Consider the following 115,343-nt stretch of genomic DNA (forward strand, 5'->3'; position numbering starts at 1 on the left):
CGCCCGTATCAAAGCGTCCCCGTGGTTCGCTGACACGGTGATTGTAGTTGCCTCCGATCATCTGGCGATGAACAATACCGCGCATCCTTTTTTGATAACGCATCCCCGCCACGATTTGTTTATGGTGATTCGCGGCGATCGGCCTGATACCGACGTGATTGATATGAAACGCAGTACGCTGGATAACGGCGCCACGTTGCTGGATATCCTGGGCGGGGATAATGCGATTGGCCTGGGCCGCAGCAGTCTGTCAGCGGTGTCGTTATCCAGTCAGTTTGAGGACATGAAAACCAAAGTTTTAAGCTGGAAGCCCGATATTATTCAGCTCTGGAATTTTCCCAGCAAAATCGACAGTTTTATTATCAATCAGGCCAAAAATACTTTCAGCTTTTCCGGAACCAGCTTTAAATTGCCGATTCTGTTGCGCGTAACAGATAAACATATAGAGCCGCTGCCGGAAGGGGAATACTCCGCGCCGTTGCGTTTCCAGCTGGCCGATTTCAAAGCAGATGAGAAGTTTATCTGGGTCGATCGCTGTTTCAAAATGGGCCGCATCTGGCAACCTTCTCTGGCACTGTCCGGTGACTGGTGCGTTGCGATGGGGCAACCTGCGGGTCAGCCCACCGTCACACGCGTTGATACGCCTCAGTGGAAAGGCCAGGCCCGGTTCCCGGCAGACACTCTCAGCAATGCCCGCTACCAACTTGCTGTGGCACAGCTGCGCATCGAAGATAATGCGATTCGTTATGACGCTGAAAGCTTTCTGTTTGCGATCCCCGGCGCGCCAGCCAGTGTGAAGCAGTTTAGCGGCATTTCGCGCCAGGAAAGTTGGGGACGCTGGTCGAATGCCAGTCTTGCCCCCGACGTGACGATTGAGTTTGTCGATCCGTTGCCCGCGCACTTTGATCTGGTGATCACCGCTCGTGCCTACGGTCCGAACATCCACCGGCCAATACCGGTCAGGGTGGGCGATACTGAGCAGTTGCTGACGCTGGGGGAGATTCCCTCTACCCATACGCTACGTTTTGACAATCCTGAAGGAAGCCACCGGTTAACGCTCTCGCCGCCCGAGCCGCAACTCAGTAACCTCAACAATATCGCCGGACAAGATCCGCGCAAACTCGGTATTGGTCTGGTCGAGCTCAAGGTCGTTCCCCTTCCCTGAGTGGTCACGCCACTGACGTTGGCTGCCGGCATTGAAATGACGATGTCGGCAGCAGCAAAACGCTCATCTTTTTGCGAAGCGCCACGCAAAAAAATGATTATTACCTGTTTAACTAATTGATATTTTTGGATTTAATCCGCAAGATATTGCCTCTGTACTGTGACTGTTTCAGCTTGCCTGTCATGATGCCATCACGGTGTGATGAAACGGGAAGAGGCATGAATGGCGACCGCAATGATGAATACACATAAAGCGTTTAAACGTCTGCAACGGGCAGGCATCAATGACCGTCAGGCCGAAGTGATGGTCGATATTTTTGCGCAGATACAGCAGGACAACGCACTCTCGCGCGCTGATGTCATGCAGGCTTTTACGCGTCATAACCAGCATATTCTCAGGCTGAGTAAGCAGTCTGAGAATATGGAGACCGATCTCAGCGTGTTAAGAACCGTCTTCGGTAGCCTGAAGAGTGATGTCAGCATACTGAGAACGGACTTCGATAGCCTGAAGAGTGATGTCAGCGTACTGAGAACGGACGTCGACACCCTGAAGAGTGATGTCAGCATACTGAGAACGGACGTCGACACCCTGAAGAGTGATGTCAGCGTACTGAGAACGGACGTCGACACCCTGAAGAGTGATGTCAGCGTGCTGAGAACGGACGTTGACAGCCTGAAGAGTGATGTCAGCGTGCTGAGAACAGACGTTGACAGCCTGAAGAGTGATGTCAGCGTACTGAGAACAGACGTCGACACCCTGAAGAGTGATGTCAGCGTACTGAGAACGGACGTCGACAGCCTGAAGAGTGATGTCAGCGTACTGAGAACGGACGTTGACAGCCTGAAGAGTGATGTCAGCGTGCTGAGAACAGACGTTAATAGCCTGAAAACCGATGTGAACAGGCTGACTATGGATGTCAGTACGCTGAGAACCGATGTGGATGAAATCAGGACGGATGTCGGCGGGTTAAAAAACGATATGTGCTGGGTTAAACGTCTGCTTATGGTCATGACCACCACTCTGCTTATGGCGGCCATGAAATACATGCTTGTCTGAACGACCAGGCAGGGGCAGATCTCAGCCCCGAAGCGTTTCCAGCTTTTCTCGTTGCTGGCCTTCACGGGTGAAGTTGGTCTCTGCCAGCCAGCGTTCAAAACCCGCTTTCACCTGCGGCCATTCGCTGTCAATGATCGAAAACCAACTGGTATCGCGCGTGCGACCTTTATAGATGCGGGCCTGGCGAAAATCCCCTTCAAACTGGAACCCCAGACGTAACGCGGCCCGGCGAGAAGGCAGATTGCAGCTGTCGCATTTCCATTCATAACGTCGGTAGCCAAGCTGTTCAAAGGCGTAACGCATTAGCAGAAAATGTGCCTCTGTCGCCATTCTTGTCTGCCGAAGTAAGCGGGAGAAGGTGACGAATCCCACCTCCATCACACCATTCGCCGCGTCAATACGCATCAGCGATAGCGTCCCCACAGCCCTGTCGGTTTTTCGATCAACCACACTGAAATGCAGCGGATCCCGACTCGCCTCCATGGTTCTGGCATGAGCTAACCATGCGGCCTCATCATCAAAAGGGCCATCTGAAAGGTAAGTCCAGTCACGACCATCTTCCGCCAGTGACCAGGCCTGCCAGAGTGCAGCCCCATGCGCAGCAACGCTAAAGGGTTCAAGCCGACAGACCTGTCCCTGAAAAATCTCGCGTTGTGGTAAAGGGCGTGACTGCCAGTCGGGCATTGATTGCCCTACCGGTTGACCATACTGATTGAGGTGCTGTGCCATCGTGCCTCCTGCGTTTCGGTTAATCAAAACACGTTGCCACGTTACGCAGAGGTTGAGAAGTCTTAACCTGATAAAACCAAAAAAAACGGCCCCGTGACGAGGCCGTTATTTCACATTCTCCGGTTGCGTCGTGCCGGCGTCCGGCGACGGGCTTATCCGCGGAAGAAGATATCGCCTGATTTACCCATGACGATTTTACCGGTGTCATCGGTGATCAGGATGTAATTGGCATTGATATAAGCCCAGTGCGTACCGGGCTGAGGCGCAGGCAGGTTACGTTTCTGCCACTCCGTGATGGTATAGGTCTTGCTGCGGTATTTATCTGGCACGGTATCACCGATTTTATGCTCTTTGTAATCGATGATGATGGTGCTGAGATCGTAGTTCGGCTTACCGGGATTACCCTCCGCATGCGATGGCGTGGTTGGCGTAATACCGTCGTTAGAGTCAGAACTCGCAGGTGCCTGGGACTGAACGGGTGCCGTTTCGGGTTGAGCCGCATTACTGCCTGGCTGTACGTTCGACTCGCCAGACGGGCTGGCAGGCGCAGCAGGTTGAACCTGCGGCGGCGGCGGCACATTTTCGGTGGTTTCGCCTGCGGCCTGAACAGTAGGGATAAGGCTCAGCGAGCCGAACAGTAAACCCGCTGAAATTAAAGCAATTTGAGTCCTGCGCATAATAATTTCCACATTGAATTGATTTTAATAACAGTAGACCACTCTGAAGACAATCTGAACAGGATTACCGTTCCATCACTCATAAAGGTAAGTGTAGGGAATCGCAACGTATTCCAGCTCCTGCTTACACCTTACCTGTCTTTTTCTGCCAGGTTAAGCAGCAATGTGATACCCAGGTAGTTACTCCAGTTAAACGCGTTTTGCAGCACCACAATCGCATTGCCAGCCTCTCTGTCAAAACCGATAAATGCCGAATAACCACCAATATAGCCTACCTGATAAGTGATGTTTCGCCCTTCCAGCCGGTCCGTTACCCAGGCGATATTCTGCGTCTGGTTGCCCTGTTGGTATACGCGTTTATTCACCCCGGCGAACGCGCGGTTGATTTCAGGATACGGACCGGGCGTCAAATGTGCCCGCAGATAGACGCTGAGATCGCGGGCATTGCTGTACAGACTGCCTGCAGCCATCATATTACGTCTGAAGCGCCAGTCCGGCGTAATATCGCCGCGCGGAATAAACTTTGGCTGATCGCCAGCATGGCCCAGCGCCCGCATGGGGAAACCGCTGAGGCGCTCAGGCACAAAACTCGTTTGCGTCATTCCCAGTGGACGAAAGATTCGCTGACGGGCCAGGCTGTCAATATCACTGTGGCATCGGGTGCGTAAGATATAGCCCAACAGCGCATAACCCAGATTTGAATACTGAGGAACGCGGTGACGGGGTGCCCTAAAGTCGGCCAGATAGCTGAGCACCCGGTCATCGTCGAGATTGCCGTAAAAATTCTGCCCCGTGCGAAGATAAGTCATGAACTGCATAAACATCGCCAGGTCCATGTCCTGGCGCGGCAATCCTGACGTGTGCGTCACCAGTTGTAACAGCGTGATACGACGGGCATCCGGGCTCAATGCCACCGTTGCGGGTAGCAGGGTAGTCAGCGTATCTTCCCAGCGCAGTTGCCCCTCATCGACTTGTTGCGTGATCACCTCTGCGGTTACGCCTTTACTCAAGGAGCCCAGCGCAAACAAGGTATCAGGCGTAACAGGATAACGATGGACATCGTCCGTCACGCCGGCGCTGTAGAACAACGTGGGCGCGTTTTTGTGGATAATGGCAATGCTGATGCCGGAGACCTGTTTGCGCTGCATGTAATGGCGCACCAGGTCATCCAGATTATCGTGGAAGGCGCTGTGAGTCAGATAAAGCCTGTCGCCCGTGGGGGCGGACGTTTGCGACAGTGTGCCGCAGGCGGTTAACCCTACCGCACCGATCGTCACTATGCCGAACCGTGTCAACATACCGCAGCATCCGGTCAGCAGGCCGGATAACGTCCGGATGAGCGTCTTTTTTCTGGTCACGTCCTCGCGCCCGTCTTATTGTCGTATCAGGGCGCTGACGAAAAGCTTCATCGCGATCCTGCAAGATGATACCGCTGTGCTTATATCGGCACAGTCAGCTAAATCTTTATCCGGTTGCCAGGCGGCGTTCCGCCTGTCGTTCCCTCTGGCATCAGGCCTTGCGGGGCCGGGAGAGTAACATAGCGACAGAGAGAATGCCTCTGTCGTGTTCCTTATTGCGTTATGCATCTGATGGCGCTGCCATCAGATGCATAAGCGTGTACACTGCGCGCTTTTACACGCAGTCAATTTTCTGCTGAACCAGAAACGCCCGGAGAGAACCATGAAAGAAGGTCCATTAAGCGAGAAAGAGCTGCAGTGGCTTGATGATATGCTGGAAAAATACGGTAGCGAAGCATCTATTCTTGATGTGTCCGAACTGGATGGCCTGCTCACCGCCGTACTGTCAGGCCCGACAACGGTTGAACCCAGCCGCTGGCTGGTTGCGCTCTGGGGCGGCGAAAAGCATATCCCTAAATGGAGCAATGAGCGCGAAATGACGCGCTTTATGGAGCTCTGCTTTCAGCATATGAATGATATCGCTGACCGCCTGTCCGAGTTTCCGGAGCAATTTGAGCCGTTGTTTGGCGTGCGTGAAATGGAAAGTCTGGAATTCACCGTGGTGGAAGAGTGGTGCTATGGCTATATGCGCGGCGTAGCGCTGACGGACTGGTCTGCGCTGCCTGCCGAACTGCACGAATCACTGGACGTCATCGCGCTGCATGGCAAGGAAGAAAACCTCGAAAAAGTCGATGCGTTAACGCCGGAAGAGATGGAAAGCAGCATGGATGCCATTCGTCCTGCCGCTCTTGCGCTGCACGATTACTGGATTGCGCAGCCTGAGGCGATTCCTCAGGTTCAACAGCCTGTCACGGCAGCAAAGCAGCCTGGTCGCAACGATCCCTGCCCGTGTGGCAGCGGTAAAAAATACAAGCAGTGCTGTCTGCACTAAGCCACCCGGGGCCGGTAACCGGCCCCCTTCACTGTTACAGGTACATGACATTAACGCGGCGTGGGAACGGGCTGCGCAGGTGACAGACCTTCGCCGTTCTTAATCCTGTCGATAGCCACCACGTTGTGCTTCATCGCGTCATTCAGCACCTGCACTGCCGAAGACGCATCGCGGTTTTTAATCGCCATAAACACCTTAATATGCGCTTCCACGCTCTCAAGGGTGATACCCAGCGAGCGATTCAGCTCTTCCAGGTAATAGTAGTAAATGTCCTTAATTGACTTCATCACGTTGTAAAACACACTGTTATGGGAAGCCCGGATAATCGCCAGATGAAATTCATAATCGGCCTCCGAGTATTTCTTGTAATCCCCTTTGTTGATGAGCATGTTATTCAGGGCCTGCTCAAGCAGGGTAATGTCGTCTTCCGTCGCGTGTTCAACTGCCAGCTCGACACATTTAAACTCGACGGTCTGACGAAACACCATCATGTCATTAAACGCTTCCCGACTCAGGTGCATCAGCGGTCTGGCACTGCTGTTCAGCATCTGCGGCGTGAAATCTTCGCACACATAGCTGCCGCTGCCCTGACGGGTGATGATAATGCCAAGATCACGCAACCGCTGCACCGCACTGCGCACACTCACCCGGCTGACATTGAAAGAGTGTGTCAGCTCCGCTTCAGAAGGCAAGCGAGCGCCAGCGGGCCAGCTACCGTCCAGTAGCCGGGCCTTGATTTGCTCGAACACTTCGTTAACAACGTTCTGTTTCTGAATGGATTTTATGCTCACAACACCTTCTCATATGATGTCCTACATGATCCCATTCTATCTCATCCTTTCAGACAAAGTCCTGTATTGACACCGTAAAGCACGCCGTTCGAAAACAGGTCATTATTCGCCGCGACGCGGGCTGAGCGCGGACACCCTGTGCTGACTGATGGCAGACTGTGCCTCCACCGCATCGGCTTCTGCGGTCAGATCGCGATCGGCCACCTCAGGCATGATCAGTGACGCCAGCAGACCGATGCAGGAATAACAGATTAACATCACAGCAATCGGGTGCCAGGAGCCGGTAAGTTGACAAAATATCCCCGCCAGCAGAGGACCTAATCCGGTGGCAAACAACCCGCCAATTTCTTTTGAAATCGCCATTTGTGCGAAGCGGTTTTGCGAACCAAACATCTCTGCCATGGTGATCCCTTCAATAGCGGCCTGGCCCAGCACCGCGATGTTATGAATCACGATCAGGCACACCATAATGGTGCTGACAGCCTGGGACTTGTCGACGATCAGTGAAATCATCGGGTAGGCCAGGAGGATCGAGCCGACGGTCAGTATGCGATAGGGAATGCGCCGCCCGACCCTGTCTGAGAGCCAGCCGAGCAGGGGAATCGTCAGAAAACCAATCACGGAACTGACCATGATGGCATCGGTGGGAATCGCTTTATTAAATAACAGCGTTTGCACCATATAGCCTGCCAGGAAGGTCTGAATAATCCCCGAATTTCCGGCCTGGCCAAACCGCAGGCCGGTTGCTATCCAGAACGCTTTCCCCTGAATTAACTGAAAAATGGACTGACTTTCCTTCGACCGGAGCGTAACGGTTGCGGATGCTGCCACATTTTCAAACACCGGGCTTTCTTTCAAATTAAAGCGCAGCCAGAGCGCAAACCCCATTACAACAAAACTGGCCAGAAAAGGAATACGCCATGCCCAGGCGACGACCTCTTCGTTAGTGAAAAACAAGAACATGACGGCCCAGATAGCGGTGGCACTCAAGGTGCCGCAGTTAGTGCCCATGGCAACCAGGGAAGCGATAAGGCCTTTTTTCCCTTTGGGCGCATATTCCGCCAGCATCGTACTGGCCCCGGCGATTTCTGCCCCTGCCCCTAATCCCTGTATTACGCGCAACGCGACCAGCAATAAAGGCGCCAGAATACCGACCTGCTGATAGGTCGGTAACACACCAATTAATGTGGTGCATATGCCCATTAATGCGATGGTCATAAACAGCACTTTTTTTCGGCCCACGCGGTCGCCCATTTTGCCAAAAAAGACGGCGCCCACAATACGCGCGATATAACCTGCGCCGTAGGTGCCCATAGCCAGAATTAACGCCATTGCGCCTGATTGCCCGGGAAAAAAGACTTCATGAAAAACCAGAGCCGCACCGAGGGAATATAACTGGAAATCCATAAACTCCAGCGTGGTACCCAACCATCCTGAAACAGAGGCCCTGACAAGATCAGACGTATTACGTTCTTTTGTACGCGTATGTGAATGACTCATGTTTTACCCCGAGGCCAACCCGGCGTTGACAGGTGAATAAAAGACAGGCGAGCGCAGTCCACGCGAGACGTGAGAGCATTTCACTCGCCCTGATCATTAAAGTTATTTGCACGCTGAATAACAGCGCTGTTGTGAATGAACTTAAAAGACGACTAACACTTTTGAATGCTGCGTTTTATCACTGGCGGCCTGCAAAGCCACTTCAATATCCTGATGCGCATACTGACCGGACAGGATCGGTCGCGGATCGATAATGCCTTTTTCCAGCCATTTCACTGCAACCGCAAATTCATCAATAAAACGAAAGGAACCTTTCCAGCTAATTTCTTTTACCAGCATCTGCGCGACGGGAAAATGAAGCGGGCTTTTTCCCATGCCAATTTGAACCACCGTGCCACCTGGCCGCGTCGCCAGGATACTGGTGCTGATGGCTGCCTCTGCCCCGCTGGCCTCCAGTGTGACGTCAAAGTAGCCCCGGTGTTCACAATAGCGGGCCATGGCCGCCGTATCGGCCGGGTCCACGGCGACATCGGCACCCATTTCACACGCAATACGACGACACCGCTCGCTGAGATCACAGGCCACTATTTCCGCTGCGCCCGATGCTTTTGCTGCGGCAATGGCTAACGCGCCTATGGGGCCAGCGCCCATTACCAGCACCTTTTTGCCCACGATACTGCCTGCCACATTAAGCGCATGAATGACGACCGCGGTGGGCTCGGCAACCGCCATCACGCTGGCCGGAACCTGCTCGTCGTAGGGCACACACTGCTGCGCGGACACCACGACATACTGTGCAAACCCGCCTTCCACATGCGGCGTGAACTGCGCACTGCCCATGAAGCGCATGGTTGGGCAGGCATTTTGTTTCCCGGCCTGACAATATTCACATCGCCCGCAGGGCTGCGACGGGTTAACCGCCACTTTCTGTCCGGGTTTAAGGGCAGAAGATTCCGGCGCATGATAAATCCGCCCCACAAATTCGTGTCCGATAATAAAAGGATGCTGAATGACGGATAACCCGGCCCGCCCTTCGTGATAATAATGAATATCGGATCCGCAAATGCCGCCGCACTCCACTTTTATCACGACGTCATCCTCTGCGTAATGCAGCTCGCGCTCTTCTACCACAATGTCTTTTTTACCCTTTGCCACGCAGGCCTGGGTCATTAAGCTATGCACGATGGGTTCCCCTTTGCAGGTCAATAAGGCTCACAACACGGCCAGCCAGCCGCCATCAACGTAAATCATCTGCCCGTTGATATAATCTGACGCGCGCGAAGCGAGGAAAACGGCGGTGCCGGCTACTTCGTCTGGCCGGCCCCAACGTTGAGAGGGATTGCTGCTTTTCACCCAGCTATCAAACCGGGCGTCGTCCACCAGCGCACGGTTCATGTCGGTTAAGATATAACCCGGCCCAATCGCGTTGGTCTGGATATTAAACTGCGCCCATTCGGCCGCCATTGAGCAGGTCAACATCTTGATTCCGCCCTTGGCCGCCGTATAAGGCGCAACCGTCGGACGCGCGGCCTGACTGGTTAACGAACCGACATTGATGATTTTTCCGCCCTGGTGACGGGCGATCATGCGCTTTGCCGCCGCGCGTGAAACCAGGAAGGCGCTGGTCAGGTTGGTATCAATGACTTTTTGCCACTGTTCAAGCGCCAGTTCCAGCATCGGTTTACGGTACTGAATGCCGGCATTATTGATAAGGATATCCACCGCAATCGCCTGCTCATCCAGCGCGGCAAATGCCTGTTCAATTTCGCCTTCATCTGTCACATCGAATACCCGCCCCGTGGCGTGATAGCCTTTTGCCACGAGTTGTTCAACCGCCTCATCCAGCCCCGCTTTACGCGTGCCGTTCAAAATCACCTGTGCCCCGGCCGCCGCCAGGGCTTCAGCATAGGCATAACCCAGCCCACGAGATGAACCGGTGATTAATGCCGTTTTCCCGGTCAGATCGAACAGTGCAGTCATATTCCACCCTTAAATATGTATGACAACTATCTTATTAAGGTGAATTTATGCGCAGATTAAATCAATACATAATGATGCGTTATGAGGCGTCTATCACAAAGCCCTCACCCTGAAATTGATTAGGATGCTGTATTTTAAGAAAATAAATCTTAACTACGTGCATAAAGTTCAGTCATTAGATCCCCATCACAGAATCGAAAGCTAATAAGGGCAACGACCCGGCTTTGTGATAAAACAGTCATGTTGTATGACAACATACCTGTTAGCCATGAGCAGCAACGAGCACGACGGTGGCGGTAAATGGCCTGATAAAAGAGGAGCGATTGTGAGTAATCTGTCCATCACGAATGTTAAAACCATTCTGACTGCGCCCGGCGGCATCGATCTGGTCGTGGTTAAAATCGAAACCAACGAGCCGGGTCTGTACGGCCTGGGCTGCGCCACCTTTACCCAACGTATCTATGCGGTACAAAGCGCCATTGATGATTACCTGGCGCCTTTTCTGACGGGCAAGGATCCGGCAAGAATCGAAGATATCTGGCAGTCTGCCGCCGTCAGTGGCTACTGGCGCAATGGTCCGGTCATGAATAACGCCCTGTCCGGTGTCGATATGGCGCTGTGGGACATTAAAGGCAAACTGGCCGGATTGCCGGTTTATGAACTGCTGGGCGGCAAGTGTCGCGATGGCATTGCGCTCTATGTGCACACCGATGGCGCAGACGAAGTCGAAGTGGAAGACAGTGCCCGGGCCAAAATGGAGGAAGGTTATCAGTATATCCGCTGCCAGATGGGCATGTATGGCGGTGCCGGTACCGACGATCTCAGGCTCATCGCGAACCGCATGGTCAAAGCGAAAAATATCCAGCCTAAGCGTTCACCGCGCAGCAAAACAGCGGGCATGTACTTTGATCCGGAAGCCTATGCGAAAAGCATTCCACGCCTGTTTGATCATCTGCGCAACAAGCTGGGTTTTGGCGTTGAGCTTCTGCACGATGCGCATGAGCGCATTACGCCGATTAACGCCATTCATATGGCTAAAGCCCTGGAGCCGTACCAGCTGTTTTTCCTGGAAGATCCGGTTGCGCCAGAGAACACGGAGTGGCTGAAGATGCTGCGCCAGCAGTCCTCTACGCCGATCTCAATGGGCGAGCTGTTCGTGAATGTGAACGAATGGAAGCCGCTGATCGACAATAAGCTGATTGACTATATTCGCTGCCATATCAGTTCCATTGGCGGAATTACGCCGGCGAAGAAAATTGCTGTTTACAGTGAATTAAACGGTGTCCGCACGGCCTGGCACAGCCCCGGCGATATTTCACCGGTCGGCGTGTGTGCGAATATGCATCTGGACCTGAGCTCACCAAATTTTGGCGTTCAGGAATACACGCCGATGAACGATGCTCTGCGTGAAGTGTTTCCCGGCTGCCCGGACGTCGAGCAAGGCTATGCGTACGTTAATGACAGGCCGGGATTGGGTATCGACATTAATGAAACGCTGGCGGCGAAATACCCCTGCGAAGGCGGTAACCCCACCTGGACGATGGCCCGTACGCCCGATGGCACGGTCTGGCGTCCCTGAATCCGTTAACGGGAAGCAAAGGCGCAACAGGGTGCCTTTGCTTTATTCTCTCCGGTCCTGTAAACGAAACGTACTCGCGTTCTGACCAGGGACCGGGTCAGTACCCCCGAGTCGCTACCGGTTCATCCACCCCAATCAGAATTCGACGTCTTCCAGGCTAAAGTACTCGGTCTGGTCGTTATAAGAGAAGATCTCCGCATAACGGCCCCAGTTAATCACACTATCCAGCGTCTCTTTAGCCGCACTGTCGGAAAGCGAATCTTCCAGTTCCTGTTCAAAACGCACGCGCGGTGCACGATGTCCCGGACGCTCATCCAGTACCGTTTTAATCAGGGCGGCCAGCGGCACGTAACGCAGCAGATGATCGGCAAACATCACCTTACGCTGCTGCGTGTCTGACTCGGCAAACACCCGGGCGGGCGGCGTCAGGAAGATGTCCCCTTCCCGCACGTCCGCAAAGCCCAGCGACTGAAGCACTTCGGCTATCGGGAACAGTTCATCGACTTCCAGATGCAGCGAACGGGCCACCTCTGGCATGTCGGCGCGGCCGTGGTACGGTGCTGCTGCCAGGGTTTCGATCAACCCGGCCATCAGGTTGGTTGACACATGCGGCAGCCGCGTTCCCAGTCTGAGGCTCTTTTTCACATTATCGCTGGTAGGCCGTGCGGTCATTTGGGTATAAACATCATCGACCAGCCGACGAAAAGCCGGATCCAACCGGTTACGCGGATGGCCAAAGGGCACTTTGATTTCTGCCACTACGCGCCCGGGGTTAGAGGACAGCACCAGAATGCGGTCACACATAAAGACGGCTTCTTCGATATTGTGGGTGACGATAAGCACCGATTTCATCGGCATCTGTCCCTCATTCCACAGATCGAGTAAATCGGTACGCAGCGTTTCGGCGGTTAACACATCCAGCGCGGAAAACGGCTCATCCATTAACAACAAGGTGGGATCGACGACCAGAGCGCGTGCAAAGCCCACACGCTGACGCATGCCGCCCGATAATTCACGCGGATAAGCGTTTTCGAAACCGTCCAGGCCGATAAGGTCAATGGCCGCCAGCGCACGCTTTCTGCGTTCCGCTTTTTCCACGCCCAGCGCTTCAAGCCCGGCTTCTACGTTCTGTAGCACCGTTAACCAGGGAAACAGCGCAAAGGTCTGGAACACCATCGCCACGCCTTTGGCGGGGCCGTTCAGCGGTGCGCCCAGGTAGTCAACGGAACCCGAACCGGGCGTAATCAGACCAGAAATAATGCGCAGCAGTGTCGATTTTCCCGAACCAGAGCGGCCCAGCAGCCCCACTATCTCGCCTTCCTGCAGAGTCAGATTGACGTCATCCAGAATCAGCACTTCACCGTGCGCTTTATCGTAACCGTGCTTAATGTCTTTTACCGTCAGGACCGCCTGACGACCGTCCGTTTTTTTGGTCGACACGTCTGCATGGTGTGTGGGTTGGTTGTTTAACATCTCGGGTCCCTTAATTAGCACGGAATTTTGATTCAGCGTAGACGTACAGCGGCCGCCACAGCAGACGGTTGAACAAGGTGACAAACAACGACATCACGGCGATACCAAGAATAATCCTCGGGAAGTCCCCAGCGGCCGTGGTTTGCGCGATATACGCCCCCAGGCCGTGGGCGGTGACCTGCGTATTTCCCCATTGTACAAATTCGGACACGATGCTGGCGTTCCAGGCTCCGCCGGAAGCGGTAATGGCACCGGTAATGTAGTAGGGGAAAATGCCGGGCAGCATCACCTGACGCCACCACTGCCAGCCGCGAATATGAAAGTTTGCGGCAGCCTCTTTGTAATCATTGGGAAAGGCGGTGGTGCCCGCCACGACGTTAAACAGGATGTACCACTGCGTACCAAGCACAATAAGCGGAGACAGCCAGATATCCGGATTCAGCCTGAAGTGCACAATCATAATGACGAACACCGGAAACATCAGGTTGGCCGGGAACGCCGCCAGGAACTGGGCAACCGGCTGAATTTTTCCGGCCAGTGCAGGACGCAGGCCAATCATCACGCCCAGCGGCACCCAAATCAGCGATGAAATCAGAATCAACACGGTGACGCGCAGAAGCGTAATCAGCCCCAGGCCGAAGACATGTTTCACGTCCGCCAGCGTGACACCGATTTGCACATAGGTAATAACCCGCCAGACCACATACAGGGTCAGTAAAATGACGAAGGCGCCCCAGATAAAGTCACCCAGACGCGAGCGGGATTCCGTGCTGCTTTCGGCCCGGACCGACCTGGAGGCAGGCCAGCGCCACGAGATACGCGCCAGCGCAGACAGCAGCAGGCGCAGCGGCGTAAAGATCTGGTGAATCAGGCGCGTACGGCGCATCAGATCACGCACCCATGAGGTCGGCGCACTCCCCGAACGTGTGTTTTCCATGCGGAACTTATCCGCCCAGGCCACCAGCGGCCTGAACAACAGCTGATCATAAGCCAGAATCACGATCACCATCGTAAGCAGTACCCAGCCCACCGCATGGATATCTTTATGCAGAATCGCCTGTGCCAGATAGCCGCCCACGCCCGGTAAGGTAAAGGTATTGTTACCCACCGTGATCGCCTCTGAGGCGACAATAAAGAACCAGCCCCCCGACATCGACATCATCATATTCCACACCAGTCCCGGCACGGCGAAAGGCGCATCCAGCTTCCAGAAACGTTGCCAGCCGGTCAGATGAAAGCCACGTGAGACTTCCACCAAATCGGCCGGTACGGTACGTAGCGACTGGTAAAAGCTAAAGGTCATGTTCCAGGCCTGACTGGTAAACAGGGCAAATATCGCCGCCAGTTCTACGCCCAGCACCTGCCCGGGAAACAGGGCAATAAAAAAGGTCACGGTAAAAGAGATATAACCCAGCACCGGCACGGACTGCAGGATATCCAGAATGGGCACTAACACCTTTTCTGCCCGGCGACTTTTGGCCGCCAGCGTGCCGTAGATCAGGCTGAACACCAGTGAAGCCAGCATCGCCACCAACATCCGCAGCGTGGTGCGCATGGCATATTCCGGCAGATTAGTCGGATCAAGGGAGATGGCCTGGGTTTTCAGGCTGTCAATCGGCATCAGCGTTTGATGAAAGCCCACCGCCACCATTGCAATCAGGCAAATAATCAGGGGAAATGCCACGGCATCCCAGACGTTTGGCAGCAACCGTCTGTTAGCCGCCAGCATGGTGAATCGGAAGTTCATGAGCCCTCTCTTCTTTTCATCACGGAGCGACTGAAGTATTTCAGGTGAGGGATTATCAGTCAGGATTATTAAACGTATGCTCACCTGATAGCGGGGTTTTTATTAATTTTTTATGAAAGCCCAGTCCCGGTTTTTGCTGGCACGCGCAATGCTGTCCTTTTCTTAATACAAACAGACTGAATGATGTGGCAAAGGCCCCAACAATTTACGCCCATGCCTTACGCGACAAAGGCATCCTCGGCGCGTAAAACCCACGACATAATCACAGTTTGCTCTGTTTTTTGATGCCAGTGGTTGCTGAGACTGAGGGTTTAAAATATAAACCTTTTTAATATTTTTTGTACAGGCGCATGCGACAGGTTCTGGCAGCAAGCCATCTCTGTCTTGATAATCCATTTACTTAACGAATCGATTATTAAGACTGTTCTTAATCTCTCACCTTTCGCTGCGCTTTACTCTTTAACGGCACTAACCTGCCTTTCATTATCAGGGAGTGATCGAATGGCCTTACCACAACCGTATTCAAATTCTCTTCCGGATTACGGCGTGGGCCGACGGATGGGGCTGGTGTCAGCTGATGACATTGATTTTAACGCACTGGCGAATCGTCTGGATTGCCTGCGGGACTTTAGCCAGGTCGGTATCATCTATTCTGACGGCCCACAGCAATGGCTGGTCCGGCCTTCGCGTTATGACGCTCAAGCCAGCAAAAGTCGTGTTAGCCATGTAGTAATAACGAAGGTCAATGCTATAAATCCTCAGGTTGCCATTAAGGCGCTGACGGAAACACTTAGTAAGCCTTCGCTGGCTGGCGAGATGATATCGACAATATTTTCATGTGGTGCTTAATTATTACGGGATTTCTTGCGATAGGTTATGCCGTTGCCGTACCTTTGACAGCAGGAGCATCGGGTATTGTAGCAGGCATGATTATCGCAGGGGGTTTAGCGACAGGTATGCAGTGCGCCATCGGTAGCGCACGATTATATGCTATCTACGAAGGTCAGGAAGACTATGTCGCGTGGATTGATTCACAGTCATGGTATGTTGCAACAACGACCGCGCTGGATGTTATATCGCTTGCCGGAGCGGGTGCCGGTCTAAAAAGCGCGATCGAAACGTATAAGGTGATAAAAGCGTCCTCTTCTGCAAAGGCCATCAACTGGCTTAAAACGTTAAGTCGCGCTGAGCGAAAAAGAATTACAGAGGAAATCATCCGCGCGCAAAACCCCGGTATTTCAAATGGCGGTATCAGGGCAGCCATGAAAGCAGGTGTGTACCCTAAACGTTATCCGGCCGAGGCTATACAAAAATCTCTTCAGCGTGAATTAACGTCTGCACTGGTGAATTCATCGGCGTTTGCTGGTAGCGCATTGACAGGCACGTTAAAAAATCCACAAAACATTGTCCAGTCCGGGAAGTATATCATCGGCGTCATTCAGTCACTTCCCTCTACATAAGTTGTCAAAATGAAATACATTAATAAAACAATCAAGCTCAGCGAAAAAACGAACAAAGAAATAAATATTAGTGGCGTTGATGAGCTGGAGCATATTAAAGATGACATGAAAGAAAAAATGGGTATGCCAATCGGATTACATACTTTTGGCGCCCCCTTAGTCATCAGTATGGTGCTGACGTTGATCAGCTTCTCCCTGCCTCAGTTTTCATTATGGTTATTCATCTATGACCTGATGGGGTGGCAAAAACACGCTGTCTTTATCGGTATAATTGCCGCAGCATTTATCTATGCCCTGGTCTTGTTTACAACAATGATGCTGGTTTCACGCGGAATATATTTGGCACTAAGAGCTTATATTTCCATCCTGTTTTTGGTATTAATGACTGCTTTAGTGTTTCTCTTTCTCACCATGGTTTCATCAATGAGTGGCAATAATAATTATTCGCTATCTTTTGCAGGTGCATTATTAAGCACTGCGTTAAGTCTGACCGCTCTCAAGTACCTTAACAGTCAAATGTTTTATAAGTCCTGCGCTTTTATGCTTCATAATCGGGCCTGGCGAAAGCAACTGGAACTAAAAAGGAAAACAACCTCTTTTAAATAGACTAAAAAAGTGGCCTGGTTCGGCTCATAAGGTCGGTGCACCACTACAATCGCCGCACTTGATATCATCTGGTTCAGGAGCGGGTTTAAAAAGCGTTGATAAAACGCATAAGGTTCTGAAGGCAACGACGTCTTCTGAAAACCTGATTAACTGGCTTAAAACACTAAGTAGAGCTGAACGCAGACGTATTACTGAGGAAACAATACGGCAACAAAATCCTGGCATCTCAAACAGCGGTATTAAAGCGGCTATAAAAGCAGGGATTTATCCTAAACGATATCCTTCTGATGCCTTGCAAAAATCACTTCAGCGGGAGTTGGCCACAGCGTTTGTTAACAGCTCTGCGTTTATGGGGAGTGCGCTTACAGGTACAATAAGGAACCCTCACACTATCCCGCAGTCCGGGAAGTATTTGACTGGCGTCGTTCAGTCTTTTTCAGTAAATTAATTAGTTAATTAAATCATGCTAATGCAACTTAAAAGAACGCTTGAACTTAGTAAAATGGTTAATGAAAAAATGTCTACGGATGACGCCGATGAACTCGAACAGCTCAAAGATAACATGAAGGATTTGATGGTCTCGCCTATAGGATGGCATACTATGGGCATCCCATTGCTGATCAGTTTTGTTCTCTCTCTTCTGGCTTTTACTGTCCCTCAAACCTCTATATGGGAAACTGTTTTTTCTCTTATGGCATGGCCTGATAAAGCGTTGTCAGGAGGCGTCATTGTTACTGGTTTTATCTATTGCTTAGTCATGTTCCCCTCATTAACATTAATCGCTCGTGGAAACCATACCGCCCTAAAAACATACATTAACCTCATATATTTCACATTAGCGGTAGTGGCAATCTATTTCTTAAAAACGCTAATTTCCGCGCTATTCGGCGGTTCTGTTACAACCTTTACTTTAATTTCATCCTGTATCGGCATGGTATTTGTTCTTGTTGCGTTATCGTGCCTTAACAGTCATCTTTTTTTCAAAAGTAATGCGTTTTATTTGCACAACCGCGTCTGGCGAAAGCAACTCAAGCTCAGAAATAAAACGCATTCAAAATAGTCTTTTAAAACCTCAATAAAAACCCGTGGTAACCATGGGTTTTATCATCTTACAGAATTTCCCACAGCGATTATCCAGAAGGTTCTGACAAAACTGTCACATCCACATCGTTTGAATGACGTTTCCTTGTAGAAGATAAAGAAAGTTATTTATTTTATTTAATTGAGCCACTAAATCCTTTCGCACACGCTTTTAACGATAATGCCCATTTTACATCAGACAGAAATTCTCAAGCCTGTTTTATACAACTCATCGCAACAGGCCCGTTTTTTTGTAACAGAACTCGTAATTAATGTTGCTCATACAAGCCCGGACACGCATAAAAATCAGACATACCTCACCCTTTAAAATAAAAAATCAAAACAACGTTTCATTTTTAATTGAAAGTCATTGGTGTGCCGAATAGGATGCGTGCAACTGGAATCAATAAGCCATTTATTACGTATTGCATTTACTATTCTATTTAACGGGAGATAAACGTGGATATCAGACAAAGCATTCACAGCGCGCACGCCAACACGCTGGATACACAAGGCCTTCGCGATGAGTTCTTAATCGAGACAATCTTTGTCCCGGACGATTACACCCTGACTTACAGTCATATCGATCGCATTATTGTCGGCGGGATTATGCCTGTCACACGGGCTGTCTCGATTAACAATGAGGTGGCGAAGCAACTGGGCGTCAGTGACTTCCTGGAACGCCGTGAACTGGGCATGATTAATATTGGCGGTCCCGGTAAAGTTACCGTGGATGGCGACGACTATGAGATTGGTCATCGCGAGGCGCTGTATATCGGCAAAGGCAGCAAAACGGTCGTGTACGCCAGTCTGGATCCACACCAGCCTGCAAAGTTTTATTTTAACTGCGCGCCAGCCCATAAAACCTTACCCATTCGTAAAGTCACGGCAGCGGATGCGGCCTCGGTCACGCTGGGCGATCCGCTGTCCAGCAATCGCCGAACTATCCACAAGTACCTTGTCCCCGAGGTAGTGGAAACCTGCCAGCTCAGCATGGGGCTGACCCAGCTCGAACCCGGCAATCTCTGGAACACTATGCCCTGTCATACCCACGCGCGCCGCATGGAAGTCTACCTCTACTTTGCTATAGCCGATGACGCCTGCGTGTTCCATATGATGGGAGAACCCCAGGAAACGCGTCATATCGTGATCCATAACGAACAGGCGGTGATCTCACCCAGCTGGTCTGTTCACTCAGGTGTGGGGACGCGTGCTTACAGCTTTATCTGGGGCACCGTCGGTGAAAACCAGGTGTTTGATGATATGGACCATGTCGCAGTCAACGATCTGCGCTAACCCATGGCGGCATGATGCAGTAAGCACAAGGCAATATGCCTGGAAGGAATCATTATGATACTGAACGCATTTTCTCTACACGGTAACGTCGCGGTGGTCACGGGTTGCAACACCGGCCTGGGCCAGGGAATGGCGATAGGTCTGGCGGAGGCAGGCTGCGACATCGTAGGCATTAACCAGGTTGAGCCCGATGAAACCCAGGCGCGTGTTACCGCACTGGGGCGACGTTTCCTGAGCCTGAAAGCCGACCTGCGCAAGATTGACGCGATCCCTGCCTTGCTGGACAGCGCGGTTGCCCACTTTGGTCGTATCGATATCCTGGTCAACAACGCCGGACTGATTCGCCGTGAGGATGCCATCAACTTCAGTGAACAAGACTGGGATGATGTGATGGACCTGAATATTAAGAGTCTGTTCTTTATGTCTCAGGCCGTGGCCCGACACTTTATCGCACAGGGCAGCGGCGGCAAAATCATCAATATTGCCTCAATGCTGTCGTTTCAGGGTGGGATCCGTGTTCCGTCCTATACAGCATCAAAGAGCGGCGTCATGGGCATCACGCGGTTACTGGCAAACGAGTGGGCCAAATACCGGATTAACGTGAATGCTATCGCACCGGGCTATATGGCTACCGATAACACGCAGCAACTCCGGGCCGATGCGCAGCGTAATGCTGACATTCTGAATCGCATTCCGGCCGGGCGCTGGGGACAGCCGGACGATGTCATGGGGCCAGTGGTGTTTCTCGCCTCGCCAGCATCCGACTATATCAATGGTTATACCCTGGCCGTGGATGGCGGCTGGCTGGCACGTTAACCAGCATACGCTCATCGCCGTCTGTGTGGCGGTGTTATTGCGCATCACTGATACTCAGCGCGGAAATTATATTCTGGCCCTTGTTACGTGTTATTTAAATATCACGGATTAAACAACACAGTTTATATCGGTGTTAAATCGTCGCGCGTAAAAACGGGTAAGGTTCGCACCACGTAATAATGGCATCAATAAAAGAGGACGCTGTTTTTTACCTGAAACGTTTACGCCTTTTGGGCGGACAGCATTAAACACGGCCATTTGAAGCTGACGATTATCGCGTAAATCGCGAGGGCCAGGCATGAAAAATAATCACCATGGAATAATGATAAAACACAGGAATAACAATGACTACGCAATCTATTGAGCATCAACTCAATCTGTTACTGACGGGTTTTACACAGCTAAAAGACGAAGGACGATTTAACGAACCCAATATTGATGGCACAGCGGGAGATTATATTTCCTTCGCCAACTGGGAATGGCCGCAGGGCGTGGGATTATTTGGCCTCGTCCGGTTATGGGAACTCACGCAACGCAAAGATATTTACCAGCTTATTGAGACCTGGTTCCAGAATAATATTCAGAAAGGCCTGCCGCCCTTAAATATTAATACCACGGCACCGATGCTGCCGCTGTCGCTGCTGTGGGCTCACAATCGTGATCCTCAGTATCAAGCGGTGCTGGATCACTGGGCCAACAGGGTAATGACCGCGCTGCCGCGTACGCCGGAGGACGGGTTTCAGCACGTCGTGTCCGACGGCATTAATCCCATGGAAATCTGGGATGATACGCTGTTTATGGTGGTGCTGTTTCTTGGCCACTACGGCATGGTCGCCGGGCGGCAGGAACTGGTGGAGGAAGCCGTGCGTCAGTTTTTACTGCATGCCCGCTATCTTAACGATCCGCAAACCGGTTTATGGTTTCACGGCTGGAGCTTCGCCGAGAAGAATAATTTTGCTCACGCCCGCTGGGCGCGCGGCAATGCCTGGATCACCGTTGGCATTATTGAGTTTCTGGAACTGACCGCGCTTCGCGGTGGCGTACGTGACTATCTGCTGGCGTGCCTGAAAACGCAGGTGAATACCCTCATCGATCTGCAATCCCCGCAGGGCGCGTGGCACACCCTACTCGATCATCCCGACAGCTACGAAGAAATCTCGGCCACGGCCGGGTTTGGCTATGGGCTGTTAAAAGGCGCGCGTCTGGGCTATGGCGATGACCGTTGGTTACAGGCAGGGTTGCGCGCGCTGGAAGCCGTGCAGCGAAATATTGATGACGAGGGCACCGTGCACAATGTGTCTTATGGCACCCGCATGGGAAGAACCCTGCAATTTTATAAAGACATTCCGCTTCAGCCGACCGGCTACGGTCAGGCGCTGGCCATCTTATGCCTGACCGAAGGGTTAAGGCACACCCAAAAATAATAATAACGCTGACACCAGGAGAATCGAATTATGACGCAGACAACCTATTGTCACTTTCCGCTGCAACAACGAGATGCTGTGCGCTACTGGCAGCTCTCGGCAGTGGCTCCACAACCCTATGACGTGGACGATGTTCCCATGTCGGGCGAGATGGATCCTTTTTTCTTTCTGAGCAAACATAAAAACTTTATTCCGCATACCTATCCCTGCCGTACTGAATTTCAAAAACAGTTCGCCGGCAAAAAACCCTGTCCGTTTGGCGACCGCACGCTGACAAACTGGTGGTTTCCTTTTGGGTCCGATCGGGTCGATTTGTCGGGGTTTTGGTTTCGCGCCACCCGCATTGGCGCACAGGCGGAAACCTGTCTGGTCGCAGCCGCGCCCGGCAGCCGTCGTTTTCGCCTGACCACCTGTGGCGCAGCACTGGTCACCCTGAACGGCGAGGAGGTTGCCTGGCTGGCCGATTATCAGCGCAACCTGGAAAGCCAGGTTGAATTTACGCTTAACCTTCAGGCCGGGTTAAATACGCTTCGCATCTGGTTTGACGATCTGGCCGAACGCGATGTCCGCTTCTTTTTCCAGCTGGATTACGTCGAGGGGGATCCGCTTCAGGTTGCGCTGGCGGTGCCGGCGGAGGCAGAACAGGTACGGCATATGGAGTCGATGCTGGAAGGGATGGCATTTGAACAACCGACTTATACGCAGGGGCCGGTTCGCCTGTGTTTCCCGTCCCCTGCGACAGACACTTTCGACCTGAACGTTTTGGTTTCCGGCGATTTTATTTCGCTGGATGAGCCGGTGCGGCTTCGTACCGTTCTGGAGAAAGGCGAAGGGGCCGTCACGCTCGCCGAGAGCGACACATTGCCCGCCGATTTTCGCCGTTTTGCTGTCAGCCTGAAAAAAGGCGCTTTCCACATCACCCGCACGCTGGGCGTCGAAATCTGCCACGCTGAACGCCAGGCGCAGGTGCCTGACACTTTGGCAGCCAGGGCAGAAGAAGCCCTGAGGCACGTTGCGCTGCACGGCGAGTACAGCAGTGTAAAAGCGCTGGCACGCTTAGCCTGCGGGATGGATGACGCGGAAACCCAGTCGATGCTGGAAGGCGTTCTGCCTTCCGTTGAAGCCTGTCACGACTGCGCCGACTTTACCCTGGTGCCGCTGCTCTGGTGCCGGATCCAGTGGGCCGATCGCCTGGCCAGCGCCACACGGGAAAAAATCGATCGGGCCATTTTAGGCTTCCGCTACTGGATGGATGAACCGGGTAATGACGTGCAGTGGTACTTCTCAGAAAATCATGCCCTGCTGTTTCATACCGCCGCATACCTGGCAGGCAGCGCCTTTCCTGACGCGACGTTTATCCGATCTGGGCGAACGGGCCGTGAGCAGGCCGCAGCCGGTCTGGCGCGCGTGCGGGCCTGGCTCGATCATTTCGAGCAGTGCGAGATGGCCGAGTGGAATTCAGCACCGTACTTCCCGATAGACCTGAAAGGTCTGAGCGCCCTTGCCGCCCTGGCAGAAGATGCGGACATCGTGACGCGCAGCCAGCGGGCCATATTGCGCCTGCTGGAGCAGCTCGCCCGCTCATCACATCAGGGCATGCTGACCGCCTCGCAGGGACGTTCCTATGAGCACACGCTGTGCGCAGGCCGCTCGCTGGAGCTGTCGGCGATCTCTCGCCTGCTGTGGGGAAAAGGTTACTACGGCTGCCGCTTCCATGCCCTGCCGCAGCTGGCCCTGCTGTTGCAGCAGAAAAAATTACCCCTTCCGCCCGGCCAGGCAAAGGTCGCCTGCTGGCAGGGTGACACCGCGCAGGAATGGTATTTTGCTCAGGGGAAAAACCGCATTGCCCGCCTTTATCACTATAAAACCCGCCACGCGGCTATGGGTTCGCTTGCCGGTTACCGCTGGGGCGAGTGGGGTTATCAGGAAACCCCGATTCATTTAAGGATTGGCGACGTGCCTGAGGCGCAAATCTGGATCAATCATCCGGGCGAAAAGCTGCACGGCGGTTTTGGTCGCCCTTCGTACTGGGGAGGATGTGGCACATTGCCGCGCGTTCAGCAATATCGTGGCCTGGCCATCGTGATGTTCAACGTTCATGACGATCAGCCCGATTTTACCCATGCCTGGCTGCCGCAGCGCTATTTCGATGAGATGCGCGTCTGTGAGCAACGCATTTTGCTCCGCAGCGGTAACGGCATGGTGCAGATTTCGGGCAACCAGCCTTTCCGGCTGACAACCCGCGGTCCCGCGCAGCACTGTGAAGCCCGCTTAGCGGGAAAAGAGACCTGCTGGCTGATTCGTCTGAATGACGATCCGCAACTCAGCACGTTGGAAGAATTTGACTCGCGCTTCGCCCAGATTAGTGTCGAACAGCGTGAGGACGGCACGATTTGCGTGAACGATCCCCTTTACGGCGACGTGTTCTTCCAGCCGAATGGTTGTGTCTTTGGCCAGGGCCGGTTGCTGGATCCTGACAGCTGGACCCTTGCGGGGGAAAGCCATGAACTGGAGTTGCCTTCGGGCGCCCACACTTAAGCTGAGAATGCGCAGGCCCGGCGGCGGCCAGGCCTGCGCGGCCATGTAAAGGACAGGAAGCTCAGCGCCAGAGGATTTTTCTCTGGCGCTGCAAACGGATGAGCCTGTATGCCGCAGACAGGTTGCGTTCCGTCTGCGTGGTCCCTGTTTTTTTGGGATGGCGTTCAGCTCTGTAATTTCCTCAGGCAGCGATCCATGGCACTGACCACCCAGTCGATATCGTGCGTCTGGAAACAGAGCGGTGGGCGGATTTTCAGCACGTTACCGTATGGTCCGGCAACGGAGGTCAGCACAAAGGCCTCACGTAACGCCTCCACCAGATCGAGTGCCAGACGTTTGTCAGGCGCTTTGCTTTCTCTGTCCTTCACCAGCTCAAAGCCGATAAACAGCCCTGCCCCACGGACTTCACCGATGCACGGATACGTTGCCTGCAGGGATTGCAGCGCCGCCAGCAGTGCAGCGCCGGTTTTCAGGCTGTGCGCCTGAAGTTCTTCCTGTTCAATGACATCCATCACCGCGTGCGCCGCCGCCATGGAGACCGGGTTACCACCAAAGGTATTAAAGTAAGGTAGCGCATCGCTAAACGCCGCCATGACCGGCGCTTTCGCCATCAGCCCCGAGACCGGAATGCCGTTCCCCATCGGTTTGCCGGTAGTTACGACATCCGGAACCACGCCGTGTCGGGCAAAGCCCCAGAACGCCTCGCCGGTGCGGGCAAAGCCAGGCTGCACTTCATCGGCAATAAAAATGCCGCCATTCTGATGCACCACATCAATCGCCGGTTTTAAAAAGCCGGGCTGACCGGGTAAAACGCCGTCTGACGAGAAAATCGAGTCGGCCAGGAACCCCGCAAATTTAATGCCGTGCGCAGCCATATCATCGATTTGCTTCTGAATTTCCTGCGCAAACCAGGCACCCTGATCCGCCGTCTGAATGCGATAAAAGTCCGGCGGGGCCACCAGCCGTGTATGCGGTGATAACGGCTGACCGCTGCCCAGCGCGGGCGAAACGCCGGAGGTAAGCGCACTGGTGCCGTGATAGGCTTCTTTGGACACGATGATGCCCGTACCACCGCTCCAGCACTGGGCAATGCGGATCGCCAGATCGTTTGCCTCAGATCCGGTACACATATACATGGCCCGATCGATCTCGGCCGGCATCGTGGCCAGAATGCGATCGCTGTACGCAAGGATCGATTCATGCAGATAGCGCGTATGGGTGTTTAACTGCATCATCTGTTTATGTACGGCATCCACGACCGCCGGATGACAGTGACCAATACTGGCAACGTTGTTATACATATCCAGATACTGATTGCCCGCCTTATCCCACAGATACTGGCCCTTTCCGCGCACCAGATGCACCGGATTGCGGTAAAACAGCCGATAGGACTCGCCCAGTACCTGACTGCGCTTATCGGTCAGTTGTCGAATGTCCGGTGCCAGCGTTTCCGCGTTTTCAGCACGAAAGCTGTTGGTATCCATTATGGTTGAACGTACCGTCATCGTGACTCCTTGGTCTTTGTGCTGCCCGGCGGCGCGTTACGCACCGCCAGGCGGGTATAAACGTTAATCGGTTTCTGCGGCAACAGAGCGCTGCGCGACAGCACCGCGGCGGGAGTGCGTGGTCAGGAAGTAGAGATAGCCCGCCACCATAAAGCCCACAAACAGCGCGCCGATCTGCGGGTTAAACCACAGCATCGCGATCAGGCAGATCACCGAGCCACACAGGGCGATGGCGGGGATCACCGGATACCCCGGTGCACGGTAGCTACGTGCCAGTGTCGGATCCGTGCGACGCAGTTTAAACAGGCTCAGCATACTCATGATGTACATGACGATCGCCCCAAACACCGACATGGTGATCATCGCAGCGGTCAGGCTCATTCCCTGAAAGCTGATGCCGTCAGAGAAAATGGCAACAATGCCGACCACTCCGCCCGCCAGGATCGCCCGGTGCGGTGTATTAAAGCGCGACAGTTTTGCCAGTGAAGGTGGCAGATAACCTTCCCGCGCCAGCGCAAAGAACTGACGCGAATAGCCCATGATAATGCCGTGGAAACTGGCAATCAGGCCGAACAGGCCAATCCACACCAGCATGTGCATCCAGCGTGAATCGTTACCGACCAGCATTTTCATGGCCTGCGGCAGCGGATCGTTAATGCCTGACAGCGTGCGCCAGTCACCTGCCCCTCCGGCAAACACCATGACGCCCATCGCCAGCACCACCAGCGTTAAAATACCGCTGATGTAGGCGCGGGGAATGGTCCGGCGTGGGTCTTTTGCCTCTTCGGCCGCCATGGCAACGCCTTCAATGGCAAGGAAAAACCAGATGGCAAAAGGAATGGCGGCAAACATCCCGGATACCGAGGCCAGAGAGAACGTATCCTGCCCAGCCCAGCCATGAGCGACAAAATTCGTCAGGCTGAAGCCCGGCGCGACCACGCCCATAAACACCAGCAGTTCAATCACCGCCAGCAGCGTCACCAGCAGCTCAAAGGTTGCCGCAATGCTGACGCCGATGATGTTCAGTCCCATAAAGATCAGGTAGGCACAGACCGCAATGAGCTTAGGATTCACTTCCGGAAACTGCACATTGAGGTAGGCGCCTATCGCCATAGCAATGGCCGGGGGCGCAAACACAAACTCGATTAAGGTGGCAATGCCCGCAATCAGCCCGCCGGTATCACCGAAAGCACGGCGACTGTAGGCAAACGGTCCTCCGGCCTGCGGAATGGCGGTCGTCAGTTCGGTAAAGCTGAAGATAAAACAGGTGTACATGGCGGCGACAAAAAACGTCGTGACCAGAAAACCCAGCGTACCCGCGGCTCCCCAGCCATAGCTCCAGCCGAAATATTCTCCCGATATAACCAGTCCCACAGCGATGCCCCAGAGTTGCAGGGTACCAAGGGTGGGTTTCAGTTTCTCTTTCATCACTGCGTTCCCCGTCTGTGTAAAGTGAAAAGGCGATGCCTAAAAAGCTGACGGGTAGATGATGGACACAGCCGCAACAGAAAAACTTGACCGCAGAAAACAGAAACACGTCGGCTGGGGTCAAGTTGACCCGGGTCGGGTTGTGACGCCTCTGCCGAAGTCAATTTTTGCCTGCTCTCAGGTCAAGCGCGCCAGGCCGGTTCAGCGCCATGCTGCCTCCACACGCAGAGAAAGGGAGACAGACATGAGCATTAAGCAATATGACACCTTAACGAACGACAGCATTCTTCAGCTTGCCCACCAGGCGTTGCAGGCGTATCCGGCCTGTTTGCATGCAGAGGTCAAACTTCTGTGCCGTTCCGAGAACGCCACCCTGTCTGTCAGCACGCCGCAGGGCCGGTACGCGTTACGTATTCACCGCGGCGATTACCACGCTAAGCAGGATATTGAAAGCGAGCTGCACTGGCTGGATGCGCTTCAGGCCGCAGACATCTGCGTGCCGGTGGCGGTGCGCGACGGGCACGATAACCGCATTCAGACGCTGCCGCTGCCGGACGGCAGTGAACGCTATGCTGTGCTGTTTCACTGGATCGAGGGCGAGATGCTCACCGATGCGGTCGATCCGGCCGCCTTTCGCCAGTTAGGCCGCATCACCGCGCAGCTCCACCACCACAGTCGTCGCTGGCAAAAGCCACAAACCTTTCGCCGTATCGTCTGGGATCATCACACGATGGTTTCCCCTACGGGTCACTGGGGTGACTGGCGCGATGTGGCCGGTTTAGCGCCATCACAACATGGCGTGATTGAAGAAACGCTGTCGCATGTAGGCCGTGAGATGGCAGCGTTTGGCCAGTCGCCCGACCGCTATGGTCTGATTCACGCCGACCTGCGCCTGACCAATCTGCTGGTACACAAAGGCGAAACGCGGGTCATTGATTTTGATGACTGCGGAATGGGCTGGTATCTGCACGATCTTGCCGCTGCGATCAGCTTTGTCGAACACCATCCCAGCGCCCCACAGTGGGTGGAAAACTGGCTAAACGGCTACGAACAGGTGGCGCACGTTAGCGATGAAGAGCTGGCGATGATCCCGTGCATGCTGATTCAGCGCCGCATTCAGCTGACCGCCTGGGTCGCTTCCCATCGCGAAACAGAAATGGCGCGCAGCCTGGGCGACGGTTGGGCGAACGACACGGTACGCCTGTGCCACCGCTATCTCGAAGGGGCCCGATTGCCGATTGGCGTCTAGCGCACTCTGGCGGTGCCTGAATGACAGATCGCGGTGCAATCTTCACGGGGGCGATGCTAAGTGCCTGTTAACTGGTGCCTGACGGCTGGTATGTTTCTTGCAGAAGCTAACGATGTTCAGTTGCAGGCGGAAAACATCATGACCAGCAGATTTCCAGAGGCCGCCATAACGGCCATGTCCAGCGCGGGTAGCAGTCACCGTGGCGTCCTGTCGGCCGCCGCGACGGGACTGGGTGATTTCATTAACGCCCAGGGCGGCGATGTGGATCGTATTTTCGGCATCAGCGGGATCGATCCGGATACGCTCGCCTGCCCGACGCTGAGCCTGGACCTGGTCAATTACTGTCGGGTGCTGGAAGAAGCGGCCAGCCAGGCGGGCGTGGACAACTTCGGTTTACAGTATGGTCATCAGTTCCGGCCACAGTCTCTGGGTCTGATTGGCTATATTGGTCTGTGCTCGGCCACGCTGGAACAGGCGCTGCAAAACGTGGTCAATGCTTTTCCCTACCATCAACACAACACCTGTATTCGTCTGACGGAGCGCAGCGACTGCTGGCAGCTGGATTATCAGGTGCGTCACGGCGCGATTCTTCAGCGCCGTCAGGATGCGGAACTGACGTTAGGCATGTTTCTTAACCTGATTCGCCACGCGGCAGGACGCCACTGGGCACCGCGTGAAGTGCATTTCGAGCATCCGCGCCCTGAGCACTGGCACGAGCACTGTAAAGTCTTTGATGCGCCGGTCTATTTCGATCAGCCCTTTAACTCGATGATCATCGCCAAAACGGATCTGGGCCGCAAAATGCCGGATCACGATCCCATGCTGCTGCTGGTGATGCAGGATGCGATCCGTCGGCTCAGCCCGCCCGTCATCATTCAGGATACCGTTAATCAAACCCGCACCGACATTCACCTTCAGCTACTCAATGGCGAACCCTCACTGGACATTATCGCCGAAAAACAGGGACTGTCTGCCTGGTCGTTACAGCGGCGACTGCGCGATGAGCAAACCAGTTTTTCCGCCCTGGTCGACAGCGTCCGTAAAGAGATGGCGACGCATTACCTGAAACAACACCATCTGTCGGTCTCTGAAATGGCCTTGCTGTTGGGCTATTCTGAAGTCAGCGCCTTCTCACGCGCCTTTCGCCGCTGGTTCGGTTGTAGCCCACGCGACTGCCGTAAATCGCAGGGCACGGTTTTTCTTTGACAGCATCAGGCTGTCTGGCCAACGCATTATGCGGGCCTTTCTTACTGAAGAAAGAAAACCCGGTATGAATTATCGCTGAGCGCTTACGCGAGCGTATCGAATAAAAACGCCTCAAACAAATAGCCCTGAAATGCCGCAGCGTGCGGTCTGGCGAATTCGAAGTGTTGCGCCGTTTCGACGCCTTCTACAATAATAAATTCACAATAGTGTTTAATTTCCGCCAGCGTGGCTTGCCAGACGGGGCTGTTTTGATGCCGCCAGAAAAAATGCTTATCCATTTTCACGGCTTCATACATTCCACGCTGTAAACAGGGAAAGTGGGAAGCCGCACTGCCAAAATCATCCAGCCATAACGTGTATTTATTATGTAGTTCCCGGAGTAAGGGATTATTTAATCCCTGCGCAAGATCGGGAAAGTGTTCCGCGACTTCAATGCGAAGAAAAGAGTGCGCTGTGGCGAGCTCAACAATATCCCGTTCTTCCAGCAGCGCAAAAGCCATTTCCAGATCGACATTTACAGAACACAGCAACTGGTTTTCTTCAAAAAAATGATGCTTCTTATCGATTAGAGAAAGTTGTTCTCGTAACAGCTTTATTTTCTGTTGTTTATTTAATTTCGCAATATGAAAACAGGGGGTTCCCGGTGCGGCGAATCGCGTCAGAACTTCTACAGCAATTAATGTCGACGCGTTGTTAACGACAGGTTCAGCAATGAACCACCAGGCACGGTTGTTATTATCGAGATTGTGGATTTCCATTCCCATGCTCTGATTCAACGCGATGAAGTAGCGTGATTATTGATCGCTACAGACTATCAATCAAATGTTATTTATCGGGTTAAGCTATGATTTAACCTATCAAAATTAAAAGATTGATCGTTAATCCCTTGTTATTTAATAAGGTTTCAGGAATTAAAATCTTTATTTTATGCTGGCCCGGATTGCGAAGCCTTTTACAACGCCTGCTGCATAAGGTATTGACCCCATTTCCTGCGCGCAGCTCAACGCGCCTGTATCCTTCGCGTGCTAAGAATTAAGCATTGCAGACCAGTGAAAAATGGAGACAGTGAGAAAAAATAAAAAGGATAATATTGCCGCATCCGGTTAACGGGTAACTTAAATACATCAATACCGGTCATTTTGAAAAATGGCTGACGCAGGTTTTTCCCACACGGCGTTTGCAGCATTTACTGTCGACATAGGCAGTGATTTTTTACTTACCTGACCCGGCAGGCTGAAGAAATAAATAAAAACGCTTTTTAGAGGACGTGCAGGGTATTTCAGCGACGTTGTTTAGCGTCGCCGGGGAAGAATGCTGTGAATAACGGTGATTCCGTAAATGCTGCCCTGAATCACCATCACAGGAAGGGATTGGGCCTGACTATGGCTGCTGCGGTTTAAATACCTGCTGCACAAATTCGATATACGCAGGTCGCCAGACATCCATCTCATGCCCCAACCCCGGATATTGAGTGTAATGGAATTTTACGCCCTGCTTTTCCAGCTCGGCTTTGAGTCCGGCAATGTCTTTGCCGGTCACGATATCTTTATCGCCCACCGCCAGCGTAACGTTTTTCAGCTGCTTATTCACCGCCTGCGCCTGACTCAGCTGGCGTGTCACAGCCTCATTCGGCACCGTACTGGTGGTCACGCCGCTAAAGCTGGCCAGCCAGCCAAAGTCGTTCAGGTGCGTCATGCCTGACACCAGCGCCTGATAGCCGCCCTGAGACAGTCCGGCAATCGCCCGGTCTGCCGGTTTGCGACTGACGGTAAAGCGCTTTTCCACCAGCGGGATAATGTCCTGCATCAGTTCCTTATCGGCGGCGGCGGCATTGAGGGGATAAAAGTCTTTGCGACGGTCTGCTGGGGGAAAGTTTTCAGGAATGGCCTGCACGATGTCCGTTTCGGTATCAGGCACCACAACCAGCATCGGCGTGATTTTGCCTTCGGCCAGCAGGTTGTCCATGATCTGCGGCAGGCGGAGCTGCGAGATGGCGGACAGCCCGGTATCGCCAAAACCGTGATAGAAGTAGAGCACCGGTAACGGTTTACCGTCTGCCTTATAGCCCGGCGGTGCCCAGACAAAGACCTGACGTTCGGATTTCAGTGCGGTGGAATGATACGTCAACGTCAGCACATCGCCGTGCGCCACGTTACGCTCATCCAGAATGCTGCCCGGCACCAGAATCATACTGGTGTTCACCTGGCGCTGCGGTTTGGTAAAGCGGCTGCCGGTATCCGGCGTGCGGAAACCATCCACATCAAAATAGTACTCATATAAATCGGGCTTCAGCGGCTCGCTGGTCCACGACCAGATGCCGGCACTGTCCTTTTTCATATCATGGGATTGCTGACTCAGCGGCGTGGCCCCCGTGACCACAGCAACCTGCTTCGCGGCGGGCGCAAACAGGCGAAAGGTAATGGAGTGATCGGGATTCAGCGCGGTGATATAGCGGCTCACGGGGATGTGAGTATCCGGGGTTTGCGGTAACGGTGCGGCAAGCAGTGCGGGTCCATATCCCATCAGCAGGCTTCCGGCCACCAGGGATAAACAGGTTAATTTTTTCTTCATTTTGCGTCCCGATAATTGAATTGATCACGCGGTATTTATTACATTTTTTCTCCGGGAAGCGAGGTGATAGCGTCGCAAAAAGCGCAGGCTGTGATGAACGTCAAAGAATGGCGTTAACCTGCCGTCAGCCTCACCGGTACGCGATCGCCCCGGCGCGTTGAGATGCTGTTCAGGCGCAAACCGGTAAGGTCATGACATCAACGGTTCGATGATGATTTGCGAGGCACTATGCATATTACCTACGAAAAACTGGCCGATCGGCATCTGAAAGAGATGTATGAAATCCGCTTCTCGGTGACGGAAAACCGGCTGCATGCTCACCAGATCCGCTATCTGCAGCGTGAGCAGGCGCTTGACGATATCCGCCAGGGTGGTGGCTGGATCGCCAACGTCGATGACGAGTACGTCGGTTACGGGCTGGGTATTTATGCACCCGATCCGTTAATCGGTGGCCTGTTTATCAAGCCCGCGTTTCAGCGGCTCGGGATAGGTAGCCAACTGCTTGAAAACATCACCGACTGGTTCAGACAACAACAGGCCCGGTCGATGATGTTGACCACCGACACAGGTTCCCCTGCTGAACGTTTTTATGAAAAACACGGCTGGCGCGCGGCGGGCACTGACGAATATGGCCAACGGATTATGCGCAAGCCCTGAACCCGGTGTTGCCTGCGCAAACCTCAGTTATCGCAGGCACCCGTTGTACCAGAGCTTTGCCACCGGACCTGACCACTTTTTTTGCAACCGTCGTACAACAGCCCTGCACTTTTTTGCCCACTCATCCTTCATTACGGTTATTGTCGCAGCGTAAACACAGCACTCCCGATAAGGATTAAGAAACGATGCGTAAACTTCCCCTTTTTGTGGTCACGCTTGGCCTGTTAATGTCGGTTGCCTCTCAGGCACAGGCAGAAGGCTGCCTGAAAGGCGCGCTGGTCGGCGGCGTAGCCGGGCACCTTAAACACCATGCGGTTGCCGGTGCCGTGGCGGGCTGCGCGGCAGGGCATTACCTGGCGAAGAAGCATAAAGACGAAGAGAGTAAGCAGAGCCATTAGCGGTTCAATGGGGTTGCCCCTGTGCAACCCCGCTAAGTTTTTAGCTACCTCACTGGTTTACACCATTGGCACCGCCTCGCCCGGACCGGGCAATCTGCCCATCGCTACTGCGGCCGTCAGGCCGGGCTGGTGCTGGCAACCGGCGTCATCTCAGGTTCCCAGTGCCGGGGTTTGCTTACTGCCTTTGGCATCTCTGCGATTTTGGTTTCTTTCCACGGTTTTATTTTCTGGCTAAAACTGCCCGGCGCGGCCTGTTTACTCTGGCTGGCGTCAAAAGCCCTGCGCAACGCCTTTCGCCCTGGCGACCTGGCGGCACGTCCCGCACGTTCTCACACGCGTTTACGCGGCTACTATCTGCAAGGGCTGGGATTGCACCATACGAATCCCAAAGCCGCCCTGACCCGGTTCACCGTCACTAGCGTAGGCCTGACCCGCGGGCCCCACAGTGGCAGGGCTATGTTCTGGTTGCTATCTGCGCGCTAACCGGCGTGATGATATTTGGGTTGTATGCGTGGATTTTGCTTCGCAAACGGCGGAGGCGTATCTCAATCGGGCGCGGCGCAGTTTTGATGTGATTTTTACGGGGTTTTATCCGTTGGTGGCGGTGGGGTTTTTGGTGTCATAGATACAAAAGATGTAGGTCTAACATAACCTCAATAAATACCATAAGGACAAATAAACTCCCAATACAATCATTTTTTACAATTAACTAAATATGAAGGAAAAAAACATACATCTGTAGATGCAATGCATAACTTAATAAATTCATAAAAAGATCAATGAAAATTCATGATAACCATAAATGCAGTTTAGCTTGGTCACTATTAAGCCATTTTTATAATGAAATTTTTAAGATGTTACTTCTAAATGACGCAATAATTCATTGCGTCATAAAACAAACTATCTGATGAAGTAGCTCTCCTTCTTACATAATCCAAAGATAAAAACATTTAAAATCATTAAGTTATACTGATTTGACAACATTTTACAGACCTCCTGCGACGCAGCAATTTCAACCAACTTTCTCACAGAACACAGGCTTTCATATTACTTTTTTAAAAAAACAAGGAATGTTAGTGCGAATGTAAATTAACCTTTTTTTATCATTTACATCACATTTAGCAGTCTGATATGTTAAGAACAAGCAGGGATAAGTGAGAGAAATTTATTGATTCACTACCAACTAAGCATCAATTCTTTCAGGCACGGAGTCTGTAAATGCCATTTCAAGGTCGTATTTTTTCAAAATCAAGCATTCCGGTACTAGCTTTCGTTGCGTTATGCTTAATAGGCGGAACAACGTGGGCACTTCAGAAAACGGGTCTAAACAATAGCTTACCGTTGTGGTCTGCAGGTATGAGATTCCTGATTGCGGGAACAATAATTTTTTTATTTCAGTTTTTACGTCGTCAATTTCAATTAAATAAAAACTTAATAAAACTCGCTCTCGCAAATGGGTTATTTTATTTTGCGGTACCTTTTGGAACAGTTTACTGGGCCTCATCACATGTCCCAAGTGGTTTGGTTGCGGTGCTAGCTTCAAGTATTAGTGTTTATGCCTTATTATTGAATCATTTCTTACGTGGTAAGCCAGCCTCATTCCGCCAAATACTTGGTGTAGCTTGTGCTGTAATAGGCATAATAATAGTTTTCAGCAACAGATTACATATTGAAAGTAATAGCATTGGCATTCTTGCGATGGTATCAATACTATTTGCGATGGGAAGCTCAGCAGCAATAACATTAAAAGTCCAACGTCACATTAGCGAGTTACCATTTCTAAACTTTGTATCATTATCGATGCTTTGTGGTGGCGTATTACTATTGTCGGCCAGCCTAATTTTAGAAAGTGGCGTTAGAACCTTTTCAAGTACAAGTTTATATGCCCTCCTCTATCTTGCTTTAATTGGTTCTGTATTAGGGTTCTCCCTTAATATATTACTTTTGAAACACTGGCATATATCTAAAGCAACCTCTCATTTGTTTATATCTCCAGTCATAGCGCTTTACATCGGATATGTCTTTATGGACGAGATTATCACTACCAATGTCGGAATTGGAACGTCCATAGTGATTTTAGGTGTAATGTTAATTAATTTTCCTCCTTTTAGAAAAGGTTTGAAAGATGTCAAATGTTAGAAAGAACTTAGCTATCATATGTCAAAACAGGAAACTGCCTTTTGTTTTCGAAGAGGCGGAAAAATTAGGGATCGACATCACTTTTTTTTACAACTCAGAAGAATGTGCTCCACCTTCCCTTCCTGCTGTAAAATATGCTGTACCTTTACCTCTGTTTAGCAATGAATCAGAAGCTTTAAAAATCATGGAGGAACAATATAAGAATCATCCCTTTGACGGCATATTGACACTCTTTGAGCCCGCTCTTAACTTCGCATCAAAAGTTGCAAAAAAATTAAAACTACCTTATTTACCTGAAAGTGTAATTGAAAACTGCAGAAATAAAAATTTAACTCGTCGCATAATGCTTGAGCATAGGCTAAATACGCCTACTTTCATTGAACTGAGCGAAGAAGAAATACCAAATGAAGCTGCCCTTGAATTTCCATTAGTTGTTAAACCTACTAACGGATTTTCAAGTCAAGGTATTATCCGTGTTGAAGATTATGAAAGTCTTGTTAAAGCTGTAAAAAAAGTATGGGAAATCAACCATACGGAATTAGGTAAGTTTGTATATGGTAAAGGTGGCGTAATTCTTGAATCTTTCATCGATGGTCCTGAATTTGCTATTGAAACCTTATCGAGTCAAGGTGTTGTAACTGTGCTTTCAGTTGGAGACAAAGGTGACTGTAAAGGCCCTTATTTCGAGGAAGGAATCTACATATCGCCAGCAAATATCGATAATAAATTACATCTGGATATATGTGATGAAGTTAAACGGGTTGTTCTAGCTTTGGGTATTACGGAAGGACCAGCGCATGTCGAATTACGTATTGACAGCAACAGGAAGCCTTATGTTATTGAGGTGGCCCCACGTATAGGCGGTTCTGGCATTTCACATTTTATAGTTAAAGCCAGTACGGGTATAAATTTCTTGCAACTTGTTATATGCCAGGCTTTAAATATAGCCAAACCAGACTTGCCCGATAATATAACAAGCAAACACACCGCCGGAAATTATATAATCCCACTTCAGGGAGATGGTATCTTCAAGGAAATTAAAGGAATTAATGAAGCAAACAACATGGAAGAAACTCAGAGGATATTTCAATTCATTGAACCGGGAACGAAAATCCTTCCATATCCTCACTTCTCAGGTTACCCTGGCTTTATCCTTACACAACATCAGAGTCATCAAGACTGTGTTGAATTTCATGAATATTTAGATAAAAACCTTACTGTCGTATACCAATAACTAATTAAATGGAAAATTAAAATGTTAAGTAGAACGATTCATACTTTAGGTCCTGCTGGAACAAATTGTGAAAAAGCAGGTTATTTATGGCTTAAAAATAATAACTTCAATGGAGAGGTTATACTTTACTCTACTCTTGAGGAAGCCCTGGTTGAGGTAAAAAAAAACAAGCAAGATCTTCTTTTGGGTTGTGCAGTTTACCCTGATTTACATCATATCGTTTTTAAAAACTTAATAGAAATGGAAATCAAAGACAGTTTTATTATGCCAACATGGAATATGGTTCTTGCAGTAAAGGATAAAAATACATCTTTAACAAAAGAATCAACTATTTCCTCACATCCAGCGCCAGCACACCTTGCTTCACTATATAGTGAGCATGTAAAGCTGGTAAATAGTAATGTACAGGCTGCACTTGAATGCGCTAATGACAATACGGTCGGCTGCATTACTACATTGAAAGCAGTTCAAGAAAATGGATTGCATATTATTGAGGACTTTGGCGAGGTTCCTATGTGTTTCACCATTCATGGGCATCGTCATTAATGGAAAATATTATGACAGATATTAAAAATAAAGTTTCCTCTAAACTCGTCCCAATGATTAATGAGTTTCAACGCTATCAGTGCAATACTGGCGCAGTCATTAATGAACTTACCCGAGCTGAGAAATTATTAGACGAGATTATATCTATTTCGGGCAATATACTTAAAGATCTCTCTCAAGAGAATTATGCAACACATCTTATTGCTGACCTCAATGACTGGAAAAAACGAGGCCTTAATAAAGAGCCTTTTTTTGATAACTCTCTTGCTAACTTTGTAGTTCCCAAAGATGGTGAGACGACTTTCTGCCTGGCAGCAATTACCACACCCAACAGCGGCCATCAAAAGGGATACTGGTTAGAATGTTTTTTGGTACAGCGTAAAGAACCTGCGGTTGTTAAGGAAATTGAAGCCGAAATCCCGCACCCAAAAAATGTAAGCCAAACTGTATGCCTACTTTCATCTAGTTATGGTTTTTCAACTGGACGCTGCTTAGTTTTTTTTCCTGAAAATGTTAAGACAAAGGAAAAAATAACTGACCAATCTTTTGCTTTATTTTTTTTCGACAAGTTTCACAAAATCTACACTCAAGATACAATATGTAGAGCTGAAAATATTTTCAATTTGAAAGAAATCTATTCTAAAGAGATTGATGAAGAAAGCTGCTATGCCGCTCGCACAGTATGGGGATATCTTCATGATTATTATCATCATTGCGGCACCCGGCCTTTTGACAGAAACATACACGTTAAAATGAACTTCTGGGCTGGTATTCTCGAAGAAATAAAAGTTGACTGCAAGACAATTATGACTTTACAAGAGAGAAAGTATCCATGGTGGCAAGAAATCACTGAGTTTATCCTTTTCGAAAGACTGGCAAGGTACCCGGCCCAGCATGATGCAACGCGAAACTTTGATTCAGCAACAGGTGTCTTTTTATTTACCTGGTTAAAAAGAAATAACTTTTCTTTCTCATATGACGCTGCTCCTGATAAGCCCGCTCTCAATCTAAATGAATGCCTTAAAGGTATACATATTCTTGTTAACGAGATTGAAGAGCTTGAAATTATTGAGGATGACGCAGATTTTAAAAAGGCGGTAGAATATTATGTCAAAAATATACTCACCCCTGGAGTTGACGGGGAGAAATATAACATCCCAGAGGATTATACCGTTCACAGTAGAAATATGGGAATAAAAATACCCGAGTTGCACTTCCAATAAGCTACTGATGGGTTTACGTACTTTGCTTACGGTTGTTGATACGATATAACAATTTAATAGAAAAACAATATTTCCAGCTGAGAACCATAAAGTTATTACCTTTGATTAAAACCATAACCCAGAGTTTTCTTTAGTTTTTTATAATCAGCCCTGTTATATCGCGTATATTTTATTGATTAATTTAATAACATGACGACTCGGTACTCTTTCCCTGCGAGGTTTACCGATTCGTCAGCTTTTCTTTGGGTTCTATCCAAAAAGGCAATTACTATAAAGCGATCACACGTCTATTTTCCTTATAGATAAATACCTGTTTAAGAAGAATTTAAACATTTACTTTATGAGATAGACTGCAAATTTATCCTTATACTGCTTACGCAGCAAAACACTGCTCAAGCGCCGTAATCACCGCCCTGATGCGCGCGACCTTTTGCAAATCCGGATGGAGCACCAGCCAGATATCAACCGGGTCGCGTTTGTCGGGAAAGAGCGGGATTAATTGCGGATCGCGCTCAGCCAAAAACGTCGAGAGTAAGCCAATGCCAATCCCGCGTTTAATGGCGGCTTCCATAAGCAGTTGCGTATTGCATTCCAGCACCACCTGTTGGCTGTTTACGGCAAATCCACACAGGTTTTGTCGATGACGCGGCACAAGCTCTGCCGGAAACATCACCAATTGATGGTCGGTTAATCCACTATCTTCATTCGGTTCACCGAGTCTGTCGAAATAACGCTGGCTGACGTAAAGCCCCATCTGAATGGTCGCCAGACGTTTGACGATCAACTCCTCAGAATCTGGCCGTGCCCCACGAATGGCGATATCTGCGCTGCGGTAGGAGATATCGGCGAATTCCAGTCCGGTCAGCAAGGTTACGGTGATATCCGGATAGTCTTCACGCAGACGTTCAATGGCAGGCATGACAAACGCCGAGGCGAGCGTGTCGGTGGTGGCAATGCGAACGTTACCTGCAGGGAGGTTATCGCCGCAGGCCGCTTTGCGACGCATTACCTGCATGGCGCTTTCCATGGCACTGGCTTCTGCCATCACCTGTTCGCCAAACTCACTTAGCGTAAAGGCACGGGGCGTGCGGATAAACAACCGGGAACCGAGCGCGCTTTCAAAAGCAGCGATACGTCGTCCTACCGTTGCCTGATCAACATTTAACGATTTCGAAGCCCCGCGCAACGTTTTATGCCTTGCCAGTGCAAGGAAAAAACGGACATCATCCCAGTTCATCCACTACTCCATGTTATTTTAGCTAAACGTGTGTCTTCAAACTGGCTAAAAAACTATCGAACGCCATCAGCCATATCATAAAAACCACTATGCAATCATAAGTATTTTTGCATTATTGTGAAGCATTAATGCAACTTTTAAAATTTCAAATTGTGACTATGATGGGCCGTTTTTTGGATATAGCCTCGCTGTGTTTTATCCTGTAGTGGCCTCCATCTAACGCACATTTTATTGCCCGATCAGTTCTGATTATCTTTACTTTTATTCTAATGGATTTAGATAATGAAATTGTTTGAAGATGATAGTTTCGTAACCATCTACCCGGCGTTTAACTCCGATAAAGTTGTTGAAAATAATATTAGCGAAGCAGAAATTGCTTTGAATTTTGCTGAAGATCTTATTAATCAATTATACAATAAACAAATAAGTCACATTTTCTTAGTACCTGGTAAATTGATTTATCCCATCATCAAAGCACTGGAAAAATCATCAATCATCGGAATTATGGGGGCACATGAAACCGCCTGCGGATTCATGGCTGACGGTTATGCAAGAGGTAATCGGAATTTTGGCGTTTGTTTGGGAATTTCCGGGCCTGGCACAATGAATTTTATACCAGCGATGGCAGCTGCCCGAGCTGACCGAATACCCGTGCTCTACATCACAGGCGGCGTAGCTACTTACCATGAAGCTCAGGGAGCCTTTCAAGATGGCAGTAATGGTGGACTTGATGAAATATCCGTCGTCAAACCTTTACTTAATAGTGCTATTGAAATAAAAACACCTTCTGTGTTTAACCACGAATTACGGCGTACCTTCGATCTACTTAACCCTCATAGAAAAGGGCGTGCCTATTTAAACTTGCCAGTAAACATTCAAAAGAAATCTCAACAAGACAACTCGATAAAGACAAATAGTATACAACATGGTTTAGCGATTGATACATCAGCAATGGATATGCTTATTCATGATTATCTTTGTAATGATTTCAATGTTGCTATTTTAGCAGGTAACGGTGTTAATAATTATCATGATGCTAAACTGTTGAAAGGCGTAGCCGAGAAATTTTCTATTCCGGTAGCGACTACCCTTTCAGGTAAAGGTGCCTTCCCTGAAAAACACTCTTTAGCCCTTGGCTTATACGGTTTCGCCGGCCATACTCGCGCAATAACAACTATTAATGATACCAGTGTTGATGTTTTGATTGTTCTCGGTAGTGATTTAACACAGCGAGACAGCCTCAATTGGTGCCCAGAACTTCACAGTAATAAGACACTAATATTCATTGACGATGATTTCGAAAAGAACTGCTTACACTACCAACCTGATATTCAAATATTCTCAAATCTTAGTAAAACCTTAGATTACCTCTTCAATATCAAGATACCGAGAAGAACACCTTTGCTCGCGGCTAAACAGAAACGTTTACGCTGGATATCTGATATTCATAGATTACCGTTAACCATCTCTAAAACATCGATTTTTACAGCAAAGGATGAAAAAGATAACCGCTTGTTTGCTGGTGATGTTGTTCGCTACTTACGTAATATCTTGCCCGAGAATACTAACGTTGTTGTTGATTCTGGTGCGCATAGAATCTTTATGGCCCATTACTGGTCCGCTGCTGGCATCGGTGATTATCATACTTCCAGTGAGCTTGCCCCCATGGGCTGGGCTATCTGTGCGGGTATCGGCATTAAACTGGCCCAACCAGAACGGCCGTGTATGGTGGTAACTGGTGATGGATGCATGCTGATGCACGGCATAGAAATTCAAACCGCAGCCCGTTACGGTGTTAAAACGCTTTTCGTAGTCCTGAACAACCAAGCCCACGGCGCTATGCACATTGATACATTACATCAACGTGGCGTTTCTGCAGACTTTACCCATCTTCCAGCCCATGATTGGGTAGGCTTTGCGACAAGCCTTGGTGTTGAAGCCACCCGCGTTACACGACTGGAAGAATTAAACACAGCCGTCGACGCAGCAAATCAACATTCCGGGCCTTTCCTGATCGAAATCGTTGTCGGTAATCACACAACACCGAATCACTACTACTCACAAAGCGTAACGGCTTATGAGGCACGAATTGCTGCGCAGAGTTTTTCTTTAATACCTCACAAATAAGATACTCAGGGAATGATTATGCTTAAATGGAATAAATTAATAATCGCGTTAACCACTATATTTTTCATGAATACTGTAATTGCAAAGACGAGAGTTGAAAAAAAAATCTTACTACAGACCGAGCGCTCATGGGATGGAAATATTTATCATGCCTATCCTAATGGCACACCAGAAATTACAGTTTTAAAAGTTGAAATTCCGCCTGTACATGTTCTTCCATGGCATTACCATAAATGCATAAGTACGGTCTATATGACGCATGGAAGCGTAACCCTCACAATGAAGAACGCAGAGAAAAAAATCACCTTCTCTGAAGGAGATACTTTTAGCGACACAGTGAACTCGGTTCATCAGGGGATTTCTGGTAGCCAGGGAGCGGGCATGTTAGTCTTCTTTGCCTGTTCAAAAAACACACCACTTACGACTGAAACCACAAACAATAAAAATCCTAATTAATAGGAGATAGAATACGATCATGGCTGTCTTATGGATGCTACTCGCTTGTATTTATTTTTCACTAATGAACGCAACAATAAAATCATTATCAATAGAGATGAGTTTTTTTGAGATAATCTTCTTTCGCTGTTTTATTAATATGCTTACCGTATCTGTAATGATGTTTTACAAAGGCATCACTTTTAGACCTAATGAGCCATTATTACATTTGAAACGTGCTTCATTAGGTAATAGCGCGATGTATTGTGGATTTTATTCTCTTATGCATCTACCTGTAGCTATGGCTACAACGCTGAGTTATACCAACCCCATTTTTCAAGGAATAATCATGGTGTCTACCAAAAAAGGAAGATCATCCAGTCGCATACTGGCATCGATTTTACTAGGCTTTTTGGGTGTGGTCATTTTGTTAAATCCTAATTATCCCGTTAGCAGCCATATTTTCATTGTAGCTGGAATTTTATCGGGTCTGCTTACTGCGCTCGCTTATTATAACATAGGTAAATTGACTCTGAGCGGTGAACCAATCCTCAGAGTCGTGTTCTGGTTTTCATTGCCAGGTGCAGTTATTGGCCTCGGTGTGTGTCTGATGTCTGAGATCAGCCTGCCAACGTTAAAACAATTTATTGCTCTTATCGCTGTTGGTGGATTTGGTACCCTTGGTCAATTGGCTATGACGCGCGCATACAGTTTAGGTGAAGCAACCACTGTAAGTGTTATTTCCTATAGCACTATTATTTTCACAGCGTTTATTGGCTATTATTTATTTGGAGAGAAAATATCCATAATCGCTGCAGGTGGTATGTTATGTATAGTTGCATCCGGCATCCTGGCATCAATAAAAAAACGTTCGCCTTCGAAAATAAATTTAACATCAATGGAAGAAAAAAATGCATAAAACATTCAAGAAAATTATTTTTCTAACTTTTTTAAGTGGCGTAACCTCCACAATTAGCATGGATTTAATAAACAAAATCACATCAACAATCCATCTTATACCAGCACTAAATATCTATTTCATTGGCAACATGCTGTCACAATGGATGGAAGGTGATTTTATTTTTTCTCACCCCAGTGAAATCGCAACAAACAAAAACGGATTACTAATAGGTTACTTTTTCCATTACTTTGCAGGCATTGCATTAGCCTTTCCTTATTGCTGGCTATTTTTTAAGACAAATTTTATTTCTAACCTGTCAGTTTTCAAAACGGCTGTTTATGGGTTGATATGCTCATTGATAACCTTAGTTTTTATCTATCCTTCTGTAGGGTTGGGTTTGTGGGGAATGAAAAGTGGCAATTATGAATTGTTAATAGCGGCTCTCATCAATCATTTTGTTTATGGCTTGGCATTATTAGCAAGTTGTATCTTCATTACCCGCATCCTGCTTAACAAAACACATTCTGTATAAATCATCAAGCTGCATAAATGAAGACTTGTGATGCATTATTGTCTCTATTACAAGCAATAAGCAGACACTATTATCCATCTGTTTACTGCTCTGTGACATTAGCGCTTGCTAAGCAGAGCTGAATTATCTACAGCTCAGGAAATAAACATGTCAGAAGTGTTAACCATCAATAGCCGTTCGACAGACAAAAAAAAGTCTGTTTCCACAAAGAGCATTTTATTCTTTCTTGCACTGGCTTTGATCGCCGCCTTATTAAACAGCAGTGCGCCAACGCCGCTTTACCCTCTCTATCAACAGCAGTTGGGCTTAACCGCCGTCAGCCTGACAGTTATCTACGGCGCCTATGCGGCGGGCGTTTTGATTGCGTTATTTAGCGTGGGAAATCTTGCCGGGAAGGTCGCCGATCTGCGCAGCCTGATGATGCCCGCACTGCTGGCTGTCTTTGCCGGTGCCCTGCTGTTTTCTCTCGCCGATTCGTTTGCCTGTCTGTTTATGGCACGCCTGCTCGCGGGTGTGGGAACGGGGGCATTAACCGGCGCAGCGAATATCGCCCTGGTGCGGTTTGGTCCCAAAGATGGCGGTAAAGTGGCGGCCCTGCTCGCTACGCTCTCTTTCACCACAGGTCTGGCGCTGGGGCCGGTTTTTAGCGGCGTGGCGATTCAGACAGGTTTCCACAGTCAGACGTTACCGTTTCTGCTGATCATGCTGACGGCCGCAATCGCCCTTATCGGGTTACGTTTCAGTTGGCCAGATGGGCGTCACGACCAACCCTCGGTCGCCACCTCTTCACCTGCCACCTCAGTGGAGGCGACACTGAAAGCCGGACTGAAAGCGACAGGCGTGCGGTTTTTCCTCTGTGCCGGCGCGCTGTTTATGAGCTGGGCGTTTGCCGCCAGTATCTTGTCGATTGGTCCGACCGTGTCCGAGCATCTGCTTGGCATTCATAGCCAGGGCGTTTATGGCTATGTGATTGCGGTTTATTTAGTGGTGGCTGGTATCAGTCAGATTCTGAGCCGCCGGATTCGCGCCCGCACGTCTCTTGCTGCTGGCTGCCTTACGCAGGCCATATCCATCGTGCTTTTTACCTGGGCGATTGGCCACCACTCTCTGGTCTGGGCATGTACAGGATTGATCGTCGCCGGCTATTCCTATGGCGCGATCTTTGTAGGAAGTGCAACTCTGGTGAATATGCTCTCCCCTACCGCCAGTCACGCAAAACTGATTTCATTGTTTTACGTGATTGCCTATATCGCTAACTGGGTGCCCGTGCTGTTAGGCGCGGTGGTGGATCATGCCAGCCTGGACCTGGCCGTTAATTTGCTGTTCGGCGTTGGTGCGGTTATCTGTTTGCTACTGAGTATCGCGGTGTTTGGGATAAAGATGGAAAAAGCACGACTAAATAACGTGACGTGATGAGGTTTACTGACTGGTTCTGACCGCGCTTAGGAAACACTTATCCGTGCCCAGAGTGACACATTGCTTCAGATGTCACGACGGACATCTCGCGAATTTTTGCTGCGTAGCTTCACCAGAACCTGGTGAAGCTGACCAACAGAGAGATCTTTAACGACAGAATGCGGTTTTCCCCGCAGCCATTCAAAAAAGTAGCCAATGCCCAATAAATCGAGTCCTTCACTGCTGAACAGGTATTCGTTTTCTTTCAAATCAAACAGTGTACGAAAATCGTCATCTTCGATATCGAAGCTGACGGCAAAAAACGTTTCGGCTGCCTCTAAAAAATCGACGCCATCCATACCGGCAAGATGAAGGTCTCGTTCCAACAATGTATTTTCATTGACGACTTTAGACTTCCATCCCGCATAGTCACGAACAAATGCGATGACTTCCTCCAGTTCAGGACTCATTTCAGCACCGGCCTCCAAAGGTTTATATGCCCCAGATTATCATTTTTTACTTTAGCCTCGGGATTGGCTGCCCGAACGGCTGAAAGAAAACCGGCAAAGTCCTGATTAAATAGCGAGTAGTTATTCAGGATACTGACTGTTTTTTCTGTCTGCGAGGCACCTGTGTGATAACGAAGCTGCCAGACACGACGATTGCTAATCTGCGTTCCGGTCGGTCTCACCTGAATAAGTTGGCCCAGCGAGATTTTTTATTAAAGATGTCTTCCTTACGCTTTTGGTAGAGGAAATTTGCCTCGTAATAGTAATCCTCCGTGTTCATCCCAAGACGTTTAAGCAGCGGTGTATCAATAGAAATCTTCTTCAACTCACCTTTAGCAGCAAAGAAATCGTCTCGTTTGAACAGTGGCAGAAAGAAATACTTAATCAGCAAAATGATAAGCGCCAGCGTTAGACTCAATGACAGAAAAGAATGCATATTATTATTTATTATTTTTCAGGAACTTCAATTTTATAACACAACGACAATATTATCTTCTTTAAAACGCAGAACGCTGGCGATGCATAAAAGCCTCGACGTTAATCGTAAGCTTAATTTTAGCCTGTTTTCCTCAAAACCAGCCTGATCTGGGCCTGCGTCGACGTACCTTTCATTGGGACCACGATGACTCATTGCCAGCGAACCGCTGGTATTTGCCCATCTCAGAGCCTTCTGCGGCGATGTATCCGTCAGAAACAGGCTAACAAAGGTCGCGCCGAAACAGTCAGTGGCGTTGCATAAATTTCGATGGCTACCGACAGACTACTTCCGGAAAACAGACACGATGGACAGGTCACAGCTGACAATGAAGATCGTGAACTACGGAGTGAAGGCCAGGGGCATTTTCGAACTGCTTCACGACAGCAAAAACAGCGATCAACCGCGCTGAGCGCGTCTGAAACGCCAGGCTTTGTAAGTGATAACAGGCGGCTGAGAGAATGCTGCAACGGCAGCGCCACAGGCCAGACCGAGAGCACCCGGGATAACCGATTGGGCTGATCCAAAAACAAGCAGGATAAAGAACACGACCAGGCAAAATGTCACGGCGACAGCAGCAATAATAAAGCGTCGGGCCAGGTCGTTAATCGCTTCGCCCAGTGTATCACCAGAGCGTTGTGACATGTTTTTTATTCTGCCCAGCTCACGTGACGTGAAACCGGCCTGCATAAGGGTTTCTTCGCTGACTTTCAATTTTTATCCTGACGTTAAGGGCGTTACGGGTCTGTATACCAGATTATCAAGAGCACGGCGACACAGGGGGATAAAGTAATAACGGAGCCTTACTGCATCTTCGTAGCAATCAACAGACTTCACATTTGCAAAGCATTCTGCGTAATTACAGGATTATTCGAAAGGATTTCAATATCAGGCGACGAGCCTATCTCTCTTGCTGTCCATCTGACTTCAGCTATTTGGCTGCGGGCCGGATAATAGAGGTTTAATAGCCATTTCGATGATTTCATCTATTTAAAAAGGCAGATGCGTTTTTCACTGCAAATATCACGCTGGACAACATATTCCGGCATGCAGGCAATCCCAGCCCCTGAAAGCACCGATTTTCGTAACGACGTGCTGTCACAGATCTCAAGCGATTTGGGAATGTTGAAAAAGGGACGTTCCTTATTGTTCTCATAAGCCCAGTCGTTGCTGCCGGTCAGCAAGCTGGCATCAGTAAGTATTGCGGTGAGGCAACGGTCACGAACGGCTCGGCGATCATCAGATTACTCATCACCAGCGGAAGCGCCTGATCCTGTGGCTAGCTAAGGCGTTAACAATGCCGATGTGGAGATTGTTATGGAGATCCCAGGAGAGTGCGAGTGGCTGATAAAGGATTTCGGGGTCAGGGTTTGGTGACGCGGTGAAAGTCCCGGAGGCGGTTTAGGCCAGGGCAACAGGACAACGGATTGACGCTGAGGACGCGTGAAATGGTCGGGTATTTCCCCTTTCTTTTCGCCATTATCAGAATTTAGATCTGCCACTAAAAATGATGGATTACGTTGCGATTTGCGTGAAATTTCTGCGTACGCTTTCGCAGTTTGCTATTTTCTCTCTCGCTGCGTTTTCTCCTGCCTGATTAAATATTCCGGTCATTTAGCGCGATACGAATGTGGGGCAACACATCCGCATCGCTAATCACAATCACTATTTACGAGGAATAGTAATCATGACTGCCTTTGATTGTATTTCAGGCCACACTGAACCTAAAGCACCAAACTATACGCAGCGCTATGCGACCGTGGGTTATGTGACCCGCACTCCAAATTATCGCCGCGTTCCAGCGATTACGCTGAAGGGCTGCTGGCTAAAAGAAGCGGGTTTTCCGATTGGTGTGCAACTGGATGTGAAGGTCACCTGGTGCCAGATTATTATCAGCTTTAAACCCAGGGATGTGATAAACGGGACGCGGGTGGGATCGATTAAGGATCTGGCTTCGCTGTCCGTGCAGCAGAGAAAGCGGGTGATGAAGGCGATTGGGCTGACTGAGTGGTAAGGGGTTGAGGGGGCTTGCTCCTGCGGAGGTGGGAGCAGGCTGTATTTCTTACGTTAAGAGTAAATGCAGAGTTACTATGACCAACGCCGATTTAGCCAAAATGGGCATTGCACGCGTAAAACACCTTGCGAATAAAGATGGTAAGCCCTGCGCCATTGAAAAAGCGCCGGTAAGTGAGGTGGAATATGCTTTCTACTGCGATGCCGCTCCCCTTCTGGCCCGGCATGGCATTCTGACGCCCGTTGTGAAATCAGCCTGCTACGAACAACGAAAGCTCATACTCGAATATATTCCTGAACCCATCCAACAAGACGCAGTTACAGGCGATGCATTCCTTTCCGTTCTTGCACGATTACATTCTGTACCGCCTGATCCCTCATGGACATTCAGCACACATCGGTGGGACGAGGCAGCACTGGAAAGCTGCCTCGATCTGCTTCGCCTGCCTGCTGAGGCGGAACGGCAGCTTCGGGCAATGCAGAAGCACAGCAATGTGCTTTTTGAACCGTATTGCATGATCTCCGGTGATACCAATGCAGGTAACTGGGGAAAGAGAGAGAATGGCGAACTGGTGCTGTTCGACTGGGAACGCTTTGGCCTGGGTAGCCCGGCGATAGATTTAGCGCCTTTGGTCAAAGGGATGGGAAGAGAAGAAGACTATCGGGCGATAGCGCGACGCTATTGTCAGTTGCATAGCAGGTTTGATGCGGATGTGCTGGCGAAAGAGATCGCCCTTGCTAAAGCGTGGATTGTGAATGAGGTGGTGGTGATATTGAGTGAGCGGAGAAGGCCGGAACTGGTGAAGTATTTGGGATGGTACGGGGAGGTGTTGCCTGAGTGGTTGGGGAGCATAAGGTTAAAGATGAACACAGGATTACCTTAATGACCTTCCCTAGAGGTCAAAAAATGGCGTCTTTTAAAGAAACAGAGCTGTACATGTAATTACATGAAAAACGCTCAAAAGCACCATCAACAGGTATAGATGAGTCCTTTTCCTTCACTTTAACGAGAAGGCGTTGCCATACATTATGGTGCTCATCTAACCTCTCACGAGGTTTTCACGAAACAGTGAGAACCGTATGGGCACCGAATAAGCACCACCTGGTCTTAGGCATTCGCGTCAAGAAAGTGAATCAATTACCTTTTGTCTTAATAAGCTAAGGAAATTAGCTGGCGTGGTATCCCATAACTGTGCCGAAAATTCATTACCATAGCGGCTTTCAAAATCATCTTCGAGGTTATCAGATTCCTGAATAAATTGATCAATATCCCCTATCAAGCCATGTCGTGTAGCGGATGGTGTGTCTGCAATCCATGCGTCTATTTGCTTATCCACGCTCTCTCCACTACCAAACAAATCATAATCTTGCCCAAAATAGATGGCAATCAGGCTGTCCAAAACATGTACGTTAATTTTTTTCATAATTAAACCATTGGATAAGCGGTAAGGATGAAATAAGGTTTGCCATACCAATATTCAAATCTAAGCACTATACGGACCTTATAACAGGGTTTTGCTTCAGTTGAACCTCTGGATACTGAAATTCCAGTCTGTCTGGCAAAACTTCCATCCAGCACTCTTGTTCCTTTTGAGCCAGGTGGTATGTTTTTCACCCAAATTGAAATCATATTTTTGTTATCTCTTAATACTTTAGAGATAAGAACCTCAGCATCAAGCGTATTTTTAAAACTGCTTGATGAGGTTAAACGTGGTGATTTCTCAAGCCTTTCAAACAGCTCTTCTACTGTTTTGCCGACATGCCTTTCAATCGCGTGACCAGCGGCATTACTTCCCGGAGGTGACTCATGCTCAGCAAGCTTGATGCGACCGCTACGTATTGCGATTACACGCTGAGCGCCTAAGGCGAATGAAAAGGCCAGGGGGATAGCCAAATCAACCGTAAAACCCACCTTCATTGCTGTGTTTTTATCAGCACCAAAACTTTGGGCCAGGGATACTGCTGTGTTATAGGTATCAGTGTTTGTGCTTCTACCGGTCCAGATCTGACGGGTTGAGGCTTGCACAGTATCAAGTCCGTGAGTACCCACAACAACGCATCCGGCTTTAGTTAACATAGTGGGTTCAGGAACAACGCACATTGCACCTGCACCAAATAATTCAACAATCCCCCCCGCAAGGCCTAAGCCGCCGTATAGCCGATTACTCAGCGTTTCCCCTTCACTGACGCTTTTATCAGACAACAATGCTGCCATCTGTACAGGAGAGAGCACTAATCTTACGCCGTCTTGATTATCCAAAGCTCAAGCCTCTTTATGCATTTCAACAAGTCTTCGCTCATTATATTGTATAGCCAGGGTTTTAACAGAGACTTCAGAATCATTTTGATGGCATAAAAAAGTACTTGTGAGAGGAAACGTTACGCTGGGGAATTTAAAGTTAAAGAAGTCAAACTGTGAATTTATCGATTAAGATTAGTACACCGCCAAAACAAATCAGGAACAAGACGCATCCAAAACTCAATACAAAAACATAAAAAAAAGGAATCATCCACCGCATAAATTCGACATTATTCGAATCGACAAACTGATATGCCTCGCTATTTTTATCCAGAAAAAATATACTTTTATTCCTTTTAAGCCTGATAAAGAAATATGCCATCGTGGCAGCACCAAAGAAGCCAATCATACTGCTGTAAAGATACGGCGCAGGAAGTACATGCTTTTTCTGGAAAAGCTTAATAAGCTCATAATATTTCCTTCTGTTTATTGCGTACAGAAGGACAGACAAAACGAAGCCCATATTAGCAAGCAGTATAATAACAAAAATGAATGTTTTCATTTCAATATAAAAATAAAATATTTAAACAAAGCGGCCATCCCCTACCCAACCAATATTTAAGAACTAGTTATACCGTAAATATAAAATCAGTTTATTGCCTGAAAATCAAGTTACGGCAAGAATCATTGCCCCTTTTAATGCTAAACGATTGATTAACCGGATGAGTAAACGCGATCACTCTGAAGAACTCGTTCTCTACCCTTACTTTAGCACCGCTATCAGTCGCGACAAGGAACGGAACCAGTTTCGCAAGATTAGCACTAATGTTACTCTGTATTTTACCATTCAAGTAATATCGATAGCTGTTAGAGAAGATTTCCCTATCGCACTTATAACTCGAGATAAAAAATCATGTATGCGCTTCAGGCTGTCGCGAACAGATAAGCGGATTGTTTGAATGATCATTCTCACTCGAATTGAAGAAAAAACCAGCAACAATGATAAGTAGCCCCACTTTCAATGCCCGATGCAGCAATTTAATAGCCGTTTTTTATGGCATACTTAACACCTTCTCTGAACACTCAAGGTATCTGAATCAAAAAAAATAACCTAGAAGTGAAAAATTACCGAATAAGAAATACTCCATGGCACACATAGATAAAATAATAACAACAACCCCAACAAATATTATTCTAAATATATTAGCTAACCTTAAAAAAAAGAGCTTTGGTAGTTCTGGCTTATCTACTACACTCACTTTATAATCAGTGATATAAACCTCAATATTTCTATTTTTAGAAGAGGTTATACAACCCAAAAAAACAATTACCATAGTCACACCCCAAAACAGCACAACCAGTGCTCTCATTAACTTTTCCGAGTCACTCTTAAAAATAGTTAATAATGAAAAAGACAAGACTAAAATCCAAAAAAAATATATAAAATAAAATAACGCCGTAATTACTTTAACAATCGATGCTCTGTGAGATGAGTTGACCAGGTGAGTGGAGTACAACCTTCCACTAAAAAAAGGCTCAAGCATAACCACATGCATCTCCCAGTTTCTTTTCCAGTATTCCCCCCCTATTACCACCAGATTAGATAAGTATGTAAAAAAACCACCAAATAAAGATATTGTTACTATAGTCCACAATGTAGTCAAATCACCACTTTCAGAAGTGGTTTCTGAAATAAGAAGTTGATACCACGCCTGCCAATGTTATAAAACCTGCAATTAGAGTAAGGCAAAAGACAGCCCTCTTCCAAAAAAGATCGAGTTCGATCTCTCTAATCCGGTGAGCTTTATCATATGCTTCCTTTAGAACTTGAAGATACTCCTTATTTAACTTAAAATTTTCCCCTATTCTGTCGCCTAGTAGCTCAGAAAAATATTTTTGATTGGATGAAATGTAATCATTTAAAAAAATTTTTCTAACAACCTCACCGTCTACTTTGTTTTTATTGCGTAGTTCAAAAATTCTTTCCTTAAAGCCCATGAATACCTCACGACATTTAGTTCGATTAAAAACAACCTCATGAAAAATGCTCACCAAGAATCATACATAAATCAGGAGCTATACAATACTTGGCGTTGCTGCAAATTTTTATTAATGGAATCAATTTCATTTTTTAGGTTATTTCCATGATATACCATGGATGTATCATAACGTTGATATTTCTCATCACGAGATGCACTGAACCAATTAAATGAACCGACACACAAGAGGCCTTCGTCACCAATGACTACTTTACTGTGTATGCGGTCAACAAGTCTGGTTGATACACCGAGTTCTTCTAGCTTTCCAAGAGCTTCATCAAGGCGCTGCCGTTTTTCTATCCGCTGATCATAACTGGAAGCCTGGGTATTGAAACTCTTGTCTGTCACGACTGTGATATCAATTCCGCGGGAAAGAGCACGTTTCATTGATGCCAGAAATCCGGTTTCTTCCAGCTTATGCCAGATTAACCAGGGAGAGACAATCATGATGCTCTTCCCGATTGAGTCAAACGTCTGGTTGAGAAAGGCATCATGCTCTTCTGCCCCGTGTAGGGTAGAAATCTGTGTTTGAGCAGTACTTAAATCCGGGCGTTTTTTGAACTCAAACTGCAGCGCATTATTTGCGGAAGCAAACAGGTATTTCGCCAGTAATCCTCTGGGCGAAGAGCCCGGCTGGATCTCGAAGAGGTCCATATCCCCAAAGACCAGAAAACTGTCCTTAGCCCGTGAAACGGCAACGTTCAGCATGCTGCTGTCACTATCAATAAATCCACCATCTTCGTGCTTCGAATATACGGGTGAGAAAAGCACGATGGATCGTTCTGCCCCTTGCAAAGCGTGCACAGTTCCTACCGTCAGGGAATTTTCATCACCACTACAATTAATATCCTGGTTGCGTAATGATGACTTTATGGCATTAACCTGTGCAGAAAATGGCGTCACCACACCCACCACTTTATGTATCGGTTTTCCGTAATGCGCCTCGATTTCGACTTTATGAATCGCAAGCCAGGCCGCTATCGTTTCAGCCTCAAAGGCATTATAGCGACTTCCACCGTTTGCCTTTACACCTTTGCCATCAATGTGGAGATAACCCATCGCAGGAAAAATCGTTTCCTTTTCCTCGCCTCGTTTTGGCTGCAACTTACCGTGATAACAAAGAGCGTTACAGTAGCCAATAATATTGTCGAAGCAACGTCGATGCTCATACAGGTACATTCCGCGGGCAAAGTCAGGATCGTACTTATAGCGTGAGTTAAACTGAGCCACTTTCATAACACTGCCTGATGCAGCACTTTTTCCTGACTCACTCATTAAGATATAGGCTTCAGTAAGCTCCTCTTGCGTACTGCCGTGAAGGATATTCTCCTCCATCATGTTACCTATATCGATGCCTGGCAGGCTGTTCCAGATAGGGGAAATTTGTTCTGTATCACCAATTACCAAGGCTTTTTTAGCCAGTGCGAAAGACGCTGCAGCAACCTCAGGGAGGACCTGCCCCGCTTCATCGACAATCAGCAAGTCGGCAAAATTGTATAAATAGTTGTCGTCAAATTTCTTGTTGCCGCCAACAAACTCACTGGTCTTCATATGGCACGGCAACATGTAGCAAGTCATCACTACACAAGGCGTGAGTTTCATTCTACGCTGCCAGCGTGCCTTAACACTTTTTGCCCCAGAACGTTTTTTTTCTTTTTGAAGATTATCAATCCCGTCCATATCCATTAGCCAGCGGCCTTCCCAGTAATGGGTTGCCAGTAAGAACGCAGGGAAACGGATCCCTGTATCTGCCAGCTCATCCGCTTTGGACAAGGTCACTTCATCTGCATCTGAGTGCCCTAATGAATATGTCAGCTCGCGCCAGCGCTGAGATGCTTCGCTTTCGCGTCTGGAGATGTCCTGGGCTAGTTCGATCTCCTTTTGGTAACCCACCTGTTCTTTAGACGCTTGGGAAATTAAACCTTCTATAAATGCGTCAATATCTTCAGGCAGTGATCCCTTAAACTCCACCTTTTTTGCGCCAAACGTCTCTTCTAAAAAGAAGTTCATTTGATAGTGACGTTTAGTGCGAACGACAGGCAGCCAGGAGAAAAGCGCATATAACACGGACTCATTCGCACGATATTGCCGCCACTGCTTTTTACCTTGATTCAAAAGCGTGATGTCATTCGTACTGTTAAGCAGTAACGCATTTTTATCTTCAATGTACTGGTCGAGATCTTCGCTGATGGCATCCCGCTCACGGCGAACCGCATTCAGCCTGTTCCATGCCGGCTCGATTTGCTTAAGCTGAAAAGACATCTCAGTTAAACGATTATGTAAAAGCGCTATAACCAGCTCTGGAGAGCTACAGTCTTCGTTCGGAAACGCCGCCTTTGCCTTCTCCAGATAAAAAACTCTGGCGTCTTCAACATATTCGAGGGATTCGATACGATTAAAAAAATCTTCCGTCTGGTATTTTTTTACAGCGTCGGCTTTTTGAGTGGAAGACGGATAAAACGCGCCAAAACTGGTCACGTCGGGTAACCAACGCCCCGCCATTATCCCGGTACCAGAACCAAAATCTTTACCGAACGCTTCAATGATGTTGGTTACAGCCTGGTTATTGGTCGACGTAGCAATAACTACAGGCGGTTCACACTTATTAAGTGCAGCCCTGGCCCATTCGGTCGCAATAATGGAAAGCACCAGCGTAGTCTTACCGGTTCCCGGAGGACCGTTCACAGCGAGCATATCGCCCGGTTGCTGAGTCAGGTAATGACTCAAAGCATCACGCTGCGCCAAAGCCAGCGGAAATGTATCGCCAGAATGCCCAAGACGCTCGCTAAACATGGCGTCGTCAGGCAGAAGTGATTCTAATGGGGGCATTGCATTAGAGGCAAAGCGCGATAACAACGGCACTTCTTTTTTGCTCAGCAGCAGATGGTCATACATAGGCAGTATATGTATGCTTGCCCCGCCAACCCGGTTAGCTTTGATTATATATCCATATTCAGCCAGTTCATATTGCTCGTGGGATTCAATCCATTCTTTAGCAACGTTTTGAAGAAGCTCTTCTGACTCTTTACGATATTTTTCCCATAAGTTTTTGTATCGTTCATATCGCTTTTCACGCTGCTCATCCGTTTCCGCGTGGTGCTCATGCTCATCATCCACACCAAAGGTGGTTGAGTCATGTGTTGTTCTGTATTTGTCATAATTCGCCATCTCACCGACTGAAAATGTACCTTTGGGAAGTGGCTCAAGCAGGTCACGCGGAATGGTGGTCGGTGCGTTGGGAAACAAAAAACCTTCGCGGTTCAGGAGAGCAGAAGTGACCAGTGGCGTGACGAACTCTGGTGCGCCTGCAGTCCGCTCTTTGCCATGCTTCAACAGCCGGATAAATACCCGAGGCCGTAAAAGCACCTCAACGGTTTTAACGTCTTCATCTTCATCCTCAAAAAACGCACAGACTGTTTCATCCTTCAGCCTTGCTGAGTTAATGTTCGTCCATCTGGTGAATGGCTCTACATCCTTACTCGCAAAAGCACCTTTGCCCGACTCTGCATCAGCCAGAGAGTTACGCCAGTATGAAGTGAATCCTTTAGTGTTACTGTCCATCCCGCATCCCGCAACTTAAGTCAAATTATTGATTTGATAGATATAAACGCACCTTATGATTAAGCATTGTCCACGATGTGAGCACGAGTGCAATGATTTGTTTGTGGTATGGACATATAAAACTTATTTGTCCAAAACGCCCCTTAAATTTGGCTGATCTAACCAGAGCATGACGCGTACTATGATCTGGACAAAATTCGTTTTATCTTTCTGCTCTTTTCTTTATAAATTTTGATATACGGTAAGCACAGAATATCGAACGTGAGGATTATAAATTTCCTCGAAAAAAATCTGTATTTATTAATCAAGGCAGAGGATAAAAATTAATAAAATGAGTTTTTCTTTTATATTTCCCCCTTAAGATTTACAGCCTAAAATTTTTTGGCATTGCTCTTCATTTTTTTAATTTCCACTAATGTAAAATAAGAAAATCCAGTTACTCAGCTCACGATCCTAACGGGCCCCTCTGAACTACACAGAGTATAAAAATCATGGTACATACTGAATTAAAAAAATAGAAAGTCTTCAAATATGAATGGTGCGAAGGCCGGACTCGCACATGATAATTAATCCTTTGATTTGAAAACAATTAAAAATAATATTTAGTTAATGTACCAACATCGATACCAACACATTAAATCATTGATTTTGGGACTCGAATCGGGGCAAGAGTTACCTGGAAAATGCTCACCATCGAGCGTATCTCTGGCTCTATGCATCAATCACATCCAATGCCGTTATGCGAAAACAGGCATAGGCCTCTTCCCAGGAAACGTGGCTTTCACCGAACACCATTGGTGTAACAAACTGCAGATAGCGTTCCTTATAAACAGGGTTGCTCGCCAGTTCTTCCAACCCCATTTTTAGTTCTTCAACAGGCGACTCGCAGAATTCAGGATACTGAGCACCGTAACGTTGGATATCCTGCTCAATACATTCCTGCACAAAGCGCTTCAAAACAGGAACGTCAGCACCTTTTTCTCTGACAATACAAAAGTTGTCGTAGATATGACGCACCAGTGACTCATCCACTGCACGCTCCACATTACGCACGCTTGCAGCCGTTCTGCGCATCATCGAGATCAGTTTTTCAGCCTGCGTGCTACCGATAGTTGCGCAGGGAAAAGCCCTCACTACTTCGCCCTTCTTTGTTAGATCCATTACCAGTGAGCTAATAGCACGATTTTCCGCAGCCTCAAGCAAATCCGTTTCCATCAGTTCCAGTTTGATAAATGGCCTTAAACAGGGAATTTGTGCATATTCCTGCGGGTAGCGTACCGAAATTTCATTATAGCGATATTCATCACGAGTAACCTTTGGATACGCTTCATCCATGCGGAACGTATCTGAGGCTGCAATCGTTTCGATAATGGTCTGAATAATACCCTTACGAATGCTTTTACGCTGACCTCTGGAATATTGCTGGGAAATACCGGCGACAGGAACAAGCTTAATGTCCACGTCCTCCGACATCCTGTTCAAAGATATCCCCGCTTTTGACAATGCCGTTCCACCGGCAAAAACCAGTTGATGCGTGTCAAACGCCAGAGGCTGGAGCAATCGCAATAACTCAACGATGTAATAATCTTTCTCTACAATTGCAACTGATTCAATGCCCAGGGCATCGGCAACATCAGGGAATAACTTTATTAAATCAGCCATTTAATTTGCTGTTCCCTACTGACAATGTTCTCTTAAAACGTGGTGAGGTTTTGATTTCCACTAACGCAGGGATCTGGGTGGATTTACCGCTATTATAGGCGCTTGTTGCGCCTGCCAGACGGTAATCCACTTTCAGACGTTCCAACGCCTCAATCATTACCGCAGCAGAGCCTCCGGGAGCAGCAGGCATCAGCTTACCGGTAATCGCATTTTGCCGCGCTTTGGTGTAGACGCCATAGCCTACTTTCAGTAGCTGCCCTTCCTTCATCAGCTCACGCAGTGCTCTGCCTATTTGATCGTAGCCAGCAAGATCTTTGAAATCGTCACGAGTGAAAACATAACGCTTTGAGCGCTTCAGCCGTGACTGAATTCGAGCTTTTATGGTCATGTCATCCTCCTTTGTTCGTTTCTTCATCATAGCAAACATACGACACTTTTAACAGCAAACATACGACAACTCACTTACCTCGCAGCCAGCATTCCCGGATAGTGTTTAGCTATGATATCGTTCATACGTTTAATCAACTCCAGACGCTTGAAGGTCAAGTGCGCCGTACCTTTTTGATAGTAACGAATGCTGAATAACTCATCTTCATAAAAATTCTTAGCCGGATTATCACGAATATGCTCCATCAATCGGGTAGAGATATCACCCCGGTTGTCAGGGATGGGTTTGCCATCCAGTAGAAACAGCATTCTCTCCAGATCCGCCAGTTGATCCCGTCGCCAACCCCAGTTAAGGCTAAAGCCCCAGCGGTTATGCGTCACCAGATTGTTAATGATGATCTTCTTACCGAAGCAGCAGGGACTATTGGTTTTGTAATCCCATGACAGACCTTTGAACACGTTGATGATCCCGCGCTCAAAGACATCCATTTTGTTCAAATGTAACTGCTCAAAAGTACTGAGGATATTCGCCTCACTGATCGCAGGAAGATCGCCCTCCTCCAGATTCTTATGCCACTGGTCGCGAGCCTGAGCATCCATCAAGGCCATCATGCCAGACTTCAGCATCAAATCGCGCCAGATACTGCGATCTATATTGCGGGTGACGGCAGGCATTGCTTTATCAGCCTTTTCAGTCAGCCAGCTATCGTAGCGGTGCCCGGACTTCATCGCCCAGTCTTGCGCTGTACCACCGCCAATTTCTGAGGTCAGCCGTGAAATGGCATCAAGCTGCTGAATGAGTTGTTCGATCCGTTTTAGTGCGGTATCGCGGCCCGTGACAACACGCTCGATACTGGTCGAAAGAATGAGTTCATTGTGTTCCGTCAACACGTCGGGTTCTGTTTGCATCGTTAATCGTCCATAAAAGCAAACACGCCTGCCGGGAATGGCAGGCGCATTATGCGATGAATAAAAAAGGTGGGAAGTTCAGAAGCCAAAATCAGGAATGAGGCTCGAAGAATTTAAGTATTTATTAATCCGGTAGCTCGCCTGGCTCGGAGAATATCAGTCGCGGTCAGGAACGGAGTCTGTTCCTGCCAGCTAAACCCTTGGCGGTAGATGCGTACCAGTTCATAACGTTCTACCAGAAAATTAACAGCATCGGCGAGCGTGATTCCTGCATCGATATGCTCCTCGATGGCCGCGTCGTCATGGAATGGTGTATCGTTAAGCGTCAGGCCGTAATGGTGATCCAGCAGATACGTTAAAAGTTGCTGCCAGACCTGCACGGGCGACGGACGTGACGAAACCGGCACCTTGGCCGGTACAGTTGAAATGTGCATGGGTAGAATCCTGAGAAAAGAAGAAGAGAGAAGGTGTTACGGTGTGGGATAAATAGAGATGTAAACGTAACCGCAGCTACCACGGGGATCAGCTATACAGGTTAAACTCGCAAGTTGAATTTTCACCTGACGTTGCTGATGAGGATTTAGTTCGCCAGCACGCAGCATATCTTCCAGTTGTTCTACAAACAGCGGGAAAGCCAGATCTAATTTCTGCAGGTGCATGGGGCTAAAACTCCCCGTCAATCCAGCCCTGTCAGCCAGGTAATACAGCCGGTTGCCTTCCTGAACTAATCTCGCGCCAAATCGTGGGGTGATATCGCTTTGTAGACCCCATTCATGAGGTGGTGTGATTGACATGAAAACCTCCGTTTAAAGCAAACCCTGCTCAGCAAAAGAAACGACTTCGTTCCCAACAACCAAATGATCCAGCACTCGCACTTCTACCAGTGCTAACGCTTTCACTATCCGCTGAGTGATGTGTTTGTCCTGCTGACTGACTTCTGTCGTACCTGACGGATGGTTATGCGCCAGAATTACCGCAGCGGCATTGTGTTTCAGAGCCAATTTAACCACTTCGCGGGGATGCACTTCGGTATGGCTAAGTGTGCCGGTAAACAGTGTTTCGCATCCCAGCAGGCTGTGCTGATTGTCGAGATACATCACGATAAAAACTTCACGCTCCTGATGAGCCATCTGTAATTGCAGCCAGGTCTTAGTGAAGCTGGTGGAGGTAAATGACTCACTCGGTTGACGCTGATATTTCTCCAGCAGGCGTAATGCCCGACGAATGACGCGTTGCTCGTTTGCAGGAAATACAGGGGACAAATTGAATACAGGCATAATTGCTCCTTAAAACAAAAAACCTCGCCGGTTTATTGGCAAGGCCTGAAGGAAGGGATAATAAAAAGGCTCATGAGGCAAGCTGCAGCATATTCTCGGCCATAACCCAAAGGGCGCGGTTAAGCTTCACATCGCCGTCGATGCCTTTTACAGCACGAGTATGGGCACGTTTGCCTTTGGTGGTTCGTCCAGACAGACCGCCTTTAATCAGGTTTTCCTGAATGCGCTGATAAGTGGTCCACAGGTCGTTACTTTCATCCTGCCAGCGGCGCGGGGATAGGATTTGCGAATCCGTCACCGGCTGATGCTCTTCACCAAAGCGATAGGTTAATGCCGCTTTCGCCATCGCCTGCTGTGCTGGCGGAGTTAACATTAGCGACTGCATGGCATCGCGTTTCTCTTCTACACGGTCAAATATTCCCAGCACTTCGTAAGCCCCTTCAATGACTTTCTCCACCACGTTGCCTTTATGAGGTACACGAACCTCACCAAAACTCTCACCGCAAATTAGTCCATTCTGGCAGACTGAACGAAATAATCCCGGCAACATCTGATAACTGCTCGAACCATCGTGGCTGTTGAGCAGAATAATTTCCGGAACTTGCTTGCCAGTGATTTGGCCCTCACGACGAAGACGCAGCATGTGTTTGGTGTGTTCGCGCTTGCTCTGGTCGCGCACTCGGGTCTGGCAGGCAAAGAAAGGCTGGAAACCTTCACGTTGCAGATTATCGAGCAGGGTTATTGTCGGGATATAAGTGTATCGGTCGCTGCGGGACTCATGCTTTTCTTCACCAAAGACGCTGGGCACGTAATGTGCCAGTTCGTCGTGAGTTAATGGGCGGTCGCGGCGTACAACATTAACCGCACCAAAGCGGCTGGCTAATCGGATCATGATTAATTCCTTTTTGGGAGATGAAAAACGAAAAGGCCATGCTTCCCGAAGGAGGCATGGCCTGATGTTGTTGTGAGTCTGAGGTCTGGCAGATTTAAGTCTAAGCCAGTTATGATGCCTTATTCATAGCAACCGATACTGACAGTGGCTGATAATACTGTGGATCGAAAACGGACAGTGGCAGCCTAGCCTGATGGCCGTTGCGCTCTTCGGTCGCCTTCATGATTTCAACAGCGCTGACGTTTTCGACACATTCATGTTCAAGAAAAGCTTCCTGAGAACGAGTAGCATCACTGTCGCCAAAGGGGGCAACGTCCATTGTTCCCGTCGCCAGCGTGTTGCCCGCCTTGTCTTTCAGCCCCAGCGAAACAGACAGCTGGCCAAACCCCACACCGCTTCCACCATTATCCAGACGGAACTGATACACACAGATATTACCGGGAGTCCACACGGTATCGGTGTTGCGGATACTGATATAGCGTTGTTCATCTGCGTAAGCGGATGACGGATGGCACAGCATTAAAACGACAATGGCAGGTAAGGTTTTAGCAAATCGGCTGACGAGTGGCATGATTTTGCTGTAAGTAGGTTTTGCCCATACCCTTACTATCGGGAAAGAAGGTATATCTATATCTTTCTGACAATCCTTTTCCATCGTTCTTTTCCTTTAGTGGCATTTGGGACGTGGCTTTTGGGAAGTGTTCAGCAGTTGCCTGTGCGACGACACAATTCCGCTAAGCTTTGCTGTGCGACCCATTGCTGTAGTTTCCGATCCTCGTCCGAGCGCTTAGCCGCCAATGTGGCTTGCTGTTGTTTATTAACACAATTATCTGGCATCACCATAATGACTTTTGGGGCTATCTGTTGTCTGACTTTTGCAATCTTAGCCTTAAGAACAGCATCCGTATCTTGGGGTGCAGACCAATCGGGGTATATAAGAGCATCGATAGCCTTATCACGTACCGAAGCTTGGTTATCAATAACGGCAAAGTAGCAGCCTTCTCCTTTATCATCTCCCTGATAAACCGTTTCAATATCGTTGTAGGTTTCACCGACAGGATTCAGTTTTAGTTGACGAATAGTGTGGGTTTTCTTATCGGCCAGGAAAATTGCACCACCACCACGGGTACGTAGCAAAAACTGCTTCGTCCACGGGTAGTTATCAATAACATTGGCCTGGTAGAGCATATTGTGCAGCGTATTGTCATCCATGCCATCAGCTGATTTCCAGCCGTCAGCCTGCATGTACTCCCAGGCTTTGACAGAACTGACGATATTGCCAGCGTCAGCCGGAAAAACTGCACTTAGACAAATGCTGGTAGCCAGCAATGTAGTGGTAAGTAATTTCATCGTGGTTATTCCTTCTGAGGTATAAGCCCGCCGTCAGTTGCGACAAGCAATGAATGGAAAAAGCGAAAGTGGGGTAAAGCCTGAAGAAGATCCGGGTGAGAGAGGATATCGCGCATCGCTATATCAGGAGCGAAGCTGCCGTTGTGGAGCGTGACTGCACGAATATCCGTCAAGGGAAATACTGCTATCCGGGTCTGATGCTCGCCTGTCAGATACCACTCGCCGTCACGCAGAACCAGCCGATAGGGAGCGAGGCCTGCACAACGGTAACCGTTACCGAGCAGCGTCACCTTTCGATGTTCTGATACCGCGCTCACCAACCGAGTGAATACGCCTGATTCTGGGGATGAAACCTGGGCTGTTCCCGGCCAGATAAGGCAAGGAGACTCTCCTGATCCGCTCAACAGTGAACTGACCAGATGGTTATCCATATCAGGAAACAGAGCTTCAACGCCTGACTGACGGGCAAATTTCATCACCGCTAACTCTCTCTGGCGGCTACCAGATAGCAAGCGGCATCGGCCTTTGCGATACTCCAGATCCAGGTACATCAGACGTTCCCGAAAGTCCCGGCGTAGAGTTCGAACCGACACACTAAATTCAGTTGCCAGCGCTCGTAAATCTAGCGTTTCACCCGCCACCAGGCGGCTGATAATTAATGACAGTCGGACGGCAAGCCGGTCATGGCGACGTTCAGCCTGAGTCATGAAATTGATACTCCAGCAGGATAATTAGCTGAAAATAAACGATTATTGTAACGAGGCGGGGGGACAGGGAATGGACACAAGAAGACGTATTTTTTACAGTTGCCAAAATCAACCGTGACGGGGCGTAAAGGGAAAACTGTCGAAATTCAGCAGATTATAAAACATCAGAACGGACAGGGTATGTCCCGAAGATAATGGCAGGTAAGCCAAGTCAGAAGAAAATCCAGTCCCAAACGGCGCGAGCAGCGGATACTACGGCATCACGGACAGTGCGAATAACTGCTTTCAGTGGCGCGGGAATAAATGATGCCGCTTCCGCAGAATCAAATACCTCCCCGACCGCATTACCAAAGCCCTCACGAGCCTGCTTTTTTACCGGCTCACTGCATAACCTCCCATGCAGTTGTGTCGCCAATGGGCTGGTGGCTCGGTCTGGCAGGCAGCACATCATCGTTTCTATCATTGATGGGAGATTCCATTCTGTTCTCGCTGAGACAGCGCACACCGGATGGTGTGGTGAGAATAACTGGCGAATAGACGCCAGTCTGGCCTCGATATTCACCAACTGATGCGGGGATGGTGCATTGCTGGTGACAAACCATTCATGGCATGGCTCGATTTTGTCAGCCTGGTTAACGACAAACAGAAACAGTTGCTGGTAGCCAGTCATCACTCGCCGGTAGAAGCGTTCATCCACAGAGAAGGCTCGATCATCGGCTTTGATAACCCACAGGATGAGATCCAACTCAGGGAGAATATTGCGATATAGAGATTCATATTCTTTATCCCGTTGCTCGCTCTCGCCTACTCCGGGTAGGTCTATTAGTATCAGGCTATGGTCACCACTGCTCAGACGCAATCGCAGTACGTCACGGGTGCAGGCGTGGACATCACTGATGGGCGTAACCTCACCCTGGAAAAGCACATTACAGAGAGATGATTTTCCCGCGCCTGTTTTGCCCATGATCCCGATGACTGGTTCGTAGTGAGTGAGTTTTTGAACATGGTCAAGAATATGTCTGCCAATGGCATGGGGGAGTGACGCTAGTGGCTTTTCAATGGCCATTAGCACTTCTGATTTTTTCATTAAACTACCTCAGACAGAAAAAACAAAACCCCCGAGCCAGGAAGGCGTCAGAGGTGATTCACTGCGATAATATCTGTCTGAAATTATTTGGAATGATGTGCAAACAAGTGTCCTACATCACATCTGATTTTACACTATACAGGTTTCAACATGCTCAAGCGTGATAACTCATTGTCGATAAGAAATTTGAGTGTCTCATCTAGCGTCATGCTTTTACTTTCAGCAATCTGGCCCAGCCTTTTTTGGTATAATTTGTTCAATTTCAAAGAGGGATGCGTATCTTTTATCTTTTTCCTACGGGATTTTTGTTCCCAAGCTTTACTCAGTTCTTCGAGCAATATTTCTTTGTGGCTTAAAGTACTTGTACCACCCAATCCATAAGAAATGAATTTCCCATCCTTTCTTCTTTTATTTTCTTTCAGATAACCTAGTTGCTCGTCACTCCACCCTTTCCAGTTATCAAAGATAGCAATAATAAAATGGTAGCGTTGCTCACAGGAAATAGGTTTGGTATCAATAGAAATATATTTCTTCCTCATTTGCTCCCAAACCCATAAACATTGCTCTTCATTATTCTTATCCAGCCATGAAAATGCTCTAGGGAACTGATTGCTGGCATTAGCCCAAGCCCTCATGACTTCCGTGATAGCCTGGTCTGCTTCCCTCGTCGATTGGTGCATATTCAAAATGACATCGATTATTTTTTCCATTACATCTGGGATAACATCCGTATTCGTTACCCTAGAGAAGTCTAATCCATTAGCTTGTTCACATTTTGGTGGGGGAAAATTCAGATCCAAGTCCTGCAGATTTATGTCTAAATCCTGGAAGTTTATCTCGCCTTTATTATTTATTTTTCCCGTATTTTGAGGGGACATGACCACATCGGGTGCATGGACATGAAACTGTGGCATATCGAGCTTTGTTCGGATGTTCATACTGGCGAGTGCTACGGTTTTGTTCGCCAGTAAACGAAAGAGAAAGAAATGCATAGCCCTTGGGTTTTTCCTCAACCACTTTAGGCGACTTGCCTGTCGCAGTCTCTTTTTTCGCATTTCCCGTTCATCGAATTCATACCCCTCCACGATACCTCTCCTACCCTAGAATGGTTGTTTTCCATCATTTCACTCAAGAGTAAAAGAAGACAATTCAGATGTAAACCATACTTTTTCTGAAGGGAAGAATGATATAAAAACCGTGCAATAACGTAGTAAAAGTGTAGTGCTAAATTTAGGTTGAGATAAAAATATCAATAAGTTAGGAATAATACCTAGCCTTTTCCGCATCAAGAATACAGTATTCTACTTACAACCCACGAAGAAACCTACCCCATGGTGTTCTGCACAAAAATCGTAGCCAAATTCATCAGGCACGTCCTTCTACCATTAACTCGATTGACTGCTCAGAAACTGCCAAGGAAAGAAGTGGATGCTTTATTCACTCCCGCAGTAAACGACCTTTGACATGCAATAAAAAAATTTCCCTTAGTGCAGTGCTCAATGGCAGCCAAGAAATTGGTATGGAGTAGCATTCAGAGAACTCAGTAGCTGATAACTGGCGGTTCGTTATGATGCAGCACTTAGGGACTCAGTTTTCCTCTAGGCCGGTAGTGGCATAGAGGTCAATGACCTTCAACTTTTTTTACAGATTACCGGGTTGGTATGCCGAAGCACGTGGTCGTTATCAAACATCACGAGTCCGGCTTAACTTTCTTAACCGGAGAATCGAATAATGAACACCCATACTTCTCTTTTAGAAGACCAGTTTGTCAATATGGCATTTATCACCAGTCTGACTGGGTTAACAGATAAGTGGTTCTATAAGCTAATTAAAGATGAAGTTTTCCCAAAACCAATAAAAATGGGTCGTAGCTCTCGCTGGTTAAAAAGCGAAGTTGAAGCCTGGCTTCAGGAACGTATTAACCAGTCCCGCAAATAGGCCTCTCCCCTAACTAAACCCGCAGCATGAAAATAATTATCCAGCTACCCGGAGGCTTTCTGCTGCCTGTAATTTAAGCAAGAAGGAACAAGAACTATGAAAGACTATAAGGCGCGTTACAAAGAGCTCCACAGATATTATCAGACCTGGCTACTGGATTTTACAAAGCTGACCGTTCGCCAAGGTATGTGTCATCAAAATATATATCACTATCATAGCCTGACGGTTGGCTGTCTTAAATTTTCTGGAAAAGAAGCTGTTATTGCTATTGTACCTCACTGGCTACACCGAGTCATTTACGGAAAGGCAGCGGCAGCATCATTATCGATAGATGATGACCTGAACGTAAGCTTACTAACGCAGGAACACCTATTGGCCCACCATCCCATGCTTGAAGGCGTTCTGCTTTCCGAATGTGTCCGTTTAAAACAGCGTTCACTGGCAAATAAGCTCACCAGTCTGTTTCAGCAGTTTAGAGGGACTGAGCTCCGTCTAAAGCTTGTATGGCTATGCTGGTACGATTTGATGTTGGGCAACTGTCTTGCTGATTGGGTTGAAAGTTTAAAATTCAAAACAAGCGAGGAGGTAAATAGCTGGGTCAATGACCGTCAGGCTGAGAACCACATGCTTACCAGCAAGATGGATGAGTACGTCTGCTTTGCATACCGCACTGTACTCGATCCGCTGATTTGAACCTCAAGCCTTGTTCTGTAAGGGCTAAGAAATGTTCAGGGAGTTAAAATTAATATCGGTTAATTAATATAATTAATAGGTACTCCCTTTTTATATTCTTCTTAAACCTGTCTACAGATCTGCCCATTAATAATCCATCCCTCAGCTTCTTGCCGGGGGATTACCCTCCTCTACATGGCTGAACCAAGCAGCGGTCAGGAAATAACCATATGAATATTGAACGATCCTGGACACCAGACTGGTTTCTGGAGTCTGTCTTAAACTGGCATACGGATAGTATGATCAACCGGTATGCTTCCCTGCGGGCTATTCGAATAGACCTGTTCTACAAAAATGGAACGACTAGATATGCACAACCTGGACACCACCAACTGGAACTGGATATCCAATTATTAATGAAAAATATGATGAGTCTGCGAGCCGTAGTAGGTTATTTCTGGGTCATAGAGTGGACTGAGGATCACCGCTACCACGCCCACGCAGTCTTCTGGTTAGATGGTAATAGGACCCAGATAACCTATCCATGGGCTACGAAAGCGGGCGAGCTATGGAGCAACATTACAGACAGGGAAGGCTGGCATCACCGTTGCGAGTACAAGGAAAACTATCGAGCAAATATCAATATCCCTGTTCACTACAACGATCCTGGAAGTATTACCAACATACGGCAGGTACTCGCCTATATGACAAAAATCCAACAGAAGGAGGGGTTGCTACTCCATGGTTGCAATGAAGTACCTGAGCGTCCGCTGACAGGTCGTCCACGAATCCCGCCCAATGTCAGCTTCAAACACCTTGATAACAAATGATTGAGTTCTGACAATCGAATAGTCATGCGGTTGTCAGCATCAACTTTTCTGTAAGTCTGGCTGAAAGCGCTGGGCAGATTTGTGATGCACACTGTCGTAGTCTGACTCGCTTTCCATAGCATCGTTTGCATACTTACAAGATTAATGTCCTCAGCAGTACCAAGTAGCCACACGTGCTGAAAATCGCTTAACAACTTAACGTTAATTAATTGAAATTTATAAATAAATCACAATTATCAATGGAATTTTCCATCGAAGCCTTGTAAACATGAGCAATTGTACCGCCCACTGGAGAAAGTCTCCAGTTCATGTACAATCTGCCCCATATTTAGTTGTTACTGCATTAGGATAAGTCATGGCTCATTTTTCAGGTCACGAGACATTCCCGTTAAGACAAATGTGGCTTAAAAAAGCTTACAGTTGCGCCACAGCGGATGGATACATTGATAAATCTGTTTTCTCTGATGACGAGGCTATCGCCAAATTTGGTGTTGGCAAAAATATGGTCGCATCAATCAAGCATTGGGCACTCGCTTGTGAGGTCATGCAAGAAGAGGATGGCAGATTTAAACTTACTGAATTTTCTAAAAAAATATTTGATGACAATGGCTTAGATCCTTATTCGGAGCATTCTTCGACATCCTGGTTGAGTCATTGGCAATTATCCGGAAGAGGATATCGCTCCACTACTTGGTACTGGTTTTTTAACCATGTAGTCTCCCCCATCTTCACACAAGAAGACCTCAGAAGCCTTTTAGCTGAATATGCCGCTAAATGTAGTCCTGGCCGAAAGCTTTCCGCAATGACGCTCTCACGAGATATTGAGACATGCTTACGAAGTTATGCCCCTAGGTCTGGTGGAAGCACGCCTGAAGATTTCGCAGAGCCTATGCTCGGAGAACTAGGCCTTGTATCGGAAGAAAAAAAGGGACATTTTGCGTTCCGTCGGGGACCAAAGATCACGCTGTTGGATGGAGTATTTGCATACGCTCTAATCGATTATTGGGAACGGAAAGCGAAAAAAATGAGTACATTATCATTTGAGTCTATTGCATATGGTGAAGGCTCACCCGGCAGAGTTTTTAAGCTTGATGAAGATTCAATCGCAGAACGTTTATTTGCACTGGAGGAACTAACTGAAGGTTCCTTTGCATGGACAGATACAGCTGGTCTACGTCAAGTTCATCGAAAAACATCAGAAACAGAAAAAGTAATGTTGAACATGCTCGGGAAGGCTTATGACTGAACATAATGAAAACCTGCTTTCAGAACAGGTTTATATAGCAAGACAGTACCAACGTTCTATCCGCATTGATACCGACCTTGGGCGTGAAGATGCTCTTGATGGCTATGTATGCAATGGCACGGCAAAAACGCTGCTCGAAAACATGTCTAGACAGTTGTTGAATAGTCAACAACGAGCTTTTACATGGACCGGGCCATATGGAAGTGGCAAATCCTCTCTAGCAATTGCTCTTGCAAGCGCTCTATCACCCAACGAGGTTCTACGCAGCAAAGCTCGAGCTATGTTAAACGTATTACCACATAGCGACTTTGACAAAGTATTTCAGGTTCGAAAAGGTTGGCTTGTTTTACCCGTAGTAGGCCGTAGAGGTAGTGTAATTCAACAAATTTCTCATACATTGAATAAGATGTGTGGTCAGGAAAAGGATTATGCTAAATCGGCATCACTATTGATTAAACATATTTGTTCCGCAGCAGAACAAGAAAATTTAGATGGCACTCTGCTCATTCTTGACGAATTGGGTAAATTTCTTGAAGCATCAGCTTTAGGTAATGGTGATGATATTTACTTCTACCAAGAGTTAGCTGAAGCAGCAGCTCGTAGTAATGGTCAAGTCGTTATTATCGGTATACTCCACCAATCTTTTGGTCAATATGCTGCACGCCTCGGGCTTGATACTCGTGATGAGTGGGCCAAAATTCAGGGTCGATACACAGATATACCTTTAGTTGCTGGCAGTGATGAGATTGTTGAACTGATAGGTAAAGCTCTCAATGTTGATACAAGACCTAAGCATGCCAAAATTGCAGCGCAGATAGTTGCTAATGCGATACGTGAGCGACGCCCTATGGTTGGTGCTCAGTACGAGCATGCATTAGAACTTTGCTGGCCGTTACACCCAGTAATGGCGGCGTTGCTAGGCCCTATATCAAAACGTCAGTTCGGGCAGAACGAACGATCAACATTCGGTTTCCTCTCTTCATCGGAGCCTTACGGGTTTCAAACCTTCCTTAATGTAACATCATTTCAGGAAGCAACTTGGTATTTACCATCAAACTACTTTGACTATCTCCAGGCGAACCTTGAACAGCTTATTCTTGCTTCAACTGATGGGCATCGTTGGGCACAAGCTGCCGATGCAGTGGAACGAGCGGAAGCAAAATCCGATAGCACATTACATATCGCTTTAATTAAAAGCATTGCAATATTAGACCTTTTTAAAGATGGTTCAGGATTAATAGCTGAAACAACTATCCTCGAGTCGCTGTTTATTAATATAGATAAAGAAAAAATCATAACAGCACTCGATGATCTATCTAAATGGCATGTAATAATCTTCAAAAAGCACACAGGTGCATGGTCTGTTTTTGAAGGAAGCGATTTCAATATTGACCAAGCTGTGTCACAAGTTCGTGCTACAATGCCAGGAACTGACTTCAACTTACTGAATAAAATAGCAAATCTTTACCCAATAATAGCTAAGCGGCATTATCATCAAACAGGTTCATTTCGTTGGATGAACATTGCTCTGTGTGAATTAAATGATGTGCAGAAATTTGCCAATGAATTTAAACCGAAAAATGGTGAATTTGGGCTACTACTACTTACACTCCCTGACCAAAATATCAATGAAAACCAAGCTAAGCTATTATGTGCTGAAGCGGCCCGGTCTAAACCATGGCCCATTGTTGTAGGATTGCCACATAACTATTTGCGCATCGCAGATTTAGGCACTGAACTTCTGGCACTACAAGTTGTACAGACTAAGCGTGGACACGAACTACAAGGTGATACTGTCGCCCGAAGAGAAGTTCATGCAAGAATGGCTGCAACACAAGCAACACTAGAAGAACAACTAGCCGAATCATTAGCGACTGCAGATTGGTATGCTAATGATATTGAGCTGAAGCCAAAAATAACGTTATCTTCATTAGTTTCATCTCTTGCCGATAACCTTTTTTATAAAGCTCCACGTTTGTGGAGCGAATTAGTTAATCGGGACAACCTATCCAGTAATAGTGTTAAAGCTAGACGGGAACTATTATACCGAATGCTGGAAAATGAGGGAGAGCCTAATCTTGGTATAGAAGGCTACCCTGCTGCACGAGGGCTTTATGAAACCGTTTTATACCGTACTGGTTTGTATAGAAAAAATGATGTTGGACATTATCATTTCATCCCACCTAAGGGCGGAAAAAATTCATCATTCTCTGCTCTTTGGGAAAAGACACATAAAGTACTACAAAACAAAAGTACAATAACCTCAGCATCTGATATACACGCTCTTTGGGCTGCTCCTCCTTTTGGCCTTAAAAAAGGAGCCATGCCAATAATATTCATGGCTTTCTTACTGGCCTATAAGGGAAATATTGCAGTCTATAAAGATGGAGTATTTGTTCCAAATATTACAGATGCAGATATTGATGAATACTTACAAGATGAAAGACGATTTGCCTTGCGCTGGATTGTAATAGATAACGAAAAACAAAAAATCTTAAAGGGAATAGGTCAAATCCTTGCTTCTATTGGCGCAACATCCAATTCAGCAGATCCTTTAGAAGCAGCCAGAAGCTTGGTTGCAATGGTGATAGGTTTACCAAATTGGACACAGAGAACAGCAAAGCTTTCATCTGAGGCAAGAAAGATAAGAGATACGTTGCTTAAAGCCAGCGATCCTCACAAAGTGTTGTTTATCGACTTAGCCGCAGCTTTAGATGTTGAAAGTGGTCACGATTATATCAATTCTTTAAAAGCACCAATAGAAGAAATCTGGAATGCATACGACAGAATGTTACATCAAATAGCATCAAGCATGTTAAAAGCGCTAAATGCTGATGGAAACAATTTGTCTGTGCTGAGAGAACGTGCAGAAACACTATCAGGTATAACAGGTGAACTCCGCCAAGATGCCTTTGCTACTCGACTAGCTACGTTTGACAATAGCAAGTCTGCGATTGAGGGCATACTCAGCCTTGCCGCTAACAAGCCACCAAGAGACTGGAATGATCGGGATATTGATTCAGCCCTCATGGAAATAGCTAATTTTTCATTGCGCTTTCGTCAGTCTGAAGCCCTTGTGGCCATACAAGGAAGGAAACCAACGAACGAAGCTTTTGCAGTAGTAATCGGTGCTGGTGCTGAAATGCGAACATTTAAACACGAATTTAGTGTGCCAGAACAAAGTGTTCATCAGATCGAAAGACTAACCAATGAACTGATTAATACCTTGTCTGCGAAGGAACTGAGTTCGGAAATCATCATGGCCGCATTAGGTAAAGCCTATATTCAATTAGCTCAAAATGGGGAAGAGGTGCGCGATGACTGAAAAACATGTTCTAGGTATTTCTGGAGGTAAGGACAGTGCAGCGCTTGCTGTTTTTATGCGTCAAACCCGTCCTGAGCTAGATATTGATTATTTTTTTACTGACACAGGTAAAGAACTACCTGAAGTCTACGAATTCCTTGGTAAATTAGAAGGTTTTTTGGGTAAGCCAATTGCACGGCTAAATCCTCGGCGTGATTTCGATTTCTGGTTACGCGAATATAATCATTACCTACCTTCACCACAAACCCGCTGGTGCACAAGACAATTGAAATTGGCTCCATTTGAACAATGGATCCGCCCAATGCTCGCAGCAGGTGATAAAGTCACCAGTTATGTGGCAATCAGAGCTGACGAGGAATATCGCGAAGGATATAGCTCGAAGAATGCCAATTTAACAATTAGTTTACCTTTCAGAGACTATGGCATTGACCGCAAAGGTGTTATGGACATTCTTGATTCATCTGGGGTTGGTTTACCTAGATATTACGATTGGCGTTCACGTAGTGGTTGCACATTTTGCTTTTTCCAGCAAAAAATTGAATGGGTGAGATTAAAAGAGCGACACCCTGAAGCATTTGAGGAAGCTAAACACTACGAAAAAAATGCTATAGAGCATGGCTCACCTTTCACTTGGACAAAAGGAGAACCATTAGATGCACTTGAAAATCCAGAAAGGATTTCTCAAATAATTGCAGATTTTGAAAAGCGCAAAGCACGGGATAAAGCCCGAAAACCTATTAACCCTTTGCGTCCTGGAGAATCTCTAATAGATATTGACGAGATATATGGGGATGATGAAGGTGGAGGTTCTTGCGCAATTTGTCATAAATAAAAATTAAGAATGGGGGTGTTATTTTACCCCTATATCCTTTCAATTTTTCATCTCCAAATAAAACAAAAAATAAACCATAAAAATAATGTGACAATCAATATTATGATTGTCACATACTTAAAATCCCTTGCGTAAGGAACAGTAATAAAGCTATCTATGCCATAGTGCTATTACTACTTTATTTTGATTCGCCGCCTGGCCTAAAAAAACGTCTTCGTTAAGAGCAATACGAAGTGATTCTATATTTTCTGGTTTTTCATTACAATATATCAGAATCCCTTCTTCCTTATTTTTGCCACCAGGCTTCAGTTGCAGTCCCATATATAACTTTAAAGATATTTTGCTAACACAATTAGGGAAATTTTTTTGCAGAAGTATCATGCTATCTCTATCGATATGTACTTCGTCAGGTTTGCCGCGATTCATAGCATGACCAGAAAGAGGTGTGCCTGTGATTTTAGTATCTGCAGCACCGCTATTTAAATCTTTTATGAATAAGGCACAACCATCGAGACACCAACTACTTAGCCGCCTTTGAAGACCTACCCTTAAAGTACGAGAACTATATAAAGCTGCTATACTCTGGGCTTGGTCCAGACGAAGTTCACCAGTAATAGACCAACCATTATAAAATTCTTGAGCAAAGCCAAATATTGATGGTGTTTGAACATTACGTACATTCCAACACAAAACCTCACTTCCGACGTCAGATAATGATGTGTTCAAAAAAACTAGTGATTGGCCATTTTCACGACCAACTGGACGAACATACGATCCACTAATAAGTAAAAGAGATACCGCGTCCAAATGCTCTTCTTTTGTTTGAGCAAGGTCACACGCTTGAGTTAGATTAAGCCACTCTTTCCCATCTGGGGATTGTAAGACCATACCAAATCGCAGGTTTTTCTGAACCCACTTTGCTCTGTCTTTAGGATCATCGTATTTTGCAAGCTCTGCTGTATTCGGGCTATTACCACCACGCCATTCCATGCTCTTCATCAACATCCTTATTGCAGCCCTTGAATCGCCAATTTCTGCAACAGGAGCAATTACATTCGTGGTTCGATGGTCTTTTAATAAATTACCTAACACATCTAAAGACTGTCGTATTCCAGAATATTGCTCTAAAGCAGTTAACAGTTGTCGGCTTAGACACTCCTCAACATAACGACAGAAATCGTCATTATCAAATGTTGCGGTTTCATGAAGAATGTCCATTGCTTGCAGATCAAGCTCCCATAATTTTTTGGCTTGTTCTTTAGCCGCAAGCTGAAAGCCTTTAGATGTTTCAGTAACAAAACTTTCTACTGCATTTACAAATTGCCGATCAGAAGACAATTGAAATAGTGCAGACTCCCAATGTATTAGTTCGTCATCAGTCATAGGCTTACTCATAATCCTCATTCGAGAACTCGAAGTTTCAAGAATAGGACGAATATCTCTGAATTCTGCTTTTAATTGCGCTTCATGTGTTGACATTAAAATTATTTGAAGTGGTTCTGGAGCATCTACATGAGCTGAGATCATTTCTTTAATAAATGGTAGGGTGTATTTATTCGAGTTATTTACTAAATAGTAATCAACAACTAGAAGATCGTAAATTTTCCCCTTAGGTATTACAGGACTACAATAATAATCGATATTAACTTCTAATACACCAGCATTTAGTAATAATTGCTTAACACGTCTGACAGGTTCAGCATTTCCGTCTCGGAAATCAAGAACCCTACCCGCTGCACTTTTCAGCCGTTCAGGAGCTTGTTCCCTTAATTCTTCATTTGAAAGAGGTTGAGAAAGATCACTTAATTTATCGATATCATAGCCAAAAGAAGTTAAAAGTTCACAATAATCTTGATAATCGGGATCATTAGGATCTCCGAGTATTCCAGTAATATCGCCATCAATTATTTCCAAATCAGCCATCGTAATATCATTGGACAAATCATCGTCCACAATAGCCACTTTAATTATTTTTGAGTCAATTAGTGACTTTTTAAGGTCCATACTTACTCCTTAGGAAGCTCCAGCACAAAACCTCTATATCGGCCATCCTCATCAGCAGAATCCAATAAAAGTTTTGCGTCATGATAAGTAGCTACTTCAGCCGCGATAAATAAGCCCAGGCCTTGTCCCCTGGGACGCATTGAAAATCCTGCGGTGAATATTCTGTCTTTATCTGCAGGAGAAATACCTGGGCCATTATCACGCAATGTTAGAGTTCTTGATTCAGGGTCTAGTTCTAAGGTGATACGACGGTCAATCCTACCAGCTACACCTCCCTGCTGTACCCAGTAAACTGAATTAGTAATTAGATTTTCAATGGCAAGACTTACAAAACCACGCACCATATTCACCTCTACCGGTCGCATATTATCATCTCCCGAAATTAAAAGCTCAGGGATGATATTATGGCGTTCAAAACGTGCTCCATATCCTTCTATTATGGTATTTAGCAGTGCTGACAAATCAAATACCTCTTTCCTGTGTCTTCCGGAAGGAGTTAAAGGGTCTAATTGTCGCAAGCGAGTATTTATTGCTTTGATTTCTGCATCTAATTTCATTAATAAGGCTTTAGTAGCAGGGGACTCGTCTTTTGATAACTTTTGCAATAATTGGCGAGTATGACCAGTAGTTCTTGTTAGCTCATGCAGAACTCCTGACATAACAGTGCCTACTCCAGCAAGTTCAAGAATATCCTCACGCCTTTCTGTTGCTAATTTACTTGCCTCTTCAAAACGAGTTACCTCATTTTTGATAAAGTGTAAATTATTTGCGATTGATTGAACTGACTCCTGAACATCAGCAGGAACTTTTGATCTAATAGATGTAAGTCCCTGTTCAGCTTGCAAAATGCGGGCTCGTATTGTTGCGGGGGCACTTTCTACAATATCATCCAAGCGAGCTTTCTTCTCTTCTTGCCCTTCATGACCGATATAGCGACGAAGTTCATCAATAGCAAATTTCGTGAGCATATCTCTGACGAGATTAGCTTCCGGAGATTCAATCAATCCTTCTCTATTTGACCGATCTACCAGACCTGGGTTATCTGCTCGAGAGATCTCTAATGCACCAACAGTCTGAATACGGTTTACTGCAAAGCCACCTCTTTTAAGCGCTGAACTATCAAGACCTAGCCAGTCTTCACCTGTTGATTGTCCAGAGAACCCAATGCGGAAACCATCTCGATATATTGCAATACCCCCACACCATAAATCCAATTCGGTTTTCGCAGCTTTCCAGTTACCATGTAAAGTAGCTTGCTGACGCAGTCTATCTCGGTTAAACCATCGAATAGTAGCTCGAATAGGTCCAATTTTTTGAAGTGCTTCGAAGTTGACACTTAAAGCATGCGTTACTTCTTTTATTGTCCTAGAAGTAATTTCAGGCTCGTTTCCACGCTGATAATCAGTTAGATTAGTTCTAAGTATAACCTCAGGAATGCTACCAATTCCCATTGGATCGAACCAGAGTTCCATATCAGCCTGAACCAAATCTGTTAAGACTTTTTTCATCCCTTCAATTGGGATACGCGCACCATCATTAATGTGAACATCAATAGGAAAACCTGTTACTTTAGCGTTTCTAATCTTTGGGTTTTTCTCTGAAGTATCTTCATCCAATGACATAATGAATGGATTTTGCAGCCGTCTGAAAAAATCACCGACTAGCTTGCTACGAACCTTTTCTTCAGTCCAGGAGCTTTTAAGTGCAGATATTGTTATTACAGTTCCAGATGGTGTTTGCCTTGGACAAGAAGTAGGTTGTATATCAAATTGAATATCAGTAATTACTTTTGTTGGGTCATCAAACATTCGCCAGTCGAATATTACTTCATGAGCCTCCCCATCTTTAGTCCAAGATGTAACATTAGCAACATCACCAAGCCTCATCATTGCTAAACGCCCGATACCTTTATTACCGAGAATTTTTCGATTTAAGTCCTTTGTTCTGCCAGTATTAACTTTTGAAGGTGTTCCTATGGCTAGGAAAACAGACTCTAACGTCTTCAAATCCATTCCACAGCCAGAATCTTCAATAGAAATATAGTTTAATGACTCAATTACCCGAAGAACCTCATCCTTATTAGAACTTGGAGTCAAACTAGACAATTTTTGTTTAATTTGTATTAAGACGGCAGGTTCAGAGATGCTATCGATCAGAGTTTTGGTTATTTCAATTATACTGTCTTGAAGAGTATTATCGTTATCACTACTAAGTATTTTCGTAATGCAATTATCTATTAACGAATGTGAGAAAGGTATAAATACATTAATTTTCACCCTTTTTGACTCAGCATCAAAAGCATTCTTTACAAGCTCGTTTATTGCTACTTCGTCTGAAGTGATCAACTCTGCGCCGAGATGGATTAATGTTCTGGCAGCTACCGAAAAATTTGCCACAGTCTCGAGTCCTTGAATAAGAAGTTTGTGGGAGCTGCCGAGTGTGAAAAACTCAAGATTTCTATAATCTAGCAGCATTCATGAAACAAAGCAGTCCACCCAACGTAGACTGCCGTTACCTTGGTAGACCTCAAGTCAAGACCAGTTCCAAAACCTTTGGATTGAATTCTGGGTTAATGTGAATCACAAGAACTCATATTTGCTACCCTAGACCTACAGGTATCTAAAAAGCAATCATATTGCAACATTCTCTCTTATCTGAACCCTCTTTTCCATTGATCATTTCTTCTTAGCAAAATCAAACGGACTCACCGCCTTCTCCCTGTTAGCATCAAGAAAATCAGCCCACCACTGCAGCATAAGTCTGCGCTCATCCAGATGCTCGGCCTTATGAATATAAGCCGCACGCACAGAGTTACGCTCCATATGGCTCATCTGCCGTTCAACCGCATCCCTCGACCACAATCCCGATTCTATCAATGAACTACATGCCATCGTCCTGAAACCATGCCCACAAACCTCTACCTTGGTGTCATAACCCATAACGCGCAGCGCCTTGTTTACCGTATTTTCACTCATCGGTTTGCGAGGGTTATGATCGCCAATAAAGATCAGTCCATGATCGCCACTGAACCTCTTTATCTGTTCAAGAATCGCCAGAGCCTGTCGGGAAAGTGGCACCAGATGAGGTGTACGCATTTTTGAGCCACGCTGTGAGTGCTTTACTCCCTCAATAGCTTCTCGCTCGGCTGGAATCGTCCACATAGATGTTTCAAAATCGATCTCTGACCAACGAGCAAAACGCAGTTCACTGGAGCGGATAAAGACCAATAGAGTTAGCTCAACTGCAAGGCGAGTCAGCGGCCTACCGGTATAGCTGCCAATGCGCTGAAGCAGTTCGGGAGTACGCTTCAACTCTAACGCCGGTCGATGCTGTCGGTTACTTGAAGCAATAGCACCCACCATCTCCTGCGCGGGATTATAGTCAAGCAAACCGCTCTGAACGGCATAACGCATCATTGCCGTGGTGCGCTGTTGTAGACGAGAAGCCACTTCAAGACGCCCAGACAACTCAACAGCTTTGATAGGCGCTAAAAGATCGCGCGTTTTTAGTTCGGCAATATTACGCTTACCTATGGCTGGAAAGAGATTATCCTCCAGGCTTTTTAATACTCGTCGGCTATGTTCTTCTGACCATTTTTTATTTGTGGCATGCCATTCAACAGCTAGCTGTTCGAAAGTACGTGCTTCTTCCTGCTCAACCTTATCATTTTTCTTTTTGTCTCCCGGATCAATGCTGTTTGCTAACAGCTTACGAGCGTCATCACGGCGAGCCCTTGCATCAGCAAGTGACACATCAGGATAGACCCCCAGTGCCAGCATCTTTTGCTTTCCGCCAAAACGATATTGCAAACGCCAATATTTTGAACCATTTGGGTGGACGAGAAGATGCATACCGTTGCCATCGGTCAGTTTGTATTGCTTATCCGTTGGCTTGGCTGTTCTGACTTTGATATCTGTTAGGGCCATGCTTATCCCCTCCCTGTTGGTACAAGCATTATCGAACCGGAAATACCATCATCTATACCAACATCTGTTGGTAGATGTACGTTGAGGTCGGTTGACCTTGAGAGAGATACTATAGCGGGAAAGATAGGTAAATACTGGATTTCAGGCACAAAAAAAGACGTCTGTTGACGTCTATTGATGTTCCGATGGTGCCGAAGGCCGGACTCGAACCGGCACATCTTTCGATGGTTGATTTTGAATCAACTGCGTCTACCGATTTCGCCACTTCGGCACTGAAGAGGATGCGGAAAACGTTGGGGATTATACCGTTACGTGCCCGGCGCGCAACTCTATTCCGCAGTGTTGTGCGCTAAGCGGCGAAAAAACACACGGAACCGGATAAACCCGCACTTTACCACCGCCAGAATCTTCCCAAACCGCCTTCCCCTCACCTTTCCGTCGGAACTTTCTCATCCGCACCGCCTCTTAGCAACACGAAGCACTAAACCAAACCGAGGTCGAAATGAAAAAGCGCCATATCGCCTGCGCCCTGGCAGCCCTGCTGCTGGCGGGCAATGCGTCAGCCGCAAGCTGGCAGGATCAACTGAGCAGTGCCGCCAACCAGCTCAGCCAGCAAAACAACGGTACAGCAGGTCAGCAGAACGGCGGGCTGTCGATGTCCTCCATTACCAGCCTACTGAACAGCAACGACAAAGCCATGAGCGCCAACAGCATGACCAATGCCGCCGGCGTGATGCAGTACTGCGTGGAGCACAACGTGGTGAAAAACAACGTGCAGTCGGTAAAAGACCAGGTGCTGAGCAAGCTGGGCCTGAACACCACCGCTGCGCAGGAGCAAAAACCGGATTACACCCAGGGCGTGGCCGGGCTGCTGAACACCGGCAATGGCCAGCAGCTGAACCTGCAAAGCCTCAGCAACTCGCCGATGGGCGAGAAGCTCAAAACCAAAGCCTGTGACGTGGTGCTGAAGCAGGGTAAAAACTTTATCTCCTGACCGTCGCCTGCCAGCCCCGCGCTGGCAGGTTTTTCGCCCTTCTCTTCCGCCTGTTTACCGCCTGTCAGCATCCCGCCCGCTGTCTGTATCATCTTGTATCGCAACACGTTAAGTCATAAGTTTTCCTTCCTAATGCGTTGAGCGTTATAGTGATGTTTTGGATTTGAACAGGACGGCACGCATGAAAGGTATCAACATCGCAATTTACTTTGATCCAGACCTGATCACAGCCTGCGTAAATGCGTCAGAAGGGAGCTATGTAAACAAAAAGTTCGAGTACGACGACGGGGTGATCGAAGAGATCTACCAGTGGCTCGAAGAGTACGATCCCAACCGCACGCATATCTGCCTGATTGAAAACGAAAGCGCTGAGCTGCTGGCCGACGAACTGGTGGATAACGGTTATCACGTCCATCAGGTCACCATCCACCAGCTGCTGACCTGGTTCGCCGCCGAACCACCTAAATCCCCGGATGGCACACCGATGCGCCTGATGCTGCGCTACATGGCCGAAGAACACCCGCGCGAATATGAATCCCGCACGCCGCAAACCGAAGCGTTGATGGAGATGTTCGACGAGCTGGATGCGCTGGAGATGGTGGAAGACAACGAAGACGAAGACAACCTGCCCGCCGACCTGCTGCGCAGCATGAAGAAGCATAAAATCAGCGCCAGCGATGCGGCACAGCGCCTGATCCCGGACGTGAACGAACGTATCCGCGAGCACCTGATGCAGTACCCGGAGCTGATGACGCCGGAAATCCTGCAAGACTTCTTCCCGGAGCTGCTGGAAGCGCTGGAACGGCCTAAACACTAAGCGGAATAAGGCATGCTGGAGCTAATCAAAGCAATCGGGTTGGGGCTGGTGGTGATCCTGCCGCTCGCCAACCCGCTCACCACCGTGGCGCTGTTTTTGGGCCTGGCCGGTGAGATGAATTTTCGGGAGCGCAACCGTCAGGCCCTGCAGGCGAGCATCTATGTGTTCGCCATCATGATGGTGGCCTGGTACGCGGGCAGCGCGGTGCTGCATACGTTCGGCATCTCCATTCCGGGGCTGCGCATCGCGGGCGGGCTGATTGTAGCGTTTATAGGTTTTCGGATGCTGTTTCCGGCGAAGCCGGTGGGCCATTCGGTCGAAGCCAAACACAAGCACGATGAGCTGGAAACCGCGCAGGAGCCGGTGAACATTGCCTTTGTGCCGCTGGCGATGCCCAGCACCGCCGGGCCGGGGACGATCGCGATGATCATCTCCTCGGCGTCTACCGTGCGCAGCGGGGTGGATTTTCCGGCCTGGGTCATTAACGTCGCGCCGGTGCTGACGTTCCTGGTGGTGAGCGTGATTTTATGGATTTCCCTGCGCAGTTCAGGGGCGATTATGCGCCTGGTGGGCAAAGGCGGCATCGAGGCGATCTCGCGTCTGATGGGCTTTCTGCTGGTGTGCATGGGCGTGCAGTTCATTATTAACGGCGTGCTGGAAGTGATTCATAACTTCCACTGACGATCTGAGCCGCCCTTAACGGGCGGCTTATCAGCTAAGGCGAAACTGGCATAGCTCAGAACAAACCGGCATTTTGACCTGCTTTGGCGCAGGTTACAGTAGGGTTATCAATCATTAAGGATAACCGCCATGCGCAAACCGCTGCTCCTGCTTACTGCCCTTGCTCTCTCCTCTGCCGCCCACGCGGCAACGCCGAAAGATACGTTCGTGGTCGCCGTGCCGCTGGACGGCATTATTAGTTTTGACCCGGCGGAAAGCTTTGAAACCGTCAGCAACAGCAGCCTGCGCAACATCTACCAGACGTTACTGGAGCCGGACCATCAGGATCCGCAGAAGCTGTCCCCGCTGGCGGCGCTGCGCTGGCAGCCGGGTAAAACCCCAAACAGTCTGGTGTTTGACCTGAATCCGCAGGCGCGTTTTGCCAGCGGTAACCCGTTGACGGCGAAGGACGTGGTGTTCTCCTTTACCCGCGCGGTGAAGCTGAACAAAGCGCCCTCATTTATCCTGAGTGAATTTGGCTGGACGCCGGAGAACATCGACCAGCAGTTCACCGTCATCAACGATCATCAGCTGGAACTGCGCTGGCCGGCACAAATCGGTCAGGATCTGGCCCTGCGCCTGTTGACCGCGCCGGTCTCCTCCATTGTCGACAGCAAGCTGGCGCAGTCGCATGCCGCCAGTAATGACTACGGCAACAGCTGGCTGAAAACCCACTCGGCGGGCAGCGCGGCCTATGCGATCAAACAGTTCGTGCCCCTGCAGGCGCTGGTGCTGGAGGCCAATCCCAACAGCACCCAGAAAGCGCACCTGAAACGGGTGCTGCTGAAAGGCGTAGCCGATCCGGGCACACGTCGGCTGTTGATCCAGCAGGGCGATGTGGATGCGGCGTATCAGTTGGGGCCGGATCAGCTGGCCTCGCTGAAAAGCGATCCCAATGTGCACATCGCGGCCTTTCCTTCCAGCCTGATCTACTATCTGGGCTTTAACACCAAAAGCACGCAGCAACCTGCGCTGGGCAATCCGGCCTTATGGCAGGCGGCGCGCTGGCTGGTGGACTACGACAGCCTGGCGAATCAGCTGCTGAAGGGGCAATATCGCGTGCACCAGAGCTTCCTGCCGCAGGGCTTTGACGGCGCGCTGGAGACCAAACCGTTCCACTACGATGTTGAGAAAGCCAAAGCGATTTTAGCCAAAGGCGGCATTAAGCCTGGCGCGCATATCGCACTGTCGGTGGTGAATCAGCCGCCGTATATCGATATTGCCCAGGCGTTGCAGTCGAGCTTTGCCAAGGCGGAGGTGAATCTGGATATCCAGCCAGTAGCGGAATCGGAGCTGTGGAGCAAGATGCGCAGCCGTCAGTTCGAATCCATCTTTACCTACTGGGGCGCGGACTATATCGACCCGAACACTAACGCCAGCACCTTCGCCTATAACGTGCCAAACGGCAGCAAAACGCTGGCCTGGCGCGTGGGCTGGGATATTCCGGAGCTGAGCGCCCTGACCCGTAAAGCCGCCGGAGAAAGCGATGCCGCGAAGCGCCGGGCCGATTACGTCTCGCTGCAACAGCAGCTTCAGCAGAACTCGCCTTACGTGGTGATGCTGCAGGGCGAGGTGCAGGTCGCGCTGCGCAAGAACGTGACGCACGCCCAGCAGGGCATTGGCGTGACGCTGCTGAATTTTGAAGAGGTGCAGAAGTAAATTTCCGGGCGGCAACACGCAATCTTTACTGACGGCTGCCGCCCCGCTGGCTATGCTTGACGCATGACTGACTTTTCATCAGGTTCTTTCAACATTAAGCCGCACAGATCTTGTTGAGAGACGACAGGTTGTTTTCCTTATCAGATTCTTATCTCTCCCCACTTTGAAACCATCATGTAAATTTATACAACGCTCTTTAACGATGGACGCAGGTCATGATTACCTTGAAAAATGATTACGAAACAACCTCCAAAAGAGCTTAATTTAATAAAAAAATAACATTAATATATTTTGTCATTCATGAAACTTGATGTAATTTATCGTTTCTTACAAATGATGATAACAATCAAGGGAAGCTAATGAAAAAAAGCATGAAAACACTCGTTATGGCAGGGTTGGTTCTGGGAATGGCTTCACAGGCAGCCTATGCTGTGGATGGTGCCTACAGTACGCAGGCAAACCGCCCTATGACTGTCAGTGCACCTAACACCTGGTACACGCTCAATTTTCCAATCCCATCGGGGGCTATTCCGGTTAGCAATGCCACACTGACAGAAATATATTATGATTACTCACTTGGTCAGTCAGACGTGGGGAGTCGTGGTACCTTAACTGTCCAGTTGTGCCAGGGCTCTACCATAAACTGCACTGATGTTTCCTCAGCTAAATCAGGGTCGACTACTTTTTTCAAGGGTAAACCTGCTGGAAATCCACTGTTTCTGTACTACATGGTCAGTAGTAACCGAGCAACCGGAACCATTACTGGAAATGGTGTATCGCAGTTAAGCGTCAACTATACATCAAGCAAATAAATTTATTTGTGCCTGGTAAACGCAATCAGTGATAGCAGCCATCACTGATTGCGTTATTACTATTTCTGATGGGTAAAAATGGATTTAAGGCCAATGCTCCTGGTTATTCAGTCCTGTGATTGTTTTAATTTGCAAAGTTATAAAGTATGAACATCGCAGAAAAGTTGCCCGAATCAGTTTTTGCATCCGCTGAAGCAATTCGCCTAAAAGAAATAACCTATGCTTATGGGATACAGTCGGATGCTACAACCATTTTAAATAACATTTCTCTTTCAATTCATCGTGGTGAAACCTGTGCTATAACGGGACCATCAGGTGCAGGAAAAAGTACACTACTTAACCTTATTGGTTTGCTCGAAAAGCCTGTTAAAGGGAAGGTTATTATTTCCGGCTACGACACATCTACAGCCCTTCCTGACGAACGGGCAGTATTAAGAAATCGCCTGCTTGGATTTATTTTCCAAAATTTTAATCTACTTCCTCGTCTTAACGCCCTTGAGAACGCTGCTTTACCGCTTCTCTATCGGGGTATTAGTAAAGAGAAAGCTTTTATTCGCGCGAAAGATAAACTTGAACTGGTTGGCCTTTCAAATCGGTTAAATCATCGTCCACACGAATTATCTGGAGGACAAAGTCAGCGAGTAGCCATTGCAAGAGCACTTGTTGGAGAGCCGATACTCTTGCTCGCGGATGAACCCACTGGAAACCTTGATCGTAAAACAGGAGATATGATTGCTAATCTTCTTCTGTCGCTGAATGCATTACAAAATACAACGCTGATTATGGTGACACATGATGATGCTCTTGCGAGTAAAATGAAAAGACGCCTGAATGTACTCAACGGAAAAGTATTTGAATAAAAATGCAATTTTTTAGATGGCCCCACTTTTTTGAAAAATTCACGGATGGTGGAATGTATGGCCCTACGCCAAGACAACACTTCTTTTCTGCAATCGAAAACATTCGTTACCTTGGACGCAGAGCTGTACTCGCTTTTGCTGGAATAGCTATTGGTTGTTGTGCTGTAACCGCCTTGATAAATATGGGAAGCATGGCGCAGGCAGAATCGATTAAAGTTTTTAAAGGATTGGGCAGTAATCTCATTATAGCCAACCTTCAACCTTCCCCGGGAAAGTTTAATGCAGGTCTTACACCTCGAGAATTTAATCCATCTTCGCTTTTACGCGCTTTAAAAGATATAAAAAGTGCGAGTGGAGTGATTTTCACTTCATCTGAAGTAAAATATGGCAGCCGGATCATAGGTTCATTAGTTATTGGTGAAAGTGGCGAGCTCGCAAAAATAATGCAGTTAAAACTAACCTCGGGTCGTTTTTTGGGGGATGAAGATTCAGTCAATACTTACGTCCTTGTTGGTTATAATGTCGCTCATCGCGCGGGTTATGCTTCTTTAAATACGGGTGAAAATATAGTTATTGGAAACTATATGTACAAAATAGTTGGCATTTTGAAAAGACAGGGTGAAAATTATCTCTTCCCTTTCAACATCGATGATGCCGTGGTTATGCCTGTTGAAGGTATGAAAAGAGTAATTCATCGGCCAATATTTTCTGCAATTATGATGGTATATCAAGAAAAATCTTCTGCAGAAGATACAGGAAAAAATATCAGTAATTATTTAAAAAAACTGAAAAATGGACTGTCAGTTAACATTCAGATCCCCGAATCACTCATTGATGGTATGAAACAGCAAACCGGGCTTTTTAGTTGGTTACTGATATGCATAGGCGGCGTCTCAATGTTAGCCGGTGGTATAGGCGTCATGAATGTTATGCTTATGAATATAGCCGAAAGAAAAAAAGAAATAGGTATACGACTTGCAATAGGTGCTCGTCCATTCGATATAACCATACAATTCCTTCTCGAGGCTCTCATCCTTAGCGCGGCAGGGGCTTTAGTTGGAAGCGTATGTGGAATCATTAGTTCACTTATATTTTTTTACTTTTCTGTATGGTCTCATTTTATTATTACGCCCTACTCTCTCATACTTGGCGTAACCAGCTCACTCGGGACTGGATTATTTTTTGGACTTTATCCAGCAATGAATGCATCTAAAATAGAACCTGTAAGAGCGCTTAATGATGCGTAAATATACTCTTATTCTTGCCATGATATATGCATTTACAGTTAACTCATCCTACTCAAATATCTCAGCGCAATCTTCACATGGTGCAAATGAAAGTTCGCTCTCAACACCTGAAAATAAAATTAAACTAAATTTAATTGATACCATTGCAATCGGTTTAAGAAATAACAGAGATATTCAAAGTGCCTACCTTGAAAGGATTTCTCAAAAATTCGATCTTCGGGTTGCCGAGGATAGTTTTACACCGAAGATGACTATTACTGGAGAATATCTTAACGGTGAAAATGATGAGAATGGTTATCGCCAAAACAGGATTGGACCGACTGCGACATTGCTCACTCCTTATGGAACGAGATTCAGCCTTGGATGGGCTTATCAAGACCGAAAATCTGATACGCAGAACTCATTCAGCAATGACGGTGCAAGCTTTACTGTAATCCAACCCTTACTTAAAAATGCAGGGAAAGACGTTACCACCGCATCTCGAGAGCTTGCAAGGATGACCGAGGCGCAAAACCGTTTATCTCTTAAATCGACTCTGTCTCACAGAATTACACAAATCGTTGTGGCCTACAGAAATTTTTTGAGATCGAAGGAAGAAATTAATATTGCTCAAGAGTCATTGGACAGAGCAAAAAATCTCACACAGGTCAACGAGGCTTTAATAAAAGCAGGAAGAATGGCTCGATTCGAGGTTGTTCAGACAGAAGCGGATGTTGCAAATCAAGAGTTATCTCTGGAGGAGGCCAGAAATAACTATGAAAGTTCTCGTCTCGGTTTACTTAGCCTCTTGGCACTTGATTTAAATACGCCTATCGATGTATCTGAAAATGCTGATCCTGCTTATGCAAGTATAAATATTAATGAAGCAATTAGTGTTGCTAAAAAAAACCAGCCCGCTTACTTAAGTCAGTTGATTGAAAACAGAAAATCAGATATCAATGTTTTGCTTGCCAGAAATGGACAGCTATGGGATATATCACTTGTTGCTGGCGCAAGTCAAATTCGCTCTCATGCGGGAGATTCAAGTCCTGAAAAAACGTGGGATAAATATGTTGGGGTACAAGTTGAAATACCCGTAGGGGATCTTTCAACAAGAAAAACGCTTATTGATACAAGCGTGACAATGCAAATAAATAAACTCCGCACAGAAGATATGCAACAAAAAATAAGAGAAGATGTTCTCAATGCAGTCAACACAATAAACACTAAATGGAAACAGTACGAGATAGCTCAACGCGCTTACAGGCTGACTGCTGAAAAAGTAAAAATTGAAAGAGAAAAATTACTGGTAGGGCGTTCCACAAACTTCCAAATAATTTCGTATGAGAATGATCTTCGTAACGCAAACAACTTCAAACTGAATGCATCTATCAGTTACCAAAACGCCCTTACAGAATTGGATGAAATTGTTGGTACCACTCTTCAAAGCTGGCATATATCACTAAAAGATGAAGAAAGAAATGAGCCATAATCTTAATAAAAACTGGAAACTTTGGTCTCTGGTTATTTGCACCTGCGTGATTGGGGCTTGTTTATACTTTTCTAAAACGCCTGATGAATCACATCAAACCGCAGAACAATGGTATCCGATTGCACCGGGATCTCTGACGAATACTCTAGGCCTTATAGGGCATGTTGAAGCTGTTGAACAAAAGACGCTTAGTGCACCTTTTGACGGTGTCCTTGAAAAAATAAACGTTCAGGCTGGAGATAGCGTTAAAGCTGGCGATATGCTCTTTACTATGGGAACGTTAGAGCTTGATATTCAGATCAGGAACGCACTTTCAGAACTGCTTAAAACTAAACGGGAAGTCGTACGACTTAAGAACTGGGATCAAGATCCAGAAGTTCATCGCCTGAGACGACAGGTAAGCATAGCAACAGCAGTACTAAACAATAGCCGTAAAAATTTGAAAGAAACGACAGAACTCTACGACAGAGGTATTGTTGCACGCAATGAGGTTGACAATCTACGTCTTCAAATCCAGACGCAAGATCAAGACTTAAAAAATGCCAGGGAAGATCTGGCCACTCTTGAATCAAGAGCCGATAAAGATTCACTACAAATTGCTGAAATCGCTTTCCTTAACGCTCAAGCCCTCTATGAATCGCTTAGAAATATGGCTTTAAATTACCAGGTTCGGGCTCCTTTCGATGGCGTAATTGTTCCCGCCAAATTTTTTGGAGGTGACAAAAGCGTAATTGTAGAATCAGGGCAGCATATATCACAAGGCAATCCTGTTTTTTCAATCACTGGCCTAAAAAATTTTAAAGTACTGGCTCATGTTCAAGAAAGTGATATATCTTTGCTTAAAGAGGGCATGCCAGTGACAGTATCGGGAGAAGGGTTTGGAAACGTTTCCCGTCAAGGTAAAATAACCCGAATTGCTTTCCAAAACAGTAGTGATCAAAACTCAGGAGGGTTAGTTGAATACGAAATAACCGTTTCCTTATCTCCAGAACAGATAAAAAAAATAAATTCAATTAAATTAGGCATGAGCGCAACGCTGGAAGTGCTTGTTTATTCAAATCCACACGGTATAGCTGTACCTCCTCAGGCAATTATGCGAGACAGTGATGGTAATGCTTACGTTTTGTACCGTAATGCCCCCCATTCATCACCTGTTAAAAGACCAATTACAACTGGAAAAAGTGTTTCAGCCGGGATTGAAGTTTTTGGACTGGAATCTGGCGAGGTCTTACTTAAAAATTAAATTATAGCGTTAAGCTCCGTTAACGCTGAAGTACAGCGGGATGGTGTGGTGCAAACCATGGCAAAAAGCGCGGGACGACAGATTACTAACCAGATTATTCGCGGCGTGCTGGGCAGCCTGTTTGGCGGTCGCCGTCGCTAAAGGTCGGTGGCAGCCTGGCTGCCACCTTAACGCTACTTGTGTTTCCAGCTGGTAGACACCGGGTTGGTGACGGTGTTCTTTTCCTGCGTGTAGGTGCCGTTCTGCTGGGCAATCGCCTCGCCAGTATCGACAATCGCGTTCTGGATAAACACGTTCTGCTTATCGCCGCGCACAAAGGTCAGCTGATGGAAGGCGGTCTTGTTGCCCCAGTCGGTGGACGGCAGCGAGATAAAGCGCACCGTGAAGGTCTCATCATCGAACTTGCCCTGCATCACGTATACGCCGTAATGGTTTTCCCCCTGCGAGATGATTTTATAGGTGCCGTTGTCGTAGTAATAAATTTCGGCATCGGGGAAGGGTTTTTTGTCGTACATTTTACGGTAATGCAGAACCTGCTTAATGGTGGGCTTTCCGAAGCTGACGGTCAGATTTTTTCCATCGGCAGAGGTGGTCAGCCCTTCTGCGTGCGCGCCGATGCCACTCATTAACATCAACAGGCTTGCGGTTGCCGTTGCGATTGCTTTCACGTGAATTCTCCTGGTCTGGTTCCATGGATAGGGTGCGTCAACGTACGGAGACTGCTCCCGAAATGTACACTGATGTAACTGTTTATAAGAGTGGTAATTTTTAATGTTATTAGTTTTTAGGAACAGTCTGATTAGCACATCGCCCGACATGTTAAGACAGAGCGGTTTAGTACCAGACTTAACTGCGCTTTTCGGCCTGGATCGGGCAACGTTGACTTACTCAGCAGGCAAGCTGCTAAGATCAGGATATGGATAAACAACGCGAACTAAAACGGACCAAACGCCTGGCGCTTTCGCTGCTGCTGCTGGCCGCCATCACTTTTGTTGTCACGCTGTTTCTGCCGCCCAACTTCTACGTCAGCGGTATCAAAGCCATTGCCGAAGCTGCGATGGTCGGGGCGCTGGCCGACTGGTTTGCGGTGGTGGCGCTGTTTCGCCGCGTGCCGGTGCCGTTTATTGCCCGTCATACGGCCATCATTCCGCGTAATAAAGATCGCATCGGTGAGAATCTGGGCCGCTTTGTGCAGGAAAAATTTCTGGATACCGATTCGCTGCTGAATCTGATCCGCCGCCACGATCCGTCGCACATGCTGGCGACATGGCTGAGCGCGCCCGGTAATGCCGATCGGGTCGGTCGTCATCTGTTGCAGGTGATGCGCGGCTTTCTCGATCTGACGGATGACGCACGCATCCAGCACTTTATGCGCCGGGCGGTACACAAGGCGATCGACAAGGTGGATCTCAGCCAGACCGGCGCGCTGATGCTGGAAAGCCTGACCAAAAATAACCGCCATCAGGAGCTGCTGGATGCCGCGGTCGATCAGTTGCTGCGGCTGCTGGATAAACCCAGTACCCGGGAATTTATTGCTAACCAGCTGGTGCGCTGGCTGAAGCGCGAGCATCCCATCAAGGCCAAAATGTTACCGACCGAGTGGCTGGGCGAGCACAGCGCAGAACTGGTGGCGAATGCGGTGGATTCGCTGCTGGATGATGTGGCGCTGGATCAGGGCCATGAACTGCGGCTGGGCTTTAACCGCGCGGTAGATCGCCTGATTGAGAAGCTGAAAAACGATCCGGAAATGGCGGAACGCGCCGAGGTGATTAAAGGCTGGCTGAAAGACGATCCCACGCTGAACCGCTATATCGGCGAGCTGTGGGGCGATCTGCGCGACTGGCTGAAAGCGGATCTCAACAGCGAGGCGTCAAAAGTGCAGGATAAGGTCCGCCAGGCGGCCCTGTGGCTGGGCGAAACCCTGGCCGCTGATGAAGGGCTGCGCAGCTCGATGAATCAGCATCTGGAAGACGCTGCCCGCAGCGTTGCGCCGGAGTTCGCGGCGTTCCTGACGCGCCATATCAGCGACACGGTGAAAAGCTGGGATGCGCGGGAGATGTCGCAGCAGATCGAGCTGAACATCGGTAAGGACCTGCAGTTTATCCGCATCAACGGCACGCTGGTAGGCGGCACCATCGGGCTGGTGCTGTATCTGCTGTCGCAGATTCCGGCGCTGCTGCCGGTGGTGAAAGGCTGGCTGGCCTGATTTAACACTGCCCTGTTCTGCTTAATTCAACTACATGATTAAAGGGAGGTAAACATCACCTCCCTTAGATGCGGCCTGAACGTGATTTACCTGAAGGACTTCACGATAATTTCAAGCAGTTGCAGTAGTGCAACCATGAGCTTCAGAAATACGCGAGCGATTTCTATCCATCTCATACGCTGGCTCCTGTGGTCAGGAGCACTTACAACCTGCGTACCTTTCCGCTGCCTGTAACAGGCTGATTAGGTTGATAATGCATGATGTGCCCCTGGAGGTTAAGGCACTGACGGCACCACCCGTTGCAGCCAGGACTTGTCAGTCATGAAACGCATCTTTCACAGCACGGTGCGGCCTCAGAGCACATCAACATCAACCTGGAAACGCATAATAAAAACACTGTATAAATAAACAGAAAAATACAATGATTGCGAGCGAAGCCTCAAACCAATCCAGTCAGAGCGTACAATAAAGCATCACCTGCTTGCACCATGCCGGATTAATTCGTATAGTTCAAAACGTTGATAATGCATGATGTGCACCGCACGCAATCGTGCTGACGTAAACAAAAAACCTCGCCTCACCCGCGGGTTTTTTTGTTGTCTGCGCCAGAGAATAAACGGCGGTTATGCCTGATCCAGCGCCGACTGCGCCACGGCCATAAACTGTTTTACCCTGTCCCGATCCACATCATTCCACCAGACGCCGTCCACCTTGAGCGCACTGGCCACAATCACGCCCTGGGTGCGCCCCAGAATCTGGCAGACATTGGCGGGCGTGACGCCCGAACCCACCAGCAGCGGTAAGGCGGTGGCGGCGCGGATCTCGTCGATTTCGTCCAGCGTGGCGCTGTCGCCGGTACGCTGTCCGGTGGCGATAACCGCATCGGCTTCAAAGAAATCAACGTCGCGGGTCAGTTCCTGAATGGAGCGGTCGGCGACTATCGCATGGCTGCCGTGTTTAACGTGGCTGTCGGCAAACACCCGAATATGTTCGGCACGTAGCTGGCTGCGGTAGCGCAGCGCTTTGGCGGCGGCCCCTTCAATAAAGCCTTCGTTGGCAATATAGGCATTCGCCCACTGGTTGACGCGGATAAAATCCGCCCCGCCCGCCAGCGCGGTGGCAAAGGCAGGCAGCGCGGCGTTCGCCAGCACGTTAATACCCAGCGGTACGCCAAAACGTTCGCGCACTTTTTCCGTAATTACCGCCATTAATGCCGGCGTTTCCGGGCCAATATCCTCGGGTTTTGAAAAGGGAATATCGCCATGATTTTCCACGATCAGGCCGTGAACACCGCCGAGAATATAGTTTTCGGCATCACGTAAGGCACGCTCAATGATCGCGCTGACGGATTTGCCGCGATATTTTGGCGAGCCCGGAAACGGGTCACAGTGAATCACGCCAATAACGGCTTTGGGGCGGGAAAATATCGCTTGTATTGCGTCATTTTTTTCTGCTGATATAGCAACCATCGCGTCTTTATCCTGTTCAGGAAAACACTATGCGTGTTTATGTGGCTGGTAATATTACTGTCGATGAAACCTGGTCTGTGACGGATATTCCGGCTAAGGGCGCCTCTGTGCATGGTTATCACCGTTCGCAGGATATCGGCGGTAAAGGCGCGAATCAGGCGATCGTATTATCCCGCTGCGGCATCGAGACGGTTTTACTTGCCGCGACCGGTCATGACAGTAAAGGAAACTGGATCCGTCAGCAGCTTATAAACGAGCCGGTGACGTTACTGCCTGCACAGCCTGTTGCGGCCCTGAGCGATACCTCACTTATTTTAAACAGCGCCGACGGCGATAACGCCATTATTACCAGTACAGCGGCGGCTGAGGCGCTGGATATCGCGACGCTCAGTCACCATCTTGCCGGCGCGCGTCCGGGCGATCTGCTGGTCCAGCAGGGTAATTTCTCGCCCGGGAAAACCCACGCGCTGTTCAGCCTGGCGAAATCCCTTGGTCTGATCACCGTCTTTAACCCTTCGCCGGTGCACGCCGGTTTTCGCGCCTGCTGGCCGCAGGTAGATATTGCGGTAGTGAATCAGCATGAAGCCCAACAGTTAGCGCCCGGTGCCGTTAAAACGTTAGTGGTTACTCACGGCAGCGCCGGGGCCTGGCTGATTCAGGGCGAGCAGCGGACGTTTTGCCCGGCGCAGGCCGCTCATGCCGTGGATACCACCGGTGCAGGCGATACCTTTCTTGCCGTGATGCTGGCATCCGCACTCCTGCGTGGGGGCGAGATTGATAAGTTAGCACTTACTCACGCCAGTAAGGCTGCCGCGCTGACCGTCAGTCGGCATGGCACACGTCAGGCCTTTCCCACCGCAGAGGAGCTCGCCGCGCTGCTCCAGGCAGGCGGCGAGTCAGCGGTTATTTAAACATCGCGCGATAGCTGTCCACGTTGGCTTTGGTCACCACCGTGGCCGGCACCAGAATGGTTTTCGACACGGTTTTGCCTGCGGTAATCGCGTTCAGAGCCTTCACCGCCTCTTCACCCATCTTTTTCGGGTCCTGTTGCAGGACAGCCGTGACATACCCGCCATCGATGCCGCTGATAGCTTTAGAGGTCAGATCCCAGCCAAAGACTTTGATGTCTTTCTGGCGGCCCTGGTTTTCCACCGCCGCAATCGCGCCCAGCAGGGCCGGTTCGCCGGTCGCGTAGATGGCGGTTAAATCCGGGTTGCCGGTGATCAGGTTTTCTGCCGCCGTCATCGCCGTATCCTGCACGTTCTGGCCATCAACCACATCCGCGACGGTGATGCCTGGATGACTTTTAATGGTTTCTTCAAACCCTTTTTGACGCTGGTTCTGCACGGCTGAATTCAGCGCGCCCACAATGCCCAGTCGCGCTTTGCCGCCCATATTTTTCGCCACGTAGTCGACAAAATATTTACCAATGATTTTGCCGCCTTCCAGGTTATCCACGCCCACCTGTGCCGCCTGTGGGCCCGCCGGTAATACCGCATCAATCGCAATGACCGGTATTTTGGCGGCGGCCGCTTCTTTAATTGCAGGCATAATGCCGTTGACGTCAATCGCGTCCACCATAATGCCCTTCACGCCCTGCTGAATATAATTTTCGATCGCGTCGTTTTGCGATACGGGATTATCGTTGGCGTTAAAGATCACTAAATTTTTACCGCTGGCTTTCGCGGCTTCCTGTGCGCCCTGATTCATCTGATTAAAAAACAGGGCCTGCTGATTAATCTGAACCAGCGCATACGTCGTGGCGGCGTGCGCCAGTGAAAATAACGAACCCGCAGACAGTAAGCCGGTAGCCAGCGCAACCGCGCGCAGTTTTCTGGTGTTAAATGCCATCATCATAAAATTCCTCGTCGGGAATGTGCGATAACCAGTCGATCTCCGCATCGTAATGCAGAGGGATTATTGTTGGCGGGCAAATATCGTCTGAATGGCTGATTCAGCCAGGACCTGAATAACCGACTTTCTGTTCGCCGTCCATTATGGTGAACTTGTGAAAGGGATTAATCGGGTTTGGGAGTGACTCCCGGGTCATGCGGTAAACTGTCTCTACCATTCGCTTCCGGCAAAATTTTGTCAAGCGATTATTTTATCGTCAGCGGTCAGGGAAAATACTGTATTCGCTGCGCGTAACTGTGTTACTGATAGCCGATTGCGGGCAAGATGGCAGATGATATGAGTAAAAAACGGGTGTTGTTATCCGACGTCGCAGCGCTGGCCGGGCTGTCAAAAGCGACCGTATCCCGTTATATGAATCAAAGCATTATGCTGCCGCAGGAAACCATCGACCGGATTGAAGCGGCGATTCGTCAACTGGATTATCGCGGCAACAGCCTGGCACGCCGTCTGAGCAAGGGCGGCAGCGAAACCTTAGGGCTGGTCTTGCCCGATATTACCAACCCCTTCTTTGCCGAACTGGCCGATGCCGCCGAAGAAGCCGCCTCGGCCCACGGCTACAGCCTGGTGCTGTGCCTCACCCGCAACCATCCTGACAAAGAGAGCCAGTTTATTCGCTGGCTGGATACCTGCCAGGTGGATGGCCTGCTGTTTACCACTAACCATCCTGATAACGGCCTGTTACGCAAAGAAATTAACCGCCACCAGCGCATCGTACTGCTGGATGAAGACATTCCCGGCAGCATGGTGCCCAAGGTCTTTGCCGATAACGTACAGGGCGGCCGGATTGCCACCGAAAACCTGATCGCCGCCGGTCACCGCCATATCGCCTTTGTCGGCGGGCCGGATGAGCTGATGAGTGTGCGCGAACGCTATCAGGGCTTTTGCACCGCGATGACGCAGGCGGGCCTGCACGTGCCGCCCGAATGGGTGATGTACGGCGAATACCAGCGTGAATTCGGTGAGCAGGCGCTGGAAAGGCTGTTCAGCCGCGATGAGCGCCCTACCGCTGTCTTTGCCGCCAGTGATTATCTGGTGCTGGGACTGCTGGATGGCCTGCGCGCACGCGGACTCACAGCCCCTGAGGCGCTGTCGCTGGTGGGCTTTGATGACGCGACCTATGCCGACTTTACCCAACCGCGCATTTCTACCATCCGCCAGCCCGCGCGGGAACTGGGCCGCACGGCGGTTCACATCATGTTGCGCATTCTGAATGACGACCTCGCCGTGCCCGCCGAAACCCGCCTGCCGGTGGAATGGGTGGCGCGCGATTCAATACAAATGTGTTAACAACGTCCCAAAATGGCGCAAAAGCGCACAATTTTAGCGCAAATAACGCGCTTTTTAATTTCACAGCGTTATAGTGAGTAAACCGGTTTACCTGAAATTAACATTTAAATGTTTTGCATTACAAAAGGTTAGACCGTGAATGTCGCGCCTGTTCCCAGGCTGGCACGGAAGCTGCAATGTCGTACCCGGCAAACAAATATCGTTGTAGCGCGTTGTTCTGTATGTAATGACAAAGGGTTTATCTTGCAGGTAAACCGGTTTACAAGGGCGTAAACCGTGCCGGATAACCTCTTTTTACCCACAGAACAACTTTCCCGTTAGCGGTGATGGGAGTGATCACATGCAGCAAATACAACCTGCCCCGGCACGGGTAGAAATGGTGAATATTACCAAGACTTACGGCGCGATACGGTCCCTGCGCGGCGTCAATCTGCAACTGGCCCCGGGCGAAGTGCTGGGCCTGGTGGGCGATAACGGCGCGGGTAAATCCACGCTGACCAAAGTGCTGTCTGGCGCAGTCGTGCCCACCAGCGGCACGATTCGTATCGATGGTGAAGACCAGCATTTCAGTAACCCGGCGGATTCCCGCCGCTGCCATATCGAGATGGTGTATCAGGACCTGTCGCTGTGCGACACCGTCGATGTGGCGGGCAACCTGTTTATGGGACGTGAGCCGATGAAGTCGATTCTCGGCATTCCGTTTCTGGACGAAGAAAAAATGCACGCAGATGCGCGGGAAATGCTGAAAGGCCTGGGCATTTCAATCCCCGATACGCGCTTACTGGTGCGCAATCTCTCCGGCGGTCAGCGCCAGGCGATTGCCATTGCGCGCGCCGCCGCCTTCGATCCCAAAGTGCTGATTATGGATGAACCCACCGCCGCGCTGGCCGTCGCCGAAGTCGAGGCGGTGCTGGAGTTGATCCGTCGGGTCTCGGCGCGTGGCGTGAGCGTCATCCTGATCACCCATCGCTTACAGGATCTGTTCCTGGTGTGCGATCGCATCATGGTGATGTACGAGGGCACCAACGTAGCGGAGCGCCGCGTGGCCGACACGGATCTGACCGAGATCGTTAATTTGATCGTGGGTGAGAAGTTTGTCGCCCGCTCGGCCGCCGCGCACTGAGCGAGGTAACAGGATGACTATTATGAATCTGAGCAGTTCCCGTATGGCGCAACACTCGTTGCCGCGCCGCCTGCTGCACAACCACTCTGGCGTGGTGAGCATCGCGCTGTTTTTTGTGTTCTGCTGCGTGGTGTTCTCCCTGATCACCGGCAACTTTCTCAGCAGTGCTAACTGGCTGAATATCATTCGCCAGAGCGCGCCGCTGCTGATCGTCGCCACGGCGATGACGCTGGTGATCACCACGGGCGGCATCGATCTTTCCGTAGGATCGACGCTGGCGCTGGTCGGCGCGTTGTCGGCTATCGCGCTGAATAACTGGGGCCTGCCCTGGCCGGTGGTATTGCTGGGTGGCCTGCTGCTGGGCGCACTGGTAGGAGCCATCAACGGCTTCTTTATCGCCTATGAAGGCATTCCGGCCTTTATCGTCACGCTGGCGACGCTGGCGGTGGTGCGCGGCGTGGCGCTGCTGATTACGCAGGGCTATTCCATTCCCATCCCTGCCGACAGCCCGTTCGCTTTTATGGGCCGCGCCTGGGTACTGGGCGTGCCGATGCCCGCGCTGATCGGCATCGTGGTGCTGATCGTCGGCCATATCGTGCTGAATCATATGCGCTTTGGTCGCTATGTCACGGCGATTGGCGCGAATGCGGAAGGCGCGCGCCGGAGCGGCATTAACACCAAAGCCGTGACCATGAAGGTTTACATTATCAGCGGCATGGCGGCGGCGCTGGCGGGCATGATCATCACCGCGCGTCTGGGCAGCGGCTCCTCCAACCAGGGCGAAGGCTTCGAGTTACAGGTTATCGCTGCGGTGGTGCTGGGCAGTACCAGCCTGTTCGGTGGTTTCGGTACCGTTATCGGCACGCTGCTCGGCGCGCTGTCGATTGCCATCATCCAGAACGGCCTGATTTTGTCGCATATCTCCCCGTTTTATACGCAGATCGCCACCGGTACGATTATTTTGCTGGCCATCTGGCTGAACACCCGCATTCTCAACCCGACGCGATCGGCGGCGAAAGGATAGCTGATGAAACATTCTATTTTTCGCCATCCCAATCCGCTGCCGCTGGGCATCAACAGCGGCTATGTGATGACCGTACTCGGTCCGCTGCCGGTGAGTGAAATGGGTGTGACGCTGATGCACGAACATATTCTGCTGGATGCCTCCGGCAAGTGGGTTCCGCCCTGCTGCTGTGGCGATCGTCACCTGGCGGAAATGCCGGTCAGCATCGAAAACCTGGGCGAGCTGTCGCTTAACCCGCTGATCAGTCGCGATAACTGCCAGCTGTTTGATGTGGATTTGGCGATTGAAGAGCTGATGAAGTTTCGTGCACTGGGCGGCGAGACGGTGGTGGATCCCACCAATATCGGCATTGGCCGTGACCCGAAAGCGCTGCAGCGCATCGCGCGCCTGACCGGGCTGAACATCATTATGAGCACCGGACTGTATCTGGAGCCATCTCATCCGGACTGGGTCAAAACGATCAGCATCGAAGCGCTTGCTGACAAGCTGATTTACGACCTGGGCGGCCGGGAAGAGAAACCTGAGGTGCTGGCCGGTTTGATCGGCGAAATCGGCGTTTCCAGCCGCTTTACTCCCAACGAGGAGAAATCCCTGCGGGCGGCGGGCCGCGCCAGTGCCGCGACACGGGTGCCGGTTGAGGTACATCTGCCCGGCTGGGAGCGATTAGGCCATCGGGTACTGGATATTCTGGAAGAAGAAGGCGCTGACCTGCGTCACGTGGTGCTGTGCCACATGAACCCCAGCTTTGCCGATAAGCGCTACCAGCGCGACCTGGCGCAGCGCGGCGCCTTTCTGGAATACGACATGATCGGCATGAGCTATTACTACGCCGATGAGTCCGCGCAGTCACCATCCGATGAAGAGAATGCCCGCGCCATTCGCGAGCTGATCGATGACGGCTTTATCGAACAGATTTTGTTATCGCAGGACGTGTTCCTGAAAACCATGCTGACCCGCTACGGCGGTCACGGCTATGGCTACATCCTTAAACATTTTGTCCCGCGCCTGAAACGCCACGGCGTCAGCGGCGAACAACTTGAAACCTTACTGATTGCTAACCCACAGCGCGTTTTTGGTGGGTAAGGGAGAAGCGTAATGCAGAAGAAAATTTTACTGGTCGGGGAATCCTGGACCAGCACATCCGTTCACGTCAAAGGCTTCGATCAGTTTGCCACCGCCACCTGGCACAATGGCGCGACCGACTTTATGGCGGCGCTGGCCGACAGTGATTATGCCATTACCTACATGCCCGCCCATGCCGCCGCGACCGAGTTTCCGCTGACGCCTGCCGGGCTTCAGCAGTGGGATGCGATTATTCTGTCCGACATCGGCGCCAATACGTTGCTGCTGCACCCGGATACCTGGCTGAAGAGCCAGCGCACGGCAAACCGCCTGACGCTGATCCACGATTACGTGGCGGCGGGCGGCGCGCTGATGATGATTGGCGGCTATTTTAGTTTTCAGGGCATCAACGGCGGCGCGCGCTATCGCAACACGGCGGTCGAGAAGGTGCTGCCGGTGCGCTGCCTGGCCTGGGATGACCGCATCGAAACGCCCGAAGGGGCCTATCCCAGCGTGACCGAATCTCACGCGCTGTTTACCGATATGCCGGGCGACTGGCCATGGTTACTGGGCTATAACGAAGTGGAAATGCACCCGGAAGGTAAACTGCTGGCGACCATTGCCGGAACGTCACATCCGCTGCTGGCGGTGCGCGAATATCAACAGGGCCGTTCGCTGGTCTGGACCAGCGATATGTCTGCCCACTGGCTGCCGCAGGAATTTGCTCAGTGGCCGGGTTATCGCCAGCTGTGGATCAACTGCCTGGACTGGTTAACGGTGCGCGGCTGATGAGCGAGAGCCAGACACTGGCGCAGCAGCTGTTGCGCTTTGACACCATTAATCCGCCGGGCAACGAAGCAGCCTGCATGCACTTTCTGGCGGACTGGCTGGCGGAACGGGGCTTTGACGTCATGCTGTCCACCTTCGGCGAAAACCGCCTGAACCTGATTGCCAGCCTGCCTGGCAGCCAGCCCGGACCGCAACTGGGGTTTACCGGTCATCTGGATACGGTTCCGCTCGGCAATGCCGACTGGCAGCACGATCCGTTCGGTGAAATCGTCGGGGATAAACTGTATGGGCGCGGTTCGAGTGATATGAAGGCCGCCGTTGCGGCCTTTGCCGTCGCCTGCGTTACGCACCAGCAGGCGATTCGACAGGGTTCCGGCGTGGTGATGTTGATTACCGGCGGCGAAGAAACAGGCTGCGATGGTGCGCGGGCGCTAATCGACAGCGCTGACCTGCCCGAAGTGGGCGCGTTGATCGTCGGCGAGCCCACCGCCAACTATCCGGTTATCGGCCATAAAGGCGCACTCTGGCTGCGCTGTGAAACCCGGGGCAAAACGGCCCACGGCGCGATGCCGGAGCTGGGTATCAATGCCATTTATCTGGCGGCGGACGCGCTGGGCAAAATTCAGCATTTCTCACCCGGCGCGCCGCATCCGCTGATGAAGCAGCCGACCCTCAACGTCGGCCGCATCGTGGGCGGTCTGAACATTAACTCCGTGCCCGATCGCACGCAGTTTGACGTGGATATCCGCAGCGCCCCCAATCTGCAGCACGCCACCATTCGTCAGCAGCTCACGACGTTACTGGGCGACAGCGTAACGGTGACCACGCTGGTGGATCTGCCCGCGGTGCTGAGCGAAGACAATCAGGCCTGGATTCAGTCGGTTTATCAGCACTGCCAGACGTTACATGATGCCCCGCTGACACCGCGCATTGTGCCCTACTTCACCGATGCGTCCTTGCTGCTGCCCGCGCTGGGCAATCCGCCCTGTATTATCCTCGGCCCCGGCGAGCCGTCGATGGCGCACCAGACCGATGAATACTGTCTGCTGAGCCGGTTAGCGGAAGCGGAGGTGCTGTATGGTGCGTTGATTCACGACTGGATGACGTGATGAAGAGATGATGCATGCGCGGAGCGGTGTCAGCCCCGTTTTCCTGAGGCTTAATCTTTTCCTGCACGGCGGGCTTTTTCACTTCAAACCTTTCCGCCTTTACGCTGCGCCGACACGGCCTGATATCGACGTAAAAGCCATCAGGGATTTCCCCTCTATAATGATTGCGGTGTTTCAGGCCAGAGAGAACATGATGAGACGGCGAGCATGCGTGATAAAGCGTTATGTGTCTGCGTATCCCGATCCCCTTTTCGTGGAGGCAGGCGACGTTGCGGTGGTCAGCCACTGTGATCTGGCATGGCGAGGCTGGCTGTGGATAATTTTGCCCGGTGGAAAAGCAGGCTGGGCACCTCAGCAATACTTTTCGCTACGTAGTCCAAATCAGGTTATCTGTCGGCAAGCCTACAGTGCGCAGGAACTGACGGTCAGTCCTGGTGAGCCGGTGAGCGTAACGACATCGCTGAACGACTGGTACTGGGCTGAACGCGCATCGGGCGAGTGCGGCTGGGTGCCTGGGGAATGCATCAGGCTGTTGGATGACTGACCGATGCGTAGTAGCTGCAAACAAAAAGGCCGCCCGAAAGGCGGCCTTTTTCACGGCAGACGCTTAACGCCGTTTCACCAGCATAAACAGACTGATGGCAAAGAAGACGAAGCTTGGCAGTATCGCGCCGAAAATCGGCGGCAGGCCGTAGACCAGGCTGAGCGGGCCGAAAATCTGGTCCAGCACATAGAACAGAAAGCCGAAGCTGATGCCGGTCACCACGCGAACGCCCATTGAAACGCTGCGCAGGGGGCCGAAGATAAACGACAGCGCCATCAGCATCATCACCGCAACCGACAGCGGCTGGAAGATCTTGCTCCACATGTTCAGGCGGTAACGACCGGATTCCTGGCCGCTCTGCTTCAGGTATTTACTGTAATCGTAAAGGCCGCTAATCGAGAGCGCATCCGGATCCAGCGCCACCACGCCCAGCTTGTCAGGCGTCAGATTTGTTTTCCACTCGCCGCCCAGGCTTTGTGAGCCGGTAATTTGTTTGGGATCGGTGAGGTTCGATTCATCCACCTGCGACAGCACCCACAGCTTTTTGTCTTTATCCCATTTGGCCGAGGCCGCGTAGCGAACATTCTCTAAGCGGCGCGCGTCGTTGAAGTTATAAATACTGACGCCATCGATCTCATCGTCGCCTTTAATGCGCTCAATGTAGATGAAGCTGTTGCCGTCTTTTGCCCACAGGCCGTTTTGTGTTGAAACCAGCGCGCCGCCGTAGAGCTGCTGCGCGCGGAAATTACGCGCCATCTGCTCGCCCTGCGGGGCAACGAACTCGCCGATAGCCATGGTCAACAGGACCAGCGGAATCGCCGTTTTCATCACCGACAGCGCCACCTGCATGCGGGTAAAACCCGCCGCCTGCATCACGACCAGCTCACTGCGCTGCGCCAGCGTTCCCAGTCCCAGCAATGCGCCTAACAGGGCGGCCATCGGGAAGAAGATTTCGATATCTTTTGGCACGCTCAGCAAGGTGTAGTAGCCCGCATCCAGCGCGCTGTATGCACCCTGACCGGTCTTACGCAACTGATCGACGAACTTGATGATGCCGGACAGCGAGACCAGCATAAACAGCGTGAGCAGAATGGTATTAAAGATGGTTTTACCAATGTAGCGATCAAGAACGCGAAACATCAGATCGATCCTCCGCGTGAAAAGCGCGCGCGAATCCGGCGCGCAGGCACCGTATCCCACAGGTTAAGCACAATCGCTAACGCCAGGTAGCTGAGGTTAACCACCCACATCCAGATGGCCGGATCCAGGCGGCCTTTGGCTCCACTTGAACGCAACGAACTCTGCAGCAGGAAGAAGATCAGGTACAGCAGCATGGCGGGCAGCATGGACAGTACGCGCCCCTGACGTGGATTGACTACGCTGAGTGGTACCACCATCAGGGCCATCACCAGCACAGAGAACACCAGCGTCAGACGCCAGTGAAACTCGGCCTTAAATTCCGGCGTGTTGTTAGCGTAGAGCGTACTCAGGGGAGCCTGATCCACATCGTTAGGATCCAGCGTCGCCTGTTTATAGCCTATATAGGCCTGGTAGTTGGTGAAATCCGTAATGCGGAAATCACGTAACAACGCTGTGCCCTCAAAGCGAGTACCTTTGTCCAGGGTGACGATCTGCGAACCGTCTTTTTCCTGTTGCATATGGCCGCTGTCGGCCAGTACGACGGACGGGCGGGCATTGCCTTTTGGCCGTAGCTGCGCCAGGAATACATGGCCGAAATGGTTGCCTTTTACGTCTTCCACGAACAGCACATTATTGCCGTCGCTGGAGGTCTGGAACTGCCCGGCCGCCATGGCCGCTGCGCCGGGGTTGGCCTTGGCGTTTTGCGTAACCTGATCCTGATAACGTGACGACCAGGGGCCGAGCCAGATGACGTTAATCGCGGCCACAATCGACGTGAACAGCATCAGAATCATCGCCGCTTTGACCAGCACCGCTTTGCTCAGCCCGCAGGCGTGCATCACGGTGATTTCACTTTCCGTATACAGCCTTCCCAGCGTCATTAAAATCGCCAGAAACAGGCTAAGGGGCAGAATAAGTTGCGCCATTTCAGGCACACCGAGTCCTAACAGCGTCAGAACAAGGTTTGTCGGCACTTCGCCATCCACCGCAGCCCCTAAAATCCTGACCAACTTCTGGCAGAAGAAGATCAACAACAGGATAAACAGGATAGCCAGCTGGCTTTTGAGCGTTTCCCGAACCAGATATCTAATAATGATCACGCTTAATACGCCTGTGAAAACTTGTCTTTTTGCAGGAAAATCGCTAATTTCAACGCTTATTAGCCATTTTTCTTCATAAATGGCCGAAGCCAGCGCTAAAAATGTATACGAATTGCATGTGGGTGGTGAAAAAACAACACGTTGTCACCCTGATTCATTACGACCGTCGACAGCATGCTAGCATGTTGCACCGATTAATAAATGAGTCATGAATGCGCTACATTCTAGCGGCAGCTACGGCTGTTGTCTTTAAGATTCAGGAGAGTGCATGGAGTTCAGTGTAAAAAGCGGTAGTCCGGAAAAACAGCGCAGTGCATGCATTGTAGTTGGTGTTTTCGAACCGCGCCGTCTGTCACCGATTGCCGAGCAGCTGGATAAAATCAGCGATGGCTATATCAGCGCCCTGCTGCGCCGCGGTGAGCTGGAAGGTAAAGTGGGTCAGACGCTGCTGCTGCATCATGTGCCGAATATCCTGTCAGAACGTATTTTGCTGATTGGCTGCGGCAAAGAACGCGAGCTGGATGAGCGTCAGTACAAGCAGGTGATTCAGAAAACCATTAACACGCTGAATGACACCGGCTCGATGGAAGCCGTGTGCTTCCTGACCGAACTGCACGTCAAAGGGCGCAACACCTACTGGAAAGTGCGTCAGGCTGTCGAAACCTCTAAAGAGGCGCTGTATAACTTCGACCAGTTGAAGAGCAACAAAGCCGAACCGCGCCGTCCTTTGCGCAAGCTGGTGTTTAACGTGCCGACCCGCCGTGAGTTAACCAGCGGAGAACGGGCGATTCAGCACGGCCTGGCCGTTGCGGCGGGCGTGAAAGCGGCCAAAGATCTGGGCAACATGCCGCCGAATATCTGTAATCCGGCTTACCTGGCTTCTCAGGCGCGTCAGCTGGCGGATGCCTACAGTAAACACATCTCAACCCGCGTGATTGGCGAGCAGCAAATGAAAGAGCTGGGCATGAACGCCTATCTTGCCGTCGGGGCCGGTTCGCACAATGAATCCCTGATGTCGGTGATTGAGTACAAAGGCAACCCGGATACCGATGCACGCCCCATCGTGCTGGTCGGTAAAGGGCTGACCTTCGACTCCGGCGGTATTTCTATTAAGCCTGCGGACAGCATGGATGAAATGAAGTACGACATGTGCGGTGCGGCATCCGTTTATGGCGTGATGCGCATGGTCGCCGAGCTGAACCTGCCGCTGAACGTCGTGGGCGTACTGGTCGGCTGTGAAAACATGCCGGACGGCAAATCCATGCGCCCGGGCGATGTGCTGACCACCATGTCTGGCCAGACCGTTGAAGTGCTGAATACCGATGCCGAAGGTCGCCTGGTGCTGTGCGATGCCCTGACCTACGTCGAGCGTTTTGATCCGGAAGTGGTCATCGACGTGGCGACGCTGACCGGCGCCTGCGTGATCGCGCTGGGCCATCACGTCAGCGGCCTGCTGTCGAACCACAACCCGCTGGCCCATGAGCTAATCAGCGCGTCAGAACAGTCGGGCGACCGCGCCTGGCGCCTGCCGATGGCCGATGAGTACCAGGAACAGCTGGAATCCAATTTTGCCGATATGGCCAACATCGGTGGCCGTCCGGGCGGCGCGATTACCGCCGCTTGCTTCCTGGCGCGTTTTGCGCGCAAATATAACTGGGCGCACCTGGACATCGCCGGCACCGCGTGGCGCTCCGGCAAGGCCAAAGGGGCCACCGGCCGTCCGGTGCCGATGCTGTCACAGTTCCTGCTGAACCGTGCAGGTCTGAACGGCGACGACTAAACGTCCGGGCAACCGAACCAACCGGGGTGGACGCCATGTCGCCCCGCTTTTCTTTTAGCAGGCAATTCGATGAAAAACGCAACCTTCTACGTGCTGGAAACCGATGCATCCCGCGACGGCTTAACCGCTGTGGAAGCGCTGGTGTGCGATCTGGCGGAAACACGCTGGCGGGCCGGTAAGCGAGTGCTCATCGCCTGTGAAGATGAGCAGCAAGCCATTCGGCTGGATGAGGCGCTCTGGCAGCGCCCTGCCAATGCCTTTGTGCCACATAATCTGGCTGGCGAAGGCCCGCGCTACGGCGCACCGGTCGAGTTGGCCTGGCCGCAGCGTCGGGGCAATTCACCGCGCGACCTGCTGATCAGCCTGCTGCCGCAGTTTGCAGATTTTGCTACTGCTTTCCATGAAGTGATAGACTTCGTTCCTTATGAAGAATCGCTCAAACAGTTAGCGCGCGATCGCTATAAAGCCTATCGCAGCGTTGGCTTCCAATTGAATACGGCAACGCCACCACAGCCGCAAACGACATAGCAGAAATGGATAAGACATATAACCCGCAAGATATCGAGCAGCCGCTTTACGAGCACTGGGAAAAGCAGGGCTACTTCAAACCGAATGGCGACACCAGCCAGGAAAGCTTTTGCATCATGATCCCGCCGCCGAACGTCACCGGTAGCTTGCACATGGGTCACGCCTTCCAGCAAACCATCATGGATACCATGATTCGCTACCAGCGCATGCAGGGCAAAAATACCCTGTGGCAGGCCGGTACCGACCATGCGGGCATCGCCACGCAGATGGTGGTTGAGCGTAAGATCGCCGCAGAAGAAGGCAAAACCCGTCAGGATTACGGTCGTGATGCCTTTATCGACAAAATCTGGCAGTGGAAAGCCGAATCCGGCGGCACCATTACCCGCCAGATGCGCCGCCTGGGCAACTCTGTGGACTGGGAGCGTGAACGCTTCACCATGGATGAAGGCCTGTCCAATGCCGTAAAAGAAGTGTTTGTGCGCCTGTACAAAGAGAACCTGATTTACCGCGGCAAGCGCCTGGTGAACTGGGATCCGAAACTGCGCACCGCGATCTCTGACCTGGAAGTGGAAAACCGTGAGAGCAAAGGCTCCATGTGGCACATCCGCTATCCGCTGGCCAACGGCGCCAAAACCGCCGACGGGAAAGATTATCTGGTTGTCGCCACCACGCGTCCGGAAACGCTGCTGGGCGATACTGGCGTGGCCGTGAACCCGGACGATCCGCGTTATAAAGATCTGATCGGCAAGTTTGTCATGCTGCCGCTGGTTGATCGCCTGATCCCGATCGTGGGTGACGAGCACGCGGATATGGAAAAAGGCACCGGCTGCGTGAAAATCACCCCGGCGCACGACTTCAACGACTATGAAGTGGGCCGTCGTCATAAGCTGCCGATGATCAACATCCTGACCTTTGACGGGGATATCCGTGAAAGCGCGCAGGTTTACGATACCAACGGCGAAGCCAGCACCGTCTACAGTGACGCGATCCCGGCTGCGTTCCAGAAGATGGAACGTTTTGCGGCGCGTAAAGCCATCGTGGCCGCAGTGGACGAACTGGGCCTGCTGGAAGAGATCAAACCACACGATCTGACCGTTCCTTACGGCGACCGCGGCGGTGTGGTCATTGAGCCGATGCTGACCGACCAGTGGTACGTCCGCACGGCACCGCTTGCAAAAGTGGCCGTTGAAGCCGTTGAGAACGGCGATATTCAGTTTGTACCTAAACAGTACGAGAACATGTACTTCTCCTGGATGCGTGACATTCAGGACTGGTGTATTTCCCGTCAGCTGTGGTGGGGTCACCGCATTCCGGCCTGGTACGATAACGACGGCAACGTTTACGTTGGTCGCACCGAAGACGAAGTGCGTAGCGAAAACAACCTGGCCGCCGATGTGGCGCTGCGCCAGGACGACGACGTACTGGATACCTGGTTCTCCTCAGGTCTGTGGACGTTCTCAACGCTGGGCTGGCCGGAAAACACCGAGGCCCTGCGGACCTTCCACCCGACCAGCGTGCTGGTCAGTGGCTTTGACATTATCTTCTTCTGGATTGCCCGCATGATCATGCTGACCATGCACTTCATCAAAGATGAAAACGGTAAACCGCAGGTGCCGTTTAAAACCGTCTATATGACCGGTTTGATCCGCGATGAAGAAGGCCAGAAGATGTCCAAATCCAAGGGCAACGTGATTGACCCGCTGGATATGGTTGACGGCATTTCGCTGGTAGATCTGCTGGAAAAACGCACCGGTAACATGATGCAGCCGCAGCTGGCCGAGAAAATCCGTAAGCGCACCGAGAAACAGTTCCCGAACGGTATTGAGCCATCCGGTACCGATGCGCTGCGCTTTACGCTGGCCGCGCTGGCATCAACCGGTCGTGATATCAACTGGGACATGAAGCGCCTGGAAGGTTATCGCAACTTCTGTAATAAGCTGTGGAACGCCAGCCGCTTTGTGCTGATGAATACCGAAGATCAGGATTGTGGTCAGAACGGTGGCGAGATGACGCTGTCGCTGGCCGATCGCTGGATTCTGACCGAGTTCAACCATACGGTGAAAGCCTACCGTGAAGCCCTGGACAGCTATCGCTTCGATATCGCCGCCAACATTCTGTATGACTTCACCTGGAACCAGTTCTGTGACTGGTACCTGGAGCTGACCAAGCCGGTGATGAACAGCGGCAGCGAAGCAGAACTGCGCGGTACGCGCCATACGCTGGTTCATGTACTGGAAGCGCTGCTGCGCCTGGCGCACCCGATCATTCCGTTCATCACGGAAACCATCTGGCAGCGCGTGAAAGGCCTGAAAAATATCAGCGATGACACCATCATGCTGCAGCCGTTCCCGCAGTTTGATGCGGCGAAAGAAGATGCCGAAGCCAAAGCCGACATTGAGTGGATGAAGCAGGCGATCATCGCGGTGCGTAACATCCGTGCGGAGATGAACATCGCGCCGAGCAAGCTGCTGGATGTGCTGCTGCGTGACTGCTCGCCGGCGGCCCAGCGCCGCGTTGAGGCCAACCGTAACTTCCTGTCACGCCTGGCGCGTCTGGAAAGCCTGACCATTCTGCCTGCGGGCGAGAAAGGGCCGGTTTCGGTGACCAAAATTGTCGAAGGCGCCGAGCTCCTGATCCCGATGGCGGATCTGGTGGATAAAGCCGCCGAGCTGGAACGTCTGGCGAAAGAGCTGGTGAAACTCGATGTTGAAATCGAGAAGATTCAGACCAAGCTGGCCAACGAAGGCTTTGTGTCCCGTGCCCCGGAAGCGGTCGTCGCCAAAGAGCGTGAACGCGTTGCCGACATGGAACAGTCCAAAGCAAAACTGATTGAACAGCAGGCGGTGATTGCGGCATTGTAATCGCATCGGCTGGCGTTCTTTAAAGCCCACGCTCAGGCGTGGGTTTTTTTATGGCTTCATTTGCGGCACATTGGGAAGTAGCGTTTTCAATACCGCCGCCGTATTGACTTGGTCGCCCTTAATCAGAAGACAGTTCTGGCTCATGGCAACCAGTTCTGCTTTGACTTTCTCATCTGCCTGCCAAAAGAAGGCATTCCTTTTTAAAGCCCTTTGCCTGAGCGTTTTTAAACGTACTGGGCAGATAAGGTGGGTTTCGCCATTGGTAAATGCATCAATACCTGCAAACAAACGTGCATCACCCGTCTCTTTACTGGCCCCCCAGACAGAAGCGGGAAAGTAATAGGCCGGAAAGTCTTTCGACGGCACGGAAAACACCTTTTCGTGCCAGGAAGCCATGCCAACAATTTCAATCGCGCGCTGATTAATCTGCACCAGTTGAACAGAAAACAGCGTAAACACGCCAAGTACCAGACCCGGTGAAAACGCCAGAATGGGTTTGAAGCCATAATGAGCTTTCATTTTATTAGTCAACAGGGAAAATAGAGCTGGCATAAATAGCAGAATATATAAACCGGTAATAATAAAATACTGCGGTAAGGTATTTTTCGCTGAAAAGTAGATATCACCCGGCAATAAAAATAACAGAGGAAAAAAAGAGAGAACAGATATACTAATAGAAAAAATAGTGTAAAAGATATTGATGACAATGACATTCAGGCTTATTTCCGCCAGAAAAAAACTTCTTTTAAGTTTCGCATTTAGTCCGTTCTCGACCGACTTAATGTGCTTTAGTCTGGCAAGCAGCTGGCGGTGATGCTGCTGCCGGTGACGATTAACCCGGTGATTCACCAGGCTGTGTATGCATAAAGCCACAACAAATGCTACTAGTAATATCAGCCATGCATTGGTAGTGTCGCCAAAATAAAACCATGTAAAGATGGTCAGGAAGGCGCTAAGGGCGGCGATTGCGCAGCATCCTTCATTATAGCGCCGTGCTAGCCGAGCTTTTTTCCCCTTTTGCACACCCGTAAATGAACACAGTGCCGATGGAGCAATCAACGTTAAAGAAAATACGCTAAAAAAGAGTACGGAGGTGATAAATATGGCAACAACACCTGTCACACTGTTTATTATCCGCGGAAAGACATCCGGCCGACCAATCCACTGAAAATACGCCCATGCATTGAAAAAACCCATAATAATAAAGAAAGGAAAAAGGTCTTTAATGGTTTTAAGAGTGAAACGGGAAAACATTTTATATGGCTCCATGCATGGTGAAGAATATTGCTTTTACCTGACGATAATGCTATTTCTGATGAATGTCTAACCTGATTCCCTCATACTGCTCCGCTATGATCCCTGATACCCAACCACATTCCTTGCTGCGTCCAATCGTCGCCGCCGACAATCCCCATATCGCCCGGGTCATCCGCGACGTCTCTGCGGAATTTGGCCTGACGGCGGATAAAGGCTACACCGTTGCCGATCCTAATCTGGACCAGCTGTTTGAGCTGTACAGCGCTGAACACAGCGCTTACTGGGTGGTGGAACATCAGGGGAAGGTGATGGGCGGCGGCGGCATTGCCCCGCTCGCCTGCAGCGCGCCGGATATCTGTGAACTGCAAAAGATGTATTTCCTGCCCGCTATCCGCGGCTTCGGCGTGGCGCGCGAACTGGCGCTGTTAGCCATGGATCATGCGCGCCAGCGGGGCTTTCGTCGTTGCTATCTGGAAACCACCGGCAGCCTGACGCGCGCCATTAAGCTTTATGAATCGCTGGGCTTTGCGCGTATCGACCATGCGCTGGGCTGCACCGGCCATGGCGACTGCGAGTTCAGGATGCTGAAAACGCTGTAACGCCGTCAAAAAGCCGGGACGCCGCTGTGAAAGCGCAGCTCCGTGTCCGGCTCACTAATCAGCCTGGCCTCCGCTTCACCAATCGCCCGTACGCGCGCCGTAATGTCTTTGGGTGATATCTGTGCCGCCAGCGCCAGGTAATCCTGGTAATGGCGGGCTTCAGAACGCAGCAGCGAGATATAAAACTTCTCGAGTTCACTGTCCAGGAAAGGCGCCAGGCTGGCAAACCGTTCGCAGGAGCGCGCTTCGATATAGGCACCGCAAATCAGCTTATCCACCAGCGTATCGGGTTCGTGCGTGGTCACTTCGCGCAACAGCCCTTTGGCGTAACGACTTGAGGTGATTTTCTCGTACACCAGACCGCGCGACTGCATAATTTCCCACACCTGGTAAAAGTGATGCAGCTCTTCTTTAATCAGCAGCACCATTTTCTCTACCAGATCATCCGCCCACGGCAGCGCATTGCGTACGATGATCGTTTTAGTCAGATTTTTATGGGCGTTGATAAAATCGCTGTCGCCGTCTTCGCGAAAGATAAAATTCTCGTAAGGCCGCAGCCACGTCAGAATCCGGTCTCCACTTGGCTTGTCGGCGACATATTTGCGAATCAGCCAGACGGCGGTCTGTGCGGCTTTTAATTCACACACCAGATGGTCGGTCAGGAGCAGCGTGAGGTTTTCAGGTTTGCGTGCTTCATCAATCCAGGCCTGCGGCGTGCGGCAGTGTAAAAATTGCTGTATCGGTTCAAGTAAGGGTGCGTAATTCATGAATGTCAGACAGGGCCGGAAAACAGAAAAGGCGGAGCAGACTCCGCCCTCGTCAGATTAATGGCGAATGCCGTTATCGTCTTCGTCGATGACATCGCCATCGTCTTCATCGTCATCCTGGGCATTCGGATCTTCAAAGTAGGTGCCCCAGCCATCGTAGTCGACGTTATATTTTGCCACCAGATTCACCAGCTGCTCTACCTGCGCGTCGATCAGCTCCGCTTTCAACGCGCCTTCGCTGAGAATGTCCACGCACATGACGGTGGTGCCGTCTTCCAGCTCCAGCTCTTCCGGCTCGGTGACTTCATAGCCCAGCTTAAACGCGTCCACCGCCGCTTTTTCCAGCGAGTCAAAGTTGTTACAGGAGAGATGGTGCTCAATGGTATAGAGCGCATCGGGATCGCTGCCATCCTCTAACAGTTCTTCGATGATCAGCCGCGTCTCTTCACGCTGCTCTTCCAACAATGCTTCAAATGCCATGGCGATATCCTCTCTGAGTTCGGCAATAAGTCATTATTTTCCCATACTGCCTGTCGCGCCACTACACAAAACAGAAAAGATTATTCTCGCCAGGGTTGAAAATGCATATTCATACGGTTAAATTGAATTTTAATTCATTACGAAACCCGTACCGGAGTGCTGTATGAGTCAGTTGTATCATCGTCATTTTCTCAGGCTGCTGGATTTTACCCCGGCCGAGATCGATTACCTGCTTGCCCTGTCTGCCGAATTAAAACACGCCAAAAAAACCGCCAGCGAAACCCAATACCTGAAAGGCAAAAACATCGCGCTCATCTTCGAAAAAGACTCGACCCGTACCCGATGCTCTTTCGAAGTTGCCGCCTACGATCAGGGAGCTAACGTCACGTATCTTGGCCCGAGCGGCAGCCAGATCGGCCATAAAGAGTCGATGAAAGACACCGCGCGCGTGCTGGGCCGCATGTACGACGGCATTCAGTATCGGGGTTACGGTCAGGCACTGGTGGAAACGCTGGCCGAGCACGCGGGCGTGCCGGTCTGGAACGGCCTGACCACCGAGTTTCACCCTACCCAGTTGCTGGCTGACCTGCTGACCATGCAGGAGCATCTGCCCGCTACACCGCTGAATAAGATGACGCTGGTATACGTTGGCGATGCCCGCAATAACATGGGCAACAGCATGCTGGAAGCCGCCGCGCTGGTCGGGCTGGATCTACGCATGGTTGCGCCACAAAGCTGCTGGCCGGAAGCCGGGCTGGTCGCAGAATGCCGTCAGGTCGCCGAAAAGACCGGCGGTAAAATCACCCTGACGGCGGATATTGCCGAGGGCGTAAAAGGTGCCGACTTTATCTATACCGACGTCTGGGTTTCCATGGGCGAAGCCAAAGCGGTGTGGGAAGAACGGATTGCCCTGCTGCGCGACTATCAGGTGAACCGTGCGATGCTGGCGCTGACCGGCAACCCGGCGGTGAAATTCCTGCACTGCTTACCGGCTTTCCATGACGATCAGACCACGCTGGGCCGCCAGATGGCAGAACAGTATGGCCTTAAAGACGGCATGGAAGTCAGCAATGAGGTCTTTGAGTCGGCACACAGCATCGTGTTTGACCAGGCTGAAAACCGGATGCACACCATCAAAGCGGTAATGGTCGCCACGCTGGGACAGCGCTAATCAGACAGACGCAAACCGTTACCTGTTACGCGATTTTTCCTTGATGCCAACCCGCGATGGCGTATAATGCGCCACAATTTGCCGGAGGAAACATGCAACAGCATCGTGGACAATGTGACGCGCTATCTCGCCTGACCGCAGGCGGCACCGCTGTTTCTTTCCGTCATCGAACCGATCTCAAAAAAGCCCCTTTCTAAGGGGCTTTTTTTTGTCCGCAATCCGGCCGCGCAGAGGAGAGAGCTATGGCTAACCCGCTATATCGCAAGCACATCATTTCAATTAACGATCTCAGCCGCGACGAGCTGGAGCTGGTGCTGCATACCGCCGCCCGGCTCAAAGCCAACCCTCAGCCGGAACTGCTGAAACACAACGTGATCGCCAGTTGCTTCTTTGAAGCCTCCACCCGCACCCGGCTGTCGTTTGAAACCGCCATTCATCGCCTGGGTGCCTCCGCCGTCGGCTTTGCCGATGGCAGTAACACCTCGCTGGGCAAGAAGGGGGAAACCCTGGCGGATACCATTTCCGTCATCAGTACCTATGTGGACGCGATTGTGATGCGTCATCCGCAGGAAGGGGCAGCCCGACTGGCCACGGAGTTCTCCAACGGCATTCCCATTCTGAACGCGGGCGACGGCGCGAATCAGCACCCAACACAAACGCTGCTGGACCTGTTTACTCTCCACGAAACCCAGGGTCGTCTCAGCAATCTGAACGTGGCCATGGTGGGCGATCTGAAATATGGCCGTACCGTTCACTCGCTGACCCAGGCGCTGGCCAAGTTCGACGGCAACCGCTTCTTCTTTATCGCGCCGGATGCGCTGGCAATGCCTGCCTATATCACCGATATGCTGGACGAGCAGAATATTGCCTGGTCGCGCCATGACAGCTTTGAAGAGGTGATGCCTGAGCTGGATATTCTCTATATGACCCGCGTGCAAAAAGAGCGGCTCGATCCCTCAGAATATGCCAACGTCAAAGCCCAGTTTATTTTACGGGCAGCCGATCTGGCCGGAGCCCGCGATAACATGAAAGTGCTGCATCCGCTGCCCCGTATTGATGAAATTACCCCTGACGTGGACACCACGCCGTACGCCTGGTATTTCCAGCAGGCAGGTAACGGTATTTATGCGCGCCAGGCCCTGCTGGCGCTGGTACTGAACAGCGACATCGCCCTGTAAGGAGTGCACAATGAGCCACGATAACAAACTGCAGGTCGAAGCCATCAAAAACGGCACGGTTATCGATCATATCCCGGCGCAGGTGGGCTTTAAGCTCCTGTCGCTGTTTCGCCTGACCGAAACTGACCAGCGCATCACTATTGGTCTGAACCTGCCGTCAGGTGAAATGGGCCGTAAGGACCTGATCAAGATCGAAAACACCTACCTGACCGACGATCAGATCAATCAACTGGCGTTCTATGCGCCGCATGCGACGGTCAATCGCATCGACGACTATGAAGTGGTGGCCAAGATCGCCCCGGCGCTGCCGGATCACATCGATCGGGTGCTTACCTGCCCGAACAGCAACTGCATCAGCCGCAGCGAGCCGGTGTTCTCCAGCTTCGCCGTCAAGCACCGCGCCGATGAGGTGCACCTGAAGTGCAAATACTGTGAGAAAGAGTTCGCCCGCCATGTCGTGCTGGGCCACTTTTAATCGTCCCGGGCGCGCCTATAATGGAACGCGTTCTGTTGCGGGCGGCATCGTTGCTGCCCCGGCCTTACTTTAAGGAGAAATGATGTCTCGTGAAATCAGTACGGAAAAAGCCCCTGCGGCCATTGGCCCTTACGTACAGGGCGTTGATCTCGGCAACATGATCATCACCTCGGGCCAGATTCCCGTGAACCCGGCCACCGGTGAGGTCGCCGATGATGTGTCTGCGCAGGCACGTCAGTCGCTGGAAAACGTGAAGGCAATTGTGGAAGCGGCGGGACTGACGGTAGGCGATATCGTTAAAACCACCGTGTTCGTGAAAGATCTGAATGACTTTGCGACCGTAAACGCCACCTACGAAGCGTTCTTTACTGAGCACAAGGCAAACTTCCCGGCGCGCTCGTGCGTGGAAGTCGCCCGTCTGCCCAAAGATGTGAAGATTGAAATCGAAGCAATTGCACTGCGTCGCTGATAAAACGCGTGCGCACCGGGTGCGCACGCGGCTTTCGGTCTGCCATCAAGCCAGGAATTTGCCCTGCTTACCGCCGACCGTTCACGGTGTGATCAACCTTAAAAGCTTTGCCAGTTATCCTGTCCGCCTGTCGCCAGAGCCATTACGGGTTTGGGCGCAACAACGGCTGTGGGTTGACGCTGAGGCGTCACATCAGCCGCCTGCTGGCCCGCGAGCGTAAACCTGCGCACCAGCGCAGCCAGGCCGTCGGCCTGCTCCT

104 protein-coding genes, 1 tRNA gene and 4 pseudogenes (2 of these 109 only partly in view) are annotated in these 115,343 nt (G+C 49.5%); 61 read left to right on the forward strand and 48 right to left on the reverse strand.

The window, feature by feature from the left end:
- Both opgB and C7433_RS07505 read left to right on the forward strand, forming a co-directional pair.
- A protein-coding gene (gene opgB / locus C7433_RS07500) for a phosphatidylglycerol--membrane-oligosaccharide glycerophosphotransferase (RefSeq protein ID WP_110267885.1) crosses the window boundary here: on the forward strand, positions 1-1,165 show its 3' portion. Its footprint begins 1,127 nt before the window's first position; only the last 1,165 of its 2,292 coding nucleotides appear in the window; its start codon lies off the left edge, out of view; the stop codon is at positions 1,163-1,165.
- A 234-nt stretch (positions 1,166-1,399) separates the two neighbouring features.
- Entirely contained in the window at positions 1,400-2,221 is an 822-nt protein-coding gene (locus C7433_RS07505) for a DUF1640 domain-containing protein (RefSeq protein WP_158281341.1), read from the forward strand.
- Between the two features lie 21 nt (positions 2,222-2,242).
- Here C7433_RS07505 and C7433_RS07510 read toward each other — a convergent pair whose 3' ends face one another.
- From C7433_RS07510 to C7433_RS07520, 3 genes are all read right to left on the reverse strand, one after another.
- Positions 2,243-2,950: a GNAT family N-acetyltransferase gene (locus tag C7433_RS07510; protein ID WP_039338805.1), complete on the reverse strand. Its 708-nt coding sequence runs from the start codon at positions 2,948-2,950 to the stop codon at positions 2,243-2,245.
- A 152-nt stretch (positions 2,951-3,102) separates the two neighbouring features.
- Positions 3,103-3,627 carry an RcnB family protein gene (locus tag C7433_RS07515; RefSeq protein ID WP_110267887.1) on the reverse strand — a complete coding sequence of 175 codons (525 nt, stop codon included), beginning with the start codon at positions 3,625-3,627 and terminating at the stop codon, positions 3,103-3,105.
- Positions 3,628-3,758: 131 nt separating this feature from the next.
- A complete protein-coding gene (locus C7433_RS07520) occupies positions 3,759-4,925 on the reverse strand; it encodes a serine hydrolase (protein WP_110267888.1) in 1,167 nt (388 codons plus the stop codon).
- Between the two features lie 382 nt (positions 4,926-5,307).
- Between C7433_RS07520 and C7433_RS07530 the strand changes: the two genes are divergently transcribed.
- Positions 5,308-5,976, forward strand: coding sequence for a YecA family protein (locus tag C7433_RS07530; protein ID WP_110267889.1), 669 nt, complete (start codon positions 5,308-5,310; stop codon positions 5,974-5,976).
- A gap of 50 nt (positions 5,977-6,026) precedes the next feature.
- Here C7433_RS07530 and C7433_RS07535 read toward each other — a convergent pair whose 3' ends face one another.
- The 4 genes from C7433_RS07535 to C7433_RS07550 form a co-directional block, all read right to left on the reverse strand.
- Positions 6,027-6,767: a FadR/GntR family transcriptional regulator gene (locus C7433_RS07535; protein WP_110267890.1), complete on the reverse strand. Its 741-nt coding sequence runs from the start codon at positions 6,765-6,767 to the stop codon at positions 6,027-6,029.
- Positions 6,768-6,869: 102 nt separating this feature from the next.
- The gene (locus tag C7433_RS07540; protein ID WP_033740166.1) at positions 6,870-8,267 is read right to left on the reverse strand and encodes an MFS transporter; all 1,398 of its coding nucleotides are present in this window, start codon (positions 8,265-8,267) and stop codon (positions 6,870-6,872) included.
- A gap of 141 nt (positions 8,268-8,408) precedes the next feature.
- The gene (gene idnD, locus C7433_RS07545) at positions 8,409-9,437 is read right to left on the reverse strand and encodes an L-idonate 5-dehydrogenase (RefSeq protein WP_039338809.1); all 1,029 of its coding nucleotides are present in this window, start codon (positions 9,435-9,437) and stop codon (positions 8,409-8,411) included.
- Between the two features lie 42 nt (positions 9,438-9,479).
- Entirely contained in the window at positions 9,480-10,247 is a 768-nt protein-coding gene (locus C7433_RS07550) for an SDR family oxidoreductase (protein WP_039338810.1), read from the reverse strand.
- A 325-nt stretch (positions 10,248-10,572) separates the two neighbouring features.
- Between C7433_RS07550 and C7433_RS07555 the strand changes: the two genes are divergently transcribed.
- Entirely contained in the window at positions 10,573-11,826 is a 1,254-nt protein-coding gene (locus C7433_RS07555; protein ID WP_110267891.1) for an enolase C-terminal domain-like protein, read from the forward strand.
- A gap of 135 nt (positions 11,827-11,961) precedes the next feature.
- On the opposite strand, the gene C7433_RS07560 is transcribed toward C7433_RS07555, so the two are convergent.
- Together C7433_RS07560 and C7433_RS07565 are read right to left on the reverse strand one after the other, a co-directional pair.
- The gene (locus tag C7433_RS07560; RefSeq protein ID WP_033740160.1) at positions 11,962-13,299 is read right to left on the reverse strand and encodes an AAA-associated domain-containing protein; all 1,338 of its coding nucleotides are present in this window, start codon (positions 13,297-13,299) and stop codon (positions 11,962-11,964) included.
- A gap of 10 nt (positions 13,300-13,309) precedes the next feature.
- Entirely contained in the window at positions 13,310-15,046 is a 1,737-nt protein-coding gene (locus tag C7433_RS07565) for an ABC transporter permease subunit (RefSeq protein ID WP_054688189.1), read from the reverse strand.
- Positions 15,047-15,547: 501 nt separating this feature from the next.
- Between C7433_RS07565 and C7433_RS07570 the strand changes: the two are divergent.
- The 8 genes and pseudogenes from C7433_RS07570 to C7433_RS07610 all read left to right on the forward strand — a co-directional run bounded on the left by C7433_RS07570 (position 15,548) and on the right by C7433_RS07610 (position 24,266).
- Positions 15,548-16,506 (forward strand): annotated as a pseudogene (locus C7433_RS07570) (hypothetical protein).
- 9 nt (positions 16,507-16,515) lie between these two features.
- Complete coding sequence (locus C7433_RS07575; RefSeq protein ID WP_110267892.1) at positions 16,516-17,112, forward strand: hypothetical protein; 597 nt, start codon at positions 16,516-16,518, stop codon at positions 17,110-17,112.
- A gap of 67 nt (positions 17,113-17,179) precedes the next feature.
- Positions 17,180-17,560 (forward strand): annotated as a pseudogene (locus C7433_RS24105) (hypothetical protein); the annotation flags it as partial.
- A gap of 69 nt (positions 17,561-17,629) precedes the next feature.
- Positions 17,630-18,172 carry a hypothetical protein gene (locus tag C7433_RS07585; protein WP_058708695.1) on the forward strand — a complete coding sequence of 181 codons (543 nt, stop codon included), beginning with the start codon at positions 17,630-17,632 and terminating at the stop codon, positions 18,170-18,172.
- A 479-nt stretch (positions 18,173-18,651) separates the two neighbouring features.
- The gene (gene kduI / locus C7433_RS07590; protein ID WP_110267893.1) at positions 18,652-19,488 is read left to right on the forward strand and encodes a 5-dehydro-4-deoxy-D-glucuronate isomerase; all 837 of its coding nucleotides are present in this window, start codon (positions 18,652-18,654) and stop codon (positions 19,486-19,488) included.
- Positions 19,489-19,542: 54 nt separating this feature from the next.
- On the forward strand, positions 19,543-20,304 hold the full coding sequence (kduD, locus tag C7433_RS07595; RefSeq protein WP_110267894.1) for a 2-dehydro-3-deoxy-D-gluconate 5-dehydrogenase KduD: 762 nt from the start codon (positions 19,543-19,545) through the stop codon (positions 20,302-20,304).
- 344 nt (positions 20,305-20,648) lie between these two features.
- On the forward strand, positions 20,649-21,728 hold the full coding sequence (locus C7433_RS07605) for a glycoside hydrolase family 105 protein (protein ID WP_054634559.1): 1,080 nt from the start codon (positions 20,649-20,651) through the stop codon (positions 21,726-21,728).
- A gap of 30 nt (positions 21,729-21,758) precedes the next feature.
- On the forward strand, positions 21,759-24,266 hold the full coding sequence (locus tag C7433_RS07610; protein WP_110267895.1) for a hypothetical protein: 2,508 nt from the start codon (positions 21,759-21,761) through the stop codon (positions 24,264-24,266).
- 164 nt (positions 24,267-24,430) lie between these two features.
- On the opposite strand, the gene C7433_RS07615 is transcribed toward C7433_RS07610, so the two are convergent.
- Both C7433_RS07615 and eat read right to left on the reverse strand, forming a co-directional pair.
- Positions 24,431-25,771 carry an aspartate aminotransferase family protein gene (locus C7433_RS07615; protein ID WP_033740150.1) on the reverse strand — a complete coding sequence of 447 codons (1,341 nt, stop codon included), beginning with the start codon at positions 25,769-25,771 and terminating at the stop codon, positions 24,431-24,433.
- Positions 25,772-25,834: 63 nt separating this feature from the next.
- Entirely contained in the window at positions 25,835-27,199 is a 1,365-nt protein-coding gene (eat, locus tag C7433_RS07620) for an ethanolamine permease (RefSeq protein ID WP_033740149.1), read from the reverse strand.
- 244 nt (positions 27,200-27,443) lie between these two features.
- On the opposite strand from eat, the gene C7433_RS07625 reads away from it, so the two are divergent.
- Entirely contained in the window at positions 27,444-28,448 is a 1,005-nt protein-coding gene (locus C7433_RS07625; RefSeq protein WP_110267896.1) for a phosphotransferase enzyme family protein, read from the forward strand.
- Between the two features lie 138 nt (positions 28,449-28,586).
- Entirely contained in the window at positions 28,587-29,654 is a 1,068-nt protein-coding gene (locus C7433_RS07630; protein WP_033740338.1) for an AraC family transcriptional regulator, read from the forward strand.
- 83 nt (positions 29,655-29,737) lie between these two features.
- On the opposite strand, the gene C7433_RS07635 is transcribed toward C7433_RS07630, so the two are convergent.
- Together C7433_RS07635 and C7433_RS07640 are read right to left on the reverse strand one after the other, a co-directional pair.
- A complete protein-coding gene (locus tag C7433_RS07635; protein WP_233255761.1) occupies positions 29,738-30,412 on the reverse strand; it encodes an EAL domain-containing protein in 675 nt (224 codons plus the stop codon).
- A 622-nt stretch (positions 30,413-31,034) separates the two neighbouring features.
- Positions 31,035-32,177 (reverse strand): alpha/beta hydrolase-fold protein, encoded by a 1,143-nt coding sequence (locus C7433_RS07640; RefSeq protein WP_052133195.1) that lies wholly within the window; start codon positions 32,175-32,177, stop codon positions 31,035-31,037.
- A 276-nt stretch (positions 32,178-32,453) separates the two neighbouring features.
- Here C7433_RS07640 and C7433_RS07645 point away from each other — a divergent pair, with 276 nt between their 5' ends.
- The 7 genes from C7433_RS07645 to C7433_RS07675 all read left to right on the forward strand — a co-directional run bounded on the left by C7433_RS07645 (position 32,454) and on the right by C7433_RS07675 (position 38,422).
- Complete coding sequence (locus tag C7433_RS07645; RefSeq protein ID WP_054634563.1) at positions 32,454-32,882, forward strand: GNAT family N-acetyltransferase; 429 nt, start codon at positions 32,454-32,456, stop codon at positions 32,880-32,882.
- Between the two features lie 185 nt (positions 32,883-33,067).
- A complete protein-coding gene (locus tag C7433_RS07650; RefSeq protein ID WP_033740144.1) occupies positions 33,068-33,280 on the forward strand; it encodes a hypothetical protein in 213 nt (70 codons plus the stop codon).
- A 129-nt stretch (positions 33,281-33,409) separates the two neighbouring features.
- Positions 33,410-33,763, forward strand: a complete 354-nt coding sequence (locus tag C7433_RS23835; RefSeq protein ID WP_233255762.1) for a LysE family translocator — start codon at positions 33,410-33,412, stop codon at positions 33,761-33,763.
- Between the two features lie 735 nt (positions 33,764-34,498).
- Positions 34,499-35,419: a DMT family transporter gene (locus C7433_RS07660; RefSeq protein WP_072193753.1), complete on the forward strand. Its 921-nt coding sequence runs from the start codon at positions 34,499-34,501 to the stop codon at positions 35,417-35,419.
- The gene (locus C7433_RS07665; RefSeq protein WP_054688199.1) at positions 35,406-36,653 is read left to right on the forward strand and encodes an ATP-grasp domain-containing protein; all 1,248 of its coding nucleotides are present in this window, start codon (positions 35,406-35,408) and stop codon (positions 36,651-36,653) included. Before C7433_RS07660 ends, C7433_RS07665 begins: the two co-directional genes overlap by 14 nt.
- Positions 36,654-36,674: 21 nt before the next feature.
- Positions 36,675-37,199, forward strand: coding sequence for a hypothetical protein (locus tag C7433_RS07670; protein WP_033740141.1), 525 nt, complete (start codon positions 36,675-36,677; stop codon positions 37,197-37,199).
- Between the two features lie 11 nt (positions 37,200-37,210).
- Positions 37,211-38,422, forward strand: a complete 1,212-nt coding sequence (locus C7433_RS07675; protein WP_199227848.1) for a DUF6421 family protein — start codon at positions 37,211-37,213, stop codon at positions 38,420-38,422.
- Positions 38,423-38,795: 373 nt separating this feature from the next.
- On the opposite strand, the gene C7433_RS07680 is transcribed toward C7433_RS07675, so the two are convergent.
- A complete protein-coding gene (locus tag C7433_RS07680; RefSeq protein ID WP_033740138.1) occupies positions 38,796-39,659 on the reverse strand; it encodes a LysR family transcriptional regulator in 864 nt (287 codons plus the stop codon).
- Positions 39,660-39,941: 282 nt separating this feature from the next.
- Here C7433_RS07680 and C7433_RS07685 point away from each other — a divergent pair, with 282 nt between their 5' ends.
- From C7433_RS07685 to C7433_RS07705, 5 genes are all read left to right on the forward strand, one after another.
- On the forward strand, positions 39,942-41,786 hold the full coding sequence (locus C7433_RS07685; RefSeq protein ID WP_110267898.1) for a thiamine pyrophosphate-binding protein: 1,845 nt from the start codon (positions 39,942-39,944) through the stop codon (positions 41,784-41,786).
- A gap of 18 nt (positions 41,787-41,804) precedes the next feature.
- Positions 41,805-42,242: a cupin domain-containing protein gene (locus tag C7433_RS07690; protein WP_110267899.1), complete on the forward strand. Its 438-nt coding sequence runs from the start codon at positions 41,805-41,807 to the stop codon at positions 42,240-42,242.
- Between the two features lie 19 nt (positions 42,243-42,261).
- Complete coding sequence (locus tag C7433_RS07695; protein ID WP_110267900.1) at positions 42,262-43,140, forward strand: DMT family transporter; 879 nt, start codon at positions 42,262-42,264, stop codon at positions 43,138-43,140.
- Positions 43,133-43,654 carry a DUF2938 family protein gene (locus tag C7433_RS07700; protein WP_050504889.1) on the forward strand — a complete coding sequence of 174 codons (522 nt, stop codon included), beginning with the start codon at positions 43,133-43,135 and terminating at the stop codon, positions 43,652-43,654. The genes C7433_RS07695 and C7433_RS07700 overlap by 8 nt, the downstream gene beginning before the upstream one ends.
- 147 nt (positions 43,655-43,801) lie before the next feature.
- Positions 43,802-45,067, forward strand: coding sequence for an MFS transporter (locus C7433_RS07705; RefSeq protein WP_110267901.1), 1,266 nt, complete (start codon positions 43,802-43,804; stop codon positions 45,065-45,067).
- Between the two features lie 68 nt (positions 45,068-45,135).
- On the opposite strand, the gene C7433_RS07710 is transcribed toward C7433_RS07705, so the two are convergent.
- The 4 genes and pseudogenes from C7433_RS07710 to C7433_RS07725 all read right to left on the reverse strand — a co-directional run bounded on the left by C7433_RS07710 (position 45,136) and on the right by C7433_RS07725 (position 46,747).
- Complete coding sequence (locus C7433_RS07710; protein ID WP_033740132.1) at positions 45,136-45,519, reverse strand: hypothetical protein; 384 nt, start codon at positions 45,517-45,519, stop codon at positions 45,136-45,138.
- A 217-nt stretch (positions 45,520-45,736) separates the two neighbouring features.
- The gene (locus C7433_RS23840; RefSeq protein WP_233255763.1) at positions 45,737-45,994 is read right to left on the reverse strand and encodes a hypothetical protein; all 258 of its coding nucleotides are present in this window, start codon (positions 45,992-45,994) and stop codon (positions 45,737-45,739) included.
- A gap of 119 nt (positions 45,995-46,113) precedes the next feature.
- Positions 46,114-46,288 (reverse strand): annotated as a pseudogene (locus C7433_RS07720) (sugar kinase); the annotation flags it as partial.
- Positions 46,289-46,432: 144 nt separating this feature from the next.
- Entirely contained in the window at positions 46,433-46,747 is a 315-nt protein-coding gene (locus C7433_RS07725) for a hypothetical protein (protein WP_054634567.1), read from the reverse strand.
- Between the two features lie 973 nt (positions 46,748-47,720).
- Between C7433_RS07725 and C7433_RS07735 the strand changes: the two genes are divergently transcribed.
- Together C7433_RS07735 and C7433_RS07740 are read left to right on the forward strand one after the other, a co-directional pair.
- On the forward strand, positions 47,721-48,047 hold the full coding sequence (locus tag C7433_RS07735) for a SymE family type I addiction module toxin (RefSeq protein ID WP_033740127.1): 327 nt from the start codon (positions 47,721-47,723) through the stop codon (positions 48,045-48,047).
- 76 nt (positions 48,048-48,123) lie between these two features.
- Complete coding sequence (locus C7433_RS07740; RefSeq protein WP_199227849.1) at positions 48,124-48,930, forward strand: phosphotransferase family protein; 807 nt, start codon at positions 48,124-48,126, stop codon at positions 48,928-48,930.
- A 237-nt stretch (positions 48,931-49,167) separates the two neighbouring features.
- Here the strand turns inward: C7433_RS07740 and C7433_RS07745 are convergent, their stop codons facing one another.
- The 17 genes from C7433_RS07745 to C7433_RS07830 form a co-directional block, all read right to left on the reverse strand.
- On the reverse strand, positions 49,168-49,470 hold the full coding sequence (locus tag C7433_RS07745) for a contact-dependent growth inhibition system immunity protein (protein ID WP_110267905.1): 303 nt from the start codon (positions 49,468-49,470) through the stop codon (positions 49,168-49,170).
- 2 nt (positions 49,471-49,472) lie between these two features.
- Positions 49,473-50,306, reverse strand: a complete 834-nt coding sequence (locus tag C7433_RS07750) for an RNase A-like domain-containing protein (RefSeq protein WP_110267906.1) — start codon at positions 50,304-50,306, stop codon at positions 49,473-49,475.
- 1,076 nt (positions 50,307-51,382) lie between these two features.
- Entirely contained in the window at positions 51,383-51,655 is a 273-nt protein-coding gene (locus C7433_RS23535) for a hypothetical protein (protein ID WP_146212554.1), read from the reverse strand.
- Positions 51,656-51,959: 304 nt separating this feature from the next.
- A complete protein-coding gene (locus C7433_RS07765) occupies positions 51,960-52,283 on the reverse strand; it encodes a hypothetical protein (RefSeq protein ID WP_110267908.1) in 324 nt (107 codons plus the stop codon).
- A 71-nt stretch (positions 52,284-52,354) separates the two neighbouring features.
- Positions 52,355-55,885 (reverse strand): AAA domain-containing protein, encoded by a 3,531-nt coding sequence (locus tag C7433_RS07770; RefSeq protein WP_110267909.1) that lies wholly within the window; start codon positions 55,883-55,885, stop codon positions 52,355-52,357.
- Between the two features lie 711 nt (positions 55,886-56,596).
- Entirely contained in the window at positions 56,597-57,547 is a 951-nt protein-coding gene (locus C7433_RS07775) for a nucleotidyl transferase AbiEii/AbiGii toxin family protein (RefSeq protein ID WP_110267910.1), read from the reverse strand.
- Positions 57,540-57,935, reverse strand: a complete 396-nt coding sequence (locus C7433_RS07780) for a DUF6088 family protein (protein ID WP_088208768.1) — start codon at positions 57,933-57,935, stop codon at positions 57,540-57,542. Before C7433_RS07780 ends, C7433_RS07775 begins: the two co-directional genes overlap by 8 nt.
- A 74-nt stretch (positions 57,936-58,009) precedes the next feature.
- Positions 58,010-58,843, reverse strand: coding sequence for a DUF4942 domain-containing protein (locus C7433_RS07785; protein WP_110267911.1), 834 nt, complete (start codon positions 58,841-58,843; stop codon positions 58,010-58,012).
- Between the two features lie 113 nt (positions 58,844-58,956).
- Positions 58,957-59,277, reverse strand: a complete 321-nt coding sequence (locus tag C7433_RS07790; protein WP_110267912.1) for a TA system toxin CbtA family protein — start codon at positions 59,275-59,277, stop codon at positions 58,957-58,959.
- 36 nt (positions 59,278-59,313) lie between these two features.
- Positions 59,314-59,637 carry a type IV toxin-antitoxin system YeeU family antitoxin gene (locus tag C7433_RS07795; protein ID WP_088208765.1) on the reverse strand — a complete coding sequence of 108 codons (324 nt, stop codon included), beginning with the start codon at positions 59,635-59,637 and terminating at the stop codon, positions 59,314-59,316.
- A gap of 12 nt (positions 59,638-59,649) precedes the next feature.
- Positions 59,650-60,120, reverse strand: coding sequence for a DNA repair protein RadC (radC, locus tag C7433_RS07800; protein WP_088208764.1), 471 nt, complete (start codon positions 60,118-60,120; stop codon positions 59,650-59,652).
- 70 nt (positions 60,121-60,190) lie between these two features.
- The gene (locus C7433_RS07805) at positions 60,191-61,012 is read right to left on the reverse strand and encodes a DUF932 domain-containing protein (protein WP_088208763.1); all 822 of its coding nucleotides are present in this window, start codon (positions 61,010-61,012) and stop codon (positions 60,191-60,193) included.
- Positions 61,013-61,121: 109 nt separating this feature from the next.
- Positions 61,122-61,583, reverse strand: coding sequence for an IrmA family protein (locus C7433_RS07810; RefSeq protein ID WP_043018272.1), 462 nt, complete (start codon positions 61,581-61,583; stop codon positions 61,122-61,124).
- A gap of 131 nt (positions 61,584-61,714) precedes the next feature.
- Positions 61,715-62,362: a hypothetical protein gene (locus C7433_RS07815; RefSeq protein ID WP_110267913.1), complete on the reverse strand. Its 648-nt coding sequence runs from the start codon at positions 62,360-62,362 to the stop codon at positions 61,715-61,717.
- A gap of 5 nt (positions 62,363-62,367) precedes the next feature.
- Positions 62,368-63,069: a WYL domain-containing protein gene (locus C7433_RS07820; protein WP_110267914.1), complete on the reverse strand. Its 702-nt coding sequence runs from the start codon at positions 63,067-63,069 to the stop codon at positions 62,368-62,370.
- A 211-nt stretch (positions 63,070-63,280) separates the two neighbouring features.
- Positions 63,281-64,156: a GTPase family protein gene (locus C7433_RS07825; RefSeq protein WP_110267915.1), complete on the reverse strand. Its 876-nt coding sequence runs from the start codon at positions 64,154-64,156 to the stop codon at positions 63,281-63,283.
- Between the two features lie 134 nt (positions 64,157-64,290).
- A complete protein-coding gene (locus tag C7433_RS07830; RefSeq protein WP_110267916.1) occupies positions 64,291-65,241 on the reverse strand; it encodes a hypothetical protein in 951 nt (316 codons plus the stop codon).
- 646 nt (positions 65,242-65,887) lie between these two features.
- On the opposite strand from C7433_RS07830, the gene C7433_RS07835 reads away from it, so the two are divergent.
- The 6 genes from C7433_RS07835 (at position 65,888) to C7433_RS07860 (ending at position 72,999) form a co-directional block, all read left to right on the forward strand.
- Positions 65,888-66,094: an AlpA family transcriptional regulator gene (locus tag C7433_RS07835; RefSeq protein WP_110267917.1), complete on the forward strand. Its 207-nt coding sequence runs from the start codon at positions 65,888-65,890 to the stop codon at positions 66,092-66,094.
- A 96-nt stretch (positions 66,095-66,190) separates the two neighbouring features.
- Positions 66,191-66,787 carry a hypothetical protein gene (locus C7433_RS07840; protein ID WP_110267918.1) on the forward strand — a complete coding sequence of 199 codons (597 nt, stop codon included), beginning with the start codon at positions 66,191-66,193 and terminating at the stop codon, positions 66,785-66,787.
- Between the two features lie 209 nt (positions 66,788-66,996).
- Positions 66,997-67,596: an inovirus-type Gp2 protein gene (locus C7433_RS07845; protein ID WP_110267919.1), complete on the forward strand. Its 600-nt coding sequence runs from the start codon at positions 66,997-66,999 to the stop codon at positions 67,594-67,596.
- 355 nt (positions 67,597-67,951) lie between these two features.
- Positions 67,952-68,842 carry a DUF4007 family protein gene (locus tag C7433_RS07850; RefSeq protein WP_110267920.1) on the forward strand — a complete coding sequence of 297 codons (891 nt, stop codon included), beginning with the start codon at positions 67,952-67,954 and terminating at the stop codon, positions 68,840-68,842.
- The gene (locus C7433_RS07855; RefSeq protein WP_110267921.1) at positions 68,835-72,167 is read left to right on the forward strand and encodes an ATP-binding protein; all 3,333 of its coding nucleotides are present in this window, start codon (positions 68,835-68,837) and stop codon (positions 72,165-72,167) included. The genes C7433_RS07850 and C7433_RS07855 overlap by 8 nt, the downstream gene beginning before the upstream one ends.
- A complete protein-coding gene (locus C7433_RS07860) occupies positions 72,160-72,999 on the forward strand; it encodes a phosphoadenosine phosphosulfate reductase family protein (protein WP_110267922.1) in 840 nt (279 codons plus the stop codon). Before C7433_RS07855 ends, C7433_RS07860 begins: the two co-directional genes overlap by 8 nt.
- A 150-nt stretch (positions 73,000-73,149) precedes the next feature.
- Here the strand turns inward: C7433_RS07860 and C7433_RS07865 are convergent, their stop codons facing one another.
- From C7433_RS07865 to C7433_RS07885, 4 genes are all read right to left on the reverse strand, one after another.
- Complete coding sequence (locus tag C7433_RS07865; RefSeq protein ID WP_110267923.1) at positions 73,150-75,003, reverse strand: hypothetical protein; 1,854 nt, start codon at positions 75,001-75,003, stop codon at positions 73,150-73,152.
- A gap of 2 nt (positions 75,004-75,005) precedes the next feature.
- A complete protein-coding gene (locus C7433_RS07870) occupies positions 75,006-77,399 on the reverse strand; it encodes a sensor histidine kinase (protein ID WP_110268094.1) in 2,394 nt (797 codons plus the stop codon).
- Positions 77,400-77,678: 279 nt separating this feature from the next.
- Positions 77,679-78,929, reverse strand: a complete 1,251-nt coding sequence (locus tag C7433_RS07875) for an integrase arm-type DNA-binding domain-containing protein (RefSeq protein ID WP_110267924.1) — start codon at positions 78,927-78,929, stop codon at positions 77,679-77,681.
- A gap of 186 nt (positions 78,930-79,115) precedes the next feature.
- Positions 79,116-79,200, reverse strand: a tRNA-Leu gene (locus C7433_RS07885).
- Positions 79,201-79,431: 231 nt separating this feature from the next.
- Here C7433_RS07885 and C7433_RS07890 point away from each other — a divergent pair.
- From C7433_RS07890 to C7433_RS07935, 10 genes and pseudogenes are all read left to right on the forward strand, one after another.
- A complete protein-coding gene (locus C7433_RS07890) occupies positions 79,432-79,923 on the forward strand; it encodes a DUF2501 domain-containing protein (protein WP_058702596.1) in 492 nt (163 codons plus the stop codon).
- A 181-nt stretch (positions 79,924-80,104) separates the two neighbouring features.
- On the forward strand, positions 80,105-80,740 hold the full coding sequence (locus tag C7433_RS07895; RefSeq protein WP_006121820.1) for a hypothetical protein: 636 nt from the start codon (positions 80,105-80,107) through the stop codon (positions 80,738-80,740).
- Positions 80,741-80,752: 12 nt separating this feature from the next.
- The gene (locus C7433_RS07900) at positions 80,753-81,421 is read left to right on the forward strand and encodes a MarC family NAAT transporter (RefSeq protein ID WP_006121819.1); all 669 of its coding nucleotides are present in this window, start codon (positions 80,753-80,755) and stop codon (positions 81,419-81,421) included.
- A gap of 129 nt (positions 81,422-81,550) precedes the next feature.
- Complete coding sequence (locus tag C7433_RS07905) at positions 81,551-83,119, forward strand: ABC transporter substrate-binding protein (RefSeq protein WP_110267926.1); 1,569 nt, start codon at positions 81,551-81,553, stop codon at positions 83,117-83,119.
- Between the two features lie 359 nt (positions 83,120-83,478).
- Positions 83,479-83,931, forward strand: a complete 453-nt coding sequence (locus C7433_RS07910; RefSeq protein WP_110267927.1) for a flagellar protein FlhE — start codon at positions 83,479-83,481, stop codon at positions 83,929-83,931.
- Between the two features lie 146 nt (positions 83,932-84,077).
- A complete protein-coding gene (locus C7433_RS07915) occupies positions 84,078-84,791 on the forward strand; it encodes an ABC transporter ATP-binding protein (RefSeq protein ID WP_110267928.1) in 714 nt (237 codons plus the stop codon).
- 53 nt (positions 84,792-84,844) lie between these two features.
- The gene (locus C7433_RS07920) at positions 84,845-86,038 is read left to right on the forward strand and encodes an ABC transporter permease (RefSeq protein ID WP_158281342.1); all 1,194 of its coding nucleotides are present in this window, start codon (positions 84,845-84,847) and stop codon (positions 86,036-86,038) included.
- Complete coding sequence (locus C7433_RS07925) at positions 86,028-87,509, forward strand: TolC family protein (RefSeq protein ID WP_233255764.1); 1,482 nt, start codon at positions 86,028-86,030, stop codon at positions 87,507-87,509. Before C7433_RS07920 ends, C7433_RS07925 begins: the two co-directional genes overlap by 11 nt.
- Entirely contained in the window at positions 87,499-88,752 is a 1,254-nt protein-coding gene (locus C7433_RS07930) for an efflux RND transporter periplasmic adaptor subunit (protein WP_158281343.1), read from the forward strand. Before C7433_RS07925 ends, C7433_RS07930 begins: the two co-directional genes overlap by 11 nt.
- A 33-nt stretch (positions 88,753-88,785) precedes the next feature.
- Positions 88,786-88,893 (forward strand): annotated as a pseudogene (locus C7433_RS07935) (helicase HerA-like domain-containing protein); the annotation flags it as partial.
- A gap of 32 nt (positions 88,894-88,925) precedes the next feature.
- Here C7433_RS07935 and C7433_RS07940 read toward each other — a convergent pair.
- The gene (locus C7433_RS07940) at positions 88,926-89,420 is read right to left on the reverse strand and encodes a hypothetical protein (RefSeq protein ID WP_006121814.1); all 495 of its coding nucleotides are present in this window, start codon (positions 89,418-89,420) and stop codon (positions 88,926-88,928) included.
- Between the two features lie 248 nt (positions 89,421-89,668).
- Between C7433_RS07940 and C7433_RS07945 the strand changes: the two genes are divergently transcribed.
- Complete coding sequence (locus tag C7433_RS07945; protein ID WP_006121813.1) at positions 89,669-90,958, forward strand: DUF445 domain-containing protein; 1,290 nt, start codon at positions 89,669-89,671, stop codon at positions 90,956-90,958.
- Between the two features lie 623 nt (positions 90,959-91,581).
- Here C7433_RS07945 and C7433_RS07950 read toward each other — a convergent pair.
- Positions 91,582-92,427, reverse strand: coding sequence for a BtpA/SgcQ family protein (locus C7433_RS07950; RefSeq protein WP_039338860.1), 846 nt, complete (start codon positions 92,425-92,427; stop codon positions 91,582-91,584).
- 29 nt (positions 92,428-92,456) lie between these two features.
- Between C7433_RS07950 and C7433_RS07955 the strand changes: the two genes are divergently transcribed.
- Entirely contained in the window at positions 92,457-93,338 is an 882-nt protein-coding gene (locus tag C7433_RS07955) for a PfkB family carbohydrate kinase (protein WP_110267931.1), read from the forward strand.
- On the opposite strand, the gene C7433_RS07960 is transcribed toward C7433_RS07955, so the two are convergent.
- The gene (locus tag C7433_RS07960) at positions 93,331-94,281 is read right to left on the reverse strand and encodes a substrate-binding domain-containing protein (protein WP_039339103.1); all 951 of its coding nucleotides are present in this window, start codon (positions 94,279-94,281) and stop codon (positions 93,331-93,333) included. The genes C7433_RS07955 and C7433_RS07960 overlap by 8 nt on opposite strands.
- Positions 94,282-94,605: 324 nt before the next feature.
- Here C7433_RS07960 and C7433_RS07965 point away from each other — a divergent pair, with 324 nt between their 5' ends.
- From C7433_RS07965 to C7433_RS07995, 7 genes are all read left to right on the forward strand, one after another.
- On the forward strand, positions 94,606-95,628 hold the full coding sequence (locus C7433_RS07965) for a LacI family DNA-binding transcriptional regulator (protein ID WP_033739239.1): 1,023 nt from the start codon (positions 94,606-94,608) through the stop codon (positions 95,626-95,628).
- Between the two features lie 376 nt (positions 95,629-96,004).
- The gene (locus C7433_RS07970; RefSeq protein ID WP_161784123.1) at positions 96,005-96,751 is read left to right on the forward strand and encodes an ATP-binding cassette domain-containing protein; all 747 of its coding nucleotides are present in this window, start codon (positions 96,005-96,007) and stop codon (positions 96,749-96,751) included.
- A 22-nt stretch (positions 96,752-96,773) separates the two neighbouring features.
- Positions 96,774-97,775: an ABC transporter permease gene (locus C7433_RS07975; protein ID WP_161784121.1), complete on the forward strand. Its 1,002-nt coding sequence runs from the start codon at positions 96,774-96,776 to the stop codon at positions 97,773-97,775.
- 3 nt (positions 97,776-97,778) lie between these two features.
- Positions 97,779-98,858: a phosphotriesterase gene (locus tag C7433_RS07980; protein WP_110267932.1), complete on the forward strand. Its 1,080-nt coding sequence runs from the start codon at positions 97,779-97,781 to the stop codon at positions 98,856-98,858.
- Positions 98,859-98,870: 12 nt separating this feature from the next.
- The gene (locus C7433_RS07985) at positions 98,871-99,626 is read left to right on the forward strand and encodes a glutamine amidotransferase (protein WP_033739233.1); all 756 of its coding nucleotides are present in this window, start codon (positions 98,871-98,873) and stop codon (positions 99,624-99,626) included.
- Positions 99,626-100,735, forward strand: coding sequence for a M20 family metallopeptidase (locus C7433_RS07990; RefSeq protein WP_110267933.1), 1,110 nt, complete (start codon positions 99,626-99,628; stop codon positions 100,733-100,735). The genes C7433_RS07985 and C7433_RS07990 overlap by 1 nt, the downstream gene beginning before the upstream one ends.
- 211 nt (positions 100,736-100,946) lie before the next feature.
- The gene (locus tag C7433_RS07995) at positions 100,947-101,279 is read left to right on the forward strand and encodes an SH3 domain-containing protein (protein WP_233255765.1); all 333 of its coding nucleotides are present in this window, start codon (positions 100,947-100,949) and stop codon (positions 101,277-101,279) included.
- A 63-nt stretch (positions 101,280-101,342) separates the two neighbouring features.
- Here the strand turns inward: C7433_RS07995 and lptG are convergent, their stop codons facing one another.
- The gene (gene lptG, locus C7433_RS08000; RefSeq protein WP_006121802.1) at positions 101,343-102,419 is read right to left on the reverse strand and encodes an LPS export ABC transporter permease LptG; all 1,077 of its coding nucleotides are present in this window, start codon (positions 102,417-102,419) and stop codon (positions 101,343-101,345) included.
- Positions 102,419-103,519 carry an LPS export ABC transporter permease LptF gene (gene lptF / locus C7433_RS08005; RefSeq protein ID WP_033739230.1) on the reverse strand — a complete coding sequence of 367 codons (1,101 nt, stop codon included), beginning with the start codon at positions 103,517-103,519 and terminating at the stop codon, positions 102,419-102,421. Before lptF ends, lptG begins: the two co-directional genes overlap by 1 nt.
- A 268-nt stretch (positions 103,520-103,787) precedes the next feature.
- Here lptF and pepA point away from each other — a divergent pair, with 268 nt between their 5' ends.
- From pepA to C7433_RS08020, 3 genes are all read left to right on the forward strand, one after another.
- Positions 103,788-105,299 carry a leucyl aminopeptidase gene (gene pepA, locus C7433_RS08010; protein ID WP_033739229.1) on the forward strand — a complete coding sequence of 504 codons (1,512 nt, stop codon included), beginning with the start codon at positions 103,788-103,790 and terminating at the stop codon, positions 105,297-105,299.
- 69 nt (positions 105,300-105,368) lie between these two features.
- Positions 105,369-105,827 carry a DNA polymerase III subunit chi gene (locus C7433_RS08015; RefSeq protein WP_033739228.1) on the forward strand — a complete coding sequence of 153 codons (459 nt, stop codon included), beginning with the start codon at positions 105,369-105,371 and terminating at the stop codon, positions 105,825-105,827.
- A gap of 5 nt (positions 105,828-105,832) precedes the next feature.
- Positions 105,833-108,688, forward strand: a complete 2,856-nt coding sequence (locus tag C7433_RS08020; RefSeq protein WP_110267934.1) for a valine--tRNA ligase — start codon at positions 105,833-105,835, stop codon at positions 108,686-108,688.
- A 48-nt stretch (positions 108,689-108,736) separates the two neighbouring features.
- Here C7433_RS08020 and C7433_RS08025 read toward each other — a convergent pair whose 3' ends face one another.
- On the reverse strand, positions 108,737-109,957 hold the full coding sequence (locus C7433_RS08025) for a hypothetical protein (RefSeq protein WP_110267935.1): 1,221 nt from the start codon (positions 109,955-109,957) through the stop codon (positions 108,737-108,739).
- A gap of 50 nt (positions 109,958-110,007) precedes the next feature.
- Here C7433_RS08025 and C7433_RS08030 point away from each other — a divergent pair, with 50 nt between their 5' ends.
- On the forward strand, positions 110,008-110,544 hold the full coding sequence (locus C7433_RS08030) for a GNAT family N-acetyltransferase (RefSeq protein ID WP_110267936.1): 537 nt from the start codon (positions 110,008-110,010) through the stop codon (positions 110,542-110,544).
- A gap of 5 nt (positions 110,545-110,549) precedes the next feature.
- Here the strand turns inward: C7433_RS08030 and C7433_RS08035 are convergent, their stop codons facing one another.
- Together C7433_RS08035 and rraB are read right to left on the reverse strand one after the other, a co-directional pair.
- Entirely contained in the window at positions 110,550-111,311 is a 762-nt protein-coding gene (locus C7433_RS08035) for a tRNA-(ms[2]io[6]A)-hydroxylase (RefSeq protein ID WP_110267937.1), read from the reverse strand.
- A gap of 57 nt (positions 111,312-111,368) precedes the next feature.
- Positions 111,369-111,791, reverse strand: coding sequence for a ribonuclease E inhibitor RraB (rraB, locus tag C7433_RS08040; RefSeq protein ID WP_006121795.1), 423 nt, complete (start codon positions 111,789-111,791; stop codon positions 111,369-111,371).
- 163 nt (positions 111,792-111,954) lie between these two features.
- Here rraB and argF point away from each other — a divergent pair, with 163 nt between their 5' ends.
- The 4 genes from argF to ridA all read left to right on the forward strand — a co-directional run bounded on the left by argF (position 111,955) and on the right by ridA (position 115,084).
- Positions 111,955-112,962 carry an ornithine carbamoyltransferase gene (gene argF, locus C7433_RS08045; protein WP_006121794.1) on the forward strand — a complete coding sequence of 336 codons (1,008 nt, stop codon included), beginning with the start codon at positions 111,955-111,957 and terminating at the stop codon, positions 112,960-112,962.
- A gap of 242 nt (positions 112,963-113,204) precedes the next feature.
- Complete coding sequence (pyrB, locus tag C7433_RS08050) at positions 113,205-114,140, forward strand: aspartate carbamoyltransferase (RefSeq protein ID WP_006121792.1); 936 nt, start codon at positions 113,205-113,207, stop codon at positions 114,138-114,140.
- Positions 114,141-114,150: 10 nt separating this feature from the next.
- Positions 114,151-114,615 (forward strand): aspartate carbamoyltransferase regulatory subunit, encoded by a 465-nt coding sequence (pyrI, locus tag C7433_RS08055; RefSeq protein ID WP_006121791.1) that lies wholly within the window; start codon positions 114,151-114,153, stop codon positions 114,613-114,615.
- An 82-nt stretch (positions 114,616-114,697) separates the two neighbouring features.
- Positions 114,698-115,084 carry a 2-iminobutanoate/2-iminopropanoate deaminase gene (ridA, locus tag C7433_RS08060; RefSeq protein WP_006121790.1) on the forward strand — a complete coding sequence of 129 codons (387 nt, stop codon included), beginning with the start codon at positions 114,698-114,700 and terminating at the stop codon, positions 115,082-115,084.
- Between the two features lie 98 nt (positions 115,085-115,182).
- Here the strand turns inward: ridA and C7433_RS08065 are convergent, their stop codons facing one another.
- Positions 115,183-115,343, reverse strand: partial view of a methyl-accepting chemotaxis protein gene (locus tag C7433_RS08065; RefSeq protein WP_110267938.1) — the 3' portion only. It continues 1,489 nt past the right edge of the window; 161 of the gene's 1,650 nt are visible here — the last part of the coding sequence; its start codon lies beyond the right edge, outside the window; the stop codon is at positions 115,183-115,185.

Origin of the sequence: Pantoea sp. PNA 03-3 (assembly GCF_003201175.1) — a bacterium.
GTDB lineage: Bacteria > Pseudomonadota > Gammaproteobacteria > Enterobacterales > Enterobacteriaceae > Pantoea > Pantoea stewartii.

Excerpts from the sequence above, each read along its gene's own strand:
- C7433_RS07895 (WP_006121820.1), top strand. The coding sequence starts at position 80,105 with ATGAAAGGTATCAACATCGCAATTTACTTTGATCCAGACCTGATCACA.
- C7433_RS07810 (WP_043018272.1), bottom strand. The coding sequence starts at position 61,583 with ATGCCACTCGTCAGCCGATTTGCTAAAACCTTACCTGCCATTGTCGTT.
- C7433_RS07770 (WP_110267909.1), bottom strand. The coding sequence starts at position 55,885 with ATGGACAGTAACACTAAAGGATTCACTTCATACTGGCGTAACTCTCTG.
- C7433_RS07785 (WP_110267911.1), bottom strand. The coding sequence starts at position 58,843 with ATGCAAACAGAACCCGACGTGTTGACGGAACACAATGAACTCATTCTT.
- C7433_RS07650 (WP_033740144.1), top strand. The coding sequence starts at position 33,068 with ATGCGTAAACTTCCCCTTTTTGTGGTCACGCTTGGCCTGTTAATGTCG.
- C7433_RS07670 (WP_033740141.1), top strand. The coding sequence starts at position 36,675 with ATGTTAAGTAGAACGATTCATACTTTAGGTCCTGCTGGAACAAATTGT.
- C7433_RS07825 (WP_110267915.1), bottom strand. The coding sequence starts at position 64,156 with ATGAAAAAATCAGAAGTGCTAATGGCCATTGAAAAGCCACTAGCGTCA.
- C7433_RS07975 (WP_161784121.1), top strand. The coding sequence starts at position 96,774 with ATGAATCTGAGCAGTTCCCGTATGGCGCAACACTCGTTGCCGCGCCGC.
- C7433_RS07820 (WP_110267914.1), bottom strand. The coding sequence starts at position 63,069 with ATGACTCAGGCTGAACGTCGCCATGACCGGCTTGCCGTCCGACTGTCA.
- C7433_RS07530 (WP_110267889.1), top strand. The coding sequence starts at position 5,308 with ATGAAAGAAGGTCCATTAAGCGAGAAAGAGCTGCAGTGGCTTGATGAT.
- C7433_RS07605 (WP_054634559.1), top strand. The coding sequence starts at position 20,649 with ATGACTACGCAATCTATTGAGCATCAACTCAATCTGTTACTGACGGGT.
- C7433_RS07585 (WP_058708695.1), top strand. The coding sequence starts at position 17,630 with ATGTCTACGGATGACGCCGATGAACTCGAACAGCTCAAAGATAACATG.
- C7433_RS08030 (WP_110267936.1), top strand. The coding sequence starts at position 110,008 with ATGTCTAACCTGATTCCCTCATACTGCTCCGCTATGATCCCTGATACC.
- C7433_RS07540 (WP_033740166.1), bottom strand. The coding sequence starts at position 8,267 with ATGAGTCATTCACATACGCGTACAAAAGAACGTAATACGTCTGATCTT.
- C7433_RS07980 (WP_110267932.1), top strand. The coding sequence starts at position 97,779 with ATGAAACATTCTATTTTTCGCCATCCCAATCCGCTGCCGCTGGGCATC.
- C7433_RS23535 (WP_146212554.1), bottom strand. The coding sequence starts at position 51,655 with ATGAGAGCACTGGTTGTGCTGTTTTGGGGTGTGACTATGGTAATTGTT.
- C7433_RS07515 (WP_110267887.1), bottom strand. The coding sequence starts at position 3,627 with ATGCGCAGGACTCAAATTGCTTTAATTTCAGCGGGTTTACTGTTCGGC.
- C7433_RS07915 (WP_110267928.1), top strand. The coding sequence starts at position 84,078 with ATGAACATCGCAGAAAAGTTGCCCGAATCAGTTTTTGCATCCGCTGAA.
- C7433_RS07625 (WP_110267896.1), top strand. The coding sequence starts at position 27,444 with ATGAGCATTAAGCAATATGACACCTTAACGAACGACAGCATTCTTCAG.
- C7433_RS07850 (WP_110267920.1), top strand. The coding sequence starts at position 67,952 with ATGGCTCATTTTTCAGGTCACGAGACATTCCCGTTAAGACAAATGTGG.
- C7433_RS07855 (WP_110267921.1), top strand. The coding sequence starts at position 68,835 with ATGACTGAACATAATGAAAACCTGCTTTCAGAACAGGTTTATATAGCA.
- C7433_RS07565 (WP_054688189.1), bottom strand. The coding sequence starts at position 15,046 with ATGAACTTCCGATTCACCATGCTGGCGGCTAACAGACGGTTGCTGCCA.
- C7433_RS07965 (WP_033739239.1), top strand. The coding sequence starts at position 94,606 with ATGGCAGATGATATGAGTAAAAAACGGGTGTTGTTATCCGACGTCGCA.
- C7433_RS07745 (WP_110267905.1), bottom strand. The coding sequence starts at position 49,470 with ATGAAAAAAATTAACGTACATGTTTTGGACAGCCTGATTGCCATCTAT.
- C7433_RS07910 (WP_110267927.1), top strand. The coding sequence starts at position 83,479 with ATGAAAAAAAGCATGAAAACACTCGTTATGGCAGGGTTGGTTCTGGGA.
- idnD (WP_039338809.1), bottom strand. The coding sequence starts at position 9,437 with ATGACCCAGGCCTGCGTGGCAAAGGGTAAAAAAGACATTGTGGTAGAA.
- C7433_RS07865 (WP_110267923.1), bottom strand. The coding sequence starts at position 75,003 with ATGGACCTTAAAAAGTCACTAATTGACTCAAAAATAATTAAAGTGGCT.
- C7433_RS07845 (WP_110267919.1), top strand. The coding sequence starts at position 66,997 with ATGAATATTGAACGATCCTGGACACCAGACTGGTTTCTGGAGTCTGTC.
- C7433_RS08020 (WP_110267934.1), top strand. The coding sequence starts at position 105,833 with ATGGATAAGACATATAACCCGCAAGATATCGAGCAGCCGCTTTACGAG.
- C7433_RS07805 (WP_088208763.1), bottom strand. The coding sequence starts at position 61,012 with ATGATCCGATTAGCCAGCCGCTTTGGTGCGGTTAATGTTGTACGCCGC.
- eat (WP_033740149.1), bottom strand. The coding sequence starts at position 27,199 with ATGAAAGAGAAACTGAAACCCACCCTTGGTACCCTGCAACTCTGGGGC.
- C7433_RS07990 (WP_110267933.1), top strand. The coding sequence starts at position 99,626 with ATGAGCGAGAGCCAGACACTGGCGCAGCAGCTGTTGCGCTTTGACACC.
- C7433_RS07950 (WP_039338860.1), bottom strand. The coding sequence starts at position 92,427 with ATGGTTGCTATATCAGCAGAAAAAAATGACGCAATACAAGCGATATTT.
- C7433_RS07695 (WP_110267900.1), top strand. The coding sequence starts at position 42,262 with ATGGCTGTCTTATGGATGCTACTCGCTTGTATTTATTTTTCACTAATG.
- C7433_RS07575 (WP_110267892.1), top strand. The coding sequence starts at position 16,516 with ATGAAATACATTAATAAAACAATCAAGCTCAGCGAAAAAACGAACAAA.
- C7433_RS07640 (WP_052133195.1), bottom strand. The coding sequence starts at position 32,177 with ATGGGATATGGACCCGCACTGCTTGCCGCACCGTTACCGCAAACCCCG.
- C7433_RS07550 (WP_039338810.1), bottom strand. The coding sequence starts at position 10,247 with ATGACTGCACTGTTCGATCTGACCGGGAAAACGGCATTAATCACCGGT.
- C7433_RS07955 (WP_110267931.1), top strand. The coding sequence starts at position 92,457 with ATGCGTGTTTATGTGGCTGGTAATATTACTGTCGATGAAACCTGGTCT.
- C7433_RS07970 (WP_161784123.1), top strand. The coding sequence starts at position 96,005 with ATGGTGAATATTACCAAGACTTACGGCGCGATACGGTCCCTGCGCGGC.
- C7433_RS07960 (WP_039339103.1), bottom strand. The coding sequence starts at position 94,281 with ATGATGGCATTTAACACCAGAAAACTGCGCGCGGTTGCGCTGGCTACC.
- C7433_RS07610 (WP_110267895.1), top strand. The coding sequence starts at position 21,759 with ATGACGCAGACAACCTATTGTCACTTTCCGCTGCAACAACGAGATGCT.
- C7433_RS07815 (WP_110267913.1), bottom strand. The coding sequence starts at position 62,362 with ATGAAATTACTTACCACTACATTGCTGGCTACCAGCATTTGTCTAAGT.
- C7433_RS07740 (WP_199227849.1), top strand. The coding sequence starts at position 48,124 with ATGACCAACGCCGATTTAGCCAAAATGGGCATTGCACGCGTAAAACAC.
- pepA (WP_033739229.1), top strand. The coding sequence starts at position 103,788 with ATGGAGTTCAGTGTAAAAAGCGGTAGTCCGGAAAAACAGCGCAGTGCA.
- pyrI (WP_006121791.1), top strand. The coding sequence starts at position 114,151 with ATGAGCCACGATAACAAACTGCAGGTCGAAGCCATCAAAAACGGCACG.
- C7433_RS07645 (WP_054634563.1), top strand. The coding sequence starts at position 32,454 with ATGCATATTACCTACGAAAAACTGGCCGATCGGCATCTGAAAGAGATG.
- C7433_RS07690 (WP_110267899.1), top strand. The coding sequence starts at position 41,805 with ATGCTTAAATGGAATAAATTAATAATCGCGTTAACCACTATATTTTTC.
- argF (WP_006121794.1), top strand. The coding sequence starts at position 111,955 with ATGAGTCAGTTGTATCATCGTCATTTTCTCAGGCTGCTGGATTTTACC.
- C7433_RS07840 (WP_110267918.1), top strand. The coding sequence starts at position 66,191 with ATGAAAGACTATAAGGCGCGTTACAAAGAGCTCCACAGATATTATCAG.
- C7433_RS07905 (WP_110267926.1), top strand. The coding sequence starts at position 81,551 with ATGCGCAAACCGCTGCTCCTGCTTACTGCCCTTGCTCTCTCCTCTGCC.
- ridA (WP_006121790.1), top strand. The coding sequence starts at position 114,698 with ATGTCTCGTGAAATCAGTACGGAAAAAGCCCCTGCGGCCATTGGCCCT.
- C7433_RS07660 (WP_072193753.1), top strand. The coding sequence starts at position 34,499 with ATGCCATTTCAAGGTCGTATTTTTTCAAAATCAAGCATTCCGGTACTA.
- C7433_RS07685 (WP_110267898.1), top strand. The coding sequence starts at position 39,942 with ATGAAATTGTTTGAAGATGATAGTTTCGTAACCATCTACCCGGCGTTT.
- C7433_RS07795 (WP_088208765.1), bottom strand. The coding sequence starts at position 59,637 with ATGTCAATCACACCACCTCATGAATGGGGTCTACAAAGCGATATCACC.
- C7433_RS07930 (WP_158281343.1), top strand. The coding sequence starts at position 87,499 with ATGAGCCATAATCTTAATAAAAACTGGAAACTTTGGTCTCTGGTTATT.
- C7433_RS07615 (WP_033740150.1), bottom strand. The coding sequence starts at position 25,771 with ATGACGGTACGTTCAACCATAATGGATACCAACAGCTTTCGTGCTGAA.
- C7433_RS07675 (WP_199227848.1), top strand. The coding sequence starts at position 37,211 with ATGACAGATATTAAAAATAAAGTTTCCTCTAAACTCGTCCCAATGATT.
- C7433_RS07890 (WP_058702596.1), top strand. The coding sequence starts at position 79,432 with ATGAAAAAGCGCCATATCGCCTGCGCCCTGGCAGCCCTGCTGCTGGCG.
- C7433_RS07945 (WP_006121813.1), top strand. The coding sequence starts at position 89,669 with ATGGATAAACAACGCGAACTAAAACGGACCAAACGCCTGGCGCTTTCG.
- C7433_RS07630 (WP_033740338.1), top strand. The coding sequence starts at position 28,587 with ATGACCAGCAGATTTCCAGAGGCCGCCATAACGGCCATGTCCAGCGCG.
- C7433_RS07635 (WP_233255761.1), bottom strand. The coding sequence starts at position 30,412 with ATGGAAATCCACAATCTCGATAATAACAACCGTGCCTGGTGGTTCATT.
- C7433_RS07775 (WP_110267910.1), bottom strand. The coding sequence starts at position 57,547 with ATGGCTGATTTAATAAAGTTATTCCCTGATGTTGCCGATGCCCTGGGC.
- C7433_RS07505 (WP_158281341.1), top strand. The coding sequence starts at position 1,400 with ATGATGAATACACATAAAGCGTTTAAACGTCTGCAACGGGCAGGCATC.
- C7433_RS07900 (WP_006121819.1), top strand. The coding sequence starts at position 80,753 with ATGCTGGAGCTAATCAAAGCAATCGGGTTGGGGCTGGTGGTGATCCTG.
- lptG (WP_006121802.1), bottom strand. The coding sequence starts at position 102,419 with ATGTTTCGCGTTCTTGATCGCTACATTGGTAAAACCATCTTTAATACC.
- C7433_RS07780 (WP_088208768.1), bottom strand. The coding sequence starts at position 57,935 with ATGACCATAAAAGCTCGAATTCAGTCACGGCTGAAGCGCTCAAAGCGT.
- C7433_RS07705 (WP_110267901.1), top strand. The coding sequence starts at position 43,802 with ATGTCAGAAGTGTTAACCATCAATAGCCGTTCGACAGACAAAAAAAAG.
- C7433_RS07700 (WP_050504889.1), top strand. The coding sequence starts at position 43,133 with ATGCATAAAACATTCAAGAAAATTATTTTTCTAACTTTTTTAAGTGGC.
- C7433_RS08025 (WP_110267935.1), bottom strand. The coding sequence starts at position 109,957 with ATGGAGCCATATAAAATGTTTTCCCGTTTCACTCTTAAAACCATTAAA.
- C7433_RS07510 (WP_039338805.1), bottom strand. The coding sequence starts at position 2,950 with ATGGCACAGCACCTCAATCAGTATGGTCAACCGGTAGGGCAATCAATG.
- C7433_RS08015 (WP_033739228.1), top strand. The coding sequence starts at position 105,369 with ATGAAAAACGCAACCTTCTACGTGCTGGAAACCGATGCATCCCGCGAC.
- C7433_RS07860 (WP_110267922.1), top strand. The coding sequence starts at position 72,160 with ATGACTGAAAAACATGTTCTAGGTATTTCTGGAGGTAAGGACAGTGCA.
- C7433_RS07875 (WP_110267924.1), bottom strand. The coding sequence starts at position 78,929 with ATGGCCCTAACAGATATCAAAGTCAGAACAGCCAAGCCAACGGATAAG.
- kduD (WP_110267894.1), top strand. The coding sequence starts at position 19,543 with ATGATACTGAACGCATTTTCTCTACACGGTAACGTCGCGGTGGTCACG.
- pyrB (WP_006121792.1), top strand. The coding sequence starts at position 113,205 with ATGGCTAACCCGCTATATCGCAAGCACATCATTTCAATTAACGATCTC.
- rraB (WP_006121795.1), bottom strand. The coding sequence starts at position 111,791 with ATGGCATTTGAAGCATTGTTGGAAGAGCAGCGTGAAGAGACGCGGCTG.
- C7433_RS23840 (WP_233255763.1), bottom strand. The coding sequence starts at position 45,994 with ATGCATTCTTTTCTGTCATTGAGTCTAACGCTGGCGCTTATCATTTTG.
- radC (WP_088208764.1), bottom strand. The coding sequence starts at position 60,120 with ATGCCTGTATTCAATTTGTCCCCTGTATTTCCTGCAAACGAGCAACGC.
- C7433_RS07790 (WP_110267912.1), bottom strand. The coding sequence starts at position 59,277 with ATGCACATTTCAACTGTACCGGCCAAGGTGCCGGTTTCGTCACGTCCG.
- C7433_RS07985 (WP_033739233.1), top strand. The coding sequence starts at position 98,871 with ATGCAGAAGAAAATTTTACTGGTCGGGGAATCCTGGACCAGCACATCC.
- C7433_RS08035 (WP_110267937.1), bottom strand. The coding sequence starts at position 111,311 with ATGAATTACGCACCCTTACTTGAACCGATACAGCAATTTTTACACTGC.
- C7433_RS07920 (WP_158281342.1), top strand. The coding sequence starts at position 84,845 with ATGTATGGCCCTACGCCAAGACAACACTTCTTTTCTGCAATCGAAAAC.
- C7433_RS07560 (WP_033740160.1), bottom strand. The coding sequence starts at position 13,299 with ATGTTAAACAACCAACCCACACACCATGCAGACGTGTCGACCAAAAAA.
- C7433_RS07835 (WP_110267917.1), top strand. The coding sequence starts at position 65,888 with ATGAACACCCATACTTCTCTTTTAGAAGACCAGTTTGTCAATATGGCA.
- C7433_RS07680 (WP_033740138.1), bottom strand. The coding sequence starts at position 39,659 with ATGAACTGGGATGATGTCCGTTTTTTCCTTGCACTGGCAAGGCATAAA.
- C7433_RS07520 (WP_110267888.1), bottom strand. The coding sequence starts at position 4,925 with ATGTTGACACGGTTCGGCATAGTGACGATCGGTGCGGTAGGGTTAACC.
- C7433_RS07710 (WP_033740132.1), bottom strand. The coding sequence starts at position 45,519 with ATGAGTCCTGAACTGGAGGAAGTCATCGCATTTGTTCGTGACTATGCG.
- C7433_RS07925 (WP_233255764.1), top strand. The coding sequence starts at position 86,028 with ATGATGCGTAAATATACTCTTATTCTTGCCATGATATATGCATTTACA.
- C7433_RS07735 (WP_033740127.1), top strand. The coding sequence starts at position 47,721 with ATGACTGCCTTTGATTGTATTTCAGGCCACACTGAACCTAAAGCACCA.
- C7433_RS07765 (WP_110267908.1), bottom strand. The coding sequence starts at position 52,283 with ATGGGCTTTAAGGAAAGAATTTTTGAACTACGCAATAAAAACAAAGTA.
- C7433_RS07665 (WP_054688199.1), top strand. The coding sequence starts at position 35,406 with ATGTCAAATGTTAGAAAGAACTTAGCTATCATATGTCAAAACAGGAAA.